The organism is Halomicrococcus pelagicus, from assembly GCF_051917725.1.
Taxonomy (GTDB): Archaea; Halobacteriota; Halobacteria; order Halobacteriales; family Haladaptataceae; genus Halomicrococcus.
The window spans coordinates 1-113,493 of sequence record NZ_JBQBLX010000008.1 but is presented as its reverse complement, the minus strand read 5'-3'; the positions used below and the strand labels follow the sequence as shown (position 1 = coordinate 113,493).

Sequence of the window (113,493 nt, the reverse complement as noted above, 5' to 3'; positions counted from 1 at the left end):
GACGCCGAGACGTTCGTGGTGTTCCACGACGACACCGTCTTCCTCCAGACCGACCACGAAGCCCCGCGCAAGCGCCTCCTCACCTGTTCGCTCGGGCGGTTCCGCGAAGGGGACCTCGCGTTCGACGAGTGCGAGACGGTGCTGCCGGAGCGTGCGGGAATCCTCCAGTCGTTCGCCGTGACGACCGAGCACGTCGTGGCGCAGTACCTCGAAGACGCCCACTCGCGGCTCGCCGTCTACGACCGCGACGGCGGCCACGTTCGCGACCTCGACCTGCCCGACTACGCGTCGGTGTCGGACCTGCGGGCCGACGACGCCGAAGCGGTGCTCTACCGTGTGGAGTCGTTCCACCGACCGCCGACGCTCGTTCGGGCGGACCCGGCCACCGGCGACCGTCGCGAACTCGTGCGGGCCGACGTCGACGTCCCCGAGGGGCTGGTCGTCCGCCAGGAGTTCGTCGACTCGACCGACGAAGCAGAGGTTCCCGTGTTCGTCTGCCACCGGGCGGACGTCGAACGGGACGGGGACAACCCGGTGGTACTGCACGGGTACGGCGGGTTCCGCTCCAGCAGGCCGCCCAGCTTCGACCGGTTCCGTCTCCCTTTCCTCGCGGACGGCGGCGTGTACGCCCAGGTGTGTGCCCGCGGCGGGCAGGAGTACGGCGAGGCGTGGCACGAGGCCGGGATGCTGGCGGAGAAACAACACACCTTCGACGACTTCGTCGCGGCCGCCGAGCATCTCCGCGCGGTCGGCTACGCGGACCCCGACCGGCTGGCGGTCACCGGCCGCTCCAACGGTGGTCTGTCGGTCGGTGCCGTTGTCACCCAGCGCCCCGACCTCTGGGCCGCCGCGCGCTGTTCGGTGCCGCTGCTGGACATGCTGCGGTTCCACCGGTTCCTGCTCGGGGAGTCCTGGACCACCGAGTACGGCCACCCCGAGGACCCCGAGGCGTTCGAGTACATCCGCGAGTACTCGCCGTACCACAACGTCGAGCGGGGCGTCGACTACCCGCCGGTCCTCTTCACCACCGCGGTCGGGGACACTCGCGTTCACCCCGGCCACGCCCGGAAGATGACCGCGCGGCTGCAAGCCGAGGCCGACGGCGGTCCGTTCCTCCTCCGGACCGAGACCGACGCCGGCCACGGGGGCGGAACGTCGACCGCTGCGCTCGTCACGGAGCAGGTCGACGAGTGGACGTTCCTCTACGACCGACTCGGGATGGGCGAGTAGCACCGCCGTCGGGCGTCTCCTGGACCGACGGCAGTCGGCTCGACGTCCGACTCCCGGAGACCCGTCCGGAGTGGTGGCGGTCCCCGAGGTTGAAATATCCCACCTTCGTACGGTGTTCCAGTGGCAGTTTCGTTCGATCTCTTCGGGACGCTGGTCGAGGTGACGCCGCCGGACGACCCCGCGCGAGCGGTCGCGACCGAACTCGCTGCGCGGGACGTTCCCGTCCCGTCGGACTGGGAGCGAGCCTACGCCGAACGACACGTCGAGACGGAGTCCGGCGCGGAGCTCTCGCTGGTCGAACACGTCGTCGCGGGGCTCGACAGCCGCGGCGTCGCGGCGTCCGAGGCGGAGGTACGGGCGACGCTCCTCGACGCGTTCGCGACGCCCGTCCGGATGAAGCGGGGGGCTCGCGCCGCGGTCGGTGCCGCCGCCGAACGCGGACCGGTCGGCGTGCTCTCGAACTGCAGCGTCCCGGGCCTCGTCCCGCGCGTCCTCTCGCGGTCGGAGCTCCGCGCCGACGCCTTCGACGCGGTCGTCAGCAGCGTCGACTGCGGGTGGCGGAAACCCGACGAGCGGGCCTTCGAACGCGTCGCCGCTCGACTGAACGTCTCCCCGTCGGAGCTCCGTCACGTCGGCGACGACCCGGACACGGACGGCGGAGCGACCGCGGCGGGTGCGACGAGCATCCTGCTCGAGGACGTGCCGCTGACGGCGGTACCCTCGCACCTGGAGAACGCAGAATGACGCTCGCCGGGGTGGCTGCGGTCGCGCTCGCGTTCGCGCTGGACCGGGCCGTCGGGGAGCCGCCGCGACGACTGCACCCCGTCGTCTGGTTCGGGAGGGCGACGGCGACGGTCGACCGCGACTGGCCGTCTCCCCGGGCGGCGAGCGTCCTCGTCGCGCTGGCGTTTCCGGCGGTCGCCGCGGTCGTCGCCGGACTCCTGGTGTGGCGCGCGGTGGCGGTGCATCCGTTCGTCGGCAGCGCGCTCGCCGGGACGGTCCTCTTCTCGACGACGAGCATGCGGATGCTCCTCGAGACGGCCGACGAGGTCAACGGCGCGACGGAGACGGACCTCGACGCTGCCCGGGACGACCTCCGGGCGCTGGCGGGGCGCGACGCCGCGACCCTCTCGGCGGGCCAGGTGCGGAGCGCGGTCGCCGAGAGTCTCTCCGAGAACCTGGCCGACGGCCTCGTCGCGCCGCTGCTCGCGTTCGCCGCCTGTGCGCCGTTCTCGCTCCCGGTCGCCGCCGGCGCCGCCGCGTGGGTCAAGGCCGTCAACACGCTGGACTCCATGCTCGGCTATCGCTCGAAACCCGTGGGCTGGGCGAGCGCCCGCCTCGACGACGTCGTCATGTGGGTGCCGGCCAGAGCCAGCGCCGTGCTCATCGCGCTCGCGGGAACCGCGACCGGCGGTTTCGGAGCGGTGCGCTCCTGGGCGAGCGAGCCGCCGTCGCCGAACTCCGGCTGGCCGATGGCGACGCTCGCCGCCGCGCTCGGAACGCGCTTCGAGAAGCCGGAGGTCTACACGCTCAACCCCCGCGCACGGCTGCCCGCCGTCGAGGACGTGGAGCGGGGCGTGTGCGTCGTTCGTCGAGCCAGCCTGCTCGCGTACGCCGCGACGGGGGTGGTCGCGTGGTTCTGACCGCGCTCCGCGGCGCGCTCGGGTTCCTGAGTCGGTTGCCGGTCGGCCAGGACCAGGGTGCGTGGGAGGCGTTTCGACGGACGCCCGCGGCGTTCCCGCTCGCCGGATACGTCATCGGTGCGCTTCTCGCGGTGCCGTTCGTCCTCCCGGTCCCCGCGTCGGTCGGCGCCGTCCTGTTCCTCGGGGTCACGTACGGCGTCACGGGCGTCAACCACGTCGACGGCCTCGCCGACCTCGGCGACGCGGCCGCGGTCCACGGTGCCGAGAAGCGTCGTTCCGTGATGAAGGACACGACGGTCGGCGTCGGCGCGGTCCTCGCCGTCGGTCTCGGCGTCGCCGGTCTCGCGCTGGCCGGCCTCGGCCTGGCCCGGCTTCCGCTCGTCGCCGCCCTGTCCGCCGTCGTCGCGGCGGAAGTCGGTGCGAAACTCGGGATGGCAGCGCTCTCGGCGCTCGGGTCGCCCGCCCACGACGGACTCGGGGCGGCGCTCCTCGACCAGACTGTCGGCGGATTCGCCGTCGCGCTCCTCCTCGCGATGCCCGCGGTCGCTCTCGCCCGGCCGGCGGTCGTCGGTGCCGGTTCGGTGAGCGCCGGGCTGGTCACCGCTCTCGGCGTTGGATGGTGGGCCCGGTCGTGGCTCGACGGCATCAGCGGCGACGTCTTCGGGGCCGCGAACGAACTCGCTCGCGTCGTCGCGCTGCACGCGGGGGTGGTCGCGTGGACGCTCTCCTGATGTGCGGTGGCGAGGGGACCCGGCTCGACGCGCCCGTCGAGAAACCGCTGTTCGAGGTCGGCGGCACGCCGATGGTCGACCGGGTGCGAACCGCGCTGGACGACAGTCGCGTCGACGACGTCTACGCCGTCGTCTCCGGGCACACGCCGGCGACGCGCCGGCACTTCGACTCGTCGTCCGTGTCCGTCGTCGACGCGCCGGGCGACGGCTACGTCGACGACCTCGGGTACGCGCTCGAACGTGTCGACCCGCCCGTCCTGACGGTCGTCTCGGACCTCCCGCTGCTCGACGGGGCGGTCGTCGACCGGACGCTCGCCCGCCACGACCACGGCTCGCTGACGACGTGCGTTCCCGCCGTGCTCAAGCGGCGACTCGGCGTCGGTACCGACACGACGTTCACCGCCGGCGGGCGGGAACTCGCCCCGACGGGAGTCAACGTCGTCGGCGAATCGGACGCGGAAACCACACACGTTACCTACGACGCCCGCCTCGCCGTCAACGTGAACCGACAGTCCGACGCCGCGGTCGCGGAGGCGTTCGCGCGAGACGCCGGAGGGGGACGACCGTGAACCCCGACGCCGTCGACGGCGCGGAGCGCGTTCCGCACGGGAGCACCGACGACCCGGCGCTGCTCGACTTCAGCGCGAACACCAACCCACGGACGCCCGACGGCGTCGAGGACGCGTATCGGGACGCGCTGGAGCGGTCGCGGACGTATCCGCCGGACGACTACCCGGCGTACCGTCGCGCGGCGGCCGCGTACGTCGACTGTTCGCCTTACCAGGTCGTCCCGACTCCGGGCGGCCTCGCGGCTATCCGGTTGACCATCGAGACGACCGTCTCCGCGGGCGATTCGGTGCTCGTTCCGTACCCCAGCTTCGGCGAGTACGCCCGCGAGGTGCGCCTCCAGGGCGCCGACGCGGAGTACGTTCCCTACGACCGCGTCCTCGAAACGGACCCGGCCGACTACGCGCTCGTCGTCGTCTGTAACCCGAACAACCCGACGGGCGACGCCTACGACGGTGACCGACTGCGGGCGTACGCGGACCGCTGTCGGGCGGCAGACACGCCGTTGCTCGTCGACGAGGCGTTCCTCGGCTTCACCGACCGGGACTCGCTGGCCGGCCGTCCGGGCGTCGTCGCGGCCCGTTCGCTGACGAAGCTGTTCGGCCTTCCCGGACTGCGCGCCGGCTTCGCGGTCGCGACCGGTTCCGCCAGGGAGCGTCTCGAAATCGCCCGACGGGCGTGGACGCTCGGCACGCCCGCGGCCGACGTCGGCGTCCACTGCATGGACGCCACCGAGTTCGTCGCGGAGACGCGGAAGCGCGTCCGGGACGAGCGCGCCCGGATGCGAGCGTCGCTCGCCGACCGGTTCGACGTCCGTCGCTCCGACGCTCCGTTCCTGCTGCTCGACGTGGGCGAGCGAGACGTCGAGGCGGTCGTGCGACGCGCCCGCGAGCGCGGCGTCGCCGTCCGCGACGCGACGACGTTCCGCGGCCTCGACTCGCACGTTCGCGTGGCGGTTCGGCTCCCGGCGGAGAACGACCGACTGCTCGACGTCCTCGAAGATGTTTGAGTTCACCGTCCGAAACGGGGTGTTGCAGGCCAGTCGGGGCGGAACCCGGTGGTTGAGCAGCGGGTGGGGCGGCGGATACGTCGACGCCGACGCGGCCTACAACGTCTCGGTGCCGGAGGGATTCGAACGGACGGACCTCGACGCCTACATCGGGGAGCGACGCCGAGGGGCGGGGTTCGAACGCGCCGGCCCGACCTTGCTCACGGGCGTCGACTTGCGCCACGCCTGCGGGGCGCGATGCGATGCGGTCGAGGCCGTCGTCACCGCGGGCATCTCGAACCCTGCGGCGCTTTCGACGAGCGGGGACGACGACGGTCCCTCGACCGAGTCCAGCGGGTGGACCCCGGGCACGGTGAACGTGATCCTCGGCACGTCCCGTGCCGTAGACGACGGGAGTCTCGCGACGCTCCTGTCGGTCGCCGTCGAGGCGAAGACCGCGACGATGCTGGCCGAGACCGGATTTCCCGGCACGACCACGGACGCCGTGATCGTCGCGTCCGACCCGGACGGCGAGGCGGCGACCTTCGCCGGGAGCGGGACGCCCATCGGTGCGGCGGCCAGAGCGAGCGTGCGCGACGCCGTACAGGAGAGTCTCCGGTCGCGGTACGCGGCCACGGACCCTCCCGAGTCGGTCGAGGCGGCGGAACACGGCGTACGAACCGACCGGCGCACGGAGACGTTCGAACCCTGAGTTCGCCGTCGAAAGAATAGTCGGCCGCCGCTGACGTGGGGTCCGCGCACGAGTAGCCGTCGTCCGTCCCGTCAGTCGTCGACGTCGACGCCGGACTCGCGTTTCCAGTGCGTACGGCAGTCGCCGGAGCAGAAGTGCATCGTCTCCGTTACGCCGTCCTCCAGGTCGTCGTACACGACCCTGAGGAGTATCGGGTGCGTCGCGGCGATGTCGACCAGGTTCTCACAGTGAGCACAGGCCAGGTACTGGTCTTTCGCGCCGACCTCCGGGAAGTTAGTCGTCGATTCGAGCAGTCGCATGGTGGAAAGAAGGCCTTGCGCAGATAAAACGATAGTGGAAGGTTTCAGGACGTACTCGGCCGGGAATACGGTCGCTCTCCACCGGTGTGGATTCGAGGTCCGAGAGACCGTCTGGACGTGGCGGGGCAGGCATCAGACCCACCACGTCCGCATCTGGCGTTCCGACGGAAGTCGGGTGACAGACACAGTAGATGGCCAGACGCGTTTCTGTACAGGAGGGAGTTGGTATTAGACCCCGGTAATCGTTTTCGTTCGTGAACGGTTTGAACGGTTACCGATTGCCCCGCCCTCCGCTCTCGACGCCTGGAGACGCGGGTGTCCGCTACGAGCCTCGACCGTGGACCGAACGAGAAGGTACTAACGCCTCCAGTGCGATATTGGGTCCAATGAGCAAGATTGGTCCGTCGGAACTCGACGAGAGGCTATCGCGCGACGACGTCTTCGTCCTCGACGTTCGTCCATCGGACGACTACCGCGAGCGACACATCGACGGGAGCTACAACGCACCGGTGTACGACGACCTTCGGAAGGGCGAGACGGAGGCGCTCGACGCTCACCTCGACCGAGTTCCGGAGGACGAACGGGTCGTGACGGTCTGCAAGGCTGGCGTCGTCGCGCGCAAGGCCACGAATCATCTCCAGGAGCGGGACTACGAGGCGGCGACGCTCTCCGGCGGGTTCACGGGGTGGCGCCACTACGAGGACGACACGCTCCTGTACCGCGTCCTGTCGCTCGTCCGAACCGTGACAGGGTAGCCCCACGTCGACTTCCCCTTCTTTCGCTGTGAGCTACTCGTGACGGCCGCCGCCGGCGTGGTCCCCCGATTCGGGAGCGCGGAAAATCGTCCGGGGGAGGCTCCTTCTTCGCCGCCGGGAGGACTGCACCGAACGACTAAAGCCTGGTTGCACTAATCACAGGAGAGGAGGAGTCGACGCGAGAGCTCACGACGAGGGTCGCCGAGAACCGGCGGTCGGGGGCAGCGTTCACGAGAGTCGCCGTCGACTCCAGTCGCTGCCCCGTCGTCGAGAGCGGCACCTACGACCACCACACACACACTTTAACGATGTCACACGACAGTTCCGACGATACCGACCGCGGAGAACGGGCGGAAAGACCACCGGAGGCCAGGGCCGTCGAACCGTCGGCACCGGCGGAGTTCGGTCTGGTCCAGGTCTGGTGGGGCGACGGCAAGGGCAAGACGACTGCAGCGATGGGGATGGGGTTTCGCGCTGCGGGTCACGGCTACCGCGTTCACATGCTCCAGTTCATGAAAGGTGGAGCGTCGAGCGTCGAGGACGTTCGCGGGGAGTACAACGCCATCGGACAGTTCCCCGGCTTCAGCTACGAGAACACGGGCCACTACGGCTGGCACGGGTTCCTCGACGGGTCGGACGACGACGAGCACGCGGCGAAGGCGGAGGCCGGTCTCGCGCGCACCAGAGAGCTCCTGCGGGCGGCCGAAGGGGCGGCCCTCGACGAGCCGCTGGCGCTCGACGCCCCGCCCGAGGAGGGCGTGCACATGCTGATACTGGACGAAATCCTCTACGCGGTGGACCGGGAGCTGCTCGCCCCCGAGACGGTCGTCGAACTCGTCGAATCGAAACCGGACGACCTCGAACTCGTCCTCACCGGTAGCCACGAGCGGCCGGAGTACGTCGTCGAACACGCCGACCTCGTCACGAACGTCCGGAAGGAGAAACACCCGATCGACGCCGGCCAGCGCGCCCGCAAGGGCACCGAGTACTGATGACCGAGACGGTGCTCGTCGCCGGGACCGAAAGCCACGCCGGGAAGAGTACCGTCGCGGCGGGGCTGTGCCGACTGCTCGCGCGACGCGGCGTGACGGTCGCGCCGTACAAGGCCCAGAACATGAGCAACAACGCGCGGGCGGTCGCCGATACCGACGGCGGCTGGGGGGAGATCGGCGTTTCACAGTACGTGCAGGCGCGAGCGGCCGAAACGCCGGCGGACACGGACATGAACCCGGTCCTGCTGAAACCGCGCGGTGACGGGGAGAGTCAACTGGTGATACGGGGCGAAGCCGTCGACCACGTTCCCGCCGGCTCCTACTACGAGACGTACTGGGAGGAGGCGCGTCGGGCGGCCGTCGAGTCGTACGAACGGCTGGCCGACCGCTACGACGTCGTCGTCGCGGAGGGGGCCGGAAGCATCGCCGAAATCAATCTCCGGCACCGCGACCTCGCAAATATCGAGACGGCCCGGTTCGCGGACGCGTCCGTCCTCCTGCTCGTGAACGTCGAACGCGGGGGTGCGTTCGCCAGCCTCTACGGGACGCTGGAACTGATGCCGGACGACGTTCGCGACCGCGTCTTCGGCGCGATACTCACGAAGTTCCGCGGCGACCCGACGCTCCTGGCGTCCGGCATCGACGAGATAGAGGACAGAACGGGCGTTCCGGTTCTCGGCGTGATTCCGTACGACGACCCGGGCCTTCCCGAGGAGGACAGCGTCTCGCTCCCCTCGCCCGGCGAGTCGGCGACGGTCGGCACCGGCGACGACGTCCCGCCGGACCGGTCGGTGACGGTCGGCGTCCCCCGACTCCCCCGAATCTCGAACTTCACCGACCTGACACCGCTGGCGAACGAACCCGGCGTCCGCGTCGCGTATCTCCCGCTCGAAGCGGACTGCGACCGGGTCGACGCCGTCGTCCTTCCGGGAACGAAGAACACCGTCGACGACTTGCTCGCCCTCCGGGACGCCGGCTTCGACGAGCGACTACACGAGTTCACCGGTCCCGTCGTCGGGATATGTGGCGGCTACCAGATGCTCGGCGAGCGCATCACGAACGCAGCGGTCGAGAGCACCGCCGACCACGAGGTCGTGGACGGGTTCGGTCTGCTCCCGGTCGAAACGCGGTTCTCGACCGACAAGCGCGTCGAGCGAGTGACGCGGACGCTCGACGGCGCGGGCCCGCTCGCGGATGCGGACGGAACAGTCAGCGGGTACGAGATTCACATGGGGCAGTCGACGCTCACGCGGCCCGTGGAGCGCCCCGTCGGCGGAGAGAGCGCTGCGACGGACCGCATCCTGGGGACGTACCTCCACGGTCTCTTCGAGAACGAGAACGCTCGAACCGCGTTTCTCGACGCGGTGTTCCGGACGACCGACCGAACGCGACCCGGCGTCGACGCCTCGCATCGGTCGCCGTACGACCGTGCGGCCGACCTGCTCGCGGACAGCGTTCCGGTCTCGGACCTCCCCTGTGACCTCTGAGCGACGACGAGCCTGGCGGAACGAGCAGGGGAATTTATCGACGTCGAACACCGTAGTTCCACACGGAGCGATGTCGACGGAAGCACGGCAACGGGGTCCGGAGGCGGGGATTCGACGACCGCCCGGCCCCGACGGACTACCGGTTATCGGGAATCTTCACCGATTCCTCCGCGGTCAGTTGACGTTCATCGAGACGTGTGCTCGCGAGTACGGCGACGTCGTGTACACGAACGTCGGGCCGATCGAGTCGTACATGGTAGCTCACCCCGAGCAGATCGAGCGCGTTCTCGTGACCGAGGACGACCGATTTCGCAAGGCGGAGATGGGGCAAGGACGGTTGAAGCCGCTGTTCGGCGACGGGCTGGTGGTCAGCGACGGAGAACACTGGCGTCGGCAGCGAACCCGGATGCAACCGGCGTTCCGGCCCGACCGGATCGCGACCTACGCGGAGATCATGGCCGAGCAGGCGGCCGCGGCGGCGACGGCGTGGTCGCCGGGCGAGACGATTCGCGTCGACGAGGAGATGCGACGAATCACGCTGTCGATTCTGGTGCGGTCGCTGTTCGGCACCGACCTCGGCGACCGCGAGGCGGAGATTCGCGAGGCGTTCGAGATGGTGATGGCCCGGTTCGAGGGCGTCAACATGTGGCTTCCCGGATGGGTGCCGACGCCCGCGAACTGGCGGTTCAGGCGCGGCCGAAAACGAATCGACGAGATAGTCTTCGACCTGATCGACGAACGGCGAGACGAGGCCGAAACGCGGGACGACCTGCTGTCGGCGCTGCTTCTCGCCGAAGACGAGCGGGGCGAGCGCATGTCGGACGAGGCCGTCCGCGACGAAGTGGTGACGCTACTCGCGGCGGGCCACGACACGACGGCGCTGGCGCTGACGTACGCGCTGTATCTCGTGGGAACCTCGCCCGATGTCGGCAGGAAACTCCGTGCGGAACTCGATGCGAAACTCGGCGAGCAGGTTCCGACGCTGTCCGACGTCACCGAACTGGAGTACGCGGAAGCGGTCGTTTCGGAGGCGTTGCGGCTGTATCCGCCGACGCACGCGACGGCCCGCGAACCCGTCGAGGACGTCACCGTCGACGGCTACCGGATACCGGCGGACTCGACCGTGTTCCTGCCGCAGTGGATCGCCCACCGGGACGAGCGCTGGTGGACCGACCCCGAGACGTTTCGTCCGGACCGCTGGCTCGACGACGCCAACCGACCGGAGTACGCGTACTTCCCGTTCGGCGGCGGCCCCCGTCACTGTCTCGGTCATCGATTCGCGACCGTCGAAGCACAGGTCGTGCTGGCGACGATCGCCTCCCGGTGGCGTCTCGACCCGGAGATAGACGATCTGTCGGTTCGCCCGGTCATCACGCTCAGACCGACCGAACCGGTTGCGATGACCGTTCGCGAACGGTAGCGTCGGTCGTCTTTTCCGTCAACGCCGGTAGTGCCCGGAAGCGACGCTGGCTCCGGATGAACCGCCTCAGAGCCGAACCCCGAGCCTCCCCGTAGCTTAACTGCAGACGCTACCTCCCCCTCCTCACGGAGCAACGCAGGGAGCGGAGCGACCGAGTAGCGCAGTGGGGGAGGGGATACACCGCCGTCATCGTCTCTCGATTGCTCAGCCACTCCCACGACGCCATCAGCGCGAAGAGAGTGTCGTTCTACGGCCTGGGTTTAAATCTATTGGAAGTATTCTCAGATAGAAACTCTACACTGGCATTAATCCTGACCAAAATAAAATATTTCGCTACAATGTCCGAGAAAAGCCCCGCTGATTTCGGAACGGAAAGACGAGCGTTTCTCAAAGCCGCTGGAGCGACGGGGTTAACGACGGTTGGCATCAGTGGGACAGGCTCGGCGCAGCAACAGCAACCGTCCCCCACTACGGCCGCCCAGGATGACGCGAACGTGTACGTGACCGTCCTCGGTTCGGGTGCGTCCGCATTGAAGAACGGACGGTCATCGGTCGGCTATATCGTCCACATCGAGGGCGAACCGAAGATACTCGTGGATGCCGGCGGCGGAACCGCGTCGGCCATCAGTGAAGCCGAAATCGACATTACGAAACTCGATCTTGTCCTGTTCACGCACCTCCACGTCGACCATTCGGCGGATTTTCCGGCGATTCTCAAAGCAGCCTATCAACAGGGTCGAAATAGCCGTTCGTGGGGAATCTATGGCCCGACCGGTGCCGAAGCCCGCCCAGGGACAGAAGACTGGGTCTCTCGGATGTTCGACGAGACGAACGGCGCATACAGTTACATCCGCGAGTTCGTCAGGCGGTATCTCGGAACGGACGTAAATCTCGAGGCACACGATATTACCGCACCAGTCGATTCGCCCGGGAAGATTCAGACCGTGTACGCTGACGACGGTCTCACCGTCGACGCGGCCCCAACCAAACACGGTTCGATGCCGTCACTCGCCTATCGTGTCTCGTACGAGGGCACGTCGTTCACGTTCACGGGCGACTACAGTTCGAAGCTCGGAAACATCCCCGAACTGGCGACAGAGACCGACATACTGGTGCAGAATCGCTTACTCAAGCCCGAATCAGAAATGAGTAGGTGCGCGCCGAAGCGGGCTCTTCACTCAACACCGAACGAAGTCGGGACGAACGCCCGGAAAGCTGACGCGGGAATGCTCGTCCTCTCGCACGTGAGTCGTGACGAAGTTACTGACCTGCGTGAAGAACTAGGAATCATCACCGACGAGTACGACGGGCCGATAGTCGTTACGGAGGATCTCCTCGACGTGTACCCGAACGGACGTGTTATAGAGACGAAAGCGAATCCCGAAACTGGGACGCCGAAGGACAACGGCGACGATCTCCTGTTCCTTCCCAACGCAGATCCATGAACGCGGTGTAGAGCCTCTCTCTGGCGGTGAGCTTCGGTGCCCCGGCGACTTACATTCATCCGCTATCGGATGTTCGAGAAATCCGTCACGGAGATTTCCTCCCGTGGGATGGCAACTGTACGGGAAGTACAGTTCCGGCGTCGAGCGGACCCTGCGTTTCGTTCGGCCGACCCGAGTTCGAGCGGACCGGCGGAGCCTGGCACGCCGGTCTCGAAGCAGTCGTCGCGCTGACCGCGTTCTACGGCGCGACGGTACTGTCGTCGGGCTCTGACGGGCGCGGGCCGGGGTGCTTTAGGCCCGTGAGGAGCCATACGGACCATGACCGAGACGGTCGCCGTCACCGGAGGAAACGGCCGCGTCGGGCGGAGCGTCCTCGCCCACCTGAACGAGGAAGGCTACCGAACCGTCGACCTCTCTCGGGGCAAGCGAGAGGAGGAACGCGCCGACGTCTACCTCACGACCGACCTCCTGGAGGCGGGCGAGGTCTACGGTTCGCTGGCGAAGAGCCACGCCGACGCGGTCGTACACCTCGGGATGATTCCGACGCCGGACGAGACGCCGGGGCATCGGACCTACGAGAGCAACGTCATGTCCAGCTACCACGTGCTGGAGGCCGCGGGAGCGCTCGGAATCGACACCGTGACGCTGGCGTCGAGTTTCAGCGCCATCGGCGGCGGATTCGAGCCCGAGACCGTCACCGTGGACTACCTGCCCGTCGACGAGGACCACCGCCTCACGCCGTCGAACCCCTACGGAGTGGGGAAGCAGACGCTCGAAGTCGCCGCGGACGGGTTCGCCCGTCGCACCGACGACCGACCGCGGACCATCACCTCCCTGCGGTTTCCGTGGGTCGTCGACGACGACCTGGCCCGCGAGACGTTCGTCGAGGCCGACCGTACCCTGGCGGGGATGCGCGAGTCGGCCCACTTCCACACCCAGCGCAACACGCTGTTCACCTACGTCCACGCGTCGGACGCGGTCGACCTGGTGCGCCGGACCGTCGAGGCCGACTTCGACGGACACGAGCGCGTCTGGGTGTCGGCACCCGACACGAGCGCCGAGACCTCCAGCCGGGAGATCGCCGCGGAGGTCTTCCCGGACGTCGAGATTCGCGGCAGTCTCGAAGCGCACGAGTACGCGCCGCTTGTCGACACCGCGAAGGCTGAGGAGCTGTTCGACTGGGACCCCGAGTGGAGCTGGCGTCGCCTGTCCTGACCGTTTCCCGCCGAAACGCGGGACGCGTTTCTCGAAGGACGTCTCCACGCACGTCTGCCGAGGATTCACCCCGTCTACGCCGCGAAGCTCGTAGCGGGAGCGCCGTCCATTCTCCTCCTGGGTTCCACGGGCGAGGAGCTGGATTTCACCGACCCCTGCCGGGAGAGCGGGACCTGGACTACTCGGACGACTCGTCTTCGCGCTCGTGGTACGGCGGCACCCAGATGTCCCGGTCGACCATCTCGTCGATGCGCGCCTGCGTCACCTCCTCGGCGTACTCGTCGTGGTGCGGCGGCTGCTCGTCGAGATACCGGTTCTTCGGGTAGAGCTCACGGTCGTACACGACCTGACAGAGTTCGGTGCGGAGGTCTTTCAGCCAGTTCGTGAGCGGCGAACTCGTTCGGTACTCGCGGAGGCCCTCGACGTCTATCGGCGCACCGACGTACGAGGAGCCGGCGCCGTAGTCGTGTTCCGCGACGACGTCGCCCCGATAGTCGACGACCATCGACCCGCCGCCGAACGTGTCGACGGGCGTCTCCTCGTCCGGCGTCAGATAGTAGGTGCCGAGGTTCGGAGCGACGACGTAGGCGGTGTTGTCGAGTGCGCGGGCGCGGTTCTGGACGCGCCACCCGTCGTTGGCCACGAGCGGTTCCGGACAGGAGATGCGACAGACTATCTCCGCGCCGTTCATCGCGAGACCGCGGACGTACTCGGGGTAGGCACCCTCGATTGCCAGCGAGATGCCGATGCGGCCGATGTCGGTGTCCGCGACCGGGAAGAACGCGTCGAGGTCGTCCCCGTGTTCGTCGACCCACGCGTCCCACACGTCGTGCGGACTCACCGACCGCTCGACGGGCAACAGCGGCGTCACCTTCCGGTGCTTCATGACGAGCCCGTCGTCGGGACTGATGACGAACGCCGTGTTGAAGAACTTGTTCGGGAACTTCGAGCCCGCTCGCTCCTTCGCCGACGCGACGATGTACGTCTCGAACTCCTTCGCGTACTCACAGAGCGTGTCCGTCTCGTCGCCGGGGACGTCGATGGCGATCTCGTCCGCGTACGTCGCGTGGTCCATGTCGAAGACCTCGTCGGTAAACCCCTGCAGCGCGCCCTCGGGGACGACCGCGAGCTTCACCGGCAGTTCCAGGCTGCTGAGCCAGGTCGCCGCCTTGAGGTTGTCGTGGATGTGGTCGAGGTTCTTCTGGATGTCGCTGCGCTCCGTCGCGCCCCAGACGGTCGGCGAGAGACCGACCGCCGCGTACTGTTCTATCTTGGCCATGCAGGTACAGATACGACCATGACATGGCATGACTTAACGTTAGTGTCGATTCTCGACGAACGAACCGTCCTACCCCGTATCCGCCGCGTCCGAACTGCTCCGGAGAGCAACGTAGCCCGCTCCCTCGTACGTCGATGTATATAGGACGTATTTGCATATTTTAATTAAATATATAGAAAATACAAAGGCATTAGTCGGTGCGAAGAGCAGCATCAGTCGTAATGCCCGAACATGACAACGGTCACGGAACCCAGAACCCAGTCGAAACTCCCGACGCGGCCAGCATGAAGCGACGGACGTTCGTCGCCGGCGCAGGTGCAGCGGCCGTCGGCGCGACGTTCGACGCCGGCACCGCGGACGCCCGGGAGACGTCCGGCGGGGCGACCCACGACCGGGACGACGCGAGTCCGGCGATCATCGCCCACCGCGGGTACGCCGGCATCTACCCGGAGAACACGGTCGGCGCGGTCGCCGCCGCTTCCCGAGGGGGACGTAGCGACGACGCGGCGACGCGCGGTGCGGACATGATAGAAATCGACGTGGTTCCCACCGGCGACGGCGACGTGGTGGTGTTCCACGACTCCCGACTCTCGGAGCGCGACGGCGGGGAGCGTGGGCTCACCGACGAGAGCGGCGTCGTCTGGGAGACGTCCACCGACGTCGTCACGAGCGCCGAGGTCCTCCGGAGCGGCGAGACCGTCCCCCTCCTGACCGACGTGCTGGACGCGATTCCGCCGAGCGTCGGCGTCAACGTCGAGTTCAAGAACCCCGGCTCGTTCGACCTCGAATTCGCGTCGAAGCTGTCCGGAGAGGCCCTCGAAGCGCAGAAAGACGTCTGGCGACCGTTCACCGAGGACGTACTCGCCATCGTCGACGACTACGAGAACGACGTCCTCGTGTCGTCGTTCTACGAGGCGGCCCTCGCCACCGTGCGCGAGCAGTCTACCCTTCCGGTCGCGCCGCTGCTCTGGGACTCCATCACCGACGGCCTCGACATCGCCCGGACGTACGACGCCGAGGCGGTCCACCCGCCGTACAACATGATCCAGGACACGCCGTTCTACGCCGACTCCTACTACACGGAGGGCTCCGACTGGGCGGACGTCGACCTCCTCGCGGTCGCTCACGAGGAGGGGCGAGACGTGAACGTCTACACGCTCGGCACGTGGTTCCAGGCCGAGCGGCTCGCGGCGGCCGGCGTCGACGGCCTCATCGCGGACTATCCGGGACTCCTCGGCTTCGGTACGCGGTAGTTCCCTCCCGACGAACGCCTCGGAGAGACGGCGACCACGTTCGGCTCTCCCCCACAACGCCTTCGTCCGTTCGAGGGTACGTCTTCGCGTATGGACGGTCGAACGGCGTTCGCGTGGATACTGGTGGCCGTACTGGCGGTGATTACCTGGCTCCTGGTGCAACCGTTCCTCTCGTGGTTGCTCGCGACCGGACTCCTCGCGTTCGTCTGCTTTCCCCTCCACCGACGGCTCGAGGACCGCATCGGACCACGTCTCTCCGCGGGACTGCTCTCCGTCCTCGTCGTGCTCGTCGTCGTCGTTCCCCTGGCGCTCGGCGTGAACGCGGCACTGGAGCAAGGAACCGCTCTCCTGGAGGGCGTCTCCCGGGCGAGGATACTCCGGCAACTGGAGAACTTTCTCGGACGATACGCGGGCATCTCCGTCCCCGTTCAGTCGTACGCTCAGCAGGGGGTCGAACGATTGGGGGACTACGTGAGCGGTCGCGCATCGACCATTCTCAGCGCCGGGCTCCACGCTTTCATCGGATTCCTGCTGCTGGTGTTCGTCTTTTACTACCTCCTCAAGGACGGCCACCTGTTCGTCCGGTGGCTGCGGGAGATGACGCCACTCGAACCGGCCGTGCGCGACGAACTGTTCACGTCGGTGAACCACATGGTCTGGGCCGTCCTCAAGGGCCACGTCCTCGTCGCGATAGTCCAGGGGCTCGTCGCGGGCGTCAGCCTGTTCCTCACCGGCGTCCCCGAGGCCCCGCTCCTCACCCTCGCGATGATGTTTCTCGCTATCGTCCCCGTCATCGGCGTCGCACCGGTTCTCGGCGGTGCGGTCGTCTACCTCTTCTCGACCGGCCAGGTGCTGTCCGCGGCGTTCGTCGTCGTCTGGGGGATGACGTCCGTCGCCGTCACGGACGACTACCTCCGAGCGCTGATAATCGACCGGGAGTCGGAGATGCACTCGGCGGTCATCTTCGTCGGCGTCGTCGGCGGGACGTATCTCCTCGGAGCGATGGGGTTGTTCGTCGGACCGATTCTCATCGGCCTCTTCAAGACGTGCGTCGAAGTGGTAGGAGGGTACTACGGTGTCGTTCATCGCTCGTGACGGCCGGCGGGAGCTCCGTCGTCACCGTCTTCGACGGCGACTCCCCGCCTCACCGAGCTGGCGGGCGGCGGGCCCCTGCGAGGTCGGGCGCGCTCACGCGACGGTAGCCGGAGTCGCGTCGTCCGCGAGCAGGCGATCGAACGCGTCGAGCATCGCCTCGACGCTGGCACGGGTGATGTCGGCGTCGCTCGCGTCCATGGTCACCGACCGGTCGCCGCGGGACACCTCGACCGCGACGGTGACGAGCGCGTCCGTTCCGCCGGTGATGGCGTCGACGTGGTAGGATTCGAGCGTCGCGTCGATGTCGAGCGCTTTCCTGGTGGCGGTGATGGCGGCGTCGACGGGGCCGCTCCCGACCCCGCTGGCAACGCGCTCGTCCCCGTCGACGGCCAGGCGAACGCTCGCGGTCGGCGTCGTACCGCCACTCGTGGCGGTGAGGTCCCGCAGTTCGACGCGCCGGTCGCGCTCGCGGCCCCGTACCTCGTCGGCGATGGCGAGCAGGTCCGTGTCCGTGACCCGTCTGCCTCTGTCGCTGATCGCCTTTATCTGGTCGACGATGGCGCCGAGTTCGTCGTCGTCGACGTCGACGCCGTGTTCGTCGAGCGCGGCGCGCACGCCGGCCCGCCCGGCGTGCTTTCCGAGGACCAGCCGTCGTTCTCGGCCCACGGTCTCCGGCGGGTACGGCTCGTACATCGCGTCGTCTTTGAGCGTGCCGTCGGTGTGGATGCCCGACTCGTGCGTGAACGCGTTCTCGCCGACGACGGCCTTGTTCGGCGCGAGCGGGACGCCGGTCGTCGTCGCGACCGTCTGTGCGAGGTCGTAGAGTCGTTCGGTGTCGACCGTCTCGACGTCGTAGCCGTGGGCGAGCGCTATCGCGACCTCTTCGAGCGCGACGTTGCCCGCGCGCTCGCCGATGCCGTTCACGGTCGCGTGAACGAGGTCCGCCCCGGCCGCGACGCTCGCGAGCGCGTTCGTGACCGCGAGTCCCAGGTCGTCGTGGGTGTGGGTGCTCGTCGGTCCGAGCGCGGCGAGTCGGGAGACGACGTCGAGGGTGCGGTCGGGCGTCGCGTGGCCGACCGTATCGCAGTAGCAGATGCGGTCGGCGCCGGCGTCGAGGGCCGCACCCATCAGTCGCTCGAGGAAGTCGAGGTCGGCACGCGAGCCGTCCTCGCCGAGTACCTCCAGCCAGAGACCGTGGTCTTTGGCGTACTCGGTGAGTTCGACGGTGGTCTCGACGACCTCGTCGCGGGTGGTGCCGACCTTGCCCTCGATGTGTCTGTCGCTCGCTGGGACGACGAGGTTGACGCCGTCGACGCCGCAGTCGAGGGCGAGGTCGACGTCTCGTTCGACGCCGCGGGCGAAACTGGTCACCGTCGCGTCGAGGCCGAGGTCGGCGACGCGGGTAATCGTCTCTCGTTCGCCCGCGCCCGTACACGCGCTGCCGGCCTCGACGACACTGACGCCGGCGGTGTCGAGCTTCCGGGCGATGTCGGCCTTCTCCGCCGGCGTCAGCGAAACGCCGGGCGCCTGTTCGCCGTCGCGGAGGGTCGTGTCGAGGAACTGTACGTCAGAATCGGAGAGGGGAGTTGTTTCGGGGGAGCCCCCGAATAAATCGACCACTGGTCATGATATCCATCCGAGCGTGGGAGCCGCACGCATATAACCCAACTGTGTCTGGCAGATATTGCGTGTCAACGACCGCGAACGAGACCGTGAGGTTGCGGTCGTCCGTGGCGTCCTCCTCTGCTGGTGCTGGCTCCGGCCTCACCCCGTCGACCACTTCCGAACTTTGAACATCGTACGAATCGCACGATTCTCAGTGCGATTCGTCGGTCCGAACCGTCCATTACTGGAAGCCTCCTACGCATCGTGAGATTCGCAGGATTCGGAGACTCGCCGAAACGAGCGGGTCCGCCGACAGCACCGTTTAGTGATTGTGGGACGGAGGTGTCGCATGGAACTGCTGGACGACTCCATCGTCCCCGAGGAGGCCCGTGCGGTGAAAGCGGACGCCCGTGAGTTCGCCGCCGAGTACATCGCACCGAACGCCGAGGAGTACTTCCGGAGTGGCGACTACCCGTGGGACGTCCTCGAAGCGGGACAGGAGGCGGGGCTGGTCGCCCAGGACCTCGGCTCCGAGGTGGGCGGTCGCGGGCTGAGCCTGGAGCAGACGCTCGCCATCGCGGAGGAGTTCTTTCGGGCGGACGCCGGAATCGCGCTCACGCTCCAGTTGGCGAGCTTCGGCGGTGAAATCGTCGAGAAGTACGGGAGCGAGGAGCAGAAAGAGGAGTATCTCCGTCCGGTCGCCGAGTGCGAACAGATCACCGGTCTCGCCGTGTCCGAGCCCGACACCGGCAGCGACCTGGCCGGGATGAGTACGCGAGCCGAGCGGGACGGCGACGAATGGGTGCTCGACGGCGAGAAGTACTGGATCGGCAACGCCGTCGAAGCCGACTGGCTGACCCTCTACGCGAAGACGGACGACTCCGACGACCGGTACTCGAACTACTCGATGTTCATCGTCCCCACGGACGCCGACGGCTACGAGGCCGAACACGTCCCCGAGAAGATGGGGTTCCGCGCGTCGAAGCAGGGCCACATCGTCCTCGACGACTGCCGCATCCCCCAGGAGAACCTCGTCGGAACGGAAGGCACCGGATTCTACATGCTCGCCGAGTTCTTCAACCACGGCCGGGTTATCGTCGGCGGTCACGGGCTGGGTCTCGCGGCGGCGGCCATCGAGGAGGCCTGGGAGTTCGTCCACGACCGCGAGGCGTTCGGCCGCGACGTCAGCGAGTTCCAGGCCGTCCAGCACGACCTCGCGGACATGCTCGTCGAGTTCGAACGCGCACGGGCGCTCAACTGGCGAGCCGCCAAGAAGGTCGCCGACGGGGACGACACTGGCTACTGGGCCGCCCTCGCCAAGACGACCGCCACCGAGGCCGCCGTCGAGTGCGCCGAACGGGGGATGCAACTCCACGGCGGACGTTCGATCCTCACCGACCGCCGCATCGCACGGGTCTACCGCGACGTCCGCGTCCCCGTCATCTACGAGGGCGCGAACGCCGTCCAGCGCAATCTCATCTACCGCCAGCGACCGTAACGCCCTCGACGCCGGGTGGTTTATTCTGCTCCGTCGATTACTTTCGCGTATGTCACCGACGACCTACACCTGCACCTGTGGGGCCGTCCTCCAGTTCAAACAGGACCTCACGAGGGAACAGGCGGAGGTCTATCCGACCTGGAAGTGCAAACACTGCGGGACGCCGGTTCCCGGCACGGTGGCCGAGCAGATCAAACACCAACACCCCTCCTGAGCGTTCCGTATCGGGCGTCGGCGACTGCTCACCGCGGCCTCGAAGCTTTCTTCACCGGGTCCGCGACGCCCCACCGGGCCGTCGTCCGACAGGCGGCGTTTCGTTCCGGGGGCGTGGGACTTACACGTCCGAGACGCCAAAACCGAGCGTGGAAGTACCACGTTCACTCGAAACCATGGCCGGCCTGGAGGAGGCCGTCACGACGACCCACCGCGACTACGAGGGCGGCGGCGTCATCGCCGTCGACTTCGGTCCGGCTGCCGGAGAGCCGGCAGTCGACGTCGTCGGGGAGACGGCAATCGTCGTTCTGGACGACGACCAGTTCGAGTTCGAAATCCCCGGCACTGCGAGCGTCGTCGACGTCAACAACGGCGTTCTCACCCTCGCCGAGTAACTCCCTCGCGCCCCGCGAGACGTCCAGCGACGAACCGTACGAGTACCGTCGAACCCCGTTTTCGCGGCCGGGTGGTGTCGCGTCGGTCGCCGTTCTCCGTCGACACGGAGGAAAGCTGTGAGCGGTACCGCTCGCCAGCAACAGCAGACGTATCGACCGGCAGTCTGGCGGTCTGGCCGTCGCAGGCGGTGTCACGACGGCTCCAACGACCGAAACGAGGGCGTCGACGCTGTCGTCGCTTTCGACCCTGCGGAGTCGTCGCTGCCGTCGACGGTCGGGACGACCGGTCACCGGGAGCGGTTTCGTTCTCCGCCGGAGGTGCGCGCCCGAACGCGCGGGTTCCGTGATGTCGATAGGGACGCCCACGAGCGTGCCGTAACGACCGGAAACGGGAATCTATTTCCCGGACCGCTCCCTTACGACTGGTGACCTAGACCCGTGACGGTAACCACCCAGACGTCGATAGTGCAGGAGACCGAACGTGGAATCAGGTACGGGATTTTCGCCGTGTTCGTCGTCGGGCTCCGTCGACGGAACGCGGGCGCGGTCGTGAACGCCGTGCTCGCGCTGGCGGCCACGTACCTCCCCGGTGTCGTCGAACGCCGGTACGACGTCGCGCTCCAGCCCTGGCAACGCGTGTACACGCAGTCGGCGATGCTCACGCACGCCGTCGGGATGCTCGGCCCGTACGACGACACGTGGTGGTGGGACCACCTCACCCACACGCACTCGGCGACCCTCCTCGGCGGGCTCGTCCACGTCGCCGCCCGCCGCCGCGGCCGCGACCCGCAGCCCCGCGTCGTCGCTTCCGTCCTCGGCGTCGGCGTCCTCTGGGAACTCATGGAGTACGCGATTCACGGGGTCGCGCGGCGACTCGACCTCGAACCTATCCTCCTTCCCTACGGTGCGGTGGACACCGCTCTGGACCTCCTTTTCGACCTCCTCGGCGCGCTCCTCGTGCTCGCGTTCGGCGACGACCTCCTCCGGAATCTCGTCCGGTCGTCCGACTGAACTACGGGCCACGTCGCCTCGTTTTCGGGGAACGTCGAGGACGGACGCACGTTCGAGCGAGGGAGTCGCCCGTGCCGGCACGGAGTCGACCGCGGACGAAGGGTGGAGGCGGCCGACGAGACGGGACCGGTCACCGCGTACTGGCACGGGTGAGACGTGAATTTTATCGCAGTGAAGGCCAAAGCCGTCCCGATGGACAGGACGCCGCTCCCCCGTACGTCCGTGGGCGACATCGAGATCCTCCTCGTGGGACCGGACGCGTGGCAGCAGACCGTCCGCCCGGCCTTCGACGATTCGGCGACCGTCGTTACGGAGTCCGTACGAACCGGCGAGCAGGCGATGACGGCGGTGACCGACGAGACGAGGACGGTCGACTGCGTCGTCAGCGCCGAGCGCCTCGACGACGGCACGGGACTCGACCTGCTGCATGAGATGCGAGCGCGAGCGATCCCAACCGCGTTCGTCCTGGCGCCGAGAGAGAGCAGCGAGTCGCTGGCTCGCCGAGCGGTCGAGCGAGACGTTGCCGACTACGTCCCGGTCGACACGAGTCCGGACGGCCTGCAGCGACGATGCCGGCAGGCAGTGCAGCGACGGCGAGCAGAGCGACGCCGGAGCGCCGAAGCGAGTCAGTTCGAGGCGTTCTTCACGGACCCGTCTCGGTTCGTGGCGGTTCTGGACCCGGACGGCACCGTCAGGCGCGTGAACGACGCTGGACTGGGGTATCTCGGTCTCTCCGAGCAGGCCGTGCTCGGGAAACGGTTCTGGGCGCTCCCGTGGGCCGACAGCCACACGTCGCGCCGACAGGTTCAGCGAGCGGTCCGGGACGCCAGAACCGGTACGTACACCGAGTTCGAGGCCAGTCTCGCCGGTGACGAAGCGAAGTTCGAGTTCACGGTTCGTCCGGTCGGCGACGGAGACGTCTCCTCGCTCGTCGTCGAAGGCCACGACCTCGAAGAACGCGCCCGTCTCGAGGAAGAGCTCCGGGAGTCCGAGGAGCTCCACCGCGTCACGCTGAACAACATGACGGACACGGTCCTCATCACCGACGACCAGGGCGAGTTCACGTACGTCTGTCCGAACGTACACTTCATCTTCGGCTACAGCGTCGAGGAGATCTACGAGTTCGGAACGATCGACGCGCTCCTGGGAGAGGACCTCTTCGACAGAGCGACCCTGGAGTCCGAGAGCGTGCTCACCAACATCGAGTGCACGGCGACCGACAAGGACGGCCGCGACCACACGCTACTGGTCAACGTCCGCACGGTCTCGATCCAGGGCGGGACGACGCTGTACAGCTGTCGCGATATCACGAAGCGGAAGAAGCGGGAGGAAGCGCTCACGCAACTCCACCAGACGAGTCGCGACCTGCTCTACGCGGAGACGTATCCCGAGATCGCCGACCGGGTCGTGACGGACGCGAAATCGATCCTGCCGACGGCGGCGACGGCAGTTTACCAGTTCGACCGGGAGGAGAACGTCCTCGCCCCGACGCGGGTGGCCGAAGAACTCGCGTCGCTTCTCGGAACCCTCCCGGCGGTGAGTCTCGACCAGACCAACGCCGTCGAGCGGGCTTTCGTCGGGGAGGAAACCCAGCGCCCTGCCGACGCGGCGTGGGACGACCGGGGACTGTCGCCCCTGTCGGGGCTCGACGATTACATCGCCGTCCCGCTCGGCGGGCACGGCGTCTTCGTGGCCGCGGCGGCGGACGCGGACGTCTTCGACGCGGTGAGCGAGGAGATCACGGAACTGCTGGCGGCGACGACGGAGGCGGCCTTCGACCGGGTGGAGCGTGAAACGGAACTCAGAGAGCGCGACAGGGCGCTTCAGGAGCAGAACCGCCGCCTCTCGCGACTGAACCGGGTCAACGAGTTCATCCGCGAGATCGACCAGGCGCTCGTCAGGGCGGAGACGCGCACGACCATCGAGGAGGCTGTCTGCCAGCAGTTGACGACCGACGACCGGTTCTCGTTCGCCTGGGTCAGCGAGACGACGGCGTCGAACGGGACGCTCCAGGCGCGCACCTGGGCCGGCGACGAACAGGGGTATCTCGACAGCGTGTCCCTGACCCGCGACGCCGACCCGGACGGCGGAGAGCCGACCGTCCGCGCCGCCGAGCGGCGAGAGGCGACGTACGTTTCGAACGTCGCCGACCACCTCAGGTCCGAAGAGTGGTGCAAGGAGGCGGTGTCGCGCGGCTTCCAGTCCGTGTTCGCGATTCCGCTGGTGTACGACGACGTGCTGTTCGGTACGGTCGGAGTCTACGCCGGTCGACCGGACGCGTTCGACGAGATGTCGAGGTCGGTTCTTCGCGAACTCGGCAACACGGTCGCTTCGGCGATCAACGCCGTGCAACGCAAGGAAGCGCTCCAGAGCGACACCGTGGTCGAACTGGAGTACACGATACCGGGGTCGAGCACCGTCCTCGGCCGTCTCGCCGACGCGGCGAACTCCTCGATTACGGTCGAGGGCAGCGTCAGACGCGACGACGAAACGACGCTCGTGTTCGCTCGCGTCGACGACGGCGCGGTCGAAGCGGTCGTCGACGCCGCAGCGGAACTCGTCGGCGTGTCCGGTGCGAACGTGCTCCAGTCGACGGACGACGGAGGACTCGTCGGTCTCCGGGTCCTGGACCCCTTCGTCACGACGGTCCTGGCCGACCACGGAGCGGTGTTGCGATACTTCGAGGCGACGCCGAGGGACGTCCGTGCGACCATCGCCGTTCCCGAGTCGGTGCCGATTCGGTCGATCGACGAGGTCATCACGAATCTCTACGACGCCGCGGAACTGGTCGCACAGCGTACCGAACCGCAGACGCCGGGGAGGGCGTCCCTCTCGGACGACGTGCTCGAAGAACTCACCGACCGACAGCGAGAGGTCGCGCGGATGGCGTATCACAGCGGCTTCTTCGATGCAGACCGGGACGTGACCGGACGTGACGTCGCGGCCATGCTCGACATCTCTCACACGGCGTTCTACGATCACGTTCGCCGGATTCAGCGGAAACTGTTCGTCTCGCTGTTCGAACGGCCCTCGACTCCCGGTGATGTTGAATAGTAAACCGTGACTCTTCGTCTCCCTGTTTACTATTCAACGGGGATGCCCATGTGCCGGCGGCGGTATAGCAAAAATTGCTACCGTGAGTTACCAGGACTGCGGACACGACACCGACGGCGCGTACGAGTACGAGTGTCTCCACTGCGGCACGATTGCGACCGCCACTAGCCACCCTGGCAGTTGCCCCGAGTGTGGAGAGGCGGTTCGCAATCGAGGGATGCCCTGCGAATAACTCGTCGAAGCACCAGGACAATGTCATCGCAAAAACTCAACGACGCCGACGCCGACGTTCACGCCAACCCGGAATCGGCCCTCGAGACCGCTCGTCGGCAACTCTCCGAAGCCGCGACGCAGGTCGACGTCGATAGCGGCGTCATCGAACGGCTAAAACACCCGACGCGAGTCGTCGAGGTGGCGGTCCCCCTCAAGCGCGACGACGGCGAGGTCGACGTCTTCACCGGGTATCGAGCGCAACACGACGACGTTCGCGGTCCGTACAAGGGCGGTCTCCGATACCATCCGGACGTCACGGCAGAGGAGTGCGTCGGTCTCTCGATGTGGATGACCTGGAAGTGCGCCGTGATGGACCTGCCGTTCGGCGGCGGCAAGGGCGGCGTCGTCGTCGACCCCAAGAGCCTCAGCGATGACGAGAAAGAGCGGCTGACGCGGCGGTTCGCGGAAGAGATTCGGGACACCATCGGTCCGAAACGGGACATCCCCGCGCCGGACATGGGTACCGACGCCCAGACGATGGCGTGGTTCATGGACGCCTACTCGATGCAGGAGGGCGAAACCACGCCCGGCGTGGTCACCGGCAAACCCCCCGTAATCGGCGGGAGTCACGGCCGGGAGGAAGCGCCCGGTCGGAGCGTGGCCATCATCGCCCGCGAGGCGGCCGACTACTACGACTACGACCTCGAGGAGACGACGGTCGCGGTCCAGGGGTTCGGCAGCGTCGGCGCGAACGCCGCCCGCCTGCTCGACGACTGGGGCGCGAACGTCGTCGCCGTCAGCGACGTCAACGGTGCCGCCTACGACCCCGGCGGACTCGACACCCACTCCGTCCCGTCGCACGAAGAACAGCCGGAGGCCGTGATGCAGTACGGCGCGCCGAACACGCTCACGAACGAGGAACTCCTGGAACTCGACGTCGACGTGTTGATACCCGCGGCGGTCGGGAACGCGATTACCGCCGACAACGCCAACGACGTCGAGGCCGAAATCGTGGTCGAGGGCGCGAACGGCCCGACGACCGCCGCAGCCGACTCCATCCTCGACGAACGTGACGTCCACGTCATCCCGGACATCCTGGCGAACGCGGGCGGCGTCACCGTCTCGTACTTCGAGTGGCTGCAGGACATCAACCGCCGCCAGTGGTCGCTCGAACGCGTCAACGACGAACTCGAATCCATGATGCTGGACGCCTGGGAGACCGTTCGACGCGAAGTCGAAGCCGGCGATACGAGCTGGCGGCAAGCAGCCTACATCGTGGCGCTCGACCGCATCGGCGAGGCCAAAGAATCCCGAGGGCTCTGGCCGTAGTCGGCCCCAGCACCCGGAAGCGAGCCACAGTTACGGTGGGCGCATCGCACTCGCTTCGCGCGGATGGGTTCGCTTGTTCGAGGCGTCGCGCGATGCGCCGGGTCAGGGGCGGGCAGACGCTAATGGACGCTTCTCCGCGCGTATTCGACATCGCCGTCGACGAGCGCGAGCCGACGCGTCGACGTCCGAAAAAGGAGGGGCACCAGCGCGGACCGAGGGGGAGCGCTTCGGGGGGCCGCCCTCACTCCGACGGGATGGTGACCGCCGTCGCGTCCGTTCGACCGCGTGCGTCCGTGACTCCGAGCCGGACCGTCACCGACCCGCAGTCCGGCACCGTCACGCGGACGCAACTGCCGAACTCGTCGTATCGACCGTCGCCGTCGGTGTCCCACTCGTATCCCAGTTCCCGTCCCGTCGAGCAGGAGGCGTCGAGCTCGATAGCGTCGCCGGGCTCGAGCCCGCACGAATCGAGGTCCGGCATCGCGTCGATACAGGCCTTCACCGCCGGGCACCGGTCGTCTCCGGGCGGGTCAGCCGGGGGCCGGCACTCCTCGCCCGGCCGCCGGTCGGCAGAGCGGAGGGCGTGGAAGTTGGAGTAGCGGACGTACCGGTAGTCGAGCGTCGACTCGCCCGGGTACGTGGCGACGTACAACCGCCCGTCGACGACGGCGGGGGTGCCGGCCGCTGGCGGGTTTTCCGGCGAGGTCGCGAGACCGTCACTGTCGAGGAGATACGCCCACTTCCGGCGGCCCGTCGACGTGTCGAGCGCGTAGACGAGCGCTCGACTCTCGCGGTCGGCCGACGTCGGCGCGTACCAACCGCCGACGTACACCGTCCCGTCGGCGACGGTCGGGTCGCTCCGGAGTTCCCCGCTCGTCGTCCGCGTCCACGTCGCCGTCCCGGTGTCGGCGTCGAGCGCCTTCACGACCGAGCTATCGTCGCTCGAATCGAGAAGGAACAGGCGTCCGTCGGCGAGCGCGAGTCGTCCGTCCCGTTCGTTCATGTCTTCGTGGGTCCACTCGACCTTCCCATCGGCCATCGAGCGGGCTTCGACGCGGATCTCGTCGTCGTCACCGTCGACGTAGTCGGTCCGGACGAAGTACACCCGCTCGTCGCCGGCCACGTTGTTCCCCAGGATGGCGTCGTCGTCCACCTCCCACTCGACCGAACCGGTGTCGGCGTCGAGCGCGGTCCCGTCGCTGAAGAAGACGGTCCCGTCCGCGTAGCTCGACGCGCCCTCCGCTCGCTCCGCGATTCCCCCGACGCCCTCCGCATGCCAGACCGTGTCGCCGGTGTCTGGGTCGAGCGCGAACGCACCTCGCTCGTTCGCGAGGTACACGCGGTCGTCGGCCACGACGGGCGTGGTACAGTGTGGCTGCTGGAGACGGGTCCACTCGGTGTCGCCGCTCCGAGCGTCGAGCGCGTAGACGCCGGCCTCTTCGACGCCCGACGTCTCGTAGTCGCGCGTGACGACGTAGAGCGTTCCGTCGCCGAGCGACGGCGTCTTCGTCGCTGGAAGGTCGGACCGCTTCCAGCGCCGGTCGCCGGTCCGGCCGTCGTACGCGCCGACGTACCCCTCCTGCTCGCCGGGGCCGTTGTCGCTCGTCACGGCGAGATACACCGTCTCCCCGGCGACGACCGGTTCCACGTCGTACATGCTTCCTTCCAGGTCCGTCCGCCAGTCGGTCGCGGGGAACGGCGTCGGACCCCGGTCGTCGGTCGCTCCCGTTCGGTTCGGCCCCGACCGGACGCCCGTCCAGGCCTCGAATCCGGACCGCCGACGCTCCGCCCCGTCGGCGGTGGCGACCGGACCGGCGCTGCCGACCGCCCCGAGCGCGACACCTACCGTCTTGAGTAACGTTCTCCGCTTTTCGCTGTAACTTCTATCGCTCATGTGCCGTAAAGCCAGAAATTATCCGATTTCACTTCGTTATTCGGACGTTACTCGAGATGGTTCCAATTCAGGCAGAGTATAACAATAATTTCTTCCAGAATTAAATGAGATATGCTCGACGAAAGAGCAAGCAAAAACGGATATCAGAGTACGATTAACCTCGAAACACTTCGGAAGGATATACGGACTCGGTCGGCGGGTCGGAAGGGAGCGCGAACGACGCGGGGTCGCGTCGGGCGACCGCGAACGACCGCCGCATCGCCGACGGAGGGGACGTGAATGCCGACCTACAACATCGTCGACGAGGGAGCGGACGATACCGGCGAGACCGCCATCGACCCCGTCCTCGAGAGACTGGTCGGCAGCGATACGACCATCCTGTTCCCGCCGGGCACGTACCGACTCACGGAGCTCGTCGTGGAGTCCGGCACCACCGACCTCGAACTAATCGCGCCGGACGGCGCGCGCCTCGTCCCCGGCCGGTCGGGCGACAACGTCCGCTGGATCGACGTGTACTCGCAGGGGTTCGTCCTGGACGGCTTCGAACTCGACGTGCGCGACGTGCCGGTACCGCCATTCGTCCGGATGAACGACACTGCGGGCGACTGGGAACTGCGACGGCTCGTCACCCGGGGGAAGGTTCGGGCGGCCACCGACACGAACGTCGGCACGAACGACTCCGGCGACGCGCGGACGTACTTCCGACTGTCCGCGGCGGCCGGGACCCGGGGGCTCCTGCAGGACTGCTACTTCCACGAAGGCGCGTGCGAGCCGACCGAGGCCAGCAATCGGCGAGCCATCCTCGTCGAGTCGGGGAAGGGCGACCTCGTGTTCAATCGCTGCTGGTTCGAACTGTGGGCCGAGAACACGGTGTACGCGAAGAAGCCCGAAGGCGCACTGCGGATTCTCAACTGTTACTTCCGCAACACGCAGAACGGCATGCGACTCGGCGGCAACACGGCCGTCCGCAACTGCGTCTCCATCAAGGACGGTAGCCATCCGATACAGGCCTGGTCGGGGGGCTCGCTCCAGCGCGGCGTGAACGTCGAAGCCACCGACCCGGCGAATTCCAGCCGCGGCATCGACAGCTACAACGGAACGCTCACCGTCGCGGACAGCGACTTCTACCACCGCTACCCGTCGTCGAGCTGCGGCGGCGCGATCACGGCGCCGGTGCCCTGCGAGCGCATCAACGTCCAGGACGTTCGCGTCAGTTACGACTCGACGAAGAACCACGACGCGATATACACGTACGAGAGTTCGACGAACCTCTCGTACCTCCAGCTCGAAGACGTCTCCGTCCGCAACGACCACGATTCGGAGTACGCGGTCTGGATCGGTCAGGAGCCGGATAGGTGGGGAACGGTGTCGGGCACGCTGGGGGGGAGCGGCCCCCAGACGAACTCCGCTTTCGTCAGTTCCCGCATGACGACCGACGGCGATCCGCCAGCGCCCGACACGACGCCGCCGCTGCCGAACCCCATGCCGGTCGGAGACGTCCCGATGGAGCCCTCGCAACTCCTCCGTATCGACAACGCCGGTAACGACTCGGCCGCCACCTACGACATCGAGGCCGGCAACTACGTCCTTCCGGCGGGGAACGACGGGGCGACGATAACGATGAAGTGGGGGCCGAACGAGGAGCCGCTACGGCCACCGAACTCGCAGCGAGCGACTGGGACGATTCCGGCGGGCGACGTCTACGCCTTCTACGTGACCGGCGGCATCGTCTCGGCGGACGTGACCGAACCGGCCACGCTGACCGTGGACGGGGAACCGTACGCGCCGCCGGCGGCGCTCCTGACGAACGCCATCACGGCCGACCAGCCGAACGCGGAGTTCTGGAACCGGGTCGAGTCCGTCGCCCCACAGGACCGCGTCGTCGTCGCGAAACCGCTCTCCAACAGGGGCGGTCAACCGACGCACGTCCGCCTTCGGAACGTGGCCGACGGCGACTTCGAGTACCAACTCGAGGAGTGGGCGTATCTCGACGGCCGACACGTCACCGAGACGTTCCACAGCCTCGCCGTGGAACCGACCGAACAGGTGCTGCAACTGGACGGCGGCGCACCGTATCGGGTGACGGCAGGCAGGACGGACGTGAACCACACCTTCGAGTCCGTCTCCCTCGGGGGTTTCTTCGGGACGCGGACGCCCGTCGTGCTGGCACAATCGCAGACGTACCGGGGCGCGGACCCGATAGTCACGCGGGTCCGGAACGTCTCGGGCGACTCCTTCGACGTACGACTCCAGGAGGAGGAAGCCGAGGGATGGCACGCGAGCGAAACGGTCGGCTACGTCGCGCTCGAACAGGCGACGGGCGCACTCGACGGGAGGCCGTTCGAGGTACGGAGGACCGACGCGACGATAGGTCACGAGTGGACTCGCATCCCGTTCGAGCAGCAGTACGACCTCCCGCGGTTCGTCGCCGGCATGCAGACGTTCAACGATACCGACACGGCAGAGTTGCGCTACCGGAATCTCACCGGCGACGGCGTCGACGTCAGGGTCGAAGAGGAGCAGAGCGCCGACGCCGAGACGAACCACTGGGACGGCGAACGCGTCGGATACCTCGTCGCCGAGGGTGCTGAGTGAGCGGCCGTCTCATCGCTTCCGTCGCAGCCGCCGACGCTCGGTCGAAGCGGTGTCCCGGGCCGAACGCAGACGAACTCCGGCGCGATGGGAGTCAGCCCGACGACAGTCTGCTGTTCCGCGTGTCGTCGGTGAACGACGTGAGAAAGCGGCCGTACGGAGTTCCGCCGGTCCCCTCGGCGTCGTCGAGCTGGTTCACGAGGTACGTCTCGACGACGTCGACGTGGTGTTCGCGGAACGTGACCAGCTGGTCGATGCAGTCGTTGTAGGCGCCACGGAGGGCGTCGTCGGCGTGGTCGACGTGGTCGCGGAGGGACGGTCCGTCCTCGACGGCCTCGACGAACGCTCGATGGGCGGGCGGCATGTCCTTTCGCAGTTCGTGGAGGTGGTCGACGAGCGGGTTGTCGCCGTGGTCGATGCCGAGGGCGGCGTCGAGCGCCGGAACGAAACTGGACTGTGCGCCCGAAGCGCCCCGATACGACTGGTAGCCGTCGAGTTCCGGGACGCCCTCGTACTCGACGTTGGTGAGCGAGTTCAGGTACGGTCGGAACGCCCGTCCGTACTTCTCGGGCGCGTTCCGTTCGGGCATCCTGTCGAGGATGGCGGTCACCTCCCGCAGGGCGTCGGTGATAGTGTGGAGTGCACGGAGGACCCGGTCGGTGTCGTCGTCGAGGACGCCGCGCTGGGCGTCGCCGATGGCGGCGATCGCCGGTCCGGCCGCGCTCTCGATGGCGACGTGGACGGCGATGAACCATCGTTCGTCGCGAAGGCTGGCGAACTTCGCGATCGGGCGGACGTTCGGCGGTGCCAGCCCCTGTTCGGGTCCGTCGCGCGTCCAGTTGTGGAGGACGTAGGCGTCGTACGAGAGGACGGGCGTGCACCCGAGGCGGTCGGTCGATTCGTAGAGGGGGACGGCGACGCCGGCCGGAATCGTCTCGACGTCGGCGTCCGGGTCGTTGACGTACGCGTTCGCGAGGAAGCCGGTGGTCCGGTAGACGTGGTAGAGTTCCCGGTCGGAGAGCTCGTCGAAGACGTCTCTCGGCGGTGCCGAGAGGTCGCGGACCTTCGGCCCGAGTTCGTCGCGTTCGAGAAGCGACGGGAGCCGTTCACCGAGTTCGTCGAGTCGCCGGAGTCGCGGATGTGCGTCCCGGTCGAGCGAGGAGCGAGGTGTGACGTCGGGGAGGAAGCCCCGCTCGGGACTGACGCCGAACCGGTCGGGGTCGGGTGCCTCGTCATCGGTTATCATGGTACCGTCGGAGTTCTATTTAGCCCCAGTAAAAGATGAAGGTTCGTTTTCCTGTCATCTCTGGCGAACAGGTGCCAGAGACGTACATCAGATTACATACCGGGTCACCGCTCCCCGGGTTTCACCGGCCGCGGGAGCCGACGACGGGAGAGCGACCCCCGACCCGTCGCCGTCGGTCACGCCCGTTTCGAGGCTCTGTCACGGTCGGTAATCCCATCCTGACGACCGACGTCGCCGCCCGAAACGTCCGCCTTCGTTCTCCCACGCACACCTATCCGAAAAACCCAACAGAGAAGCAGTACCATACGAACTATGGACGACGACTTCGAACGCGGACGCGAGTACGCCCGCGAACGCGACCGGTCGGCCGCCCTCGGCGTCCGCGACCGCTTCTACCGTCCCGACGACCTCTACATGGACGGGAACTCCCTCGGCCCGCTCTCGACGGACGCCGAACGCGTCCTCCAGCACGTCCTCGACGAGTGGCGCGAACTCGGGATTCGAGGGTGGACCGACGGCGACCCGCCGTGGTTCCACTACGGCGAGCACCTCGGCGAACGCCTCGCGTCGCTGGTCGGCGCTCGCGACGACGAGGTCGTCGTCGCCAACTCCACGACCGTCAACATCCACACGCTCGTCGGCACCTTCCTCACGCGGTGCGACCGGGAGAACCGCGGGCAGAAGGTCCTCGTGAACGAACTCGACTTCCCGACCGACCACTACGCCATCCGCGCGCAACTGCGAAACCGCGGGCTCGGCCCCGACGAACATCTCGTCGTCGTCGAGTCCAGGGACGGACGGACGCTCCGCGAAGACGACGTCGCGGCGGCCCTCGATGCCCACGACGACGTCGGTATCGTGTTCATGCCGTCCGTGTTCTACCGCTCCGGACAGCTCCTCGACGTCGAACGCATCACGGCGCTCGCGCACGCACACGACGCGTACGCCGGCTTCGACCTCGCACACTCCATCGGCGCGGTGCCGCACTCGCTGGCCGACCACGGCGTCGACTTCGCCGCGTGGTGTCACTACAAGTACCTGAACGCCGGGCCGGGTGCCGTCGCGGGCCTGTACGTCCACCGCGACTACCACGGCGAGACCCCGGCGCTCGCCGGCTGGTGGGGACACGAGAAGGAGACCCAGTTCGAGATGCGGACGACCTACACGCCGGCGCAGTCGGCCGGCGCCTGGCAGACCGGCACGATTCCCGTCCTGAGCGCCGCGCCGCTGCTCGGGGTCATGGACATCGTCGACGAGGTCGGCATCGAGGCGCTGCGCGAGCGGTCGGTCGAACTCACCGAGTATCTCGTCTTCCTCGTCGACGAGCGTCTACCCGAGTGTACGGTCGGGACGCCGCGCGACCCCGACCGGCGGGGCGGCCACGTCGCCGTCGAGCATCCCGAAGGCTACCGTATCAGCGAGGCGCTCAAGGAGCGCGGCGTCGTCGTCGACTTTCGGCCGCCGAACGTGGTGCGCGTCTGCCCGTCTCCCTTCTTCGTCGGCTTCGAGGAGGTCTGGGAGACGGTCGACCGACTGCGCGAGATCCTCGACGAGCGCGAGTACGAGGCGTTCGAGCGGCGCGGGAGCGGCGTGACGTGACCGCCGGTCGCCGGGTTCCCTGGTCGACCCTGCCCCCGCCACGCCCCGACGTGTCATAACTTCTACCACTGCCACGGTAGTGTCAAGTAGCGATACACTATTATGTCATGGTATCGCATACCTCCCGTATGCTGCACCACGAGAGCATCCAGCGACCGAACGTGCCCACGGACCGGTTCCCCGACCCCGACGCACGTCCGGACCTCGTCCACGCGCTGCCCGAACTCCACTATCCGGAACGGCTCAACGCGGCGCCCGGGTTCGTCGACCGGCACGTCGACGCCGGACGCGGTGACGCACCGGCCATCCACTTCGAGGGCGAGACGCTGACGTACGCCGACCTCCAGGAGCGGGTGAACCGACTCGGAAACGCGCTCCGAAGTCTCGGCGTCGAACCGGGCGAACGCGTGTTCGTCAGATTCCCGAACCGGCCGGAGTTCGCCGTCGCGGTCCTCGCGACCCAGAAGATCGGCGCCGTCCCGGTACCGTCGATGAAGCTCCTGCAGGCGAAGGAGGTCACGTACGTTCTGGAAGATTCGGCGGCGACCACCGCGCTGGTCGACGACGGCCTGCTCGACCCCGTCGAGGCCGCCGACGAGGAGTGCGAGACGCTGGAGACGGTCGTCGCCGCGGACCGGGCGGGCGTCGACCACGACTACCGCGACTACGACGCCCTCGTCGCCGACGCCGCACCGACGCTGGAGCCCGCCGACACGCGACGAGACGACCTGTCGATGCTCGCGTACACCAGCGGGACGACGGGCCGGCCGAAGGGGACGATACACACCCACCGCCAGATGCTGGCCATCGCCGACGGATACGCGCGGTACTGCCTCGACCCGTCGCCGGACGACGTCTTCACCGGGAATCCGCCGCTGGCGTTCACGTTCGGGTACGGGATGCTCGTCGCGTTCCCCCTCCGGTTCGGCGCGAGCACCGTCATCGTCCAGAACCCCGAACCGGTCGACCTCCTTGACGCGGTCGAGGCCCACGACGTCACCGTCATCGGGTCGATTCCGACGGCGTACAACCAGCTGCTCGGCGAACACGGCGACCGACTCGCCGAGATGGATAGCTCGTCGCTCCGACTCGGCGTGAGCGCGGGCGAACCGCTGCCGCCGAGCACGTTCGACCGGATACAGGAACGGCTCGGCATCGAACTGCTCGACGGAATCGGGACCACCGAGATGCTGCACATCTTCATCAGCCACCGCAAAGACGACGACGTCGACCCGTCGGCGACGGGGTATCCCGTCCCCGGCTACGAGTGCAAGGTCGTCGACCCGGACACCGGCGAGGAGGTCGACCGCGGCGAAGCCGGACTGCTCGCCGTTCGCGGACCGACCGGCGTGGACTACTGGGACCGGCCGGACGAGCAGGCGAGAGCCGTCCGGGACGGATGGAGCGTCCCCGGCGACGTGTTCGTGTACCGCGACGACGACCGGTTCGAGTACAAGTCCCGACAGGGCGACCTCATCATCGCCAGCGGCTACAACGTCCCGGGTCCCGAAGTCGAGAACGTCCTGCAGGAGCGCGACGAGGTGTACACGGCCGCCGTCGTCGGCAGTCCCGACGAGGAGCGAGGAAAGATAGTCAAGGCGTTCGTCATCACCGCCGACGGGTACACCCCGGACGCCGGCCTCACGGAGACGCTCCAGTCGCACGTCAAGGAACGCATCGCACCCTACAAGTACCCCCGCGAGATCGAGTACGTCGACGACCTGCCGACGACCGAAACCGGCAAGATACGGCGCGACCGGCTCCGGGAGCGGGAACGCGAGCGGTCGAGCGCCTGAACGCCGGACCGTCCCGGTCGCCGCTCGATCGGAAGCGGTGCGCTATCGGGGGTCGTCTCGACGAGGAGTTTCTTGTTCCTGGCCGTCCTCTCTGCTAACTCATGAGCGAACAGACCGTTTTCGAGTCCGAATCGAGGAAAACTCCAGCCGAAGTCGCAACGCTACTCCACCACCTCGGAGATTGCCTCCGGGACGACTCCAGCTTCTCGTTTCAGCAGGACGACCGAACAACGACGATTTCGGTCCCGTCGGAGCTGTCGGTCTCCGTCGAGGTCGAACGCGAGACTGGCGATAACGGACACGACGAGACGGAGGTCGAAATCGAACTCGAGTGGGACACCAGCGAAACGGACACGGAATCCGCGGACGACGCTGAGCGACCACGGAAAGCGACTCCGATCGCAGAATCGTTGGACCCCGCGCGAGCGACGCGAGCATCGCTGGGGCGGTTCGAGGTGTATCGCGACACGGCTGACGAATGGCGCTGGCGCCTCGTCCATCGAAACGGCAACATCATCGCGACGAGCGGCGAAGGGTACACGTCACGCCAGAACGCGGAAAAAGGGCTCCGCAGCGTCATGGCGAACGCACCCGACGCCGACGTGACGACCGAAGAGACGTAGTCCTCCCGGCTCGTATCTCCTCTCGCCCCCGGACGACCGCCGTCGGTCGAGTCGCAACGGTATCGATTTCAACCAGTGCGGTGATAGCACGGGTATGCTCACGGGATACGAACACGCGCCGGGTGCACACTGCGGCTCGTCGTCGCTTCGCAACCTCGCCGCCCACTACGGGTGGGGATTCGACGAGCCGTTCTGCTTCGGACTCGGAGCCGGCCTCGGATTCGGATACTACGAGGGCGGACCGGCGAGTCGGACGATAATGGGTCGCAACGGCCGACTGGAGACGTTCTTCTTCGACAACCTCGGCGTCGACTACGTCGAGCGTTCGGGGCAGGAGTGGCCTGCGGCGTGGGACGACGTCCGCGCCCGACTCGAGGCCGGGACCCCGGTGATGCTGTTCGTCGACCTCTACTATCTCGACTACTTCGACACGAGCACGCACTTCGGGCCGCACGTCGTGCTCTGCATCGGTGGTGACGAGGACGAGGTCGTGCTGTCGGACGGCGAGTTCGACGAGCGACAGACCGTCGGGACCGACGACCTCCGGCGAGCCTGGAACTCGGAGTACGGGTTCGCTCCGCTGGAGAACCACTGGCTCGCCGTCACCGACCCGGCGGTTCCGGAGGACGTCGCACCGGCGGTCCGGGCGGCGGTCGAGCGGACGGCGACCGTCATGCTCGATTCCGGAGACTCTGCCTGGGACACGCAGGGCGTCGCGGGGATACGGCAGTTCGCCGAGGAGTTGCCGGACTGGCACCGGTTCGAGGACACGGGATGGTGTGCGCGGTTCGCGTACCAGAACGTCGAACGCCGGGGGACCGGCGGCGGTGCGTTCCGCCGTCTCTACGCCGACTTCCTGGACCAGGCGAGTTCCACGGTCGAGCTTCCCGAGGGGAGTTCGGACCGGCTCCACGCCATCGCGGACGACTGGACCGACCTGGCCGGGACGCTCAAGGACGTGAGCGAGGCCGACCCTGACGAACAGCGCGGAAAGCTGGAACGGGCGGGCGAGCAGGCGGCGGCGTTGGCAGACGAGGAATCCGCGTTCTTCGGACGGCTGCGGGACGCCGTACGATGACGGCACTGACGATGCTCGACCCGGAGGCGACCCCGAAGGTGGTCGACGTCGTCCAGGAATCCGACACCCAGGAGGGAATCCGCCTTCGCGTGACCCGCGAGAGAGGTGACGGCCAGATGGAGTCGACGGACGTCGAGGAGATACAATAACCGACGACGTCTCCTGCCTCAAGAACTATCCGCGAGGGTCACGAACCACGCACTGATGAGTTCGCGAACACCCAAGGAGTGCGTCGACCTCGCAGTCGACGAATCGGCGAGCAAGGACCGACGTGAAGACGCAGTTCAGGAGCTCAAAACGGCGAACGAGTGCGACGAACTCGAAAATCTCGTTCGGATGGACGGCCTGGACGACCGGTATCGCGAACAGGCGCTGCGGGCGCTGGCCACTCCCCAGTGCGACTCGACGCTTCGGGAACTCGTCGAAGAAGGCCCCCTCGACGAGTCGCTCCGGGAGAACGCGACGGAGTTGCTTCGCGAAGTCGAGGAGAACGCCGAGTAAGGACGCTCCCCCTCGATTTCTGACACACCACCACACCAATGACAGACCCATCCCATCCGTTTTCGGCCGACCGCATCGAGGGCGTCGCGGAGGAACGCGACGTCGACGAGGAACGCCTGGACGAGACGCTCGCGCAGCTCCAGAGCGAACTCGACCGTAGCGACGGAGGCTACGAGTACTCCTCCGAGTTCAATTTCGGGTGGCAGGACGACCGGGCCACCTACTTCTACGGCGGTGACGACCTCTGGACGTGGTTAGCGGAGAAGCTCTCGGTCCCCGACGAGTTTCTCGACCCCGCCCGGGACGTCCACTACAGGACCATGGTGGAAGCGGCGGCGGAGCGCGACGAGAAGGAGTCCGTCGAGGAGATGCTAGCCGACGGGAACGAACCGCTCGTGGTTACCAACACCTCGGAGGGTCCCCCGTCGTTCGGCCAGGGCGATTCGGTCTGACTCCCGTCGTGGTGTGGCTCTAGGAAGGGGCAGTGTCGGACGACGCTCGCCGATGCGAAACGAAGGCTACTGGTGAGTGCCACCACGCCTATCGCCCGAGAGGAGATGAGGACCCTCACATCCCCATGTCAGTGGCCATCTTCTTCGGATTCATCATCCCTTCTTCGACGCTGAAGTGGATGAGGAAGAGGTTGACCGGATACGCCGCGAGGGAGAGCGAGAAGAAGAGCGACGACCAGAACAGGACGTCACCAATGGTGGCCTCGCCCGCCAGCCAGACCTCGACATTGATGGCGACGATCTCCCTCACTGTAATCGAGCCAGTCTCGGAGTACAGCGCGTCCCGATGGCCTGCTTCTACGTCTCGCCTTCCTAGACGAGGGGTCCGACCGTCAGTGCGTACCCGAACAGATACGCGAGCCCGAACGGGGTGGCAATGACGTAGAGATTCGCGAGCGCGAGAACGCCGACGGTGAGAACGATACTGGTGACCTCGCCGGCACCGCTTCAGACGGTCGAAGCGTGCGTCACTGCTGAAGCAGCGGCGACGGGGGTACGGTCGAAGCGAACTCGGGGATAGGTATCACGCCTGTCGTTCGCCGTGCGCCGAACGAATCGTCGCGCAGTACGCCCAGGACGGACTCGCTCGCGAACAGGGTATTCTAAAACCCGGGCATCAGATTAACGAAGTCGGCGTCGTTCGGGACGTTATTTTGGTTCTCGAACCCGCAGCGAACGCCAGTCTCACCAGCGTACCGGGAAAATCTCCCCAGCAGGCCGGCAAGAGAGACCGACTGACGTTCTCGGTCTACGGAATTGGCAAATGATGGAATTTCTCTGAACACCGGCCAGACTCCCTGTCCCTCCTAAACTGCGTCCGCTGGAACGGACCTAACGATCGAAGCCAGAACCCGGGAAAAGGAGCCGGCCGTAGTATAGAGTGCAATGTCCCTCAAAGACACGACGTCGAAAATCGACCACCTGAGCGACGAACAGCGCGACTGCATCGAGATCTGTACCGAGGCCACCGAGGTCTGTGAGTGGTGTGCCGACGAGTGCGCCGGAGACGAGGAGATGGCCGAGTGCCTGCGACTCTGCCGTGACGTGGCCGATATCGCGTCGCTGCACGCCCGGTTCATGGCCCGCGACTCCAACTACAGCAACGAGCTTGCCGAAGTCTGTGCGGGTGCGTGTGAGGAGTGTGCCGAAGAGTGTTCGCGCCACGACGCCGAGCACTGCCAGGTCTGTGCCGACGTCCTCCGAGAGTGTGCCGAGAGCTGCCGCAACATGATGAGCGCATAGTCGACAGTCAGGGCGAACCTGTGGTCGAAAGAGGACTACAGACCGGGTCGATTACGGCGAATGCGGGGAGCGAGTAGTTAAAAGGCGTCGCGCTTCGGCGCGAGAAGCCGTGGAGAGCGCCGTTGCAGCGCTTTCCACCTCGATAGTACTTCTACTCGGAGCGATGCCGACGCGTCTTCGCGGACCCTCTGGCTCGGTTCCCCGGACCGGACGCATACCCCTGGCCACGTAGGCCATTCTGGACGTGCACACGACTGACGAACACCCGCCTTCTCGCTCGGGCAAGAACCAAGGCGCTCGCTCGCGTTCTCGATGGTAGTACTATGGGGGGGATGAGTGTATGGTCGTTCGAGCCGGGAATGCTGTTTTTCGTCCTGTTCGGGTTCACAGTCGGAATCCTGTTCGGATTCTTCGGCCTTGGCGGGAGTTTCTTCGTCACACCGGCGTTACTCGTGCTCGGCCACCCGGTGAAGGCAGCCGTCGGCTCCGGACTGGTGTTCGTCTTCGGAACGTCGATCACGGCTGTCGTTACCCATCGACGACTGGGCCACATCGACTACAAACTGGGAATCCTCCTCGTCGCAGGCATGACGATGGGGATCGAAGTCGGGAAATGGTTGCTCTTCGGGCTCTCCGACGCCGGACTCGCAGACCTCGTGATTAGCGTTGCGTACGTGGGACTGCTTGCGGTGGTCGGACTGTTCGTGTTACGCGACGCTCGCACGCTCAGTCCCGACGGCAGTGAGGGGGTCGACACGACCCTGCTCCAGCGGATTGGAACCGTTCGAATCCCGCCGATGCTGTCGTTCAGTGGCGGTATCACCGCGTCAGTGTGGGTGGTACTAGCGATTGCTTTTACAACGGGAATACTGGCCGGCGTTCTCGGTGTCGGCGGCGGCTTTCTCATCCTCCCGAGCCTGATGTACGGACTGACACTGCCGGAAACAGTCGCGGTCGGAACCGACATCTTCCAGATTGCGGTTTCGAGCGGATACGGAGCGTTTCTCTACGCGCGAGCGGACGCGGTTCATCTCTCGGTCGTCGTTCCGTTGCTCGGCGGTAGCATCTTCGGCGCGTACCTCGGTTCGCGGTTGACGGAGTTCGCGGACGAGGCGAAGTTCAAGCACTACTTTGCGATGATTCTACTAATCGACAGTCTCGCAGTGGCGAGCAAGACGATCAGCCACGCGTACGACGTCGTTTCCCTCCACGTGCTGAGTCTCGTTCTCCTCTTCGGGACCGCGTTGGTTATGAGTCTCGTCGTCGTCTCCTTCGGCACTCGAAACTTCGTTCGGCGCGAACGGCATCCCTTGAACGACAATTGAGAGGGAGGATACGCGATATCGGCGTCGTGCCCCCGAACGCAGGCAGCGTCACGTAGGTATCTCACCGCTCCATAGTCGGAGACGCAGTCCGCTATCTTCGCCATCTACTGTCCGTCTCGACGTTCCCGTCCCTACGTCCCTGAGCAGTAGTTCAGGTTCCGATGACCCACGTGGCTGCCGGCGTTCTGAACTCGCTCGCCTGTTCAACGAGTCGGCCCGATTGTTACACTAGGGGAGCTAAATGATGAAACCGTATCACTACTGATAGAATAGCGCAGGAGTGGAGGCCGACCGGGTCTCAGAGGTCGAACTTCTCCGCGGCGGTCTCCATGTCCTTGTCGCCACGGCCGCTGAGATTGACGAGTATCGTGTCGTGGTCGCCCTCCTCGGCGAGCTGGATGGCTCGGGCGACGGCGTGGCTGGATTCGAGCGCCGGGATGATGCCCTCCGTCTCGCTCAGTTCGCGGAAGGCGGCGAGCGCCTCCTCGTCGGTGATACCGGTGTACTCTGCGCGACCGATCTCCCTGAACATCGCGTGTTCGGGACCCACGCCAGGGTAGTCGAGCCCCGCGGAAACCGAGTGGACTTCGACGTCGTCGTCGATGACGCGCGTCTTCATCCCGTGAAGGACGTCGTCCTCGCCGCTGGTGAGCGGGGCGGAGTGGCGCTTCGACTCGGCTCCTTCGCCGCCGCCTTCGGCGCCGTAGAACTCCACGTCGTCGTCGCGGAAGGCGTGGAACAGGCCGATGGCGTTGGAACCGCCGCCGACGCACGCCACCGCAGCGTCCGGCAGCTCGCCCGTCCGCTCCTGGAACTGCTCGCGCGCTTCGGTGCCGATGACGCTCTGGAAATCCCGCACCATTCGGGGGAAGGGGTCGGGACCGACGACGCTCCCCACGAGGTAGTGGGTGTCGTCGACGTTCTGGGCGAAGTCTTCGAGCGCGGCGTCGACGGCGTCGGCGAGCCCCGAGTCGCCGCGGGTGACCTCGTTGACCTCCGCGCCCATCAGCCGCATCCGGAAGACGTTCATCTTCTGGCGCTCGACGTCTTTCTTCCCCATGTAAATCTCGGTGTCCAGGTTCAGGAACGCGCCGACCATGGCGGTCGCAGTCCCGTGCTGGCCCGCTCCCGTCTCGGCGATGAGTCGTTCTTTGCCGGCCTGCTTCGCGAGCAGTCCCTGGCCGAGCGTGTTGTTGATCTTGTGCGCGCCGCCGTGGAGCAGGTCCTCGCGCTTGAGGTAGATGTCTGCACCGTATCGGTCGCTGAGATTGCTGGCGTAGTAGAGCGGCGTCGGACGACCGGCGAACTCCTCGAAGAGCGCCTGGAGTTCGGACTGGAACTCGTCGGTGTCGCTGACGTCGTCGTACGCCGTCGCGAGCTGTTCGAGCGGTTCGACGAGCGGTTCGGGAACGTGTCGGCCACCGTAGCCCTGGAAGTCACCCTCTGACATACCTACCTATTACTATTACTACACTTAAATACGTTTGGTGAAGGTCCCGCTCACGGGTAACCGAGCCGTCTCCGTTCGCCGGTTCCGCCAGCGGCCGCTCCACCGACGCCTCTCGGTCCGCCGACGAAGCGCTCCTCCGGGAAACAAACCTTAATATCCCGTGGTATGAGTGTTGTGGACACGCGACGGTGAACAGCGTGCAAGAAGACATCGACATCACGTCCGACCACGGCGAGGCGACGTCGTCGCTCGACGCCGCGACGCTACGACAACACGAGACGGCGCCGGCGCGATACCAGCTCGTGTCGCCGGACGGGAACTACGACGCTGGGACGCTGCCGGACCTTGACGACGAGGAACTGCGCGACCTCTTCCGGTGGATGGTCCGTCAGCGCGTCGTCGACGAGCGGATGGTGAAACTCCAGCGTCGCGGCGAGATGGGGACGTACGCCTCCGGTCGCGGGCAGGAGGCGAGCATCATCGGCTGCGTCTACGCGCTCGACGCGGACCGGGACTGGCTGTTCCCGTACGGTCGCGAGGCGACGGCCCTGCTGAAACACGGGATGGCGTTGCGGGACCTCCTGCTGTACTGGCGCGGCGTCATGGACGCGAACCGGTTCGAGGACAGCAACATCTTCCCGATGTCCATCGCCATCGGCACCCACATCCCGGTCGGCGTCGGCCAGGCGTGGGGGATGAAACTCGACGGCGCCGACGCGGTCTCGGCGATGTACTTCGGCGAGGGTCATCCGAGCACCGGCGAACTCCAGTCCGGCATGAACTTCGCGGGCGTGATCGATGCGCCGGCCCTGTTCTACTGCCAGAACAACCAGTACGCCATCTCTCAGCCGTTCGAGAAGCAGACGAACGCCAGGTCGGTCGCCCAGAAGGCCATCGCCTGGGGGTTCGACGGCATCCGCGTCGACGGCAACGACGTTCTCGCCGTCTACGACGCCTGCCGGAGTGCCCGGGAGCGGGCCGTCGACGGGAGTCCGGTGCTCGTCGAGGCCGTCACTTACCGTCTCGACGCCCACACCACCAACGACGACCCGTCGCTCTACCGGAGCGACGAGGAGGTAGAGCGGTGGGAAGCCTACGACCCCGTCGACCGCTTCCGGTCGGTGCTGAAGGCGGAAGGCGTCTGGGAGACGGTCGACGAGGACGCGATCCGTGACGAACTGAACGCCGAGTTCGACCGGGCGAAGGAAGCCGCGGACGCGTACGAGTCCGGCGGCGTCGACGAGCTGTTCACGTACCTGTACGAGGAGATGCCGCCTGAGCTCGAACGCCAGCTCGCCGAGTTCGAGGCGCTGCTGGAGGAGCGACCGGACGTGATGGAGTACGTCGACGACAGACCGAAGGGGTGACCGAGATGCAACTGACACTCGTCGAAGCCGTCAACGAGGCGCTGCACGCGGAGATGGCCGCGGACGACCGCGTCGTCGTCTACGGCGAGGACGTCGCCGAAACCGGCGGCGTCTTCCGCGCGACCGAGGGGCTCGAAGACGCGTTCGGGAGCGAGCGCGTCGTCAACACGCCCATCGCCGAGATCGCCATCGTCGGCACGGCGGTCGGCCTCGCGATGCGGGGCTACCGTCCCGTCGCCGAAATCCAGTTCTCCGGGTTCCTGCCGCCGGCGTTCAACCAGCTCGTCTCGCAGGCGAGCAGGATTCGCTGGCGGACGCGCGGCGAACGCACCGCTCCGATGGTCGTGCGGGCGCCGTACGGCGGTGGCGTTCGCGCCCTCGAACACCACTCGGAAGCGATGGAGGCCGTCTACAGCCACGTTCCCGGACTGAAGGTCGTCGTCCCCAGCACGCCCCGCGACACGAAGGGGCTGCTCACCGCGGCCATCCGCGACCCCGACCCCGTCCTCTTTCTCGAACCGAAACGCGTCTATCGCTCGTTCCGCCAGGCGGTCCCCGAGGAGTCGTACGTGGAACCCATCGGCGAGGCCGCGGTCCGGCGCGAGGGCGAGGACGTGACGGTCGTCTCCTACGGCGCGATGATGGAGCCGACGACGACGGCCGTGGAGACGCTCGCGGAAGAACGGGGACTGGACGCGGAGGTCGTCGACGTCCGGACGCTCTCGCCGCTCGACCGCGAGACGCTCGTCGAGTCGCTGAAGAAGACCGGTCGCGGCGTCGTCGTCCACGAGGGGCCGAAGAGCGGCGGGTTCGCCGGCGAGATAATCGCGACGCTCAACGAGGAGGCGCTGATGTATCTCGAAGCTCCCATCGAGCGCGTCACGGGGTTCGACGTTCCGATTCCGATGCTCGCCCGGGAGGACTACTACCTCCCGAACCCGCCGCGCATCGAGGAGAAGATTCTCGACGCGATGGCGTTCTGACCGCTCGCCCCGTCCCTCGGTAGCGCCGTCGGTCCGATTCGACGGAGGTAGATTGATAGGCGGTGGCACACCACTGGTTGGCGTGCAACGCGAGATACTGAACCCCGACGAACTCGCACCGCCCAGCGGTTTCAACCACGGCGTCCTCGTCGACGGCGGGAAGACGCTCTACCTCGCCGGCCAGGACGCCAGCGGTCCCGACGCCGAGATCGTCGCCCCCGACGACCTCGTCGGTCAGTTCGAGCAGGTGCTCTCGAACCTCTCGACCGTGGTCGAGGAGGCCGGTGGGAGTTCGAACGACATCGTGAAACTGAACGTCTTCGTCGCCGACCGCGACGAGTACAAGGCCCACCTGGACGAACTGGGCGACGTGTTCGGACGGTACTTCGACGACTATCCGGCGATGGCGCTGTTCGAGGTCGCCGACTTCTTCGCGGACGACGCCCGAATCGAGATGGAGGGGTTCGCGGTCGTCGACGACGAGTGACCGCGAGCGCGGCGCTCTCGACGTGGCGTCGACTCCGGGGCCGCGAGGACGACGAGGTCGTCGACCGGCGGGGTTCCGGAGGACGCCGAGCGACGACGGAGCCGCGGGTCCTATCTACCGCCGTCGTCGGCCTCGCGGACGCGGATTTCGTCGCGCGTCACGGTGACCTCGCACCCGCCGAACAGGAGGACGAACGACCCGCCCGCTCTGGACGGTTCGGGTCCCCGTTTCCCGAACAGTCCGTCCAGGTGGTCGGGGTCGACGACGTCGTACAGCGGGTCGAGGTCGATGGGCGACCGGTTCGTGTAGGCTGCGACGGCGTTCACGACGGCGTGGCTGGGCGATTCGTCGGCCCCGACGTCGTACGTGAACTCGCTGCGCCGTTCCTGTCGGTCGTCTTCGTCGTTGCCGTCGGTGATGGGATTGTCTGTCATGGTCAGAAGGAGGACGTTTGTCGGAAGTCGTCGCTCTGGAAGTCGAGGTGGTCGAGCCGCGGACCCAGTAGCTCGCGGACGAGGACGACGAGCGGGTTCGTCTCGCCCTCGCCGACCACGGCCGTCTCCGCGTGTGCGTCCGTCGACTCCTCGAGGAGGCCGAGCATGACTTTCTCGCGGTCCGCGAAGACGAACCGCCCGACTTTCGGATACCGGGACGGGGCGTTCATCCAGTCTATGTCCGGCTCCCAGATGGTCGCTTCCGGAAGTCGCCGGCGGGTGACGTCGCGGACGTTCCGGTTCTGAGAGCCGAGGTAGACGTCGACGCCCCGCTCTATCGCGTCCCCCGCGTGACAGATGCACTCGTCTTCGAGCAGGTCCTCGCGAACGTACATGAGGAACAGCTCGTCGGTCGCCTCGTCGGCGAGGCGACGACCGTGTTCGATCACCGTCTCCCGGCCCTCTATCGTGCCGACGTCGCTTTCGGCGGCCTCGCTGCCGTTCGTGAGCCGGTCCAGTTGCTCGCCGATTCGACCCGCGTCCAGCCAGTCGGCGTCGACGTCCGTCGAGTCCCGCGACGTGACGACGTTGGCTGTGCTGTCGTACTCGACCAACCCCGCCTCGTCGAGCTTCGGCAGGCGATGGTGATGCAGCGAGACCCGAACCCGGTCGAGTTCGTCCTCGTACTGGGACGTTCGAGCCACGACCGTCTCGCGGGCGACGAGACGCTCGGCCAGCTCCATCACGTGAAGCGACCGGCCGGCTTTGTCGAGGACGGTCAGTATCGAGCGATTACACCCGTCCGCGAGGAGACCGACGATTCGCTCGGACCGTGGGTCGGTTTCCATCGATAAAACGGCCTACAGTGCATCGGTAATTAAGAATGATGGTGTCGTCGCACTGCGCCGACTTCGTGGCTCGTGAGCCCCCGTCCGTCGACCGGTCGCCCGCTGGGGTCATCTGGAGCCTCCGTCGCCCATCGGCACCCTCGCCGGAGCGTCGGTAGACGTCGTGGCCGCCCGGACGGCAGTGGCGACGAACGGTTCGCGCACCGAGAAATTAAGGCCCGGGTGGCCGACTGGACGAACGTCATGCTAACCCGGCTCACGATATCGGACGACCACGCGGCGTACCGCGAGGAGGTCCGGGCGTTCTACGACGCGGAGATAGCGCCACACGTCGAAGCGTACGAAGACGCCGGCGAGTTTCCCAGGGACCTGGTGCGGACGCTCGGCGACGCCGGACTCGTCGGCGTCCCGTACGCGGAGGACGTAGACGGCGGCGGCCTCGACTACCGGTCGTTCGCCATCGCGATGGAGGAACTCGCCCGGACGTGGAAACTGCTCGCGGGAACGGTCAACGTCGCCGCCGGCCTCGTCGGGTATCCGATAGCCACGTTCGGCACTCCCTGGCAGCGCGAACGGTGGCTGGCAGACGTCTTCGCCGGCGAGTCCATCGCGGCGCTCGCGATGACGGAGCCGGACGCGGGGAGCGACGCCGCGTCGGCGTCGACGACCGCGGAGCGAGACGGCGACGAACTGGTCGTCGACGGACACAAGGTGTGGTCGACGAACGGCGCCATCGCGGACCTCCTGCTGGTGCTGGCGCGAACCGGCGAGGACGACGGCCACCGGGGACTCAGCCTCGTCGGCATCCCGGACCCGCACGACCGCGACGGCGTGACCGTCGTCCGGGACATCCCGTCGATGGAGGGCGAAGCGGCCGTCGAGACCGAGATACGGTTCGACGGCGTCCGCGTCCCGGCGGAGAACGTCGTCGGCGACCCCGGGTCCGGCTTCCGATACGTGATGGAAGCGCTCGACGTCGGCCGCATCGGGACCGCTGCACAGGGCGTCGGCGTCGCACAGGCCGCCCTGGACGCCAGTCGCGAGTTCGCGGACGAGCGCGAACAGTTCGGCCAGCCCATCCGGGAGAACCAGGGCATCTCGTTCAAGCTCGCCGACATGGCGATGGACGTCGAGGCGGGGCGACTGCTCACGCTCGCGGCGGCGGACGGCCGGGACAGGGGCGACCGCGTCACCCAGGCGGCCGCGATGGCGAAGACGTTCGCGACTGACGCCGCGATGGACGCGGCGACCGAGGCCGTCCAGATACACGGCAGTCGCGGCTACTCGAAGGAGTATCCCGTGGAGCGGTACATGCGCGTCGCCAAGGGGATGCAGATATACGACGGAACCAACGAGATAAACCGCGTCGTCATCAGCAAGCGGATGTACGAGAACGAGGGGGAGCGATGACCGTCGCGCCCGACGTCGACCTCTCGGGCGAGGTCGTCGTGGTGACCGGGGGCACGCGCGGCATCGGCCGCGCCATCTCCGAGGCGTTCGCGGCGGCGGGCGCGGACGTCGTCCCCACCTCGCGGACCCGGGCGGACGTCGAGGACGCGGTCGAGACCGTCCGCGAGGCGGGGAGCGACTCGGTCGCCGTGCCGACCGACGTGACAGACGAGGCGGCCGTCGACGCGCTGTTCGAGACCGTCGAGGCGGAACTGGGTTCGGTCGACGTCGTCGTGAACAACGCGGGCATCAATCCCGTCGACGGGATGGACCGGCCGGAGGACGTCGACCCGGACGCGTTCGACCGGACGGTGGACGTGAACCTCCGCGGCGCGTTCCGCTGCGCTCGCCGGGGCGCAGCGGCGCTCGCCAGCGACGGCGGCGGGAGCGTGGTGAACGTCGCCAGCGTCGCCGGCCTCGTCGGCATTCCACGCCAACACCCCTACGTCGCGTCCAAACACGGTCTCGTCGGTCTGACGAAGAGCCTGGCGCTCGACTGGGCGCCCGACGTCCGGGTGAACGCGCTGGCACCCGGGTACGTGAGCACGGACCTGACGGAGCCGCTGAAGGCCGACGAGGAGCTGTACGAGTCGGTCGTCGACAGGACGCCGCTCGGCCGGTTCGCCGACCCGGCGGAAGTCGCGGGACCGGCGCTGTTCCTCGCGAGCGACCTGGCGAGTTTCGTGACCGGGGCCGTCCTGTCGGTCGACGGCGGGTGGACGACGCGGTAGCTACGTCTCCCACTCCGGGTCGCGACCGTCGAGTTGCGCGTCGACGCCCTCCCGGTAGTCGGGGTCCTCGCGGGCGGCCTCGTGTGCGATGCGGCCGAGGTGGTCTTTGGCCGCCGCCGGCGACATGTCCATCGTCTCGTAGAACCCGGTCTTGAGCTTCCGGAGGACGCGGGGGCTCTTCTCCAGGAGGGACGCGGTCAGCGAGGCGACCTCCTCCTCCACCTCGGACCGGGGGACGCTCCGCGTGACGAGCCCGATGCGTTCGGCCTCCGCGCCGTCGACGGGTTCGCCGGTCATCACGAGGTCGAGCGCCCGCCGCCAGCCGACCATCTCGCGCAGCATCGGCGGCGAGAAGTGGTTCACGATGCCGAGGCTGGCTTCGGGTTGGCCGATGGTGGCGTCGTCGGCGGCGACGACGAAGTCGACGTGGAGCATGAGGTCGAACCCGCCGCCGAGACAGACGCCGTCGACCTGCGCGACGGTCGGCTTCCCGAGTCGCCGGAGCGCGTCGAACAGTTCCTGCCAGGTCTCCGTGAACGCGGCGAGCGAGTAGTCGGTCTCGCGGACCTCCTTCAGGTCGCCGCCGGCACAGAACGCGTCCTCGCCCGCGCCCCTGAACACGACGACGTGGACGCCGTCGTCGTGTCTGTACTCGCGAACCCGGTCGATGATGTCGCGTTTCGTCTCCGAGTCCATCGCGTTCAGCGCGTCGGGGCGACGTATCTCGACGGTCGCGACGCCGTCGGTGACATCGAACACCGCGTTACTCATGCACAAGTCTTCCGCCGAGAGGACCTTAAATCATCACCCAGGCCGTCGGCGTACAGAACTGTCGAACTATGTCCGATACCGTAACCTATCGGGCCGGATTGAGCAGCGTACTTTTACGTTCCGATGTGTCCTGTGTTGACACATCATGAATGTAGGCGTCGGCCTACCGAACACGTTGACGGGAACCGACCGCGACCTCGTTCTGGAGTACGCCGAACGCGCGGACGCCGGACCGTTCTCGAGCATCGGCGTCTTCGACCGCCTCCGGTACGACAGTCTCGACCCGATGGGGACCCTGGCCGCCTGCGCCGGCGTGACCGACGACGTGCGGTTGGCGACGTCGATAATCGCCGGCCCGCTGCGGCGAAACGCGTTGCTCGCGAAGAAGACGGCGACGGTCGACGTTCTCTCGGACGGACGGCTCACCGTCGGACTGGCGCTCGGCGCCCGGCGCGACGACTACGAACTCGCGGACGTTCCGTACGGCGAGCGCGGCCGCCGCTTCACGGAGCAACTCGGTGCACTCCGCGACCAGTGGGAGAGCGAGGAGGTCGGCCCCGACCCGGTCCAGGACGGCGGTCCGGAGCTACTGGTCGGGGGGATGAGCGACCCGGCGTTCAAGCGCGTCGGCCGGTACGCCGACGGGTACATCCACGGCGGCGGCCCGCCGAGCGTCTTCGAACGGGAGGCCGAGAAGGCCCGGGCGGCCTGGACGGAGGCGGAGCGACCGGGCGGGCCCGCGCTGTGGGGGCACGGCTACTTCGCGCTCGGCGACGAGGACGTCGAGGAACGGGGCCGGGAGTATCTCCTCGACTACTACGCGTTCACCGGACCGTTCGCCGAGAAGGTGGCCGACGGACTCCTCACGACGCCCCAGGAGGTCGTCCAGTTCGTCCGCGGCTACGAGGACCGGGGCTGTGACGAACTCCTCCTGTTCCCGACGGTGACCGGCGTCGAACAGTACGAGCGCCTGGAGCGCATCGTCGAGAACGAATGGGGTGACGGTCTCGCATGAACGTCGAGGTCCTCGGCGGGGGACCCGGCGGTCTGTACGCCAGTCTCCTGTGCCAGAAGTCCAACCCGGACTGGGACGTCAGCGTCCACGAGAAGTATCCCGCCGACTCGTCGTACGGCTGGGGCGTCGTCTTCTCCGACGCGACGCTGTCCTCGCTCCGCGAGGCGGACTACGAGACCCACGAGCGCATCACCGAGGCGTTCGTCCAGTGGGACCCCATCGACGTGTACTACGGCGGCGAACGCCACCGCTGCGGCGGCCACACGTTCGCCGGCATCATGCGGACCGACCTGCTGGAGATCCTCCAGGACCGCTGTCGGGAACTCGGCGTCGACCTCAACTTCGAGGTCGAGATAGACTCGCCGCAGGAACTCCGGGAGGACGCCGACCTCCTGGTCGGCGCCGACGGCATCGCCAGCACCGTCCGCGAGGAGTACGCCGACCGGTTCGAGCCGAACGTCTCGGAGGGGAACGCCAAGTTCGCGTGGTACGGGACCGAGAAGCCGTTCGACGTCTTCACGTTCATCTTCCGGGAGAACGACGACGGCCTCTGGCAGATACACGCCTATCCGGGCGAGACGAGCACGTTCATCGTCGAGTGCAGCGAGGAGACGTGGCGCAACGCCGGCCTCGACGAGAAGAGCGAGGCGGAGAGCCTGGCGTACTTCGAGGACCTGTTCGCCGACCACCTCGACGGCTACGGGCTGAAGTCCAAGCAGGAGCGCTGGCGGAACTTCCGGACGGTGAAGAACCGGAACTGGCACTTCGACGACGTCGTGCTCGTCGGCGACGCGGCGGCGTCCGCCCACTTCACCATCGGGGCGGGCACCAAGATGGCGATGGAGGACGCCATCGCCCTCTGGGAGGGGTTCAAGGAGCACGGGACGGACGTGTCGGCGGCGCTGAACCGGTACGAGATGGACCGCCGGGACAAGGTGAGCGCGCTCCAGACGGCCGCCGACCGGAGCCGACGCTACTTCGAGCACGTCGACCGCTACCTCCACATGGACCCCGAGCAGTTCACCGTCCACCTCCTGACGCGCAGCGGCCGGATCACGTACGACAACCTGCGCGTCCGCGACACCGGCTTCGTCGACGACTACGACAGCTGGTTCGCGAACCGGGCCGACGGTGCGAACCCAGGGACGCTCGACGTCGCCACTCCGCCGCTCTTCACACAGTTCGACCTGGACGGCGTCTCACTGTCGAACCGCGTCGTCAAGCTCCCGGCCGACGACCAGGACGCGACCGACGGGCTGCCGAGCGCGGCGTACCGGGACGCGCTGGTCGAGGCCGGTCGGAGCGGCGCCGGCCTCGTCCTGACGGACCCGGTGGCCGTCGCGGCGGACGGCCGCATCACGCCGCGGAACGCGGGTATCTACGCCGACGACCACCGGGAGGCGTGGACTGACGCCGTCGGACGGATTCACGACGCGGGGGACGCGAAGGTCGCGGTCCAGCTCTCCCACGCCGGCCGGCGCGGCGCGATGCGACCGCGGTCGGCGGGACTCGACCGTCCGCTCCCCGACGAGGCGGCCTGGCCGCTGCTCGCGCCGTCGTCGAAACCGTTCTCGAAGGGGACGCGGACGCCGACGGCGATGGACGACGACGACCGCGAGCGCGTGCTCGCGGCGTTCGAGTCGGCGGCGACGCGCGCCGCCGAGGCGGGGTTCGACGTCGCACAACTGCACGTGGGACACGGATACCTGCTGAACAGTTTCCTCTCGCCGTTCGCGAACGAGCGCGACGACGAGTACGGCGGGTCGCTCGAGAACCGGATGCGGTTTCCCCTCGCGGTCTTCGAAACGGTGCGTGACGCGTGGCCCGACGACGGGGCGGTGACCGTGACGCTGCAGGCGACCGACTGGCACCCGAACGGGTTCAAGACCCGCGAATCGTACGCGCTCGCGGAACGGCTCGCGGAACGCGGGTGTGCGCTCGCCGCCGTGGTGGCGGGGCAGGCGAGTCCGAACGGCCGCCCGCGGTACGACCCGCAGACGCTCGGCCGGTTGAGCGACCGAATCAGGAACACGGTCGAGATTCCGACGATGGCGACGAACTACGTGACGACGACGGACGGGGTGAACACGCTGGTCGGGAGCGGGCGCGCCGACCTCGCCGTGCTCTACGACGACGAGCTGTGACCACCCCCGAGAGCGGTTAATTCAGTCTAAGTTTCGTTATCTTATTTAACAAAACACCTATTCATTCCCGCCGCGGTTTGCTATGGTATGGCATATGTAACGGGAGTTGACACGGGAGGGACGTTCACCGACACGGTCATCGTCGGCGACGATGGCTCCCGCGTCACCGGGAAGGCACCGACGACGCCCGACCGGCCGGAGGAGGGAGTCGTCGCCTCGCTCGCGAACGCCGCGGAGACCCTCGACCACCCCCTGGAGGACGTGCTGGCGGACACGAGCGTGCTGTTCCACGGCACCACGCTGACGACCAACACCGTCCTCGAACGAACGGGCGGCGACGTCGGCCTCGTCACGACCCGTGGACACCGGGACGCGCTGCACATCGGTCGCACCACGACGCGAACGAAGGGGCTCTCCCAGCAGGAGATGCAGCACTACGCGGCACAGTCGAAGCCGCAACCGCTCGTTCCCAAGGCCAACGTCCGGGAACTCGACGAGCGGACCGACTACGCCGGCGAGGAGGTCGTCTCCCTCGACGACGACCAGGTCAGGGACGCCGTCGCCGACCTCGCCGACGACGTCGACGCCATCGCGGTGAACCTCCTGTGGAGCTTCCGGAACGCCGACCACGAACGCCGCGTCGGCGAGATCGCGGCGGACGTCGCGCCCGACACGCCGACGTACCTCTCCCACGAGGTCGTGCCGAAACTCGGCGAGTACGAACGCGGCGCGACGACCGCCGTCAACGCGTACACGGCCCCCGTGCTCGCCGACTACGTCGACGACCTCGCGTCCGCGCTGTCGGACCGCGGCCTCGACGCCCCCGTCTACCTCATGAAGAGCACCGGCGGCGCGATGCCGCTCACCGAGGTCGAGAACGACGCCGTCGCGACGATAAACTCCGGGCCCGCAGGGGGCGTCATCGGCTCGCAGTTCATCGGCGACGCGGTCGACGAGCCGAACCTCATCTGCACCGACGTCGGCGGGACGAGCTTCGACGTCGGCCTCGTCATCGACGGCGACCACCAGGTGCGCGCGACCTCCGCCGTCCAGCAGTACAGTCTCTACCAGCTCTCGGTCGACATCGAGTCCATCGGGAGCGGCGGCGGTTCGGTCGCGTGGATCGACGACGGCGGTGCGCTCCAGGTCGGCCCGGAGAGCGCGGGCGCGGACCCCGGCCCGGCCTGCTACGACCTCGGCGGCGACCGACCGACGGTGACCGACGCGGACCTCGTTCTCGGCTACCTGAACCCCGAGTACTTCCTCGGCGGTCGCCGCGAACTCGACGTCGACGCCGCGCGTGCGGCGATGCAGGAACACGTCGCAGACCCGCTCGGCGTGAGCGTCGAGGAGGCGGCCGCCAGCGTCTTCGAGATCGTCAACGGGGCGATGGCCGACCTCCTCCGACAGGTCACCGTCGAGCGCGGCCACGACCCGCGGAACTTCTCCATCTTCGCCTACGGCGGGGCCGGCCCGCTGCACGCGTCCTTCTACGGGGAGGACCTCGGCACCCAGTCGACGATCGTCCCGCTGGGCGACACCGCGTCCGTGTTCTCCGCGTTCGGCATCTCCACGTCGAACGTCGGCTGGGTCGAGGAGATGTCGAACCCGGCCGTCGCGCCGTTCGACGCGGACGACCTCGCGGACACGTTCGGGGAACTGGAAGACCGCATCGAGTCCGACTTCGAGAGCCAGGGGTTCGACACGGACGCCGTCTCCTACGCCCGGGAGGTCGACCTCCGGTACAAGGGGCAGGTCCACCAGGTGTCCGTTCCGGTGCCGACCGGCGACCTCGCGGACGGGGACGTCGACGACCTGCTCGAACGCTTCGAGGCGAAGTACGAGTCGCTGTACGGCCCCGGGTCGACGTACGCGGAGGCCGAGGTCGAACTGGTCCACCAGCGCGTCCGCGGAAGCGGGGACACGACGAACCCGACGCTCGCGGCGTCCGCCGAGGCCGGCGACGCTCGCACGGACGCGCGGGACGTGTACTGGCCGGACCGGTCGGCGTTCGTCGAGACGGCTATCTACGACGGCGACCGGCTGACGCCCGGCGACGCCGTCGACGGCCCCGCGGTCGTACAGCTCCCCGACACCACCGTCACGGTGCGCCCGCACCAGCGCGCGACGGTCGACGACTACCGCAACATCATCATCGAGTGAGCATCCATGTCACAGATTCCAGGCGCGGACAAGTACGACGCGGTCACGGAGTTCGACGAAGCGGCGCTCCCGGACGACCTCGACCTGCACACCGTCTCGGACGACCACGACCTCGACACGGTCACGTTCGAGGTGCTCCGACACCGACTCGGACAGATCAACGACGAACAGGGGACGACGCTCAAGCGGGTCAGCGGCTCGCCCATCGCCACCGAAGCGAACGACTTCAACGTCACCATCGCGGACGAACGCGGCGAAACCGTCAGCTTCGGCCCGTACGTCATGTACCACGCGAGCGTCACCGACCTCATCATCAAGTGGATACTCGAACATCGAGCGGAGAACCCCGGCATCGAGCCCGGCGACATGTTCATCTGTAACGACCCCTGGGTCGGTGCCGTCCACCAGAACGACGCCGTCGTCATCGCCCCCGTCTTCCACGAGGACGAACTGTTCGGCTGGGTGAGTTCGACGCTCCACCAGGTCGACGTCGGCGGCAACGAGATCGGGAGCTTCTCCATCGAGGACGACGACGCGTTCGCGGAGGCGGAGCCGGTGCCGCCGACGAAGCTGGTCGAGGACGGCGAACTCCGCGCGGACGTGGGGGACCTGATGCTGCGGAAGTCGCGGGCCGCCCCGCTCCTGGGGATGGACCTCCGCGCCCAGATAGCGGCGAACAACGTCGCCATCGACCGCATCCACGAACTCGTCGACGACTACGGCGCGAACACGGTCAAGGCCGTGATGAACGAGACGATGGACTACGCCGAGGAGAGCCTCCGCGCCCGCCTGCGAGAGCTCCCCGACGGCGTCTGGCGGCACGTCGCCTACCAGGACGTCGCCAACGCCGCCGACCGGAGCGTCTACCGGACCCGTCTCGAACTCCGGAAGGCGGACGACGGACTGACGTTCCGGGTCAGCGGCGACGAGTCGGCGGGCGTCATCAACACGACGTACGCGGGGATGCGCGGCGCGCTCACCACCGCCGTCCTGCCGATGCTCTGCTACGACATCCCGTGGGCGCTCGGCGGCATCTATCGCGTCCTCGACTTCGAGGCCGACGACGGCATCATGGTCAACGCCGAGTACCCCGCCGGAACCGGGATGGCCGCCGTCGCGGGCACGTGGCACACGGCCAACCTCTCGAACGTCTGCGTCGCCAAGATGCTGGACGCCAGCGACGAGTACGACGAGGAACTGTTCGCCGGGTCGTCCGGGTCGTGGGTGACGATGAACGTGATGGGCGTCGACCAGCGCGGCGAGTTCTTCGTCACGCAGTTCATGGACCCCATGGCCGGCGGCTGGGGGGCACGTACCCACTCCGACGGCGTCAACACCGGCGGCATCTGGGTCGCGCCCGGCGGTGCCGCCCCGAACGTCGAGTCGAACGAACTCTCGTTCCCGATGCTGTATCTCTACCGGAAGGAGGAGACCGACTCCGGCGGTCCCGGCGAACACCGCGGCGGCGTCACGTCGAGCATGGCCTGGAAGGCCCACGACACGGACGGACTCGCGCACGTCGTCTCCTCGTTCGGCGCGGCGATGCCGACCAGCGAAGGCGTCTCGGGCGGCCACCCGTCGAACGCCGTCCGGTACGAACTCCTCCGCGACAGCGACGTCGCCGACCAGTTCGCCGACGGGACGATTCCCGCCGACAGGGACGACGTCGACGGGCAGACGGAGGTCCCCCAGCCGAAGGCGAAGTTCGAGACGGGCGCGGACGACGTCTACTACAGCCGCTGGCAGGGCGGCGGGGGGTACGGCGACCCGCTGGACCGCGACCCCGAAGCGGTCGCCGAGGACGTGGCGGTCGGTTACGTCTCCGAGACTGAAGCCCGGGAGACGTACGGCGTGGTGCTCGACGGCGGCGACGTCGACGCCGCCGCGACCGACGAACGCCGAGAGGAGATCCGCGAGCGACGGCTGACCGCCGAACCCTGGGGAGGTGACGGGCGATGACTCGCCGACGGCTCGACGCCCACCTCGACGTGGACACGGACGCTGAGACCGTCGTCTGCCGGCGCTGCGACGAGACGCTCTGCGACGCCGACGAGAACTACAAGCTCCACGCGCTCTGCGAGCGGCTGCCCGTCGAGGACGCCGGTCCGCTCGTCAACGACCCGGCGGAGTACGTCGACGACGACCTCGAATTCCGGAAGTTCTACTGTCCAGGGTGTGCCACCCAGCTCGCGACCGAACTCGTAGAGGCCGACCTCGAACCGGTGCACGAGGTCGAACTCGACCTCGAGTAGGCGGGCCGCCGGCACCCCGAACTTTATGGGCGGAATCCCCTTACCACGGGACGTCGATGGCGCTCCGACACTTCGAAGACGTCGCGGTCGGCGAAACGTTCGACTGCGGGTCGGTTTCGGTCACGGAAGCCGAGATAATCGCGTTCGCCGAACGGTACGACCCGCAACGCATCCACCTCGACCCCGACCACGACGAGGAGCTCTCGGACGGCGTCGTCGCGAGCGGCTGGCACACCGCGAGTCTCGCGATGCGCCAGTGCGTCGACGGCTTTCTCACCGACCTCGCGGTCGTCTGTGCGATGGGCATCAGGGAGCTGCGGTGGTACGAACCGCTCCGCCCCGCCGACGAACTCGCCGTCGCCGCAGAAATCGTCGACAAGGACGCCATGGACGACGACCGGGGCGTCGTCGACGTCCACGTCACCGCGACCGTCGACGGCGAGACGGCGATGGAGCGGACCGACGAAGTGCTCGTCAGACGAGCCTGAGAGCTGTCGCCGGACGACGAACGCCGTCGACCGGCGTCCCGGCGCGAGGGCCGGTAGCTCAGTACGGCTCGCTACTCGTCCTCCGACGGGACGGTCGGCCCGTCGAACGGCGGTAACTGCGCCTCGATGGCCTCGCGCTCGTCTTCGAGCCACTGGGGGAGCCGCAGGTCGGAGCCGAGGTCGTCGACGTCCTCGTCGACGGTGAAGCCGGGGTCCGTGGTCGCCATCTCGAAGAGGACGCCGCCAGGTTCGCGACAGTAGACGGACTGGAAGTACTCGCGGTCGACGACGTCGGTCGCGGTCAGTCCGTGGTCGGCGAACGCCTCCCGCCAGCGCTCCTGTTCCTCGACGTCGGCCGCCTCGAACGCGACGTGATGGATCGTTCCGACGCCCGACCGTCCGCGACCGTCCGTCTCGACGAGGTCGACGACGGACCTCGGTCCGCCCCCGTTCGCGCGATACCGTCGTCGCCCGTCCCCTTCGGCCTCGCGTTCGTAGCCGAGGACGTCGGTCAGCACCGAGACGGTCGGCTCGAACGCCGGGACGGCGAGCGTCACGCCGTGGAATCCGCGAAGCTGGTGGTCCGCCGGGACGGGGCTCCCGTCCCACGGTCGCACGTCGGCGTCGGCGGCCTCGTCGCTCGCGACCAGCGCGAGGCCGATGCCGTCGGGGTCGTCGAACCGGAGCACGGTCTCGCCGAACCGCTCCGTCCGGTCGACGTCGACGCCCTTGCCGGCGAGTCGGTCGTGCCAGTAGTCGACCGACTCGGGGCGTATCAGGTAGCCCGCGGTCCGCGTCTGCCCGGTACCGGCCCGTCCCCGGCGGCCGCCGTCCGTCCAGGGGAAGAACGTGATGGACGTCCCCGGCGTCCCCATCCCGTCGCCGAAGTAGAAGTGATACGTCGTCGGGTCGTCGTGGTTGACCGTCCGCTTGACGAACCGTAGGCCGAGCGTGCCGACGTAGAAGTCGGCGTTGCGCTGGGGGTCGCCCGCGATGGCAGTGACGTGGTGGAGTCCGGGTGTGGTCGGTGACACGATGTCTTCTACTCGGGCCTCCGAGCGGGTATGGTTTACTGGACGCGAGCATCACCTGGTTACGTTCGGTTACCGACCGGCGTCGCCGAGTCGGTGGCACGCGGGAAAGGACCACCTGGACCCCAACGACCGCGGGTGAGACGGCCCGGAGAGGAAACAGCCCACCGGTGGACGGGTTTCCTTCCGTTCAGGCGGCCCATAACAAACGGTGAATCCGCCGTTCCGACCGCTGGAGTGATTCCAGTGAATTCCCAGCACGATTCGCGAACCCGTCGTCGATTGCTGAGGCGTTCGGCCGTCGCCCTCACGGGGACGTTCCTCGCCGGGTGCGCCGGCTCCCCCGGTGAGGACGACGATGACGACGCGGACGGAACGACGACGAGCACGAGGACGGAAACGGTCGACCCCGGTCGGACGACGCTCCGGAAGCTCGGCCAGACGCGACCCGCGGCGCAGCCGCCGCCCGGTGGCGGCTACTCGGAGACGGCGGTTCGAGCGGACGGCGAGTACGCCGTCCTCGGGACCAAGTGGGGGGTAGAGGGCACGTATCTCATCGACCTCGCCGACCCCGCCTCCCCGAACGCGGTCCACTCTCTGAAGAGTTCGAACGACGCGCCGAACATAGACGTCAAGTTCGACCACCGGGACGGTCTGTACTACCGGACGATAGAGAAAACCTGGCCCGGTAACTTCGAAATCGTCGACTACGGCTACTCTGCCGGAACGCCGACGAACCCGAGGGTCGTCGGGTCCGTCTCCGAGGGGAAGTCCCACAACGTGACGCCGCACCCCGGGAAACCGGTCCTCTACACGGTGAACTACGGCCTGGAGACGAACGGGTTCGACGTGTACGACGTGGCCGATCCGACGGCTCCGCGCAAGGTGGGCCAGTACGGTCCCCAGGGAGCCTGTCACGACATCACCGTCGATCCGGAGCGGGAGGTGCTCTGCGCGGCGTTCCAGGCGGGGCAGTTCATTGGCTTCGTCGTCTACGACGTGAGCGACCCTCGAAACCCGTCGGAGATCGGACGTTTCGACTACGGGAGTCGGAAGTCGTACGAGCAGGCGAGCGTCGGGGAGGAAGCGTTCGGCAGTGCGCATCACGGCCACTTCGACCAGCGACGCGACCTGCTCGTCCTGGGTGACGAGCGGCCGTTCGGCGTCCCGGGCGGAAAGCACGTCTTCGACGTCGGGTGGCGGGACGGGTCGCTGGAGAACCCCGTCCCGGTCGGGTTCACCGTCTCGCCGAACGCCCGCCGCATGGAAGAGGGAAAGCGGACCGAACGCTTCGACTGGACCGGCCATCACTTCAACATCGTTCCCTGGGGGGACGCGACCCTCCTCGTCAGCGCCGACTGGCACGACGGCGTCGTGGTGTACGACGTCACCGACCCGACGGCTCCGCGTCCGGTCGACCGGTATCCGACCGCCGACGGTGCGGACGCAGTCACGCCGAACGACAGCGTCGCCGCACTCGGTGCGCCACCGATGGCGTGGAAGGCGTCGTACAATCCCGAACGGGAACTCGTCGTCGCGAGCGATGCGTTCACCGGCCTCTACACGTTCGAGTTGACGCCTCGACCGGGGTAGTTCGCTCGACGTCCCGGCGAGGGATACGACTCGGGAGGGCCGAACGTCGGCGCGAAAGCCGACGCCCGCTTTCGGGTAGCGAACCGCGTGCCACGACGGGAGACGATAGCTGAAACTGCCGTGCGACGGCGCGATTCGAACTCGGTCGAAACGCCGTCGACGAGGGTCACGGAAGTCCGCTTCGGACGATGTCGACGTCCGAGTGTCGCAGTTCGAAACCCGCGACGTACCGTCCGTCGCGGAACGTCGACGCTCTCCCGTCGCGATACCTCGAGACGAACGGTCGACCGGCGCTGTCTCTCGTCGCCGCAATCAAGGTGCAGTGCGTCGTAACAGCCATCATGAATGACGGCAGAACGTGGTGGAAGGAAGCCGTCGTCTACCAGATCTATCCCCGGAGCTTTCACAACGCGAACGACGACGGCATCGGCGACCTGCGGGGCATCTCGGAGAAAGTCGACTACCTCGACGACCTGGGCGTCGACGTCGTCTGGCTCTGTCCGGTGTACGACTCGCCGCTCGTCGACGGCGGCTACGACGTTCGCGACTATCGCGCAATCCACGACGATTACGGGACGATGGCCGACTGGGAGACGCTGCGCGACGACCTCCACGCGCGGGACATTCGACTCATCATGGACATGGTGACCAACCACACGTCCGACGAACACGAGTGGTTCCGCAAATCACGCCGCAAAGCGGGGAAGTATCGGGACTACTACTGGTGGGTCGACGGTGACCCCGACCGACCACCGAACAACTGGGAGTCGTTCTTCGGCGGGCCGGCGTGGAGTTACGACGAACGGCGCGAGGCGTGGTACCTTCACCTGTTCGACGAGAAGCAACCGGATCTCAACTGGCGAAATCCCGACGTCAGAGAGAGCCTCTTCGAGATGGTACGGTGGTGGATCGAGAAGGATTGCGACGGATTTCGCTTCGACGTCATCAATCTCATCTCCAAACCCCCGGATTTGCCCGACGGGGACCCGGATTCGACCCAGCGAGGGAAAGAACAGTTCATCAACGGTCCACGAGTTCACGAGTACGTCCGGGAGCTGCACGACAGGGTACTGGACGACTACGACGTCGTGACCGTCGGCGAGACGTCCGACGTCACCATCGACGAGGCGCTACGGTTCCACGAGGACGGCCTCGATATGGTGTTCTCGTTCCAGCATCTCCACATCGACAAGGGCGACCGGGGACCCTGGGACTTCGACGAATGGACCCTCGACGAACTTCGAGACGCGACCGCGAGGTGGCAGCGCGGTCTAGAGGACGGGGCCTGGAACAGCATCTTCCTCGGCAATCACGACCAGCCGAGACTGGTCTCTCGATTCGGCGACGACGAGGAGTACCGGGCCGAATCGGCGAAGATGCTCGCGACCTACCTCTTCACCCTCCGGGGCACCCCCTTCGTCTACCAGGGGGACGAGATCGGAATGACGAACCCGACGTTTCGTCGCCTCGACGAGTATCGGGACGAGGCGACCATCCAGAAGGTCATGCTCGCACTCCAGACGGGCGACGTCTCGACCTTCGACAAGATCCGGGACGCGGTCGACTTCTGGAGTCGTGACAACGCCCGGACTCCGATGCAGTGGTCTGACGACGAGAACGCCGGGTTCACGGACGGGGAACCGTGGATAAAGGTCAACGAGAACTTCCCGGAAGTCAACGTCGAACGGGAACAGGGGGACGAAGACTCCGTCCTCAACTACTATCGCCGTCTCGTCGTACTCCGCCATTCTACCCCCGTCCTGGTGTACGGCCGCTACGTCCAACTCCTCGAGGACCACCCGGAGATCTACGCGTATCTCCGAACGCTGAACGACGAATCGGAGCGGCTGCTGGTCGTGCTCAACTTCTTCGACGGGGAGCCGACGTTTCGACTACCGGACGACGTTACGGACGACCGAAGCGAGAAACTCGTCGGCAACTACGGCGACCGTGCCGGCGACTCGATAGCCGAAATCGATCTCCGTCCGTACGAGGCGCTCGTGTACCGACTGGAGTGATCGTCGGTAGTCTCCGGACGAAACGCGGTCGGGAGAGACCGGTCGAGTGCGACGAGCCGACGTCGATAGCCGGGAGCGGAGGCACCTCTCGGACCCTTAGCACTAAGCGTCTACCGAGCGATGCGCTGGCAATGGTCGAAACCAAACGTCTGGTACTCGACATCTTGAAACCCCACGAACCAGGGCTCCTCGAATTTTCCGAGGTCATCGCTCGCTGCGAGGGCGTTTCCGGAGCGAACGTCGTGTTGCTCGAAACCGACCGCGAGGTGCAGAACGTCAAGGTCACGGTCGAAGGCGACGACATCGATTCCTCTGCTGTCGAAGAGGAAATCGACGGTCTCGGAGGGACCGTTCACTCGTTCGACGAGGTAGCGTGTGGCGAGGTACTCGTCGAAGAGAGCGAGACGCCCCAGGACGTTCGATGATGGCGTGGATGGAGGAAGTGAGGGAACTCCTCCGAAAAGAAGAGGTTCGGTCGATATCGCGCAGATATTTCATCTCCAACGGGTTCGACGGTACGCTGACGAGCATCGGAATCATCGTCGGAGCGTATCTCTCCGGGGTGTCGGACGGCGTCACGGTGGTCAAGATCGGTGCCGGTGCTGCCGTCGGCCTCGCAACGTCCGGCGTCTGGAGCGTCTGGGAGATAGAGCGCGCCGAGAAGCGGGCGGAAATCCTACAACTCGAGCGTGCGATGCTCGCCGACCTGGACGACACGAAGGTACAACGCCAGAAAGCCGGTGCGCGAAAGATAAACGCCGTAATGAGCGGAATCGGGCCGCTCATCGGCATCCTCTTTCCACTGGTTCCGTTTCTGCTCCAGGGGACGTACCTCTCGCTCCTCGAAGCGACGGTCGTCGGTGTCGGCATCGGCGTCGGCGTTCTGTTCGTGTTCGGTGCCTACCTCGGCCAGCTATCGGAGCAGAACTGGTTCGTCGCGGGCGTTCGCATGGGTCTTGCGGGGCTCGTGGTCACGTTCGTCAACTTCCTCCTTCCGGGGTAGTGGAACCGCCCGCCCGAAAGCGAGTGGTTTGTACGAACTCGCACCAGAGTAGGTGATATCCATGCCTGATAACGCGTCCGTCTCACCGGAAGACGCCTTCTCGGTGCTCGGAAACGAACTGCGGACCGCGATTCTGCAGGCGTTCGCGGAGGCAGAACGCGATGGGACGAACGGACTCACGTTCACCGCGATTTACGACAGAGTTCCCGTCGACAGTACCTCCCAACTGTCGTACCACCTCGATATGCTCGACGAGATATTCCTGTACAAGGACGACCAGGAGTACGCCCTGACGCAGGCAGGCGACAAGGTCGTGCGGGCGATACTGTCCGGGACGTACTCCGAACGCCCGTCGTTCGAGTCGACGCGACTCGAAGGTCGGTGTCCGGCATGTGAGTCCGTCTCGTTGCGGGCCGACTATCGCGAGAGGGGACTCGTCGTCGTCTGTACCGACTGTGACACGCAAATCGTCGTCTACGACCTCCCTCCCGCCGAAGCGAAGGACCGGTCGAGTACGGAGATCCTGCGGTCCTGCGACCAGCGGATTCATCACGAGTACGCCACCGCCCTCAGGGGAACGTGTACGGCCTGTGGCGGACGAACGTCGGTCGAGATCGACAGCGAAGACGGCCCCGGTTCGACGGAACACTACTGCATCGCGCGATGTCGAAGCTGCTATCGTCAGGTCTTCGCTCCCCTGTACGTTCGATTGCTCTACCATCCGGCGGTCGTCGTGTTCTACTGGAAACGGGACGTCGATATCTCGTCGGTCCCCTTCTGGGAGATATCCGAGTACGTCCGGAACTGGAGCACGGAGGTCATCGAGGAGTGTCCCTTCCGTGCTCACGTCACGGTCGCCTACGAAGACGCCGAGACGCAGTTGACTGTCGACGGCACACTCGACGTCAGTCTCCCGACTTCGAGGGGGTCGAAACCAGACACCTGACTCTCCCGTTGGAGCTGAAGACCGATGCTCCTCCCGTGGGTCAAGAGAATTTGAGTAGCCGCTCTGACAAGATGTAATTAAATTGACAATCCTTTTCAACCCTTCCAGTATAGGTTCTCGTATGGTCACCTTCGCAGTCGAGGCTATCTACGAACGACGCTTCCGCTGGTTCTTCGTGCTACCCTGTGCACTGGGGTGGATGTTCACCGCGTCCGGCGGGAGCAGTTCCCCCGCGATACTACTGCACGACGTTGGCAACGTACCTCCGGGACGACTTCTCCTGGCCGCGTCCGTCGTCGCACTCGCTATCTTCGGAATCGTCGGAACCGACCGCTACCGAAACCAGGTAGGAGACCGCACCGTCCCCATCGGCCGTGCGACGGGCGGTGACTGACGGTGGCCGCGATCCAGACGCACGGGCTGACGAAGCGGTACGGACACGACATCTACGCAGTCGACGACCTCTCGCTGACCGTCGAAGAAGGCGAGGTGTTCGGGTTCCTCGGCCCGAACGGTGCCGGAAAGTCGACGACCATCGACGTGTTGCTGGACTACGTCCGGCCGACCGCTGGCTCCGCGACGGTTCTCGGATACGACGCCCAGCGCGAGGCGGCCGAGATTCACCAGCGGGTCGGCATCCTCCCGGACGGGTATAGCCTGTACGACCGGCTCACGGGGCGCGAGCACGTCGAGTTCGCCACCAACATGAAAGGAGTGGACGACGATCCGGACGAGATTCTTCACCGGGTCGGCCTCGATTCGACGGCGGCGGCCCGACCGGCGGGGACGTACTCGAAGGGGATGAGCCAACGCCTCGCCCTGGGAATGGCACTCGTCGGCAATCCGGAGGTGCTGGTGCTCGACGAGCCATCGAGCGGGCTCGACCCCGACGGTATACGAGACATCCGCGAGATCACCAGAGAGCACGCTGCCGACGGCGGTACCGTCTTCTTCTCCTCCCACATCCTCAGTCAGGTCGAGGCGGTCTGCGACCGCGTCGGCATCTTGAACCGTGGTCGACTGGTCGCCGTCGATTCCGTTAGCGGACTCCGCGACGCGCTCGGAACCAGCTCGACCATCACGCTTACCGTCGACACGCCACCGACAGGAATCAGCGTCGACGGAATCGAAGGCGTGACGGAGGTGACCATCGAGGAAGACGTGGTCCGAGCGACCTGTACCGAACCGGCGGCGAAGGTGGCCGTCATCGATCGGGTGAGAGCCGCGGGAAGCACTATCGTAGACATCGAAACCGAGCAGGCGTCACTCGAGGACCTCTTCTCCGAGTACACGCACCCCGACGCACGCACCGAAGCCGTCCCGGAGGCGGTGCGATGAGCTGGCAGGTCATCGCAGCGAGGGAGTTCCAGGACGCCGTCCGTTCGCGGCTCCTCTGGGGACTCGTCGCCGTCGTCGCAGTCGTGATCGGCCTGACTGCCGTCGTTCCGTTGTTGATACCGGCGATGAACGCCTCCGCGCTGACCGGCCTCGGCGCGGCCAGCGAGTTCGCTGCGATACTCGTTCCGATCATCGCACTCGTCGCCGCATACCTTGCCATCGCCGGCGAACGGGAATCGGGGAGTCTACGGCTCCTGCTCGGCCTCGAACCGACCCGATCCGCGGTCGTCCTCGGGAAGTTCTTCGGTCGGACTGCGGTCGTCGTCACCGGACTGGCTATCGGCTTCGCTCTCGCCAGCGCCGTCGCGTGGCTCGCGTACGGGTCGTTGCCACTCCTCGCGTTTCTCGGCACCCTCTTCCTCACTATCTGTCTGGGGGTCTCCTTCGTCGGCATCGCGGTCGGGATTTCCGCCGCGACTGCGACGCGAGCGAGAGCGATGATGCTGGGGATTGCAAGCTACCTCGGGCTGGCACTGCTCTGGGACCTCCTACCGCAGGGTGCACATCTCGTCGTCGAGGGGTCGCCGCCGGGGGGAACCGTCCCCGCGTGGTTCCTGTTGCTCGAAGGGCTCAGTCCGTCCGGTGCCTACAGCGCGCTGGTGACGAGGACGCTGAGTGCGATGGACCCTGCTCTCCCCGGACCGGCGAGCCTCCTCGGCGGTCCCGTTCCGGTCTACCTCGAGTGGTGGGTCTTCGTACTCGTCCTGTTCGCGTGGACGGTCGTCCCGCTCGTTGCCGGATACTGGGTGTTCGAACGGGCAGATCTGAACTGATCACGGGAGTCATCGTGACCCGTGACCACCGAAACACTACCGTCGACCCCTGAACGGGGATCGAATCGACTATCGAGCGGTCGTTCCCTCGCGGAGTACTTGGTCGTGTGAGCAGCCAGCGATAGAACGGCGGGAGTATCAGACAGATACGATGTCGAAGACAACTCCAACGACGATACCGATCGTGACGACCGTTCCAGCGTAGAGGAACGACAACCGACGCTCGAACGGTTGGTTCGAGAGCGTAGAATTATGCGAGTCATTGTCTATCAATTATATTCCTTAACTACTCCAGAGCCGTAATAGCACACTAAAGACTATTATCATTATCAATCATAACATTTATCGGCGGTTCGCGTGACCAACGACTGCGGTGAAACGAACGATGGTATCCGTACTCCGCCCCAGACGTCGACCCTGAATCGCCTCTTCGAACGATCAGCCAGCCGCTACAACCGATATGACAGACCGGACCCGATACGACCGAAGCGAAGAAGAAGCGCCGACAGTTCCGATGATCACCCCCTCTGGTGAACAGACGCCGACGACCGACCCCACGAGCGTCCGCGCACTCCGACAGAAGTGTGCGGTCCTCCGGACGCATCTCGAACAGATCGAAGAGATACTCGACGGTATAGACGCTGAAGACCGATGATTCCCGACAAAGACGTGACGACGACCGACCTGGAGAACCGTGCCGCACAGGAGTTCCGCGACCGACTGGACTCCCAGAACTACGTGTTCGCACCCGGGCTGTACCACGCCCTCGACGCCCGCCTGGCGGAGATGGCCGGGCTCGACGCCGCGTACATGAGCGGCTACTCGACGGTGCTCGGGCAGTTCGGATTCCCCGACCTCGAGATGGTGACGATGACCGAGATGGTCGAGAACGCCAAACGCATCGTCGAAGCCTGTAACCTCCCCGTCGTCGCCGACTGCGACACCGGCTACGGGGGCGTTCACAACGTGCGTCGTGCCGTCCGCGAATACGAGAACGCGGGCGTTGCCGCCATCCACATCGAGGACCAGACGACGCCCAAGCGGTGCGGACACATCGCCGGGAAGAAAATCGTCTCGCGCGAGGAGGCGCGCGGTCGCTTCGAAGCCGCGGTCGACGCCAAACAGTCGGAGGACACGGTCATCATCGCCCGGACCGACGCGTACGGCTCCGCGAACGGTGACTGGGAAGAACACTTAGAACGCGGACGCATCTACGCCGACGCGGGCGTCGACATCGTCTGGCCGGAGATGCCGGACCCGAGCCGCGAGGACGCCGTCGAGTACGCCGAGACCATCCACGAGACGCACCCGGGCCTCAGGCTCGCGTTCAACTACTCCTCGTCGTTCGCGTGGTCGGACGAAGACGACCCGCTCACGTTCGAAGAGCTTGGCAATCTGGGGTACGAGTACATCTTCATCACCTTGTTCGCGCTCCACTCCGGCGCCCACAGCGTCTACGAGGACTTCAAGCAGCTGGCAGAGAGCGACGAGCAGGCGCAGTTCGACCTGGAGGACCGGTATCTCGACCATCCGACCGAGTCCCACCACGAACTCTCGTTCGTGGACCGCTACCAGGACGTCGAGACCCGGTTCGACCCGGAGGCCAACGCACGCATCCAGGAATCCGAGGGATACTCCGAGGACGAGTCCGACCCCATCACGTCTAACCCTGGGGAGGACGAGGCGGTCCCCGCGTCCAAAGGGGAGGACGACTGACGTGAGCACTCGCCGCCAGCACGACCGCGCGTTCGTGCGGACGTTCTTCACCTCGCCGACGGCGGTGGAGGGGGAAGACGACTCCGCCAAGATGGTGCGGAGTGCGGCCCAGCTACGCGGAATGGAAGCACCGGACGTCTGGGTTCCGGACAACGAGGACGCGACGGCACCCTCGATGCGCGACGAGGGTGCCGAGAACGTCGTCGACGTCGTCGCCGAACACGGGGCGGACTTCCCCGGCGAGATTCACCCCCGCGTCGTCTGGCATCGGGACAGCCCCACGACGCGGTACCAGGGCTTCCAGCACATACTGCAGATCGCCAACCCCGAGAAGGGAGCCATCGAGCACATCGACGGCTTCGTGATTCCGGAGGTCGGCGGCATCGACGACTGGAAGAAGGCCGACGAGTTCCTCACCGTCGCCGAGAACGAGCACGGCCTCGAGGAAGGGAGTCTGGCCATGTCGGTCATCGTCGAGAGCGCGGCGGCCGAGTTGGCGATGGGTGACCTCCGCGAAGAGATAGCGAAGCCGACGAACAACCTCGAACGCCTGTTCATGCTGGTCGACGGCGAGGTCGACTACACGAAGGACATGCGCGCGATGACGCCGACCGGCGGACTGCCGTCGTGGCCGGAGCTCCGCCACAACACGTCTCGGGGTGCGAGCGCTGCCGGCCTCGTCGCGGTCGACGGTCCGTACGACGACATCCGGGACGTCGAGGGCTACAACGAGCGGATGACCGACAACCGCGCCAAGGGGATGGTCGGCATCTGGTCGCTGACCCCTGGCCAGGTCGTCGAGGCGAACGAGGCACCGCTACCGCCGGAAACCGGCAGTTGGCTCATCGACGTGGACGGCCACGAGGTCGAACTCGAATCGGTGGACGGCCTCCAGGTCTACGACGGTGACCGGATCGAACTCGAGGAAACCAGCGATGGCTACGTTCTCCGCGTCGACGGTGACGACCTCGAACTCGACGAGGACGAACTGCGTGAAGAGCTACTGGACCTGACCGAGTACGTTCCGAGCATGGACGACATCGTCGACTCGATGGAGGAGTTCGAAGCGGCCAAGGAAGCAGGCAGGGGCGCTATCTCCATGACGCAGGCGGCGACCATCGTCGTCGACGGGAACGAAATCGACATCACCAAAGACCGAATGTGGGACGAGGCCACCTACCAGGCCGCGATGACGCCCATCAGCCTGTTCCAGGACGTGTACGAGAATCGTTCGGACCAGCACGAAGCACTGGCGGAGTTGTACGGCGAGGACGTCGTGCAACGTGCGATGAACGTCGGATAACGGGGACGTCGGCGTTCCCTGGACTTCGACCGTTGTCCGAGACAGTAACAGGTCGTCCGTATTTTTGCACCCCGAGACGCGACAGCGATGAACCCGCTACCGGAACTGCAGGGAGACTCGAGCGGCGGGGGTGGTCGAGCACGAAGGGTAACGCCGTGGATGGCGTGCAAGTGGGGTACGGACAGGAGTCACGTGTGGCGCCCACAACGTTATCCCGTTCATTCCCCTGTGTCACAGTATGGCAGACACGAAAAAGAGCCGGGACGAGCAAGCCCGTGACGAAGAGAACCGCCAGCGAGAGCGAGAACTCGAGGAGGCGCGCGAGCGCACCGACGAAGCCGAGCCGCCACGTGACGAACGGGGCGAAGCGAACGAGACTCGAAACGACCAGGACGAGTCTCCGGATTCGCCTCGCGAGTGTCACCGTCGCAACTGCGACGAGCCGGCGGCGTTCGTCGTCCTCGAACGATACCAGGAAGACACGGGTCACGGCGCCGTCGAGGCGGAGGCCCTCCTGTGCCGAGCGCACACGGACGAGGAGAGTCCGACGAACCTCGATGGCGTCTACGAGGACTACGTGTTTCGCGTCGAGCCACTGTCGGAGATAGCGAACGCGGACGCGTCGTGACGGCCTCCGCACGTCGAACCGTTGGCCCCCGGATTCGTGGCGTATCCGGTCGATTCGGACGAGGGGAGTCTCCAGCCCCTGGCCAGTCCACGGGGGCGCAGTGTGGGCTTTGCTGCCGGCCAGCGACGGAGCGGTCATGCTCAGTCGGTACTACCGTACCGGTGACGACGTGAGCAACAGCAACTCGGAACCGAGGCATTCGCTCGCCTTGCTCCCCTTGCGTCGAATTACAACTCGCGTATGAAGGTGACCTCCCAACTTCCCTCGACCTTCTTCGCATCTACGACGACGAGGCCGTCGTCTCTGGGGTCGTCTCTGAGCACCTCGACCTGGTACTTTCCCTCCGGTTCGTCATCGGATGCGTCGTCCGCGGCCGCTTCGTCGAACGGGGATGGACGGCCCGCTTCTCCGTTAGCGTAGTTCTTATCGACGCACTTCTCTATCGCCTCTCTCAGATCGCCGCTCGCTACCGAGTAACTCATACTGGACGTGGCGACCAGGGTCAGTTAATCTAATCGGCCGAAAGCGTCAGCATGGACGAACGTGAAACGCTTCGCTGGACTCATTCGAGGTCGGAGTGCTCGAATCGCCAGTAGCCCAGCACGACCGGGATTACCCCCCAGGCAACCAGTACGATCACCGAAACCCAATCTTCGAGGTAGAACGGGACCTCGCCTGCGACGCGATTGGCGAGTTCCAGTCGCTCCGGCGAGGTAGTTGTCGGAATATCTTCGAGAGGGAACTCGGGAACTGGGGTCACCTCCTCGTCGAGGGCGGCGCCAGTGAGGACGCGGAAGGCCTCCAGAGGACTGAGCCGTTTCAGGAGGAAGTACCAGCTATCGGCTCGGATTCCCGGAAGAGACCCGTTGACGGCGTAGTACAGCCCCACGATTATCGGCTTCCAGAAGAACACCATCCCCACGAACGACCCGACGGTAAGTCCCATCGCCCGTCCCCTGGTCGCCGTGGCGGCTGACCCACCAACGGCGAGGCCCGTGAACGTCAGTCCAACCAGCACACCAGCGGCCACGAACCCGACGAACGCTCCGACGTTGGGGGCGCCGTACAGCGTCACGACCAGTACACTCGCCACGGCATATCCCACGGTAAGTGCCGTGCCGGTGACGAGAAGTCGACCGACGAGTTTCCCGGTTACGATATCCAATCGAGAGAACGGATAGCTTAGCAGGACGTGCAGACTCCCCGAACGGCGCTCGCCGACCACGGCCATGTAGCCCGCGGCCAGTGCGATGCCCGGGACGAACAACTGGCCGAGCATCGCGACGCCAGCCAGCGCCACTGCGGCGTCGACAGTCACTCGGTCCGGGAAGAGCTGTTCGGCGGAGAGGAGTGCCATCACCAGAAAAGCGACGAAGACGGTGATGAGTCCCCAGAGCATCTTCGACCGGACTGCGTCTTCGAAGTCCTTCCTGGCGACGTCCTTCCAGGTAGCCGTCATGGGGACGCCTCCTCGACGGTCGGTTCGTTCCGCCCGACTTCTCGAGACGTTCCGCCGGTCGTATAGGCCGTGAAGACGTCTTCCAGGGAAGCGCTCTCGGAGTCGACGTCGAGGACGTCGACGCCGGCGTCCGTGAGACGGGCGATAACCCGTGCCTTCGCCCGTGAATCCGAACACGTGACTCGAAGGATGCCGTCCGTTTGGACGACCGAGTCGACCCCTTCGATGGTTTCTACCTCGACGTCGACCTTGTCGGTCACCCGCAGACGTAGTTCGGAGCCAGCCCCGACGGTTTCGCGTAATCCCTCGACAGTGTCGACTGCCACCAGCGTCCCCTCGTACAGGATGCCGACGCGGTCACAGATGGCCTCAACCTGGCCGAGGATATGGCTGGAGAAGAACACGGTCTTCCCCGCCTCGGCCGCCTCGCGAACGAGTTCCTGCATCTGGCGGATGCCGTGGGGGTCCAGTCCCGAGGATGGCTCGTCGAGGATGAGGAGGTCGGGGTCGCCGGCGAGCGCCATCCCCAACGCGAGCCGCTGTTGCATGCCCTTCGAATAGTCACCGACTGGTCGGGAGGCATCAGCCCTGGTCAGGCCGACTCGGTCGAGGAGCGCCTCGGGAGCAGTGGCGGCGTCCTTCCAATCGATGGCGAACTCTAAATGTCGACGTCCTGATAGTCGGTCGTAGAGACCGAACCCCTCCGGAAGGACACCGATGCGCTTCCGGAGTACCTCCGATTCGTGATGCACGTCCAGCCCCAGGACCGTCGCGGATCCTGCAGTGGGGCGCACGTAGTCCAAGAGCATGTTGATGGTGGTGGACTTGCCGGCACCGTTGGGACCGAGGAATCCGAACACCTCGCCGGATTCGATCTGGAGGTCGAGTTCTTCGACCGCAACGACCGCACTGTCGCCGGACCCGTACTGCTTCGTCAGGCTGTCCGTTTCGATGACCGTCTCCGAACTCGTTCCGGAGGTCACGACGAAACACACCTCCAGCGACGGATGCACCTCTCCCATCGTTGCCGAGGACGGCTCTCGCTCTCGAAAGTTCGGGGTCGTCTCACCTGTCGCTCGCCCGGTAGCGTACTCGGTCCGTCTGTTTCTAACGAAACCATCTCCGTTTGCGGCGTAGGAGCGCGTCGTGTTTGTACTCACCTACTGAGATTGACATCACGAACGGGAACCGTTTCACGAAACGGGACTGTACCAGTCGTCGAAACGCCTTAGTCAGCCGCCTTGTTATAAACTAGCAAAGAGCCGATGAAGTTCGACGACGAATTTCTCGAAACGGCGGTGGGCCGCAAACCGGTTTTGGTAGCGTTACTGGAGGGGCCACACCATCGCCGTGAACTTCAGGAGCAACTCGACCTCTCCAAGTCAACCTGCCACCGGATCATCCGGTCGTTCGACGAAAACGGTCTCGTCCGACGAACGAGTTCGGGATATGGACTGACCCTGCTGGGGCGCATCGTTGCCGAGCAGGTCACGCAGTTCGAAGAGACTCTCGAAACAGCGTGTCAGCTACAGCCACTGCTCGAACTGTTCGAGTCGTCCGCGGAAGAGTTCGACTATGCCGTGTTTACCGATGCCGACGTCGATTGGGTCGTCGAACGGGACCCACCGTTCACGATCGATAGAGACGTGGAGTTCGTCGAACGTAGTGACGTCATTCGGGTCATCGATTGGACACCCGTGCCGGAACTGTACATCCAAAGGATTTTCCAAATTATCGCAGAAGACGAGATGAGAGCCGAGTCTATTTATCCGAAAGACGAGGTGGAACACCGTCTGGGAAAGTTCCCCGAGTTACACGACCAACTCATCGAACGGGAGGCCAAACCACGATACTGGGTTTACGACGACGTCCCTCCCTGGGGAATGACGATATACGACGATTCGCTCGTCCAGTTGCGTGCGTACGAACAGCAGTCCGGTGCGCACCTCCTGGACGCGACTACGGATAATCCACGGGTGGCAGAATGGGCGATGGATATCTTTGCTGATTATCGCGACCGTGCCGACCCGCTAGCGGACGTCGACGACCTGCCCGATTGGGGCGACTACTCCTGGTGACGAGTCCGTCACCGTTCGTACCGCGAGCCAGAAGTCGACCGTTTTCTCGGACCGTCGTCGTTTCTCGACGGTATCTGCGCCCGCTCACGGCCAGGGTTCGTCCGCAGCAACGCCACACCGATGGTAGAATGGGTCTCCTCCTCTACAGCGACGCGGTGAGACTCGGCGAAGGGTGACGGGCGACGGAGTCCGGCCAGCGTTTCACGAACGGGCGCGGGCCTACGGCACCAGGGTGACGACGAGTCCCCGGCCGCTTCGACGCTCGCCACGCCATCCGCCGGAATCCGTTGTTCCGATCATCGAGCCGGCGACTTCGAGTCCCGGTTAGCGAACACGAGAGGACGACAGTTCGCCGTAACGAGAATCACCTGACCCATTCGCCCTCGACGTCGTCGGCGACGCGTTCTCGCCACGTCTCGAAACGCTTCTTGCAGGACTGATTACGTTCGAGATGGTCGACGAACGCCGGACCTGCGTTCGCGAGCTCGTCGTTACAGAAGGGACACCGTTCGGGGTCGTTCCACGTCGTCACGTCGTCGGGGCGGGATTGTTCCGACATCTCTCACTCTCGTGGGACGGCGATGTTCCGTAACCGACCGTCACAGTCCGGACAGGTCGACCGGTACGAACTCGTGGTGACCCGCTGCATGCAGTTTCGGCACTCGTAGTACTTTCGCATGGTTGTTCGTCTACCTCTCCACGGAATACGCATCGCTCTCTTCTTTGTTAAGCGTTATCATTGTACAGATGGGCGGCTATATCCGATACACTACTCAGATGTCAACTTCTCGTTCGCGTTGGTCCGCACGTCGCGACGGTCGCAGCACGACGAAGCCCGGAGTCTCGACGCCGGAGCGACCCGAACTACCACGGCGTGTCCAACTCGACCAACGCTACTGCCGACTGACGACCCTTCGAACTGCTGCGGACCACGTGATTACGAACGACCGTAGCCACGAAAACCGGTTTCACCCGAGAGGGAGAGCTGTGAGAGAAGAGGCCGACTCTCCGTTCGGTATCAGTGAAGTGGATGAAACGATGGCTTCGTCAACTCCGTCACATAGCATCTTAAACTGCAGGACTCCGTACAGAGCGTGATGGCCTCGCCCGTCGAACTCGTCGAACGATCGCTCGCCGACGCGACCCGGGATGAGTTTGACCGTCGAGTCACCGAGCAAGCTGCGAACTTGACCACAGCCGTCCGAAACGGGCGGCTTGCGAATCCGGGGTTCGCCCTCGGACTCGAATGCGAGTTGTACGCCGTCGCCGACGACACCCGTCTCGCACGACTGCCGGGGGAGGTGTTCGACGGTCCCTGCGAGCGGGAACTTGGCCTCCACAACGCCGAACTCCACACTGCACCCAGCCCATTCGCCGTCGAGGGAATCGAGAATCAGGTAACGCAACTTCGGCGCCAGTACCAGCGGGCACAGCGAGCCGCGAACCGACACGACGTGGAACTCGTCCTCGACGGAATGTGGACCGTACCGCCTCCGGAAGGAACCGTCTCGTACCTTAGCGAGGTGGACGAACACGGCGACGTGACCGTCGCGGAAAACATGACGGTCTCGCCCCGGTACTACGCGATAGACAACGACGTCCTCGATCGAGCCGAGGGGACGCTCTCCCTCACGGTTCCAGGAACCGTCCGTGACTTCCCGTCGATCCTCTTCGAGTCGCTAACGAGCTCGATCCAGCCACACGTCCAGGTTCCCGATCCGGAACTCTTCCCCCGGTACCACAACACGGCAATCCGAACGCTCGGTCCGGTACTCGCGTTAGCGACGAACTCGCCGCTCTTGCCCCCGGATCTCTACGACGTCGACGACCCGTACGAGCTACTCGAGACCACCTTTCACGAACTTCGAATTCCCGTGTTCGAGCAATCGGTCAACGCCGGGTGGGCAAAGGTGCGGTTCCCCGACGACATCCGGACGACGACCGACGTCGTCGACAATCTGGTGGCAGATCCGACGTGTGCGCCGTTCCTGCGTGAATGGATCGCTGGGGAGGACTCGGAGACGTTCGACGACCAGTTCTGGGAACTCGGCCACAAGCGGGGGACGTTCTGGCGGTGGCTCCGGGGCGTCATCGGCGGCCAACCGGTCGGCGAGGGCGACCAGTGGTCGATCCGCATCGAGTATCGGCCCCTCCCGACGCAGCCGACGATAACCGGCGTAGTGGGCTTTCAGTGTTTGGTTGCCGGACTGCTCCGTGGACTGGTCAGCGCCGACCATCCACTCCCGGAACTCGATCACGGAGCAGCCGAACGGAGCTTCTACAGCGCCGTCGAGTCCGGCCTCGACGCCGACCTCGAGTGGATTACCGCTGACGGCGTCCGCACGACGAACGCGGAAGAGATTTACGAGGAGATCTTCGACTTCGCTCGCTCCGGCCTGCGCGAGCAGGGAGTCCCGACAGAGCTCGTCGAGACGTATCTCAGGCCGATCGAACTGCGCTGGGATCGCCGAACGACGCCGAGCCGATGGAAACTCGCTCGGGTCCGCGAGCAGCTCGATCGGACGGACTCGCTCGAGGTCGCCATCCGCGAGATGCAGACCGAGTACGTCCGACGAGCAGGGACTACCGCCGCCTTCGCGTACTGGGGCCAGTGAAAACGTGCCTCCGGACCCGCGCCTCTACGATTCCCATCGGCACGAACGGACGACGCAGTTCTGGCCGGTGGCCACGTGGGCACGACAGTGTCCTGAACGCCCAATCGGGAACGGTACGCACCCGTTCACGGACGACAGGACGTAACCGGTCGTAGAAACGGGACCCCGACCTCGCTCGGCGGATGAAGCGTACGATCGACGGCGGAGAGGCGTCGTGACCCTCGGCGTCGTCGGGAGCGCTCGAGTCGAGTGTAGAGACGTGAGCCGAGACGGCCCAACTCGACGAGTCGGTCGACGACGCACGCGGACGCGTCGACACCGCCATCGAACTGGAATCGGCAGTCGACGACGCGGGTCTAGCGATCGAGCGCCGCTTTGGCCGTCCCGATTGCCTGTGCCGCGGCCTTGACCGGCCGCTGGCGAAGAAGTCCACGAGCCGGTAGAACCCCTCGTTCTCCTCGCCGAACTCTCGGACTGCCTCGCGTATCGCACGCCGTATCCTGACGGTCGAAATGCTATCTCTCCACGGAGCTTCCATTACAAAATAATCTGCCGTATATGCAGCTCCCGTTAACGGAATCGCGGGAGTCGGCGTACGTTCGGCCGTAGGTTTATCTGCGAGAACGACCAGAAAATCCGTATGCGTGCTGCAGTGTTACGAGAGTACGGCGAACCGCTTCAGATCGAGGACGTGGAACGGCCCAGCCCCGACCCCGACGGCGTCGTGATCGAAACGGAGGCCTGCGGCATCTGTCGGAGCGACTGGCACGCCTGGCAGGGCGACTGGGACTGGATCGGGGCGAAACCACCGAAAGGGCAGATTCTGGGCCACGAACCCGCCGGAACCGTCGTGGCGGTGGGGGAGGACGTGACGCGTCTCCGCGAGGGCGACAGCGTCGCTGTCCCGTTCAATCTCAGCGACGGTACCTGTCCCGAGTGCCGGAACGGTCACTCGAACGTCTGCGAGAACCTCGTTCCGCTCGGATTCGCCGAGGCCGCGCCGGGGGCGTTCGCCGAGCAGGTGCACGTTCCCGCCGCCGACCAGAACGCGGTGGCGCTGCCCGACGACGTATCGCCGGTAGCCATGGCCGGACTGGGGTGTCGGTTCGTAACCGCGTTCCACGCGCTCGTTCACAGGGCGGACGTCGACGCGGGCGACTGGGTCGCCGTCCACGGCTGCGGCGGTGTGGGGCTCTCGGCCGTCCACATCGCCTCGGCCATCGGCGCGAACGTCGTCGCCGTCGACCTCACCGAGGAGAAGTTGGAAAAGGCCGCAACGCTCGGTGCGGCCGAGACCGTGAACGCCGCAGAGACGGACGACGTTCCGGGAGCCGTCAGGGCCGTGACCGACGGCGGAGCCAACGTCTCGGTCGACGCACTCGGCATCGCCGAAACGTGCCACAACTCCGTGAACAGTCTCCGCCGTCGAGGTCAGCACGTACAGATCGGTCTCACCACCGAAGACGAGCGGGGGAGCGTCGACCTCCCGACCGACGCGATGGTGATGAAGGAGATCGACTTTCTCGGTTCGTTCGGGATGCAACCCCCGCGCTACGACGAAATCTTCCGGATGGTCGAACGGGGGACGCTCACCCCGAGCGCCGTCGTGTCCGAAACGGTGACCCTCGACGACGTGCCCGACCGGCTCGCCGCGATGACTAACTTCGAGACGATGGGTATCCCCGTCGTGGACGAGTTTCGGTCGTAGATGGCGCGTCTCCGTCACCGGAGTACTCGGTGGAACGGCTCGGGGAGAATCGTTCGGTCACGCCTCGGGCAACACCGCCGGGGTAAGTGGCTCGGGTTCGCCCAGGTACCCGTCGTAGCGTGACCCGGGCCACGACGTCACGGTTGGTTCTCTGCGACTCGCCCTCCTCGAACCACCAGTTCGTCCCCGCGTTCCTCGCCCACCCCGATTACCACCGATTCGTCGACGATGTTCACGTCGATTGGAATCAAGCAGAACGTCTACTGTTCAGTTGGTTGGTCATCAGGGTCTTTTAGCTGGCTACCGAACCGATACTCGAGAATCCAATGGACGTACTCGTGGCGGGAGCCCACGGCCAGGTGGGACAGCACATTACGGAGTTGTTGAGCCAGAGTGACCACAGCGTTCGGGGAATGGTTCGCGATGATGGCCAGGTAGCCGACATCGAAGCGCTTGGCGCGGAGGCGGTCGTTGCAGACTTGACGCAGGACGTCGGTCATGCGGTTCAGGGATGCGACGCGATCATTTTTGCTGCCGGTTCCGGGGGAGAGGACGTATGGGGTGTCGACCGGGATGGCGCGATCAATCTGATCGAGGCTGCAGAAGACCAGGGACTGCAGCGGTTCGTCATGCTGAGTTCGATGAATGCCGACTCCCCCGAGGACAGTCCCGAAGCGTTGCGGGAGTACTTGACCGCAAAAGCGGAGGCCGACGAACGGCTACGCGAGAGCGACGTAACCTATACTATCGTTCGTCCAGGTCCGTTAACGAACGGTTCCGGTACCGGCCGAATCGAGGCCGGAGACGAACTTGGGAGAGATGGTGAGATTCCCCGGGCCGACGTTGCACAGACGCTCGTCACAGCTCTTCCCGTGGAACGCACCCACGGCCGAACGTTCGAAATTCTCGCAGGAGATACGCCGATCCAGGTCGCGTTAGAGGAACTTTGACGGATCGGCTGCGGATTTTGGGTACGCTCGTAGCTGGTCGCGTGGAAGCTTTACTGCGGGGGAAGGGTCGAGGCGGACTGTGGCGTGGACAGCGAGCGTAGGCAGTCCAGCGAGCACGCTACCGGTTTCCCTCACTGTCGAATACGGATACCGTAAGCACGGATAGCGTCTCGCCGAACGGTTCTCCGGTCGTCGAGGTTCGAAGCTGTCCGTAACTACTCGACGGTACGACGAGACGGACAGGGGTGGTTCAGTCCATCGAGGGAGTCGAATCCAGGTTCTGCATCCACTCGCGGACTTTCTCCTGGGCGGGTGGCCCCGTAAGCAGGCTCACTACAGCGAAGGTGAGGAAACTCGCCGTCAAGCCGTAGATGATGGGGAGATTCGAAGAGAAGCCCTGCATCCAGAGAGTGTAGACGACGACGGTCGCGCTGACCGCGATTGACGAGAGCGCTCCCTGCCAGGTCGCACGCGTCCAGAAAAACGCCCCGAAGATGGGGACGAAGATGCTGCCGGTGAGCAGGTCGTACGCCAGGATGAGCGCCTGAACGACGTTGCCGATTGCGATCGCGGCGTAGATCATGATGCCACCGAGGACGAGGATGACGATCCGGGAGACGCGCGAGTAGGTCTCGTCCGAAGCGTCCGAGTCGACGAACCGTTTGTAGATGTCGCTCGTGAAGAGGGTACTGGAGGCGAGCAGGGCGGAGTCTGCGGTCGACATCATCGCGGAGACGAATCCGGCGAGGATGAGTCCGGACAGTCCGACGGGGACGACCTGCAAGATCATCCGGGGGAGCGCAAGTTCGGGGTCCTGCAGGTTCGGAAGGAGAACGAGCGCGATAGCCCCGAGGAACGCCGTCGCGATTCCGTAGACGATCGCGTACACGCCGGCAGCGATACTTCCTTTCCGGGCCGTTTCGGCGCTTTCCGCGGTGAACACCCGCTGCCAGATGTCCTGGCCGATCATTATCCCGAGGACGTACAGGAGGAAGTAGCTGGTAATCGTCTGCCACCCGATCGCAGTCGGTTCGAAGTACGACGGATCGAGTTCGGCCGTGAGGCCCGAGATTCCGCCCACGGAACTGAGACCGAGGGGGAGGGCCAGCAGAAAGATGCCGACGGTCATGATGCACCACTGGACGAAATCGGTCATGGTCACGGTGAGCATTCCGCCGAGTGACGTGTAGGCGATGATGATGAGTCCGCCGACGAGGATCATCGTGTTTTGCTCGAACCCGAAGAGCGCCCCGAGGACTTTCCCGATGGCGATAGTCTGGGTGATGGCGATCGTGAGTGCATACACGCCGGCGATGACTGCACCGACCGTACCGGAGTACTTGTCGAAGCGGCGTTCCAGAATCTCACCGAGCGAATACGCTTTCAGGTTCGCCAGGTTGGTCGAGATCAGTAGTCCGAGGGCGATGGTGCCGACTCCGAGCGAGATTACGAGCCACGCGCCCGAGACGCCGTGCTGATATCCCAGCCCGCCGCCGCCGATGGTGGATGCTCCACCGAGGATGACCGCCGACATGACCGGGACGTACATCCAGAGAGGGATGTTCCTCCCGGCGACGAGATAATCGTCGAGAGAATCTGATTTCTGGTACCCCCAGTACCCGACGCCGATCATGCCGAGCATGTACAGTACGAGGACTCCCGTGTCAATGACGGACACTGCCATGGAATGACCATGCCACATTTAATATTTAACTCTTTGCAATCGTCTGCGGAACTTCTCTGAAATCACGAATTTACCGAATCGAACTACCAGCGGAAGGAACACGTTTATCGGCAGGTAACACCGTCGTACTGGTATGTCTGAGGCTCTCGACCGACGAGCGTACGACCTCCTCCGGCTCATCGACGCCCACGAACCCATCGGTAGTCTTCGGCTCGTCGACCTCTTGCACCGGCATGGCTATTCCATCAAAGGGCGCACGGTCCGACTGACGCTCTCCAATCTCGACGATGCCGGTTTCACCGAGAAACTTCCGGGGAAGGGTCGACGCCTGACCGAGAAAGGCCGCTCCGAACTCCAGCGCGGCCACATCAACGGCCGCCTCGAACACGTTCGCGAACGAATCGCGATGCTCACCGGCCAGGTGACCTACGACCCGATCGAGGATACCGGCGAGGTCATCGCCTCTAGCGTTACCGTGTCCCGTGACCGACTCTCGGACGCGCTCGCAACTTTGGCCCCACTGACAGACTCGCCCCTCGCTCCGGTGCCGATCGCCGTCGAGGACGAACCGGCAGAGTCTGCGGAACCCGACTCGGCCCGTATCTTCGCCCCCTCGAGCATCACTCTCGATGGCGTCCTGCTGTCTCGTGGTATCAACGTCGAACTGCAGACGGCCGGAATCGTCGAATACCATCCCGACCCGGGGCCGGAGCAGTTTCCACACGATGGCGACGTGCTACGGGAACACGGCGGAGCGGTCCTCCGATACACCGACGCGATTAGCGGTGAGGGCTCGACCGTCGACGTCGTGAGCCTCCTCATCGAGGCCGGCCGGACAGACGTCCGTCGGGCCATCGATGGTGACGACCCGAGTCTCCTCGTCGTCGACAACCGAGAGTTTCCCCTGATGCGATACGAGGAGGCGAACGACCTCACGATCGAGACCCGAGAACGACTCGGCGGCGTGCTCGACATCCGGAAACCGCGCGAATCGGGGCCGTTCCCGAGCGAGAAGCCAGGCTGGGAGTTCGCAGCGCTGACCTACGGCGGCGTCGGCGAACTCCTCCTCTCGCTACTCGTCGAGGACGGCCACGCGGAGTCGTGGGAAACGCTGTACGGGTTAGTTCCTCGGTCGAGGTTCGAACCGCTTCCCGCCGTGCGGGCCCGGGAAAAGTAGTCGACCTTACTCGGCGAACTGACGCTCGACCAGCGTGACGAGGAGGTACGCTCCGAGAGTCTGCGTCGCCTTCGTCGGGTCGTACTCGGGTGCGATTTCCATCAGATCGGCTGCGCCGACCGCGTCGTGCGTGCCGAGAATCTCCACGACTTTCAGCGCCTGGTGGGCGCTCAGTCCGTCCGGTTCGGGCGTCCCCGTTCCAGGTGCAACGCCCGGGTCGACGGAGTCGATATCGAACGTCACGTAGACGGCGTCCGTGTCCGCTGCGGCAGCCTCGACGGCCTCCGTTACGACGTCCGTGATACCCCGTTCGTGCACGTCACGCATCGTGTACAGGTTGAGGCCCGTGTCCTCGACGAAGTCGAAGAAGTTCGGACTCTCGTATCCCCTGATGCCGACCTGGCTCACGTGTTCGTAGTCGCTGTACTCCGATTCGGCGATGAGGCGGGTGCTCGATCCGTGGAACTGTTCGCCGAACACGGGACTCTCCTCGGCCGTATCGGTGTGAGCGTCGATCTGGACGAGGCCGACGTCGTCTGCGTCGGTTCCTTCGGCGAAGCCACGGAACGCGGGATAGGTACAGTAGTGATCACCGCCGATCATCACGGGAAACGCCTGTTCCGCGGCGGTGGCAACGTGGGCCGTGATGCTCTCGGCTGTCTTCTCTCGGTCCATCGGAAAGACGGGGATATCCCCGCAGTCAGCGAGTTTCAGGTCCGAGAAATCGACCTGGGCGGCCGTGTTCATGTTCGTCAATCCACCCTTGTATCCGGAGAGGTACGCCCACCATCCGCTCGCGTGACGGACGGCGTCGGGTCCGTACCGGGCACCCGGCCGGTTGCTCGCAGCGGCGTCGAACGGCGCTCCGAGAACAGTGGCGTCGATGTCACCGAGGTCCGTAACGTCTCTGGACGGTGCCTTGAGGAACGTCTTCGGGTTGGCGTACGCCAGTTCGACGTTGGCGCCCTCGTGGGCATTCCGGAAGGCCTGGGCGCGCGAGAGCTCTCGGTCACTCATCCGTGCTCTCCTCCCGTAGGGCCTCTCGAAGCGCACTGACGGTCCGTTCGAGCTGATTCCGGGAGATCGTGAGCGGTGGCTGGAATCGCATCACGTTCTTGTAGTATCCGCCGACTCCCATGATGATACCTCGTTCTCGGAGCGTCTTCGCTACTGACGCTGCGAGTTCTGCGTCAGGAGCAGCTGCGACCCCTCTTGGCCCGGTTTCGGCCGGGTCGACGAGTTCGACGCCGTGCATGAGTCCACGACCGCGCGTGTCACCGACGACGCCGAACTCGGACTCCAGTTCGGCGAGCCGCTCCGAGAGCCACGTTCCCTTGGACGCAGCGTCGTCGACGATTCCGTTCTGCAGCTCGTCGATCGTCGCGAGGCTCGCCGCACACGCGACCGGATTCCCGCCGAACGTCGAGAGGTGATCGCCGGATTCGAACGCGTCCGCCACTCGTTCGGAGGCCGTGAACGCGCCGAGCGGCAGACCGTTCGCGATGCCTTTCGCCTGGGTGAGGATGTCCGGAGTTACGTCGGCGTGCTCGCTGGCAAACAGTTTCCCCGTTCGACCGTAGCCGGTCTGTACCTCGTCCACGACGAGGAGTGCGTCGTGGTCGTGGGCGATCTCTTGCACCTGCTCGAGCCAGCCAGCTGGTGGAACCACTATTCCTCCCTCGCCCATGATCGGTTCGACGACGATAGCGGCTACGTCGTCGCTCGTGTGCGTCCCGATGACGTGCTCTATTGTGGCAGCCGTCCGCTCCGCGAACTCTTCGTCCGACAGGTCGCGGTACTCGGATCGATAGCGATAGGGTGCGGGCGCGTGGGTCGCGTCGTTCATCGTCGGACCCATCTCGTGTTTGTAGGAGTGGTTCCCGGTGAGGGCGAGGCTACCGAGCGTCCGCCCGTGGAATCCCATTTCGAGGGCGATGACTTCCTTGCTCCCCGTGTACTTCCGTGCGAGCTTCACCGCTCCTTCGACGGCTTCCGTCCCCGAATTACAGAAGAAGCTCTTCTTGAGATCTCCGGGCGTCACTTCGGCGAGCCGTTCAGCGAGTCGACCGGCTTGCTGGTGAGGATGAACGTACGAACAGCTGTGAACCAGTTCGTCCAGCTGGTTCTTTGCCGCTTCGACGACCGCGTCGTTGCCGTGCCCCACGTTCGTTACCGAAATGCCCGAGAAAACGTCCAGGTACTCGTTCCCCTCGAAATCCTCCAGCACACATCCTGACGCGCGCTCGATGGGGACGTTGAGACTCTTCCAGATCGGCATCAGGTACTCCTCGTATCGGTCTTCGACCTCCTCGTTCGCAACTTCGGATCTATTCTTTCGTGACATTATGTAGGAACCCTGGTGGCAAGTACTTGCCACCGTTGCACCCTCTATCACCGCCTGGTAAATAATTATTGATGGTCAGTGGACAGGGTGTCGACACTACGAAGTCGAATCCTCACTGGTCGGTCGTAGCGTATCGGCCACGTTTCGTCGTCGAGAGATCGACCGGATCGTGTACCGCCGTTTATATCCTTCGTTGAAAACAAGGAAAATAGGTGCTAATACTTTCAATAGTTTAATAAAGAATTACGACTCTAGAGTTGTAATTCACTGTTCATAAAACGTTATGTACAATCACACCGCTTAGAAGATGTTCATATTAATCAGTTTCTCTTGACCCCTCATTGTGGTAGGAAGAGGCCCGGTTCTACGGAACCTCGCAGTCGCCGGTACAGCTTCGATGGTCACCGTCGTACTCGATGACCCGACGTACTGGCCGACGGAGACGCCAGCTCTCTGTAACGTCGACGACACACTGCTGGACGACATCCCGGTGACCTGCCGGAGTATGAGAGCTGGAACCCCTGTGCATCGTTCGTCTACCAGACGCTGTTCGACGGCGTCGCACGAGTCCTCGACTCGGCGTTCGACGACCGCTCCCCGTACGCTTACGTCGCCCCGACGACCACTGTCGACGACGTCGCAGTCGGCTACACGGAGGGTCGAATTTCCAACTCGGGAGCCACCGTCACCTCCCGCCCACACGAGGACGGTGACGGATCGTCTATTCCCGGATTCGGACGACTGAACCGGTCCTGGCGGACTCGTGAATCGCCTCGATCGCCCGTAGATCGACCAGCCCGTGTCGGCCATCGGCGTCTATAGACCGACCGGAGAGGACGTGGTCAGCGAAGTATTCGAACTCCTCGCGCATCTCTCGCTCGACGTCCAGCGATTCCATCTCGAGGGACATCGAGACTCCGTCGCGTGTGAGGTGGAGGTGGCAGTCTCCGTGAAACGCCGGCGACAGTTCGATACGCCCATCGGTGCCCACGAGCGTGAGCTCCGTGTCCTCAAGGCCGTTCTGACTCGTCGTACAGGCCATCTGGACGTCGTCTTCGAATCGCAGGACGAACGAGGCGCGTTCGTCCGGTACGTCGGAGAAGGCCTCGTGCACGGAAACCATCTCCGCCCGTGCCTCGATGGGGTCGCGTCCCAGGAGAAACCGCGCCGTGTTCAACGGATAGATGCCGAGGTCCATGACGGAGGTGCCGTATCCCGAGACATCGGAATCTAGTCGCCACTGGTCGTGATTCGGATTGATTTCGAGGAGACGCTGGGAGTTCGTTCCATAAACGTGGACCGGGTCACCGAGAAATCCATCGTCAACGAGTTCACGAGCGCGACGGACGACGGGATCGGTGTGCATCCGGTACGCAACCATCAACGGAATGTCGTTGGACTCGGCCACGTCTACGAGCCGTCTTGCTCGTTCCACGCTTGCCTCCATCGGTTTCTCGACGATGACGGCCTTCCCGAGTTCTGACGCCGTCTCCACGTAGTCGAGGTGGTAGGCGTTTGGCGTCGCTACGTACACCGCATCGTACTTCTCGCTTGCACTCCCCTCGTGGAACGCATCGTACGTGAGAGCGACGTCTGCAGGGCTATCGTCGACGTAATCCTGGGCCTTCTCCTCGGAGCTACTTACGAGCACCGTCGTATCACAGATATCCGAGGATTCGAGGGCAGACAGCACTACGTCCGTCGTCCACCAGCCCAGGCCTACCAGAGCGAAGCGTACTGTCCCGCTGGGATTTGTCGACCAGTCTTGACGGTCCAACTCCTCGAACCAATCTCGGTAGTTCATAGCCGTGTCGTCACGGAGTAGTTATTTCATGGTTACGCTGTCTCATGCGGAATCGCGGAGTCTACCCGAACGTAACGCTCTCTGACGGTCGTTTCTCACCAAAAGTAACAAACGAGTCGGGTTCGGTCGACACTAAAATGAAGGTGACGAACTCACTAGCATCAGAGTAGAGTTTTGTATAGAAACTTCGCTATTTAGAATTGCAGAAGAGAACGGAAGTGTGGTCGGAAATAAAGAGAGGTTGTCGCAGAGAGAATCGGAATACATGAATTTACCATAATACGTTATTATAGGATTACTATCTATAGTTGGACAGTGAAGGACGAATTCGTCGGCATAAACTGTAGTATAGTGGATTAACAGATTGGCGCATCAAAAACCGGTCAATCCTCATTACAACAGTCGATACAGAAACGAGGATACGTTCTTATATCTACTGTTACAGAAATTCTGAAATACATAAAGGTGAAATCACTTATGAGCTAGCTGAATCTCATTACAATGCACTACGGTAACAGCGTGTACAAGGAACTAAACTCGTTGATTGCTGGCTTCCGACGATGAAATTACTGCGGAATCTCCCTCCGAACTCGAACGTACGGTGACCAACTGGCGGCGATAATCCGAGACTGCTGTGTGCACGCCATTTCACAGACCAACGAGTAGATGGGCGACAGCAGGAGTAACGGACGGAGTCTGCGAGCAACCGGACGTCGTCTGTTCTGAGTGCATCTCTCACGACTGTCGTAATCCGGGTCGGGGCTATTCTGTGTCGGCTGCGAACGCTGGCACAGTTATATCTCGGAGAAGGTTGACACAGTGGATATAAATGAAAGGGACGTCACGGCAATACACTGACGGGAGAGCGACACCGGTCGCTGAGTCGGATCGGTTTTGGACCGACGGAGGAGAGGAGAACGCAGGTAGTTCCACTCTGGGAGAGACGTCGCCTATAAGCCAAGAATCGCACGGAGCGGATATCGAAGCCAGTGAGGAAGAAACACCAGTTCTCTATCTTGATTTAGAGGGACTGGTTCTCGATCTCCTCGGTCTCAAAGTGGACCTCGACGAGGTCGAGCTAAACATTACTGCCACGTCCGGACCCCGGCGGTTGCTAGGAACGAAAGTCAGCAACGCGCTGTCCACGGCAACTCCGGAAGAGAACCCGAACGACGACGAGAGCAAACGGCGAAGGGAAGACGAAGAAACGAGAGAAGGAGAGACGAACAAAACTTCATCGCTGCAGGAGATGTCCGATACGGAACTGCATTCGCTCGTAACCGAACTCCTGGATCAGCTCAGGCGCCGATGACCTCCACGCTAACGACGGGTGCGCTCGACAGGTACCCGTCGCTCGAACCGGCCCGGATTGACGCTCGCTGTTGACGCCGTGGGTCAGCAGTTGGGTTCGTCGTTACTCTCCTGTTCCTGGCACTGGCGTCGGCCAGTCGAGCGACGAACGAGGACGGGACGAGAGACGAGTACGACTAGCGGTTCGGTATCGACACTCCCGAGGCGTCGAGCACGCGATTTCGTAGTGCTTCGCCCGTCTCGGCATCGAACAGGTGTATCGTCTCCTCGGGAATGCGGGCGACGACCTCCTCTCCCGCTTCGACGGTTCGCATTCCGCCGAGCGTGACGACGAAGGTTCGGCGCTCTTCCGTCGCTTGCCCCTCCACCGTCGGGCCCTCGTCGCGCGCGGTGGCGAACCGGAGGTAGACGTTGTTCTCGTTGCCCATCGGCTCGACCACGTCGACGACGGCGCGGAAGTCGTGGCCGTCGCTCTCTCGGTCGCCCCTTCCCGGGTCGTCGCTCCCGTCCGGGACGATTTCCACGTCCTCAGGGCGGACGCCGAGGGTGACCTGCTTCACGTCGTCCAGTGCGGAGCGGGACTCCGAAGAGAGTGGGTACTCGAAGTGCTCGCCGACGAGCGTGTCGCCCTCCAGCGTCGTTTCGAAGAAGTTCATCGACGGTTCGCCGATGAAGCCGGCCACGAACCGATTCGCGGGGCGGTGGTACGCCTCGATGGGCGTGCCGACCTGTTGAAGTTTCCCGTCGTTCAGGATGGCGATGCGGTCGCCCATGGTCATCGCCTCCGTCTGGTCGTGGGTGACGTACACCGTCGTCACACCGAGGTCCTCCTGCAATCGCTGGAGTTCCGTCCGCATCTGCGCGCGCAACTTCGCGTCCAAATTCGACAGCGGCTCGTCCATCAGGAACACCTTCGGATCGCGGACGATGGCGCGGCCGAGCGCGACGCGCTGTTGCTGGCCGCCGGAGAGTTCGCTCGGCTTGCGGTCCAGCAGGTCGGCGATGCCCATCATCTCGGCGGTCTCCTCGACCCGGCGGTCCATCTCGTCGTCCGAGAGTGTCGTCGACTCCTCCAGTCCGAAGCGCATGTTTCCCCGAACGGTCATGTGGGGGTAGAGCGCGTACGACTGGAACACCATCGCGATGTCCCGGGTCGTCGGGGGTCGGTCGTCGATGGTGGTACCGTCGAGCCGTATCTCGCCGGACGGAACGGTTTCCAGCCCCGCTATCATCCGTAGCGTCGTCGACTTGCCACAGCCCGAGGGACCGACGAGGACGAGGAGTTCCCCGTCCCGAATCGTCAGCGAGAGGTCGTCGACGGCGACGATTCGGTCACCGCCGTCGTCGAAGTGCTTGCTCACCCCGTCGAGCGTTAGTTCGGCCATCGTCTCACCCTCCGTTCGTTAGTTGCGTAGCGTTCGTCATGTTTCACCTGCGACGCCCTCGGCGAACTGCTCGCCGAACAGGACGTACACCAGCAGCGTCGGCAGCGCAGCGAGGAACGCGGCGGCCATCTGTAGGTTGTACTGCTGGACGAACGACCCTTGCAGTTCGTTCAACGCCTGGGTCACGACGAAGTTCGACCGCGACGAGACCAGCACGAGCGCGAACAGCAGGTCGTTCCAGATATTAGTAAACTGGTATATGAGCGTCACCGCGAACATGGGCTTCGACAGTGGCAGGACGATTCGCCGGTAGATGCGCGCCGTGCTCGCACCGTCCAGGCGAGCGGCTTCCAGCATCTCCTCGTCGAGCGTCTGGTAGTACCCCCGGAACAGCAACGTGCATATCGGCACTCCGTAGGCGGTGTGAGTCACGGTCAACTCGATCAGGTCGGTTCGAGAGGCCAGCGGCTCGATTCCCGCGAGCAGCGTCCGCAAGTCCACTATCGTCCAGAACCGCGTGAGCGGAACCAGCACCGACTGGTACGGGATGAACACGCCGGCCAGGAACAGGAGCATGATACCGACCTGCCCCCGCCAGTCGATGAGCGTGAGGCCGTAGGCCGCCAGACTCCCGAGGAACGCCGAGAACACCGTCGCCGGCACCACGAACAGTGCGCTGTTGACGATCGCGAACTCCAGTGCGTTCCACGCCTCGCCCCACGGCTGGACGGTGAACCCCTCGAGGGACGGCGGCGCGAACGGCGTCGTACTGATGAACTCCGCCTGGGTCTTGAACGCCGTCGTCAGACCGCTTTCGAGCGGCGCGAGGTAGAACCCGACGAGCGCGACCAGTACCGCGTACAGCGCGACTCGACGCGCGCTCACTGCCGTGAGCGTCCGACGGAGTCTGGACCGTCGGGACTCCTCGCGGACTGCCGGTTTCCCGCTCATAGCTCACCCCGCTTGTGCTGCATCCAGAGGTACGGTGCGATGACGGCCAGGGCCATGACGAACAGGACCGTCGCAATCGCGGAGCCGTACGCCCAGTTGGTCGAGGAGAACGCCTGCCGGAACATCATCACCGAGAGGATGTCGACCGAAGGTCCGGGCGTGTCTCCGAACATCACGAACAGGAAGTCGAACGCCTTCAGCGCGAACACCATGAGCACGACGGCAGCGCTGGTCGTCGAGGCCCGGAGCTGGGGGACGATAACCCGTCGGTACATGCGGTAGGTGCTCGCACCGTCGGCCCTCGCGGCCTCGTACTGCTCCGTGGGAATCCCCCGGAGACCGGCGAGGTAGACGACCATGCAGTAGCCGCTGAACTGCCATATCAGCGCGAAGATGACTGCCGCCAGTTTGAACTGGGGGTTGCCGATCCAGGCCCGCGTCAGAAAGTCCAGGCCGAGCGTTCGCAGACCCACGTTTATCATCCCGACTCGCGGGTTGTACATCCACGCCCAGAAGATGGCGGTCACGACGAACGACAGACTCATCGGCAGCAGATAGATGGTCCGAAAGGTGTTCTCGAACCGGATACCCCGGTCGATGAGGATAGCCAGCGTCAGCCCGACCGCCAGCGACGCGACGGTGAACGCTACGAGCAGCACCAGCGTGTTGCCCAGCGCGTTGACGAACGTGGGATCCGACACCATCTGCACGTACGTCGAGAGGTCGAGCGAATCGTACTCGGGAGTGCCGAGACCGCTCCAGTCGGTCAGCGAGATGACGACGTTCCAGCCGATAGCGCCGTACACGAACAGGCCGACGAACAGCCCCCCCGGTAGCCAGAACGGAAGCGACCGGAGGAAGCCGCTTCGAAACGCCGATCGCACGGTGGCGCGTCGTCGGGGGGTCGTTCCGCCGTCGGCGCTCGGTTCGGGTTCGTCACTGGCAGTCAGCAGCCGGCGCGCGAGCGTCCGTAGCGAATCCATGGAAAGAAACCCGTCGAGGTCAGTTGAACGCGTCGACGATGTCCTGGTAGGTGGCGTCGACGTTGTACTGCTCATTGAAACCGGAGAACGCCTCGTCGATCGCGGTTTTGGTCTCGGGGCCCACGCCCGAGCCGTGAGCTACGGTAAACGGCTGGCTGTCGGAGTCCGCGAAGTCCTGCTTCTGTTGGGTGAGGAACGGCCCGAACTCGTCGTCCGGAACGTCGGTGCGCGGCGGAATCGACCCCTTTATCGGGTTGAACCGCTCCTGGGCGTCCACGCTACCGCAGTAGTTGAGGAACGCCTCGGTCGCTTCGGGCGAGGGGTTGCTGTCCGGATAGACGAACGAGTCGATCACCATCGAGTAGGCCCCTTGCGTGCCCGGGAACGGGACGTAATCCCACTGGTCCTGGTACTCGAACCCCTCCTGGGCCCTGTACTGGCCGGCCGCCCAGTCGCCCTGATGGATGAACGCGGCGTCGCCGTCGATGACCCTGGCGTTGGCCTGATCCCAGGTCACCGACCCGGAATCCTGTGGGAAGAACTCGCTGTACCGTGAAACGAGTTCGAGCGAACTCTTGATCTGGTCTTCCTGATCGGACGCGTTACCGTCCAGGAACTGCTGGAACGCCTGCGGTCCGTGCTGTCCGATGAACACCGTCTCCCACAGTTGAACCGTCGACCACGGCGACTGAGTCTGGTGGGCCATCCCGATGGCGTCGGTCTCGGACTGAACCGTCTCCATCGCCCCGACGAGCGCGTCCGGACTGTCGATGCTGGACGGGTCGACGCCCGCCGACTCGACGACCTCGACGTTGTAGAAGAGGTTGTTCAGCCGGTGGATGTTGATCGGGACCGCCACGAAGTTGCCCGCCGGCCGTGCCACGTTCTGGACCGATTCGAGGTAGGCGTCACGCATCCCCTGCCCCCAGATGCTGTCGCCGATGTCCACCAGGGCGTCGCTCTCGGTGTACGGCGTCAGCGACTCCCCGGGCCAGATCTGGAAGGTGCTCGGCGGGTTCTGGTTGACGATTCGATTTCTGATGACCGCGTCCAGCGCGCTCCCTGCGCCACCGGGCGCGGGGTTGTTGTTGATCTCGACCTGTGGATTCTGCTCCGTGAACCCGTCCAATAGAGCGTTCAGCGCCTCTTCCTCGCCGCCCGCCGTCCACCAGTGGACGATTTCGAGCGTCTGTCCTTGCTGTGCTTGGCTGGATCCAGCCAGTCCCGCGAGGCCGACCGCCCCGGCAAGACGTTTCACGTAACCCCGGCGTGATAGCCAGTGTCTTCCCCCATTCATCGTTATGATTCTCCGGTGAGAGTAACGCCGACCAATCACTTAATAGTATTTACATTTATTCAGGGGTGAGCTTCGAACCGGTTCAACGCCTCGAATCGACCGAACAAACGATCGACCGAAGACGACGACCAGCTCACACCAAACGCTCTCTCGACGAGCCGATACGACCGCACCTCGCCGAACTCCGTGCCGGGTAGCAACCGTCGACCAGAAATCGACCGTCGTCTGGCCCCACGGGCGTGCGCGGGTCGGGAACGGGAAGCCTCGGCTATCGTCGTGGATCGTCCAGCGGTCTCAGCTAGTCGACGACTCGAACACCCGTGTCAGGCTCGGTACGATGTGTCGAGTACGCCAACGGTACGTCTCGTCTGGTAGCTGTCGAAGCCGTCGAATCGGCTGTCCGCGATTCGGTGAACTCGACGGTGACTTTGACGTCCTGATTCGTTCGCCGTTCGATCTCCCTTTCCAACCGCTCCGCGAGATCCGCATACCCCTGATTGGACGTTCGACTCACCTGCACAGTCACGTTCGTCGGTTCAACTCCCCCGCTCGGCCCGCCGTACGTGGTCTGTACGTTCGAGAGCGAGAGATTCGTGTACGCCGGTTGGTCGAGCGTTCGATCCACCTCCTGGTTCACCGCCTGTGTAAAGACGATATTCGTTGCGGTGAGATACCCGGTGCCGAGCGTCACTATCAAGAGCAAGAATAGCATGCCGTAGACGGCCACTTGGTGTTCTGAGGGTACCGACTCGCGAAGGGAGTGGTCTGCAACTCGCCAATCGGGCTGATATCCCATCAGGAGCAACGTCAGTAAGGCACCGAGATTGATGGCGAGGATGTTGACAAGCAAGAGGAGCAATGCACCGAGACCGAACAGCGGGGCCATCCACGCCATCGCGAGGCCGGTTCCTGCAGCTGCAGGAATCAATGCTGCAGCGATCATGACGCCGATGAGCGTGGTCGATTGTTCCGTGGTGTAGCCGAACGCACCGACGACACCCGCAATCACGGCTCCGATCGTCGAGAGGAACGTCGGTGCGAGGCGAACACTGACCAACTCTATCTCCGTGAGAACCAATCCTGGTGGGACGAAGCCGGTCCAGCGAACGAGCAGGCCGAAAAAAGCGGCGCCAATGATCGCAGCTCCGAGGCCAAGAGCCTGCTCTTTCACGCTGTCGACGAACAGCTTCCAATCGCCCAAGAGAATCCCGGTAGGGGCTGCGAGGGCCGAACTCACCTGCGGCGCGATAATCATCGAGCCGATGATGAGCGCTGGCTGATCGAGTAGAAGTCCGGCAGCCGCTGCGATGACACTCAAGATGGTACCGAGGTAGTACAGTTGATAGGGCCACTGGATCTCTCGGATTTTTTCGTGCAGCTCGGCCTTCGCGAGCTTTCGAACGTTGGTCGAGTGGCGTTTCCGGAAGCCGTCGAAATTCGGCGTCTCGACGATCTCTGCTTTCGTTAGGACCCTGTACGATTCGTCGTCGATACCCGCCTCTCGTAGCTCGTCGAGGATAAGGGAGACCGCCGCCGTTGGGATCGGACACAGAACGAGAGTGTCACCCTCGTTTCCGGTTATCGTCGTAAAATCTCCACCGTAATCTTCGAGGATCGACGTGACATCGTCGAGACGTTCGTCAGGAATTCGGATATGGAGCTCTCTCATGAACGACCGTGTCTACCTTCTATCTCCTGTTGTTTCTGGCCAGTACGATTGCGAAGATGTAGCCTACTGGCGAGGAAATCGACCGAGCGATGATACGTTACAACTATTCTCCGATGCGTGCAGCCCACTGCAGTATCTAAGAAAAGAAAGGTCAGTGTTCTCGGTCGTCTCCTCGTCGATATCGCTCGCTGAGTCGATAACCAGTAATGGTTCCCGACTCGTCGACGGTGATGCTGTACTGGCCCAGGATGTCCTGTGTGTCCGGTACAGCGCTGCGCTCCACCACCTCGACGAAGACCTGCCAGCCGTCTTCGTCGGCCGTTATCTCGATGATGCGGTCGATGGACTCTCCGAGGAGGTCGTTCGCCGCCGTCTCGACCCGGTCGCGGACCGCCATCACGCCGAAGTCGTCTTCGGTCTCCGGATCCGGTGACCCGCTCTCCGCGTCGTCCGCGTCGTCCGCGTCGGCGGTCGAACTTTCATCGACGACGTCGTCGTAGTACGACCCGTCGTCTATCGTCTCGTCGTCCGGTCCGTGGAGGTGACAGAATCCGTCTTCGCCCGCCGTGTTCGAGCAGCGCTCGCCGTCGGCGGTGAGTGCGCGACACTGCTCCTGGTCGTCTGTCACCTGCTCGTCGACTGCTTCGGCCACGTCAGATCACCTCCCGAACCGTCTCACGCAACGGGTCGATCTCGCCCCGCGTCGCGGTCTTCGACGCCATCGCGTCGACGCAACACTGCACGACCGCGTCGTCGTCCGCACTCCCGTCGTCCCGCTCGAGCGCGGCGACGGCCTCGGCGGCCATGACGGCGGCGCGCGTTCCGACCGTCACGTCGAGCTGCGCACGGACGGCACGGACGGCGTCGACCACCGTCTCGACCAGGTCCGCGTCGGCGTCCTCGACGCGCGCAGCGACTATCTCGCGTTCGGTTTCGGCGTCGTAGTAGTCCAGGTAGACGCCGACGAGCCGGTCCAGCAGCGCGTCCTGTGGCTCGTGAACGCCCGCGTACTCGGCGTCGTTCGACGTGAAGATGGCGCGGAACTCGGGGTGGACGTCGACGGATCTGTCCTCGCCGCGCTTTCCCGGGAGTTCGAGGACCCCCTCTTCGAACATCGACAGGAGGACGTTGTTCGCGGCGGGTTTCGTCCGGGAGAACTCGTTGTAGACGAGCGTCGCCCCCTCCTTGACGGCCGTCGTCAGGGCGTTGTCCACCCAGCGGTCTCGTTCGACGTCGGTGCGCTTCACCACGTCACGGACGAACTCGTCGCGGACCGAGTACCGCTCGCGTTCACCGTACTCGCCGACGAGGTCGGCGGTTCGGAGGCTGGCGTCGCCGTTCACCAGGACGACGGGTCGATCGCGCTCTGCGGCGACGTGGAGTGCGAGCGCGGTCTTGCCGCACCCCGTCGGCCCGACGAGATGGACCGGTCGACCGACCGACAACCAGTGTCCGACGCGCTCGCGGACGTCGCTGACTGCCTCGGTTTCGACGAACGGGTCGGGTGCGAGTTCCGAACCGTCTCTGAGGTCGGGCGAGGCGTCGTCGCGGTCTTCCAGTTCCTTCTTCCCTCTGCTGTTCTCTTTCTGTTCGCGGGGCGTCCGAATCTGGCGACCGCGCGTTCGCCGGTCGTGCGAGGATTCGGTCATCTTACGACGACGCTTCCACGTCCAGTTCTTGATACTGGAGGTCCTCCGAGGCCTCGGCGTTCTCTATCTTGGATATCTCTTCGGCGTAGTGGAGGAAGGTGTCCACCGACGCCGCGACGACCCGGGCCTCGACGGTGAGCACCTCGATACCGACGACGGAGATGCGGGCCCAGACGTCGATGACGACGCCTTTGTCCAGGATGCGGTCCAGTACCTCGGCCAGGCTCGACGCGTTAGGTTCTGCTCGTGACATAGGCTTAACTTACCCGAGATAGGAAGATAGGTCTACCTCCATTTGACGGTTGGGGCCGATGGTGCAAGCCTCTTTTTAAAGAAACGACGTGAGTGATAAACGCGCGATTACGTCAGGTCGAGGCTCGGCACTCGGACCGCCCCGACGGCTCTCTCCGACGGCGGTTCCGCGGGATTTCGGCGGAGTATTGACGGCGTGTCGTGGGGAAATCGCGCGTTGTAGGCGGACGAGCTGTAATCGTAGAAACAAGCGGAGTTCCGGAAACGGTGAACGTCGACTGCCGACGGACGAACGGTTGAGGGTACGCTCGGTCGTCTCTCCGCCGCCGTCGAGGGAGGCCCTCGTTCGGGATGGCGGATTGTCGCGGAGATGGTCGACCGCGACGCTCGACACGACGGACCTCCTCGGTCGTTCCGTCATCGCTTTCGGCGATGCAGTCCGGAACTAGCGCCGTCTCGACCGATACGGTCGCGGCGACGTCGGCGGGCAGTCCGCCGCGGACGCGATGGAACGTGCGGCGGTGTGGCGGAGCGACTCGTCAGCTCGACGTTTCCACCTCCATCTCCTGGTAGTCGAGGTCGTCCGCGGCGCTGGCGTTCTCTATCTTGGATATCTCTTCGGCGTAGTGGAGGAAGGTGTCCACCGACGCCGCGACGACCCGGGCCTCGACGGTGAGCACCTCGATACCGACGACGGAGATGCGGGCCCAGACGTCGATGACGACGCCTTTGTCCAGGATGCGGTCCAGTACCTCGGCCAGGCTCGACGCGTTGGGTTCTGCTCGGGACATGGTTACGCTATTGGCAAGTGGGACAGCTACCGATTACCGGTTCAGGCTGCGAGGGCAAGCCCTTTTTACCTGCACGACCGTCTGGGAACAACCTGGGCGGTCCGCCAAACAACTTATTAGTGCACGTATTCAACTTCGAAGGGAAGAGTCCGTACTCCTCACCAACGATGAGCAGCCCCAATCTATACGTGTACGGAGTCGTGGAGCAGGCCGATGTCGAGTTCGACGCGGACGCGGTCGGCGGTGCGGAGAGGGTGTACACCGTCGATTATAGGAGCCTTTCAGCCGTCGTCTCCGACATCGACACGACCGACCCCGAGCGCACGGACGAAGACAGCAAGGCCCACGACGAGATACTTCGCCGAGTCCTCGAATCGGACGACGTCGATAGCGTCGTCCCGATGCAGTTCGGGATGGCGTTCGAGGACGCACGGACGTTGAAGAGCGTCCTTCGCGGCGGCCGACGCGCGTTCACGAAAGCTCTCAACGACGTGGAGGGGACCGTGGAACTCGGCGTGAAACTCGTCGTCGACGAGGACGCAGACCTCCCTCGTGAAGAGATTCGTCAGGAGGTCGGCGACCGTCTGTCGGCCGTGAGCGAAGGGGAGACGGACGACGACCTGTTCAGCGACCGTCTCCTGCTGAACCGGTCGTATCTCGTGGCCGACGAGGACCGTGAGGCGTTCGACGAAGTAGTCGCCGACGTGCGTGAGGAGTACGACGGTCTCACGGTCCAGTACACCGGACCGTTCGCACCGTACAACTTCGTGGACATTCGCGTCGGAGCACAGCGATGATACTCGTCGACGACCTGCTCGTCAAGCCGTTCGTCTCGCTTCTCGACATCCTCCACGCGATGGCCGTCGAGGAGATGTACGACGTGGAAGCCATCCAGGACGACATCAAGGAGAACCGACTCCTGTACGAACTCGGCGAGCGCCCCGAGTGGGAGTACGAGCGCCGTAAAGCGGACCTGGAAGCGCAACTCGAAACCGCCGAAGAAGTTCGTGAGCGACTACGGAACGGCAAGGTCGAGGTGAAACGATGACAGGAATCCTCCGAGGGCTAGCTCGACTCGCGTCGAGACTGGCCGACGACGATACGTTACGCACGCGTGCCGAAGGCGACCCCGGCACGCGAATCAGTTACGGGGTCAGTATCGACTCCATCCGGAAGAACCCCTCTCGGCCGCGTCGCGGGGAGGTGTCTGAGCAGTCGAGGTCGGGCCAAGACGGCCGCGAACGTCGGACCCGACCCCGGCCCCAGCGGTACCTGACTGACACCCGCCAGGAGGACGGCGACGCGGTCGTGACGGTCGACTTGCCGGACGTTGCGGCAGACGACCTCTCCCTGGCTCGCGTCCCGGCGACCAACGAGATCGTGATTCGCGATGGGGACGACCCCGTGAAGCGATTCGAACTCGACTGGGACGGCGAGGTGACCGACGCGTCGTTCACCAACGGCGTGCTGCAGTTCCGGATCGAGGGAGTCCCCCAGAATGGATAGCGACCGTCTACGGAAACTGGACGAGAGCGCTCGGTCGGGCATCGAACGCCTCGAATCGACGTTCGAGGACTCGGACTCGTTCGAGACGATCACCGCCGAAGCGGAAAACCTCTGGGAGGTCGTCGAGGAGGCCGGGGAACTGCTGGAGGAGGTCGACCTGCGCGAGCTCAGCGATGCGGTCGACCACTCCGACCTGACGGAGGCCATCGACTACGAGGACGTGCCGGAGGCGATGAAGGGTGACGTCGAGGAAGCGGTCGACCTCCGGGGACTGCTGGAGGCGGTCGCGCTCCGCGAGCTCTGGAACTCGACCGACGTTCGCGAGGTGTGGCGCGAGAGCCGGGAGTTCGTCGAGGCCGTCGAAGAGGTCGGCGAGACGATGGACGACGACTCGAACGGTTCGTCGGCGGACGGGGACGACTTCCTCGACGTCGACGCGGACGAACTCGGCGTCAGCGACCGGGACGAGATACCGACGGACGCGTACCAGACGAAACTACAGGCCGAACTCGCCGACAGCGTCGAGACGTTTCGCGAGAAGTTGCTGGAGACCCGCAACCAACTGAAGCAGGCCAAGGAGGAAAACGAGTTGCAGCAGGCAGAGCGGTCCCGGAGCCAGCCCGACTCCCGGAACCCGACCGCGTACTCGACGGTGCCGTCCAAGCGGTCGGACATTGGGAACGCGACGAAGTTCTCGACGGTGCCGAGGGAGACCCGCTACTCGACCGCTCCGAACTTCGATCGCGTGTACGGCGACCGGTTCGAGGAGGACCACGACGATGAGTGACACGACCGGAGGTGAACGATGACCGACCCGGGGCCGACGCGGAGCCAGGCCGACCTCGCGGAGATGCTGGAGACGCTGCTCGACAAGGGCGTCGTCATCAACGCCGACATCGCGGTGACGGTCGGCGAGACGGAACTGCTCGGCGTGAAGCTCCGGGCTGCAATCGCTTCCTTCGAGACGGCCGCCGAGTACGGCCTCGAGTTCCCCGAGGGGACCGACATGGAGCGCGTCGGGGCGGCCTCGGACCGGGACGCGCTCGACGCCGAGTCGGAGCGAGTGAGCATCGAAGCCTCGGCGTCGGACGACCGGAACGAGGCGGACGACGCCGACGGGACGAACGACGAGGGCGCTGAGGAGCGTGAAACCGAGGAGTCGAGCGAGGAATCCCCGGACGCGGAGGTCGAAGACGGATGACGGAGATAGAAGTCGATGGTGAGGAGACTCGCTCGGGACTCGTCGCGCTCGTCGTCACCGTCGTCGAACTGCTGGTGGACGCGCTGGAGCGCGAGGCGGTCCGTCGGATGGAGCACGACGACCTCTCGCCGGCCGAGATAGAGCGCCTGGGCTCCCAACTCGCCGCGCTGGAGGAGGAGATAGAACGCCTGAAGGAGTCCGAGGGGGTCGAGTCGGAGGTCGACGACCTCCGGGGGGACCTCGACGGCCTCCTCCGGGAGGCGCTCGTGGGAACCGCAGACTCCCACCCGGGAACCGTCCTCGGAGGGAACGATGAGTGACGACGCGTCGGGGGCAGAGACGAATACGGACGCGCCGGCGTTCGAGACGGGACGCTACCTCTACTGCGTGGTTGAGGCCGACGAGACGGACGAGTTCTCCGAGACGGGAATCGACGGCGAACCGGTGTCGCTGGTCGCGAGCGACGGAGTGGGAGCCGTCGTCCAGCCCTGCGGAGACGCCTACGACTCCGACGACCTGGCGGCGGTCCGGGAGTGGCTGTTGACCCACCAGGAGGTCGTCGACGCGGCGGGCGAGGCGTTCGGTACGCCGCTGCCGTTCCGCTTCGACACCATCCTCAAGGGCGACGACGACCGCGTTCGCGAGTGGCTGGCCGACCAGCGCGAGACGCTCGCCGACTACCTCGACGACTTCGCAGACCACTGGGAGTATCGCGTCTCCGTTACCTGGGACGAGGAACGGATCCGCGAGGAGATAGCGTCCGGCGACGAGGAACTCGCCGACCTCCGCGAACGCATCGAGGACGCCGACGAGGGTACCGCTTTCCTGCTGGAGAAGCAGTACGACCAGCGACTCGGCGAGCGTCGCGAGGCCAGGCGACGCAGCCTCGACGAGCGCCTGCGCGAGCGACTCGGCCCGCTGGTCCGGGAGTTCGACGACGGGGAGGACGAGGGCGGCCTCCTCGGGGACGACTCCGACAGCGTGGTCGACGTGGCGTTCCTCGCCCACGAGGACGACGAACGAGCGGTCGGCGAGGCGCTCGACGAGATAGCGGCGGACCCCGGCGTCGAAGTCCGATTCACGGGGCCGTGGCCGCCGTACTCGTTCGCACCTGAACTCGACGCATGAAACCGACGAAGGACGACCACGCCGCCGTGGAACTGCTCGACGTACTCCTCCGGGAGGGCGCGATAGTCCAGGCCGACGTGGTCGTGACGGTGGCCGACGTGCCGTTGGTCGGCGTCAGCCTCCGGGCGGCCATCGCGGGGATGTCGACGATGACGGACTACGGTTACTTCGAGGAGTGGGACGCCGTCCAGCGCGAACGCGCCCTGGACGAGGACGTCGAACGGTCGCTCGCCGCGGAGTCGTCGGGGCGCGCGCTCGGCGAGCAGGCGTCCGAGCGTCCGGACCGGGACGGTCCCGGAGAGCGACCGGAGCGGTCCGACTCCGGGGACGGGGAGTAAGTCAGGTACCGCCGGCCGGCCACGGACTGTCCTCAGCGTCTGCCCCCGGACGGTAGCCGTAGAAGAACCGGTGCGTCAGTCGGCGAGTCGGCTCTCGGGAACGGTGCCATCGTCGGTCCAACCCCGAACCTCGTAGTACTCGTCGAGAGCGGATTCGAGTCCCTCTATCTCGTACGGGAGTTCGTCGTCGTTTCGGTCGAACCCACGCTGGTTGTTGAAGTGGCGTTCGAGGTCGACGACGCGGCTCCCGACGTCGAGCAGGTCGTCGTAGTCGGCGCCGAACAGCGCCTCGTACCGCTCGGGGTTCATGTAGTCTCGCGAGAACTTGCAGACGACGCCGCTGTCGTTGAGCGCCATCAAGTCCTCCTTCTCGACGAGTGCGGGTGGTTTCCCGTCCAACCCTTCGGGGTCCATCGCCTGCTCTTTGCTCACGAGGGGATACTCGTAGGAGTAGAAGACCGCGTACATGTGGTCCGCGCCTCGATTGGCCGTCGCGTAGCTCAGCCCCTGCCCGTTCAACGTCCGACCGTCGTGCGCCGGGAACGCGAGTCCCTTCACGGTCCAGTTCTTCACGCCGAGTTCGTCGGCGAATCGGTCGATTCCCTCCGCGAGAACGTCCCCGATTCCCTCGCGGTGAGCGATCTTCTCGACGGTCTCGTGGACGAGTTCCGCGTTTCCGAACTCGTCTTCGGCTTCGAGATACGCGGAGACGGCGTTGCCACAGGAGATGGTGTCCATCCCGAGTTCGTCACAGAGTTCGTTCGAATGCATCACGTCCACGACGTCGTCGATCATCGGGTTGCCGCCGAAGGCCATCACGGTCTCGAACTCCGGGCCTTCGGTTTCGACGCCGCGCGCTTCGTCTTTCGTCGGGAGTTTGCAGGCGAACGCGCACGCGGAACAGGTTCCTTTCTCGTACTTTTTCGACTCGACCGCGTCGCCGTTGATGTTCTCCGCGCCGTCGAACGATTGCCGTTCGAAGTACTTCGTCGGGAACGCCTCTATCTCGTTGGCGAGGTCGGTGACGCTCGTCGTCCCCTGTCGTTTCATGATGTGGTCGTCCGTCGCGGCCTCGCGATGGATCTCCATCTGCGTCGCCGGAACGTCCACGTCGGGAGCCGAGTCGCCGCGGAAGCTGACCGCCTTGACGTTCTTCGAACCGAGGACCGCTCCGAGTCCGCCGCGACCGAACGCCCGGTTCTCGCTCGTCATGATGGACGCGAACCGAACCCGGTTCTCCCCCGCAGGGCCGACGACCGCGAGGTTGTCGACGCCGAGTCCGTGTTCCTCGGCCATGTACTCGTCCGTCTCGGGGACGGTCGCGCCGGAGAGCTCCGGTATCGACTCGAACGCGACCCCTTCGTCCGAGACGTGGACGGCGAGCAGGTCGTCGCTGATTCCCGTGATTTCTACGGCAGCGTACCCGGTGTCGGCAAAGTTGCGCGACACGAACCCCCCCGCGTTCGACGAGAGGAGTCCGTCGGTCAGCGGTGAGATACCGGTGCAGTTCGTCCGCCCGGTGAAACTCATGTTCGACGTCTGCATCGGGCCGGTCGTGAAGAAGAGGCTGTTCTCGGGCCCGAACGGGTCGGCGTCGAACGGAAGTCGGTCGTGCGCCAGTTTCGTGCCGACGCCCCGCCCGCCGATGAACGATTCGAGGACGTCGTCGATGGATTCCGTCCGCGTCTCTCTCGTCCCGACGTCGATGGTGAGTAGTCGCCCGCTCGTGTGAAGCATCACCGTGCCACTCGTCGGCGTAGCGTCAAAGTGGTTACGGAAACTGTGTACGCTATTACCTATAATCGAACCTCTTCTGAAATCCTGAATCAAATATCGTATATGGCCTATATGGAAATCGTGGATAAGATATTTATAACTGTTCGACATGGTATGGCGTATGACGGCTGGTCCGCCGATCGATCAACTTCACTACGAGGATGCACCGAGCGTCGAGACCGTTCCCGGTCCGAACACTCGCGAGTTGCTGGACGAGCAACGCGAGATAGACAGCAGTGCAGTTGCCTACCCCGAAGACATCCCGGTCGCGTTCGAAGAGGGCAAAGGCGCAACCGTTCGCGACGCCGACGGAAACACGTACATCGACATGTTCGCCGGTATCGGCGTGCTGAACGTCGGACACGCTAATCCGTACGTGCTGGAAGCCGTCCACGAGCAGGCGGACAAGCTCGTCCACACCGTCGACTTTCCGAGCGAAGCCCGCCTCGAACTCATCGACAAACTCGACGAGATCGCTCCGGGACGGCTCAAGGGGAACAATCGGGTCCTCTTCGGCGGCCCGACTGGAAGCGACGCCATCGAGGCAGCGATAAAGCTCGCCAAGTACAACACGGGTGGCGACGGTCTCATCGCCTTCCGCGGCGGCTATCACGGCGCAACCAGTGGCGCGATGAGCCTCACCGGAAACAAGGATTTCAAAGGTCACTACACGCCACTCCTCTCGGACGTCGTCCACGCACCGTACCCCCATCCGTTCAGACAGGACGCGACGCCGGAGGAAGCGGTCGACCGAGCGCTCGAAGAGGTTCGAGCGATCCTCGAAGATCCGTACGGCGGGTTGGCGAACCCGGCAGGCATCTTCGTCGAACCGATACAGGGTGAAGGCGGCGTCATCGCACCACCCGAGGGCTTCCTCGAAGGACTGCGGGAGATCGCCGACGACAACGACGTTCTGCTCGTCTTCGACGAGATTCAGAGCGGACTCGGGCGCTCCGGCCGATGGTGGGCGAGCGAGTGGTACGACGTCACGCCGGACGCGATGACGACGGCCAAGGCGCTCGGCGGTGTCGGGTTCCCCCTCTCCGCGACGATCTATCACGAGGACTTCGACACGTGGGGGTCGGGCGACCACGCGGGCACGTACCGCGGGCACGTCGTCGCGATGCGCGCCGGGACGCGCGCCATCGAGTACATCCAGGACCACGACCTCCTCGCACACGGGCGCGAACTCGGCGAACATATCCGGAGTCGGCTCCGCGACGTCGCAGCGGAGACCGACGGACTCGGAGAGGTTCGAGGGAAGGGACTGTTCATCGGCGCCGAGTTCGTGGACGCGGACGGAAACCCGGACAGCGACACCGTCGACGCCGTCCAGCAGTACTGCTACGAACACGGCGTCCTCGTCTGGAAGGCCGGACGACACGGGAACGTCCTGCGACTCCTCCCGCCGCTGGTGCTCACCGAGGAACTGGCCGACACCGCGATGGACGTCATCGTCGAGGCCGTCCAGCACGTCGTCGGCGAACGGCAGCCCACCGCCTGAATCGGCTCCGGACTACTCTTTCGACACCAAATCATGAGCGACACCGACCGAATCGTTACGGACGATGCACCGTGCAACGACAATCCGTACTCGCAAGGCGTTCGCGCCGGGGACACGCTGTACGTCTCCGGCTACGGCCCCGTCGATCCCGAAACTGGAGAGGACGTCGAGGGCGGGATTCGAGCGCAGACCGAACAGGTGTTGGACAATATCGCCGCCGTCGTCGACGACGCGGACGGCGATGGTCTCACCGACGTGGTCAAGGTAACCGTCTATCTGACGGATCTCGACGACTACGACGAGGTCAACGAAGCCTACGGCGCACGGTTCCCCGGCGACCCGCCTGCGAGAGTCTGCGTCGAGGTCTCACGCCTCCCGGGAGACGTGCGCGTCGAGATGGACGCAGTGGCGTATCTCGGCTGACGGTCCAGACGGAGTAGGATCAGTCGTTCAGGTCCTCGACGCGCTGGTCGCGCTGTTCCGCGGCAGCGTTGACCTTCGCGATGAACTCGTTCATCTGTTCTTTCATATCCGTGCGCATGGACGTCGCAGAGAAGTCCTCGGACTCGGCGAGGAGGCGGACGAACGCGCGCAGTTCCTCGTCGGTTATCTCGTCGAAGTCGCCGAATTCGAGTTTGTCGATGACCTCGTCGACGTCTATCTGACCCACGGGGTCGACGTTGAAATCCACGGTCACCATGCGATAGTCCGACCCCGCCAGTTCCTGTTCGGCCTTGTTGACGCCCTGGCCGAGCATGTCCTTGAACGGAGTGTAGTACCCCATCGTCCCGAGATGGAGGAACGCGAGGAGGTCGGTGATGCCCTGCGTGTAGGCGTCTCTCGCGTCGTCGTCGGGATTGAAGACCGTCTCTCGGTCGCGGTCTTCGAGGTGTTCGAAGATGATCGTGAAGTCGAGAATCGCGTTGCGGATGCGGCGGCGAATCCGATTCCGCTTCTGTTTCCGGGAGTGTTCGGTGTAATCCGACTTCCGACCGATCAGGAACTCCCGGTCGCTCGGTGTGAGGATACCTCGGTCCCGGTCAGCGGAGTAAGCGAGGTTATCCGGGGCCTCGAACTCGTTCGAGTCGTCGTTCATACACAGTTTTTGTATATTAGTAGAATTAAGGGTTACGGAGCATCCCCCTCGTCGTGTTCGACCCGAGGGGCTGCGGCGGGGAACGGCTTGCGAACGCGGACCGTCGGCCATCTACACCGTTCACGGCGTTTCCCCTCCTCGTAAACTGTGTCCACCCGAACAGTCGTGGTTATCCGCGGTTTCGATAGCGTTATCGTGCTCCTCGCCGAAATATACTCTGCGTCTTACCTGTTGTCGGCGTACACGGATACCGTTCTCCCACCAGTCTTGTAAACGTATACTGTATCCACTGGCATCGATATCCGTAATATTTATCAGGGTCTTTCACGATGGGGGACCTGTGGCAACGCACGGCATGGTGAACGAGAGCACCCACTATCCATGACATACGAACTGCACGACCGCTGTGAGCACGGATCAGGGAATCGACTACCGAGAACGCGTTCAGAACGAACCGGTTCGCGGTCGTGGGAGTGCAGGGACTCGACCCTCGAACCGGCGGTCGATGGGCCGCTGGACCGTCGGAAAAGAGGTGAAGCCGCGTGAGTTCGCCCGACGAACGCGGTGCGGTCGCCGAATTCCTCGACGAGATCGAACCGACGATATTCGCGTTCGGCGCCGGAATCACGCTCCTGTTCGTCGCTGCGTTCGGGCTGAGCCCCGACGCGGCGTACGAGACGGTCGACGGGATGCGAGTCTGGATCCTGGCCCACTTCAACTGGTTCTTCCTCATCACGATGCTGGGGTTCGTCCTCTTCCTCGGATTCCTCATCTTCGGCCCGTGGGGCAAACTTCGGTTAGGGGACGAGGAGCCGGAGTACAGCTACTTCTCGTACTTCGCGATGATGTACTCTGCCGGTCTCGCGGCAGGCATCGTCTTCTGGGGACCAGCCGAGGCGCTGTTCCACTACTCGTCGGTTCCACCGCTGTACGACGTACAGGCCAAGTCGGCCGCTGCGATGCCGGTCGCGGTCCAGTACTCGATTTTCCACTGGAGTCTCACCCAGTGGTCCTGTTTCACCGTAATGGGACTCGGCATCGGCTACTTCGTCTACAACTACGGCGCCCCGCTCAGAGTATCGGCAGTGTTGACGCCGATACTCGGTGCCGACAACGTCGACGGGAGCCTGGGGAAAATCGTCGACATCCTCGCTGTGTTCGCGACTATCGGCGGCGTCGCCACCTCCCTGGGGTTCATCGGGAGCCAGTTCATCACGGGTCTCCAGTTCCAGTGGGGTATCGAACTCGGCGACCTCGGAACGATCCTGGTCATCACCGGGATGACGGTCATCTTCACCGTCTCCCTGGTGCTGGGAGTGGATCGCGGCATCAGGCGACTGTCGAATTTCAACATGACGATGTTCCTCCTGCTGATGGCCGCCACCCTGGTCTTCGGCCCGACGGTCCGCATCCTCGAACTGGGGACCCAGGCGACCGGAAGGTTCGTCGGCGACTTCTTCAAGACGAGCCTCTACACCCACTTCACCGGCGGTGGAGAGTGGGCGAACGCCTGGACGGTCTTCTACTGGCTGTGGCCGCTCGCGTGGTCGCCGTTCGCGGGGCTGTTCATCGCCCGCATCTCTCGCGGTCGGAGCGTCCGCGAAGTCGCGTTCGCCGGCATCGGAGCGACGTCGATGGCGACCATCCCGTGGTTCGTCATCATCGGCGGGTCGGCGGTCATCATGCAGAACACGGGCACCGCGAAGATACTCGGTCCCGTCACCGAGTACGGTGAGGCGGTGTCGGGGTACGTCATGTTCGGCGCGCTCCCCATCGTGGGAACCGTCCTCCTCTTCGCCTTCCTCGTCCTCGTGACGACGTTCTTCGTCACGTCCGCGGACTCCTCGACGCTCGCGGTGTCGATGATGACGACCGGCGGAAAGGAACACCCCTCTTCCATCAACCGCGTCTTCTGGGCGTTGCTGCAGGGGACGGTCGCGTCCATCCTGATGGTCATCGGCGGCGTCAGGGCGCTCCAGTCGGCCGCCATAATCACCGGCGCTCCTTTCGCCATCGTCTGTCTCGTCGCCATGCTCGGGCTCATCAGGACGTTCCAGGACGAGCACGGGCCCATCCTGCTGCAGGACCGCACGACGCTCTTCGGCTCGCCCGGCGGGAGTGACGAAACCGCCGCGCACGCGAAGGTGGCCGGACAGGACGACGACTGACCGGCGACCCTCGCCCGCAGCAAAACGATAACAACTTTTATTAACGTCATATACGAAGTTTGTGTATGGACAGGGATACGGCCGAGCCCGATGCGGGCGCACTTCCTGGACCGAACGCCCAGAAGTGGATCGATTTTCACCACGAACACGCAGCACCGAGCGAGTTCTCACACGAGTTCGTCTGGGACGTCACGAAGGAAGCCGACGGACCGTTCGTCACCGACGTCGACGGGAACGTCCTCCTCGATTTCACCTGTCACATCGGTGCAGCACCGCTCGGCTACAACAACGAGAAAATCCTCGGCAAACTGCGCGAGTTCTCGCTCCTCGAACCGATGAAGATCGCCGGACAGGACATGTACTTCGGCGCCGGCGACGACCCGGCAACCGCGGACTTCCCGGCGTCCAGCCACCTCGTCCAGAAGCTCGTCGACGTCTCCAGCCAGTACGGGATGGACACCGTCTTCCTCTCGAACTCCGGGGCCGAAGCCGTGGAGAACGCGATGAAGATAACCCACGACCGCAACCCGACCGCCAAGTACGCCTACACGTTCGAGGGGAGCTTCCACGGACGGACGCTCGGTACCCTCTCCGTCACCCGTTCGAACGAGGTGTACACGCGCCACTACCCCGAGATCGCTGGCGTCCGCACGGTTCCGTTCTGCGACGAGCGAGACGGGACTGCCGAATCCTGCGACTGCGGGTTCTTCACCGGAGACGGCTCGCAACTCCGGAACGCGCTCCAGCCCGAAGGTGGCCACGTCAACCCCGACGAGGTCGCGTTCGTCGTCGTCGAACCGGTCCAGGGCGTCGGCGGCTATCGATTCCCGAGCACCGAGTTCATGGCCGAAGTGGGTGACGTCTGTGAGACGTACGACGTCCCGCTCGTCGTCGACGAGATCCAGTCCGGCGTCGGTCGCACGGGTGAGATGTGGGCCTCGGACCACTACCCCATCGAACCGGACGTCATCGCCAGCGCGAAGGCGCTCCGAGTGGGTGCCACGATCTCGCGGTCGGACGTCTTCCCGGCCGAGAAGAACCGGTTGGGTTCGACGTTCGGCGGCGGCGACGTTCTCTCGTCGATGCAGGGCGTCTTCACGCTCGAAGCTATCGAGGAGCACGACTTGCTCGCCAACGCGACGGAGCGGGGCCAGCAGGCCACGGAACTGCTCCGAGACGATGCGCCCCCGCACGTCGACGACGTGCGCGGCAAGGGACTGATGCTCGCCGTCGAGTTCGATACGACACAGCGGCGCGACGCCGTCGTCCAGGAGGCGCTGAAACGCGGACTGCTCACCCTCGGCTGTGGCGAGAAGACGATCCGCCTGCTCCCGCCGCTCGACTCGACCGAGCGCGAGATCGAACTCGGAATCGGCATCATGAACGAGGCCATCGAGGCGGCCGGGATGACGGTATCGAGATAGCCGAAACGACCCTCCGCGGTTCTTCAGCCGCGAGACCCGGCCGAGAGGCGGTTCATTCGTCGAGGGTATCGTCGGCGACCCCGATTCCGTCCCGTTCGTCCAGCGCACCCAGGACGGCGGAGAGGTGTTCCGGCCCGCTTCCCGCCACGCCGACGGTCACCGGCGTCCGGTTCGGGTCGTCCGTAGCCGTTCGGCGAGCGCGCTCCAGCACGTCGAGTTCCGCACCGTGCTGTTCGACGGTCGCCGCGAGCGTCTCGACGCCGGTCGGCCAGTCGGCGATAGCGAGGCGTGCCTCGGCGTACCGTCCGAGTTCCATGCGGCCGGTGCGCGTGAGTTCGCCGTGTTCGGAGAGGTTCACGTTACCACCGGAGACGACGACGGCGACGTGTTCGTCGTCGACGTCCACCGTGCCGGAGAGCAGCGCGGCGAGCGGCGCTGCGCCGGCGGTCTCGGCCACGGTCTTGGCGCGCTCGGCGAGGAGGGTGACGGCGACGCTCATCTCGCGGTCGCTGACGCTGACCACGTCGTCGACGCGCTCGCGAACGACGGCGAAGGTCTTCTCCAGCAGGCGCGTGTCGGCGATCCCCTCCGCGACGGTGTCCACGTCGGAGAGTTCGTGTATCTCGCCGCGTTCGAGCGACGGTTTGGCGTGAGACGCCCCCTCAGGCTGGACGCCGACGACCCGGACGTCCGGGTCACGGGCCTCGAGCACGGTTGCGATGCCGGAGATCAGTCCGCCGCCGCCGATGGAGACGAGGACGGTGTCGAGTTCGGGGTACTGCTCCAGCAGTTCGAGGCCGACGGTCCCTTGCCCCGCGATGATCGCCTCGTCGTTGAAGGGGTGGACGAACGACAGCTCCTCCTCGTCGGCCAACTCGAGCGCGTGTTCGTAGGAGCGCTCGTAGATGTCGCCCTCGACGACGACGTCGGCACCGTAGCCGCGCGTCGCTTCTATCTTCGCGGAGGGGGTCACCTCGGGGACGACGATGGTCGTGTCGACGTCGAGCAACCGTCCCGCGAGGGCGACTCCCTGAGCGTGGTTGCCTGCACTCGACGCGACGACGCCCCGCTCGCGCTCCTCGGGCGAAAGCTGGGCCATCGTGTTGTACGCGCCGCGACTCTTGAACGACCCCGTCCGCTGCATGTTCTCGAGTTTGAGCCCAACCGACGTCGCTCCGCTCCGTTCCGCGAACGTCGTCGAGCGGTCCAGTGGCGTCCGGTGAACCACGTCTTCGAGGCGTTCTCGGGCGGCTCTCACGTCGGCGGCGGTGACGACGTCGTCGGCAGTCGGCAGCCCACCATTCGTCTCCTCGGAGTTCATGCGCCGTCCTCCCCGACGGCGAGTATCGACTCGACGAGCACGTCCACGCCGATTCCGAGGCTCCGTTCGTCCACGTCGAACGTCGGCGTGTGATGGCTGGTCGGATGGTCGGTACCGACGATGAGATACGTCGCGAGGCCGCCTTCCTCCTGCACTCGCTGCATCAGGAACGTGGCGTCCTCGCTCGCACCGAAGTCCGCGGTCGGGACGACCGAGCCGACGCCGTCGACGCCGCGGGCCACGTCCGCCACGACGTCGACGAGTTCGGGGTCGCTGTCGGCACGGGGAGATTCGCTGACGACGTCGACGGCGACGTCACATCCGTGCATCTCGGCGGCGGTTTCGAACGTCCGCGTCAGGCGGGATTTCACGTACTCCTTGAGCTCGGTCGTCTCGCCGCGCGCCTCCGCCTCGACGTGTGCGGTCTCGGCGATGACGTTGCTCGCGGTCCCGGCCTCGGCCCTCCCGAGGTTCACTCGCGTCATGCCGTCGGAGTGGCGGGGAATCGCGTAGGCGTTCTGGATGGCGGTGCCGAGCGCCTGCATCGCGTTGTCGCCCTCCTGGGGCGCTTTGCCCGCGTGCGCGGACGTGCCCGTGAACGTCGCATCGACGTGGCACATGGCGAGCGGGCGCTCGATACCGGCGACGACCTCGCCCGTCGGGTGGTCGAGACCGACGTGGACCGCGAAGAGGTAGTCGAGGTCGTCGGCGAACCGACTCTCGGCCATCGGACGACCACCGCCGGACACCTCCTCTGCCGGCTGGAAGAAGACGACGAGTTTCCCGTCGAAGTCGCTCGCTTTTACGGCTTCGAGGGTGGCGAGGCCCCACGTCATGTGTGCGTCGTGGCCGCAGGCGTGCATCGTCCCCTCCCGTTCCGACCGGAACCCCTCGGCGGCGGGCGCGTGGTCGTCCGCCGTCGACTCCTCGATGAACAGGGCGTCGATGTCGACCCGGAGGCCGACGACCGGCCCGGGACCCTCGTCGAGGACGGCGACCGCTCCCGTGTGCCCCCCTTCGATTCGGTCGAGGAGGTCCGGGTCGGCGCCGCGTTCGAGCGCCCGCTCGTACCAGCGGTCTACGTCGTCGTCTTCGGGGACGGCCATGCGGTCTTCGCCGTCGTACGCCTCGGGTCCGACGGCGAGTTCGTCGACACCGATAGCGCGCAGTTCTTCGACGAGGCGGTGCGTCGTGTAGAATTCGCGCCACGCCGGTTCCGGATACCGATGGAACTCGCGTCGTACGTCGGAGAGTCGCTCCTGTATCGACTCGGCCATGCGTGGCGCTGACACTCTCCAACCACTTAACTGTAAACGCTTTTCGTTGATAGTGGTTACACAAAAGGACTAAGTTGGGCTGTCACAATCCTTCGACCATCGATTCGCGTCCGTCGCGCGATGGTGAAAGAATGAGTGTGAACCCAGATATCGTCGTCCTCCGCGAGGGGACGGAAGGACTCTCGATGGAATCGTACGCCGAGGAACTACGCGAACGTCTTCCCGACCGGACGGTCGCACTCGCCCGGACGCCGAAACAGGAGCGCGAACTCGTCGCAGAGGCACGGGTCGTCACCGGAATCACCGTCGACGAGGACCTGCTCACCCGCGCCGAGCGACTCGAACTGTTCGCGTGTACCTTCGCCGGAACCGACCACGTCCCGATGGACGCTTTCGCCGAACGTGGCGTCGCCGTGACGAACGCCGGAGGCATCCACGCGCCCGGAATCGCCGAACAGGCCATCGGCAACGTGCTCGTCTTCGCACGTCGCCTCCACGAAGGATGGCGACGCAAGCAACGCGCCGAGTGGCGACATTTCCAGTCGGGCGAACTCACCGACAGCACGGTCACCGTCGTCGGTCTCGGCTCCATCGGCGAAGCGGTCGTCCAGCGTCTCCAGGGGTTCGACGTCGAGACCATCGGCGTCCGGTACACGCCGGAGAAGGGCGGCCCGACGGACGAAGTCGTCGGCTTCGAGGAAGACGCCATCCACGACGCCTTCTCGCGAAGCGAGTACGTCGTCGTCGCCTGTCCGCTCAACGAGATGACCCGCGGGCTCGTCGGGGAGTCGGAGTTCGCGACGATGCCGACGGACGCCGTGCTGGTCAACACCGCACGCGGCCCCATCGTCGATACCGACGCACTCGTCTCCGCACTGCGGTCGAACAAGATCCGCGGGGCGGCACTCGACGTTACCGATCCCGAACCGCTCCCGGCAGACCACCCGCTCTGGAACCTCGAGAACTGCCTCGTCACGCCCCACACCGGCGGCCACACGCCGCGACACTGGGAACGACTCGCCGACATCGTCGCAGCGAACGTCGAACGGCTCGACACCGGTGAGACGCTGGAGAACCAGGTGCTCGCGCCGAAATCCGACTGACGAGACGATGGCATCACAGGACCCCAGACCCGCCCGCGAACGGGCGGACGTGGACGCAGACACGGACCCTGCCGGCGACCCCGCAGACGACCCGCGAGCCGATTACGACTACGCGGGCGGCGACGTGACACGTCCGAGTCTCGTCGCTGACCTCAGCGACCAAGTCGAGGGCGACGTGCGGTTCGACGAGTACACCCGCCAACTCTACGCGACCGACGCCAGCGCCTACGAGGTGACGCCCGTCGGCGTCGTCTTCCCGGAATCGACCGCGGACGTGGCGGCGGTGATGGAGTACTGCGCCGAGCGCGAGATACCCGTCCTCCCTCGGGGCGGTGGCACGAGTCTCGCCGGACAGGCGGTCAACGAGGCGGTCGTCCTCGACTTCACGGACGCCATGGACGGGGTCGTCGACGTCGACCCCGACGAACGACGAGCGCGAGCGCAGGCCGGGACCGTCCTCGCCGAGTTGAACGCGACGGTCGCCCCGCACGGGTTGAAGTTCGCTCCCGACCCGGCCGCCGGGAATCGAAGTACGCTCGGCGGCGCTATCGGGAACAACTCGACCGGAGCGCACTCGTTGAAGTACGGCAAGACCGACGCCTACGTCGAAGAAGTAGAGGTCGTACTCGCCGACGGCACGGTGACGACGTTCGGCGAGGTGACCGTCGACGAACTCCGGGACCGCGCCGACCCGGAGGGCGACCGGGAAGCGCAGATACACGACGCGCTCCGCCGCGTCGTCGACGAGGAGGCAGACGCGGTCCGGGAGGCGTTTCCCGACCTGAAGCGTAACGTCTCGGGATACAACCTCGACCGACTGGTCGAAGAAGCGCGCGAGGCAGGACACGCCTCGGACGAGATGGCTTCGCCGTCTCGCCGCCCGCGAGAAGATAGCGACGCCGTGAGCGAACCGGGGTCGGTCAACCTCGCTCGCGTCTTCGCCGGAAGCGAAGGAACGCTCGGCGTCGTCACCGAAGCCACCGTCTCGCTCGAACCGATCCCCGAGACGAAGTCGGTCGCCCTCCTCACGTACCGCGACCTCCTCGACGCGATGGCCGACGTAGACGCCATCGTGCGCGACCACGACCCGGCCGCCGTCGAAGCCGTCGACGACGTGTTGCTCGACCTCGCGCGGGAGACCGACGAGTTCGCGGAGGTCGCCGCGCGACTCCCGGAGGGGACCGAGACGGCGCTGCTCGTCGAGTTCTACGCCGACTCGGACGACGAACGACGCCGGAAGGTCGCGGACCTCGTGGCCGACCGCGTCGACGACTCCACCACAGCCGACACCCGCTCCGGTGATTCCGACGGAGCCGACCGGTCGGGTGCGTTTGCGGCGCTAGAAGCGTACGAGGACGACGAACGCGAACAGCTGTGGAAGCTCAGGAAGAGCGGGATGCCCATCCTGCTCTCGCGGACGTCCGACGCGAAGCACATCTCGTTCATCGAGGACACCGCCGTCCCGACCGAACATCTCGCCGACTACGTCGCGGACTTCCAGGAGGTGCTCGAAGCCAACGACACGTTCGCCAGCTTCTACGCCCACGCCGGCCCCGGATGCATGCACATGCGACCGCTCGTGGACACGAAGAGTCCGGCGGGGGTGAACCAACTGGAGGCCATCGCGGACGGGGTGACGGACCTCGTCGTCGAGTACGGCGGCAGCGTCTCCGGCGAGCACGGCGACGGCCGGGCGCGGACCCAGTGGAACCGGAA

The 113,493-nt window shown here is 65.4% G+C and carries 108 protein-coding genes (1 of these 108 only partly in view); 75 read left to right on the top strand and 33 right to left on the bottom strand.

The features are described 5' to 3' along the window. From ACTF4R_RS19860 to ACTF4R_RS19830, 7 genes are all read left to right on the top strand, one after another. Positions 1-1,230: the 3' portion of a prolyl oligopeptidase family serine peptidase gene (locus ACTF4R_RS19860; RefSeq protein ID WP_440010163.1), read on the top strand. 846 nt of this gene lie to the left of the window's left edge; only the last 1,230 of its 2,076 coding nucleotides appear in the window; its start codon lies beyond the left edge, outside the window; it ends in the stop codon at positions 1,228-1,230. 120 nt (positions 1,231-1,350) lie between these two features. Further along, positions 1,351-1,974: an HAD family hydrolase gene (locus ACTF4R_RS19855; protein ID WP_440010161.1), complete on the top strand. Its 624-nt coding sequence runs from the start codon at positions 1,351-1,353 to the stop codon at positions 1,972-1,974. Beyond that, positions 1,971-2,873 (top strand): adenosylcobinamide-phosphate synthase CbiB, encoded by a 903-nt coding sequence (gene cbiB, locus ACTF4R_RS19850; protein WP_440010158.1) that lies wholly within the window; start codon positions 1,971-1,973, stop codon positions 2,871-2,873. Before ACTF4R_RS19855 ends, cbiB begins: the two co-directional genes overlap by 4 nt. Beyond that, a complete protein-coding gene (gene cobS / locus ACTF4R_RS19845) occupies positions 2,864-3,604 on the top strand; it encodes an adenosylcobinamide-GDP ribazoletransferase (RefSeq protein ID WP_440010156.1) in 741 nt (246 codons plus the stop codon). The genes cbiB and cobS overlap by 10 nt, the downstream gene beginning before the upstream one ends. After that, on the top strand, positions 3,604-4,173 hold the full coding sequence (locus tag ACTF4R_RS19840) for an NTP transferase domain-containing protein (protein ID WP_440010224.1): 570 nt from the start codon (positions 3,604-3,606) through the stop codon (positions 4,171-4,173). The genes cobS and ACTF4R_RS19840 overlap by 1 nt, the downstream gene beginning before the upstream one ends. Then, positions 4,170-5,180 carry an aminotransferase class I/II-fold pyridoxal phosphate-dependent enzyme gene (locus ACTF4R_RS19835; RefSeq protein ID WP_440010153.1) on the top strand — a complete coding sequence of 337 codons (1,011 nt, stop codon included), beginning with the start codon at positions 4,170-4,172 and terminating at the stop codon, positions 5,178-5,180. Before ACTF4R_RS19840 ends, ACTF4R_RS19835 begins: the two co-directional genes overlap by 4 nt. Continuing rightward, entirely contained in the window at positions 5,173-5,871 is a 699-nt protein-coding gene (locus tag ACTF4R_RS19830; RefSeq protein WP_440010151.1) for an adenosylcobinamide amidohydrolase, read from the top strand. Before ACTF4R_RS19835 ends, ACTF4R_RS19830 begins: the two co-directional genes overlap by 8 nt. Before the next feature lie 71 nt (positions 5,872-5,942). On the opposite strand, the gene ACTF4R_RS19825 is transcribed toward ACTF4R_RS19830, so the two are convergent. Beyond that, positions 5,943-6,170: a DUF7576 family protein gene (locus ACTF4R_RS19825; RefSeq protein ID WP_440010148.1), complete on the bottom strand. Its 228-nt coding sequence runs from the start codon at positions 6,168-6,170 to the stop codon at positions 5,943-5,945. Between the two features lie 386 nt (positions 6,171-6,556). Between ACTF4R_RS19825 and ACTF4R_RS19820 the strand changes: the two genes are divergently transcribed. The 6 genes from ACTF4R_RS19820 (at position 6,557) to ACTF4R_RS19795 (ending at position 13,484) form a co-directional block, all read left to right on the top strand. Beyond that, positions 6,557-6,925 (top strand): rhodanese-like domain-containing protein, encoded by a 369-nt coding sequence (locus ACTF4R_RS19820; RefSeq protein ID WP_440010146.1) that lies wholly within the window; start codon positions 6,557-6,559, stop codon positions 6,923-6,925. 308 nt (positions 6,926-7,233) lie between these two features. Next, entirely contained in the window at positions 7,234-7,917 is a 684-nt protein-coding gene (locus ACTF4R_RS19815) for a cob(I)yrinic acid a,c-diamide adenosyltransferase (RefSeq protein ID WP_440010144.1), read from the top strand. Further along, positions 7,917-9,404: a cobyric acid synthase gene (locus tag ACTF4R_RS19810; protein ID WP_440010141.1), complete on the top strand. Its 1,488-nt coding sequence runs from the start codon at positions 7,917-7,919 to the stop codon at positions 9,402-9,404. The genes ACTF4R_RS19815 and ACTF4R_RS19810 overlap by 1 nt, the downstream gene beginning before the upstream one ends. Before the next feature lie 70 nt (positions 9,405-9,474). Then, complete coding sequence (locus ACTF4R_RS19805) at positions 9,475-10,824, top strand: cytochrome P450 (RefSeq protein WP_440010138.1); 1,350 nt, start codon at positions 9,475-9,477, stop codon at positions 10,822-10,824. A gap of 338 nt (positions 10,825-11,162) precedes the next feature. Then, the gene (locus tag ACTF4R_RS19800) at positions 11,163-12,269 is read left to right on the top strand and encodes an MBL fold metallo-hydrolase (RefSeq protein WP_440010136.1); all 1,107 of its coding nucleotides are present in this window, start codon (positions 11,163-11,165) and stop codon (positions 12,267-12,269) included. Between the two features lie 318 nt (positions 12,270-12,587). Beyond that, the gene (locus ACTF4R_RS19795; RefSeq protein ID WP_440010134.1) at positions 12,588-13,484 is read left to right on the top strand and encodes an NAD-dependent epimerase/dehydratase family protein; all 897 of its coding nucleotides are present in this window, start codon (positions 12,588-12,590) and stop codon (positions 13,482-13,484) included. A 178-nt stretch (positions 13,485-13,662) separates the two neighbouring features. Here ACTF4R_RS19795 and ACTF4R_RS19790 read toward each other — a convergent pair whose 3' ends face one another. Beyond that, the gene (locus ACTF4R_RS19790; protein ID WP_440010133.1) at positions 13,663-14,763 is read right to left on the bottom strand and encodes a nitrilase-related carbon-nitrogen hydrolase; all 1,101 of its coding nucleotides are present in this window, start codon (positions 14,761-14,763) and stop codon (positions 13,663-13,665) included. 284 nt (positions 14,764-15,047) lie between these two features. On the opposite strand from ACTF4R_RS19790, the gene ACTF4R_RS19785 reads away from it, so the two are divergent. Both ACTF4R_RS19785 and ACTF4R_RS19780 read left to right on the top strand, forming a co-directional pair. Beyond that, a complete protein-coding gene (locus tag ACTF4R_RS19785) occupies positions 15,048-16,016 on the top strand; it encodes a glycerophosphodiester phosphodiesterase (protein ID WP_440010222.1) in 969 nt (322 codons plus the stop codon). 90 nt (positions 16,017-16,106) lie between these two features. Beyond that, entirely contained in the window at positions 16,107-17,111 is a 1,005-nt protein-coding gene (locus ACTF4R_RS19780; protein ID WP_440010130.1) for an AI-2E family transporter, read from the top strand. Between the two features lie 93 nt (positions 17,112-17,204). Here ACTF4R_RS19780 and ACTF4R_RS19775 read toward each other — a convergent pair whose 3' ends face one another. Beyond that, positions 17,205-18,731 carry a (R)-citramalate synthase gene (locus tag ACTF4R_RS19775; protein ID WP_440010128.1) on the bottom strand — a complete coding sequence of 509 codons (1,527 nt, stop codon included), beginning with the start codon at positions 18,729-18,731 and terminating at the stop codon, positions 17,205-17,207. A gap of 334 nt (positions 18,732-19,065) precedes the next feature. Here ACTF4R_RS19775 and ACTF4R_RS19770 point away from each other — a divergent pair, with 334 nt between their 5' ends. From ACTF4R_RS19770 to gdhB, 7 genes are all read left to right on the top strand, one after another. Further along, a complete protein-coding gene (locus ACTF4R_RS19770) occupies positions 19,066-20,214 on the top strand; it encodes an acyl-CoA dehydrogenase family protein (protein WP_440010125.1) in 1,149 nt (382 codons plus the stop codon). Between the two features lie 49 nt (positions 20,215-20,263). Then, positions 20,264-20,428 carry a hypothetical protein gene (locus tag ACTF4R_RS19765; protein WP_433631801.1) on the top strand — a complete coding sequence of 55 codons (165 nt, stop codon included), beginning with the start codon at positions 20,264-20,266 and terminating at the stop codon, positions 20,426-20,428. 148 nt (positions 20,429-20,576) lie between these two features. Continuing rightward, positions 20,577-20,822, top strand: a complete 246-nt coding sequence (locus ACTF4R_RS19760; RefSeq protein ID WP_440010123.1) for a DUF7127 family protein — start codon at positions 20,577-20,579, stop codon at positions 20,820-20,822. Positions 20,823-21,260: 438 nt separating this feature from the next. Further along, complete coding sequence (locus tag ACTF4R_RS19755) at positions 21,261-21,833, top strand: DUF2238 domain-containing protein (protein ID WP_440010120.1); 573 nt, start codon at positions 21,261-21,263, stop codon at positions 21,831-21,833. 192 nt (positions 21,834-22,025) lie between these two features. Then, positions 22,026-24,887, top strand: a complete 2,862-nt coding sequence (locus ACTF4R_RS19750) for a bacterio-opsin activator domain-containing protein (RefSeq protein ID WP_440010118.1) — start codon at positions 22,026-22,028, stop codon at positions 24,885-24,887. Between the two features lie 82 nt (positions 24,888-24,969). Next, the gene (locus ACTF4R_RS19745) at positions 24,970-25,119 is read left to right on the top strand and encodes a rubrerythrin-like domain-containing protein (protein WP_440010115.1); all 150 of its coding nucleotides are present in this window, start codon (positions 24,970-24,972) and stop codon (positions 25,117-25,119) included. Positions 25,120-25,139: 20 nt separating this feature from the next. Beyond that, a complete protein-coding gene (gene gdhB, locus ACTF4R_RS19740) occupies positions 25,140-26,429 on the top strand; it encodes a glutamate dehydrogenase GdhB (protein ID WP_440010112.1) in 1,290 nt (429 codons plus the stop codon). 241 nt (positions 26,430-26,670) lie between these two features. Here the strand turns inward: gdhB and ACTF4R_RS19735 are convergent, their stop codons facing one another. Continuing rightward, complete coding sequence (locus ACTF4R_RS19735; protein WP_440010109.1) at positions 26,671-28,323, bottom strand: outer membrane protein assembly factor BamB family protein; 1,653 nt, start codon at positions 28,321-28,323, stop codon at positions 26,671-26,673. Between the two features lie 279 nt (positions 28,324-28,602). Here ACTF4R_RS19735 and ACTF4R_RS19730 point away from each other — a divergent pair, with 279 nt between their 5' ends. After that, complete coding sequence (locus tag ACTF4R_RS19730) at positions 28,603-30,918, top strand: hypothetical protein (protein ID WP_440010106.1); 2,316 nt, start codon at positions 28,603-28,605, stop codon at positions 30,916-30,918. Between the two features lie 91 nt (positions 30,919-31,009). On the opposite strand, the gene ACTF4R_RS19725 is transcribed toward ACTF4R_RS19730, so the two are convergent. Then, a complete protein-coding gene (locus ACTF4R_RS19725) occupies positions 31,010-32,161 on the bottom strand; it encodes a PrnB family protein (RefSeq protein WP_440010104.1) in 1,152 nt (383 codons plus the stop codon). Positions 32,162-32,473: 312 nt separating this feature from the next. Between ACTF4R_RS19725 and kynU the strand changes: the two genes are divergently transcribed. The 7 genes from kynU to ACTF4R_RS19690 all read left to right on the top strand — a co-directional run bounded on the left by kynU (position 32,474) and on the right by ACTF4R_RS19690 (position 38,210). Then, positions 32,474-33,760, top strand: a complete 1,287-nt coding sequence (gene kynU / locus ACTF4R_RS19720) for a kynureninase (protein WP_440010103.1) — start codon at positions 32,474-32,476, stop codon at positions 33,758-33,760. Between the two features lie 128 nt (positions 33,761-33,888). After that, the gene (locus ACTF4R_RS19715; protein ID WP_440010102.1) at positions 33,889-35,556 is read left to right on the top strand and encodes an acetate--CoA ligase; all 1,668 of its coding nucleotides are present in this window, start codon (positions 33,889-33,891) and stop codon (positions 35,554-35,556) included. A 101-nt stretch (positions 35,557-35,657) separates the two neighbouring features. Beyond that, positions 35,658-36,179, top strand: a complete 522-nt coding sequence (locus ACTF4R_RS19710) for an HVO_2922 family protein (RefSeq protein ID WP_440010101.1) — start codon at positions 35,658-35,660, stop codon at positions 36,177-36,179. Positions 36,180-36,273: 94 nt separating this feature from the next. Beyond that, positions 36,274-37,257, top strand: coding sequence for a BtrH N-terminal domain-containing protein (locus ACTF4R_RS19705; RefSeq protein WP_440010099.1), 984 nt, complete (start codon positions 36,274-36,276; stop codon positions 37,255-37,257). Further along, positions 37,254-37,406: a hypothetical protein gene (locus ACTF4R_RS19700; RefSeq protein ID WP_440010097.1), complete on the top strand. Its 153-nt coding sequence runs from the start codon at positions 37,254-37,256 to the stop codon at positions 37,404-37,406. The genes ACTF4R_RS19705 and ACTF4R_RS19700 overlap by 4 nt, the downstream gene beginning before the upstream one ends. A 55-nt stretch (positions 37,407-37,461) precedes the next feature. Then, on the top strand, positions 37,462-37,758 hold the full coding sequence (locus ACTF4R_RS19695; protein ID WP_440010096.1) for a hypothetical protein: 297 nt from the start codon (positions 37,462-37,464) through the stop codon (positions 37,756-37,758). A 38-nt stretch (positions 37,759-37,796) separates the two neighbouring features. Beyond that, the gene (locus ACTF4R_RS19690; protein ID WP_433631757.1) at positions 37,797-38,210 is read left to right on the top strand and encodes a DUF8048 family protein; all 414 of its coding nucleotides are present in this window, start codon (positions 37,797-37,799) and stop codon (positions 38,208-38,210) included. Between the two features lie 115 nt (positions 38,211-38,325). Here ACTF4R_RS19690 and ACTF4R_RS19685 read toward each other — a convergent pair whose 3' ends face one another. Continuing rightward, a complete protein-coding gene (locus ACTF4R_RS19685) occupies positions 38,326-38,520 on the bottom strand; it encodes a hypothetical protein (RefSeq protein ID WP_440010094.1) in 195 nt (64 codons plus the stop codon). 635 nt (positions 38,521-39,155) lie between these two features. Here ACTF4R_RS19685 and ACTF4R_RS19680 point away from each other — a divergent pair. Further along, complete coding sequence (locus ACTF4R_RS19680) at positions 39,156-39,512, top strand: four-helix bundle copper-binding protein (protein ID WP_440010092.1); 357 nt, start codon at positions 39,156-39,158, stop codon at positions 39,510-39,512. Between the two features lie 359 nt (positions 39,513-39,871). Continuing rightward, on the top strand, positions 39,872-40,837 hold the full coding sequence (locus ACTF4R_RS19675; RefSeq protein ID WP_440010089.1) for a sulfite exporter TauE/SafE family protein: 966 nt from the start codon (positions 39,872-39,874) through the stop codon (positions 40,835-40,837). Positions 40,838-41,135: 298 nt separating this feature from the next. Here ACTF4R_RS19675 and trpB read toward each other — a convergent pair whose 3' ends face one another. Continuing rightward, entirely contained in the window at positions 41,136-42,287 is a 1,152-nt protein-coding gene (trpB, locus tag ACTF4R_RS19670; protein ID WP_440010087.1) for a tryptophan synthase subunit beta, read from the bottom strand. 197 nt (positions 42,288-42,484) lie between these two features. Here trpB and ACTF4R_RS19665 point away from each other — a divergent pair, with 197 nt between their 5' ends. From ACTF4R_RS19665 to ACTF4R_RS19655, 3 genes are all read left to right on the top strand, one after another. After that, positions 42,485-43,654 carry a thiamine pyrophosphate-dependent enzyme gene (locus ACTF4R_RS19665; protein ID WP_440010084.1) on the top strand — a complete coding sequence of 390 codons (1,170 nt, stop codon included), beginning with the start codon at positions 42,485-42,487 and terminating at the stop codon, positions 43,652-43,654. A 5-nt stretch (positions 43,655-43,659) separates the two neighbouring features. Next, positions 43,660-44,637, top strand: coding sequence for an alpha-ketoacid dehydrogenase subunit beta (locus ACTF4R_RS19660; protein ID WP_440010082.1), 978 nt, complete (start codon positions 43,660-43,662; stop codon positions 44,635-44,637). Positions 44,638-44,719: 82 nt separating this feature from the next. Beyond that, a complete protein-coding gene (locus ACTF4R_RS19655) occupies positions 44,720-45,124 on the top strand; it encodes a RidA family protein (protein ID WP_440010080.1) in 405 nt (134 codons plus the stop codon). A gap of 110 nt (positions 45,125-45,234) precedes the next feature. On the opposite strand, the gene ACTF4R_RS19650 is transcribed toward ACTF4R_RS19655, so the two are convergent. Next, complete coding sequence (locus ACTF4R_RS19650; RefSeq protein WP_440010077.1) at positions 45,235-45,558, bottom strand: HalOD1 output domain-containing protein; 324 nt, start codon at positions 45,556-45,558, stop codon at positions 45,235-45,237. A 2-nt stretch (positions 45,559-45,560) separates the two neighbouring features. Beyond that, positions 45,561-46,406, bottom strand: coding sequence for a DUF7344 domain-containing protein (locus ACTF4R_RS19645; RefSeq protein ID WP_440010075.1), 846 nt, complete (start codon positions 46,404-46,406; stop codon positions 45,561-45,563). 243 nt (positions 46,407-46,649) lie between these two features. On the opposite strand from ACTF4R_RS19645, the gene ACTF4R_RS19640 reads away from it, so the two are divergent. Both ACTF4R_RS19640 and ACTF4R_RS19635 read left to right on the top strand, forming a co-directional pair. After that, on the top strand, positions 46,650-47,816 hold the full coding sequence (locus ACTF4R_RS19640) for an acyl-CoA dehydrogenase family protein (RefSeq protein WP_440010073.1): 1,167 nt from the start codon (positions 46,650-46,652) through the stop codon (positions 47,814-47,816). Further along, complete coding sequence (locus ACTF4R_RS19635; RefSeq protein ID WP_440010071.1) at positions 47,813-48,586, top strand: SDR family NAD(P)-dependent oxidoreductase; 774 nt, start codon at positions 47,813-47,815, stop codon at positions 48,584-48,586. The genes ACTF4R_RS19640 and ACTF4R_RS19635 overlap by 4 nt, the downstream gene beginning before the upstream one ends. Here the strand turns inward: ACTF4R_RS19635 and ACTF4R_RS19630 are convergent, their stop codons facing one another. Continuing rightward, positions 48,587-49,357, bottom strand: coding sequence for an enoyl-CoA hydratase/isomerase family protein (locus ACTF4R_RS19630; protein ID WP_440010068.1), 771 nt, complete (start codon positions 49,355-49,357; stop codon positions 48,587-48,589). It lies immediately after the preceding gene. 145 nt (positions 49,358-49,502) lie between these two features. On the opposite strand from ACTF4R_RS19630, the gene ACTF4R_RS19625 reads away from it, so the two are divergent. From ACTF4R_RS19625 to ACTF4R_RS19600, 6 genes are all read left to right on the top strand, one after another. Next, entirely contained in the window at positions 49,503-50,372 is an 870-nt protein-coding gene (locus ACTF4R_RS19625) for an LLM class flavin-dependent oxidoreductase (protein WP_440010065.1), read from the top strand. Beyond that, positions 50,369-52,516, top strand: a complete 2,148-nt coding sequence (locus ACTF4R_RS19620) for an oxidoreductase (RefSeq protein WP_440010063.1) — start codon at positions 50,369-50,371, stop codon at positions 52,514-52,516. Before ACTF4R_RS19625 ends, ACTF4R_RS19620 begins: the two co-directional genes overlap by 4 nt. Positions 52,517-52,603: 87 nt before the next feature. Continuing rightward, positions 52,604-54,679, top strand: a complete 2,076-nt coding sequence (locus ACTF4R_RS19615; RefSeq protein WP_440010061.1) for a hydantoinase/oxoprolinase family protein — start codon at positions 52,604-52,606, stop codon at positions 54,677-54,679. 6 nt (positions 54,680-54,685) lie between these two features. Next, positions 54,686-56,638, top strand: coding sequence for a hydantoinase B/oxoprolinase family protein (locus ACTF4R_RS19610; RefSeq protein WP_440010058.1), 1,953 nt, complete (start codon positions 54,686-54,688; stop codon positions 56,636-56,638). Then, a complete protein-coding gene (locus ACTF4R_RS19605) occupies positions 56,635-56,931 on the top strand; it encodes an acetone carboxylase subunit gamma (RefSeq protein ID WP_440010056.1) in 297 nt (98 codons plus the stop codon). The genes ACTF4R_RS19610 and ACTF4R_RS19605 overlap by 4 nt, the downstream gene beginning before the upstream one ends. A 56-nt stretch (positions 56,932-56,987) precedes the next feature. Continuing rightward, the gene (locus ACTF4R_RS19600) at positions 56,988-57,419 is read left to right on the top strand and encodes a MaoC/PaaZ C-terminal domain-containing protein (protein ID WP_440010053.1); all 432 of its coding nucleotides are present in this window, start codon (positions 56,988-56,990) and stop codon (positions 57,417-57,419) included. Positions 57,420-57,490: 71 nt separating this feature from the next. Here ACTF4R_RS19600 and ACTF4R_RS19595 read toward each other — a convergent pair whose 3' ends face one another. Further along, the gene (locus ACTF4R_RS19595) at positions 57,491-58,453 is read right to left on the bottom strand and encodes a ring-cleaving dioxygenase (protein ID WP_440010050.1); all 963 of its coding nucleotides are present in this window, start codon (positions 58,451-58,453) and stop codon (positions 57,491-57,493) included. 279 nt (positions 58,454-58,732) lie between these two features. Here ACTF4R_RS19595 and ACTF4R_RS19590 point away from each other — a divergent pair, with 279 nt between their 5' ends. From ACTF4R_RS19590 to ACTF4R_RS19535, 12 genes are all read left to right on the top strand, one after another. After that, entirely contained in the window at positions 58,733-60,043 is a 1,311-nt protein-coding gene (locus ACTF4R_RS19590) for an LVIVD repeat-containing protein (protein ID WP_440010048.1), read from the top strand. 341 nt (positions 60,044-60,384) lie between these two features. After that, positions 60,385-62,061, top strand: coding sequence for a glycoside hydrolase family 13 protein (locus ACTF4R_RS19585; protein WP_440010045.1), 1,677 nt, complete (start codon positions 60,385-60,387; stop codon positions 62,059-62,061). A gap of 131 nt (positions 62,062-62,192) precedes the next feature. Further along, positions 62,193-62,486 carry a DUF211 domain-containing protein gene (locus ACTF4R_RS19580; protein WP_440010042.1) on the top strand — a complete coding sequence of 98 codons (294 nt, stop codon included), beginning with the start codon at positions 62,193-62,195 and terminating at the stop codon, positions 62,484-62,486. Then, positions 62,483-63,064, top strand: coding sequence for a VIT1/CCC1 transporter family protein (locus tag ACTF4R_RS19575; RefSeq protein WP_440010041.1), 582 nt, complete (start codon positions 62,483-62,485; stop codon positions 63,062-63,064). Before ACTF4R_RS19580 ends, ACTF4R_RS19575 begins: the two co-directional genes overlap by 4 nt. Before the next feature lie 61 nt (positions 63,065-63,125). After that, positions 63,126-64,010 carry a DUF7351 domain-containing protein gene (locus tag ACTF4R_RS19570; RefSeq protein ID WP_440010040.1) on the top strand — a complete coding sequence of 295 codons (885 nt, stop codon included), beginning with the start codon at positions 63,126-63,128 and terminating at the stop codon, positions 64,008-64,010. A gap of 121 nt (positions 64,011-64,131) precedes the next feature. Then, positions 64,132-64,404: a hypothetical protein gene (locus ACTF4R_RS19565; RefSeq protein ID WP_440010038.1), complete on the top strand. Its 273-nt coding sequence runs from the start codon at positions 64,132-64,134 to the stop codon at positions 64,402-64,404. 2 nt (positions 64,405-64,406) lie between these two features. Beyond that, positions 64,407-65,348 carry an ABC transporter ATP-binding protein gene (locus ACTF4R_RS19560; protein ID WP_433631679.1) on the top strand — a complete coding sequence of 314 codons (942 nt, stop codon included), beginning with the start codon at positions 64,407-64,409 and terminating at the stop codon, positions 65,346-65,348. After that, the gene (locus tag ACTF4R_RS19555; protein ID WP_440010036.1) at positions 65,345-66,181 is read left to right on the top strand and encodes an ABC transporter permease; all 837 of its coding nucleotides are present in this window, start codon (positions 65,345-65,347) and stop codon (positions 66,179-66,181) included. The genes ACTF4R_RS19560 and ACTF4R_RS19555 overlap by 4 nt, the downstream gene beginning before the upstream one ends. A 460-nt stretch (positions 66,182-66,641) precedes the next feature. Further along, positions 66,642-66,836, top strand: a complete 195-nt coding sequence (locus ACTF4R_RS19550; protein ID WP_440010034.1) for a hypothetical protein — start codon at positions 66,642-66,644, stop codon at positions 66,834-66,836. Next, a complete protein-coding gene (gene aceA / locus ACTF4R_RS19545) occupies positions 66,833-67,897 on the top strand; it encodes an isocitrate lyase (protein ID WP_440010033.1) in 1,065 nt (354 codons plus the stop codon). Before ACTF4R_RS19550 ends, aceA begins: the two co-directional genes overlap by 4 nt. Position 67,898: 1 nt before the next feature. Further along, positions 67,899-69,200, top strand: coding sequence for a malate synthase AceB (gene aceB / locus ACTF4R_RS19540; RefSeq protein WP_440010030.1), 1,302 nt, complete (start codon positions 67,899-67,901; stop codon positions 69,198-69,200). Positions 69,201-69,438: 238 nt separating this feature from the next. Next, positions 69,439-69,828, top strand: a complete 390-nt coding sequence (locus ACTF4R_RS19535) for a hypothetical protein (RefSeq protein WP_440010027.1) — start codon at positions 69,439-69,441, stop codon at positions 69,826-69,828. 227 nt (positions 69,829-70,055) lie between these two features. Here the strand turns inward: ACTF4R_RS19535 and ACTF4R_RS19530 are convergent, their stop codons facing one another. From ACTF4R_RS19530 to ACTF4R_RS19520, 3 genes are all read right to left on the bottom strand, one after another. Continuing rightward, positions 70,056-70,310, bottom strand: coding sequence for a hypothetical protein (locus tag ACTF4R_RS19530; RefSeq protein WP_440010024.1), 255 nt, complete (start codon positions 70,308-70,310; stop codon positions 70,056-70,058). An 80-nt stretch (positions 70,311-70,390) separates the two neighbouring features. Further along, a complete protein-coding gene (locus ACTF4R_RS19525; protein ID WP_440010023.1) occupies positions 70,391-71,287 on the bottom strand; it encodes an ABC transporter permease subunit in 897 nt (298 codons plus the stop codon). Further along, complete coding sequence (locus ACTF4R_RS19520) at positions 71,284-72,309, bottom strand: ABC transporter ATP-binding protein (RefSeq protein ID WP_440010021.1); 1,026 nt, start codon at positions 72,307-72,309, stop codon at positions 71,284-71,286. The genes ACTF4R_RS19525 and ACTF4R_RS19520 overlap by 4 nt, the downstream gene beginning before the upstream one ends. A 243-nt stretch (positions 72,310-72,552) precedes the next feature. On the opposite strand from ACTF4R_RS19520, the gene ACTF4R_RS19515 reads away from it, so the two are divergent. After that, the gene (locus tag ACTF4R_RS19515; protein ID WP_440010019.1) at positions 72,553-73,365 is read left to right on the top strand and encodes a helix-turn-helix transcriptional regulator; all 813 of its coding nucleotides are present in this window, start codon (positions 72,553-72,555) and stop codon (positions 73,363-73,365) included. Positions 73,366-73,729: 364 nt separating this feature from the next. Here the strand turns inward: ACTF4R_RS19515 and ACTF4R_RS19510 are convergent, their stop codons facing one another. Continuing rightward, entirely contained in the window at positions 73,730-73,924 is a 195-nt protein-coding gene (locus ACTF4R_RS19510; protein WP_440010018.1) for a DUF7501 family protein, read from the bottom strand. Positions 73,925-73,927: 3 nt separating this feature from the next. After that, positions 73,928-74,044, bottom strand: a complete 117-nt coding sequence (locus ACTF4R_RS19505; RefSeq protein ID WP_440010016.1) for a rubrerythrin-like domain-containing protein — start codon at positions 74,042-74,044, stop codon at positions 73,928-73,930. A 418-nt stretch (positions 74,045-74,462) separates the two neighbouring features. Between ACTF4R_RS19505 and ACTF4R_RS19500 the strand changes: the two genes are divergently transcribed. The 3 genes from ACTF4R_RS19500 (at position 74,463) to ACTF4R_RS19490 (ending at position 78,638) form a co-directional block, all read left to right on the top strand. Beyond that, a complete protein-coding gene (locus ACTF4R_RS19500; RefSeq protein ID WP_440010013.1) occupies positions 74,463-75,980 on the top strand; it encodes a glutamate-cysteine ligase family protein in 1,518 nt (505 codons plus the stop codon). 640 nt (positions 75,981-76,620) lie between these two features. Then, on the top strand, positions 76,621-77,688 hold the full coding sequence (locus tag ACTF4R_RS19495; protein WP_440010010.1) for a zinc-dependent alcohol dehydrogenase family protein: 1,068 nt from the start codon (positions 76,621-76,623) through the stop codon (positions 77,686-77,688). Positions 77,689-78,014: 326 nt separating this feature from the next. Beyond that, positions 78,015-78,638, top strand: a complete 624-nt coding sequence (locus ACTF4R_RS19490) for an SDR family oxidoreductase (protein WP_440010007.1) — start codon at positions 78,015-78,017, stop codon at positions 78,636-78,638. A gap of 250 nt (positions 78,639-78,888) precedes the next feature. Here ACTF4R_RS19490 and ACTF4R_RS19485 read toward each other — a convergent pair whose 3' ends face one another. Further along, positions 78,889-80,322 carry a sodium:solute symporter family protein gene (locus ACTF4R_RS19485; protein WP_440010005.1) on the bottom strand — a complete coding sequence of 478 codons (1,434 nt, stop codon included), beginning with the start codon at positions 80,320-80,322 and terminating at the stop codon, positions 78,889-78,891. A 133-nt stretch (positions 80,323-80,455) separates the two neighbouring features. On the opposite strand from ACTF4R_RS19485, the gene ACTF4R_RS19480 reads away from it, so the two are divergent. Next, positions 80,456-81,499, top strand: coding sequence for an NrpR regulatory domain-containing protein (locus ACTF4R_RS19480; RefSeq protein WP_440010002.1), 1,044 nt, complete (start codon positions 80,456-80,458; stop codon positions 81,497-81,499). Between the two features lie 6 nt (positions 81,500-81,505). Here the strand turns inward: ACTF4R_RS19480 and ACTF4R_RS19475 are convergent, their stop codons facing one another. The 3 genes from ACTF4R_RS19475 to gfo6 form a co-directional block, all read right to left on the bottom strand. Next, positions 81,506-82,516: an agmatinase family protein gene (locus ACTF4R_RS19475; protein ID WP_440010000.1), complete on the bottom strand. Its 1,011-nt coding sequence runs from the start codon at positions 82,514-82,516 to the stop codon at positions 81,506-81,508. After that, a complete protein-coding gene (locus tag ACTF4R_RS19470) occupies positions 82,509-83,843 on the bottom strand; it encodes an aspartate aminotransferase family protein (protein WP_440009998.1) in 1,335 nt (444 codons plus the stop codon). The genes ACTF4R_RS19475 and ACTF4R_RS19470 overlap by 8 nt, the downstream gene beginning before the upstream one ends. A gap of 721 nt (positions 83,844-84,564) precedes the next feature. Beyond that, entirely contained in the window at positions 84,565-85,647 is a 1,083-nt protein-coding gene (gene gfo6, locus ACTF4R_RS19465) for a D-xylose 1-dehydrogenase Gfo6 (protein WP_440009995.1), read from the bottom strand. 829 nt (positions 85,648-86,476) lie between these two features. On the opposite strand from gfo6, the gene ACTF4R_RS19460 reads away from it, so the two are divergent. Next, positions 86,477-86,959, top strand: coding sequence for a hypothetical protein (locus tag ACTF4R_RS19460; RefSeq protein WP_440009992.1), 483 nt, complete (start codon positions 86,477-86,479; stop codon positions 86,957-86,959). A gap of 175 nt (positions 86,960-87,134) precedes the next feature. Here the strand turns inward: ACTF4R_RS19460 and ACTF4R_RS19455 are convergent, their stop codons facing one another. The 9 genes from ACTF4R_RS19455 to gvpA (ACTF4R_RS19415) form a co-directional block, all read right to left on the bottom strand. Beyond that, a complete protein-coding gene (locus tag ACTF4R_RS19455) occupies positions 87,135-88,343 on the bottom strand; it encodes an ABC transporter ATP-binding protein (protein WP_440009990.1) in 1,209 nt (402 codons plus the stop codon). Between the two features lie 36 nt (positions 88,344-88,379). Further along, positions 88,380-89,294 carry a carbohydrate ABC transporter permease gene (locus ACTF4R_RS19450; protein ID WP_440009987.1) on the bottom strand — a complete coding sequence of 305 codons (915 nt, stop codon included), beginning with the start codon at positions 89,292-89,294 and terminating at the stop codon, positions 88,380-88,382. Continuing rightward, on the bottom strand, positions 89,291-90,277 hold the full coding sequence (locus ACTF4R_RS19445) for a carbohydrate ABC transporter permease (RefSeq protein ID WP_440009985.1): 987 nt from the start codon (positions 90,275-90,277) through the stop codon (positions 89,291-89,293). The genes ACTF4R_RS19450 and ACTF4R_RS19445 overlap by 4 nt, the downstream gene beginning before the upstream one ends. 19 nt (positions 90,278-90,296) lie before the next feature. Next, a complete protein-coding gene (locus ACTF4R_RS19440; protein ID WP_440009984.1) occupies positions 90,297-91,574 on the bottom strand; it encodes an ABC transporter substrate-binding protein in 1,278 nt (425 codons plus the stop codon). 298 nt (positions 91,575-91,872) lie between these two features. Next, positions 91,873-93,243: a TIGR00341 family protein gene (locus ACTF4R_RS19435; protein WP_440009981.1), complete on the bottom strand. Its 1,371-nt coding sequence runs from the start codon at positions 93,241-93,243 to the stop codon at positions 91,873-91,875. Between the two features lie 151 nt (positions 93,244-93,394). Beyond that, positions 93,395-93,895, bottom strand: a complete 501-nt coding sequence (gene gvpO / locus ACTF4R_RS19430; RefSeq protein ID WP_440009980.1) for a gas vesicle protein GvpO, halophile-type — start codon at positions 93,893-93,895, stop codon at positions 93,395-93,397. 1 nt (position 93,896) lies between these two features. Further along, positions 93,897-94,892 (bottom strand): gas vesicle protein GvpN, encoded by a 996-nt coding sequence (gene gvpN, locus ACTF4R_RS19425; protein WP_440009978.1) that lies wholly within the window; start codon positions 94,890-94,892, stop codon positions 93,897-93,899. A gap of 1 nt (position 94,893) precedes the next feature. Beyond that, positions 94,894-95,145 (bottom strand): gas vesicle protein GvpA, encoded by a 252-nt coding sequence (gvpA, locus tag ACTF4R_RS19420; protein ID WP_113279097.1) that lies wholly within the window; start codon positions 95,143-95,145, stop codon positions 94,894-94,896. A 538-nt stretch (positions 95,146-95,683) separates the two neighbouring features. Then, on the bottom strand, positions 95,684-95,935 hold the full coding sequence (gvpA, locus tag ACTF4R_RS19415) for a gas vesicle protein GvpA (protein WP_433627171.1): 252 nt from the start codon (positions 95,933-95,935) through the stop codon (positions 95,684-95,686). A 167-nt stretch (positions 95,936-96,102) separates the two neighbouring features. On the opposite strand from gvpA (ACTF4R_RS19415), the gene ACTF4R_RS19410 reads away from it, so the two are divergent. From ACTF4R_RS19410 to gvpM, 8 genes are read left to right on the top strand one after another with little or no spacing between them, the layout of a single operon-like run. Next, on the top strand, positions 96,103-96,732 hold the full coding sequence (locus ACTF4R_RS19410; RefSeq protein WP_440009976.1) for a GvpL/GvpF family gas vesicle protein: 630 nt from the start codon (positions 96,103-96,105) through the stop codon (positions 96,730-96,732). After that, positions 96,729-96,983: a gas vesicle protein GvpG gene (gene gvpG / locus ACTF4R_RS19405; RefSeq protein ID WP_113279100.1), complete on the top strand. Its 255-nt coding sequence runs from the start codon at positions 96,729-96,731 to the stop codon at positions 96,981-96,983. The genes ACTF4R_RS19410 and gvpG overlap by 4 nt, the downstream gene beginning before the upstream one ends. After that, positions 96,980-97,441, top strand: a complete 462-nt coding sequence (gene gvpH / locus ACTF4R_RS19400; protein WP_440009974.1) for a gas vesicle protein GvpH — start codon at positions 96,980-96,982, stop codon at positions 97,439-97,441. The genes gvpG and gvpH overlap by 4 nt, the downstream gene beginning before the upstream one ends. Further along, the gene (locus ACTF4R_RS19395) at positions 97,434-98,228 is read left to right on the top strand and encodes a hypothetical protein (RefSeq protein ID WP_440009972.1); all 795 of its coding nucleotides are present in this window, start codon (positions 97,434-97,436) and stop codon (positions 98,226-98,228) included. Before gvpH ends, ACTF4R_RS19395 begins: the two co-directional genes overlap by 8 nt. Positions 98,229-98,246: 18 nt before the next feature. Continuing rightward, positions 98,247-98,642 carry a gas vesicle protein GvpJ gene (gvpJ, locus tag ACTF4R_RS19390; protein ID WP_440009970.1) on the top strand — a complete coding sequence of 132 codons (396 nt, stop codon included), beginning with the start codon at positions 98,247-98,249 and terminating at the stop codon, positions 98,640-98,642. Continuing rightward, entirely contained in the window at positions 98,639-98,962 is a 324-nt protein-coding gene (gene gvpK, locus ACTF4R_RS19385; protein ID WP_440009968.1) for a gas vesicle protein GvpK, read from the top strand. Before gvpJ ends, gvpK begins: the two co-directional genes overlap by 4 nt. After that, positions 98,955-99,770: a gas vesicle protein GvpL gene (gene gvpL / locus ACTF4R_RS19380; RefSeq protein ID WP_440009965.1), complete on the top strand. Its 816-nt coding sequence runs from the start codon at positions 98,955-98,957 to the stop codon at positions 99,768-99,770. Before gvpK ends, gvpL begins: the two co-directional genes overlap by 8 nt. Beyond that, positions 99,767-100,108, top strand: a complete 342-nt coding sequence (gvpM, locus tag ACTF4R_RS19375) for a gas vesicle protein GvpM (protein ID WP_440009963.1) — start codon at positions 99,767-99,769, stop codon at positions 100,106-100,108. The genes gvpL and gvpM overlap by 4 nt, the downstream gene beginning before the upstream one ends. Before the next feature lie 75 nt (positions 100,109-100,183). Here the strand turns inward: gvpM and ACTF4R_RS19370 are convergent, their stop codons facing one another. Further along, positions 100,184-101,845 (bottom strand): aldehyde ferredoxin oxidoreductase family protein, encoded by a 1,662-nt coding sequence (locus ACTF4R_RS19370; protein WP_440009961.1) that lies wholly within the window; start codon positions 101,843-101,845, stop codon positions 100,184-100,186. A 160-nt stretch (positions 101,846-102,005) separates the two neighbouring features. Here ACTF4R_RS19370 and ACTF4R_RS19365 point away from each other — a divergent pair, with 160 nt between their 5' ends. Beyond that, positions 102,006-103,388: an aspartate aminotransferase family protein gene (locus ACTF4R_RS19365; protein WP_440009959.1), complete on the top strand. Its 1,383-nt coding sequence runs from the start codon at positions 102,006-102,008 to the stop codon at positions 103,386-103,388. A gap of 33 nt (positions 103,389-103,421) precedes the next feature. Next, positions 103,422-103,811, top strand: coding sequence for a Rid family detoxifying hydrolase (locus tag ACTF4R_RS19360; protein ID WP_440009957.1), 390 nt, complete (start codon positions 103,422-103,424; stop codon positions 103,809-103,811). A gap of 19 nt (positions 103,812-103,830) precedes the next feature. Here the strand turns inward: ACTF4R_RS19360 and ACTF4R_RS19355 are convergent, their stop codons facing one another. Continuing rightward, the gene (locus tag ACTF4R_RS19355) at positions 103,831-104,484 is read right to left on the bottom strand and encodes a DUF8102 family protein (RefSeq protein ID WP_440009954.1); all 654 of its coding nucleotides are present in this window, start codon (positions 104,482-104,484) and stop codon (positions 103,831-103,833) included. Between the two features lie 542 nt (positions 104,485-105,026). On the opposite strand from ACTF4R_RS19355, the gene ACTF4R_RS19350 reads away from it, so the two are divergent. Both ACTF4R_RS19350 and ACTF4R_RS19345 read left to right on the top strand, forming a co-directional pair. After that, complete coding sequence (locus ACTF4R_RS19350) at positions 105,027-106,652, top strand: BCCT family transporter (protein ID WP_440009953.1); 1,626 nt, start codon at positions 105,027-105,029, stop codon at positions 106,650-106,652. 65 nt (positions 106,653-106,717) lie between these two features. Then, positions 106,718-108,076, top strand: a complete 1,359-nt coding sequence (locus ACTF4R_RS19345; RefSeq protein WP_440009952.1) for a class-III pyridoxal-phosphate-dependent aminotransferase — start codon at positions 106,718-106,720, stop codon at positions 108,074-108,076. A 52-nt stretch (positions 108,077-108,128) separates the two neighbouring features. On the opposite strand, the gene ilvA is transcribed toward ACTF4R_RS19345, so the two are convergent. Together ilvA and ACTF4R_RS19335 are read right to left on the bottom strand one after the other, a co-directional pair. Then, positions 108,129-109,397: a threonine ammonia-lyase gene (gene ilvA, locus ACTF4R_RS19340; protein ID WP_440009950.1), complete on the bottom strand. Its 1,269-nt coding sequence runs from the start codon at positions 109,395-109,397 to the stop codon at positions 108,129-108,131. After that, complete coding sequence (locus ACTF4R_RS19335) at positions 109,394-110,674, bottom strand: amidohydrolase (protein WP_440009948.1); 1,281 nt, start codon at positions 110,672-110,674, stop codon at positions 109,394-109,396. The genes ilvA and ACTF4R_RS19335 overlap by 4 nt, the downstream gene beginning before the upstream one ends. A 131-nt stretch (positions 110,675-110,805) precedes the next feature. Between ACTF4R_RS19335 and ACTF4R_RS19330 the strand changes: the two genes are divergently transcribed. Beyond that, entirely contained in the window at positions 110,806-111,777 is a 972-nt protein-coding gene (locus ACTF4R_RS19330; protein WP_440009946.1) for an NAD(P)-dependent oxidoreductase, read from the top strand. 7 nt (positions 111,778-111,784) lie between these two features. Then, the coding region (locus ACTF4R_RS19325) for an FAD-binding oxidoreductase (protein WP_440009944.1) at positions 111,785-113,493 on the top strand (1,709 nt) is incomplete at its 3' end.

Bases quoted from the DNA above. Each gene is read 5' to 3' on its own strand.
- ACTF4R_RS19520 (WP_440010021.1), bottom strand. From the start codon at position 72,309: ATGGGAGAGGTGCATCCGTCGCTGGAGGTGTGTTTCGTCGTGACCTCC.
- gvpH (WP_440009974.1), top strand. From the start codon at position 96,980: ATGACAGGAATCCTCCGAGGGCTAGCTCGACTCGCGTCGAGACTGGCC.
- gvpA (WP_113279097.1), bottom strand. From the start codon at position 95,145: ATGTCACGAGCAGAACCTAACGCGTCGAGCCTGGCCGAGGTACTGGAC.
- ACTF4R_RS19710 (WP_440010101.1), top strand. From the start codon at position 35,658: ATGAGCGAACAGACCGTTTTCGAGTCCGAATCGAGGAAAACTCCAGCC.
- ACTF4R_RS19365 (WP_440009959.1), top strand. From the start codon at position 102,006: ATGACGGCTGGTCCGCCGATCGATCAACTTCACTACGAGGATGCACCG.
- ACTF4R_RS19395 (WP_440009972.1), top strand. From the start codon at position 97,434: ATGGATAGCGACCGTCTACGGAAACTGGACGAGAGCGCTCGGTCGGGC.
- ACTF4R_RS19810 (WP_440010141.1), top strand. From the start codon at position 7,917: ATGACCGAGACGGTGCTCGTCGCCGGGACCGAAAGCCACGCCGGGAAG.
- ACTF4R_RS19705 (WP_440010099.1), top strand. From the start codon at position 36,274: ATGCTCACGGGATACGAACACGCGCCGGGTGCACACTGCGGCTCGTCG.
- ACTF4R_RS19460 (WP_440009992.1), top strand. From the start codon at position 86,477: ATGAAAGGGACGTCACGGCAATACACTGACGGGAGAGCGACACCGGTC.
- ACTF4R_RS19485 (WP_440010005.1), bottom strand. From the start codon at position 80,322: ATGGCAGTGTCCGTCATTGACACGGGAGTCCTCGTACTGTACATGCTC.
- ACTF4R_RS19585 (WP_440010045.1), top strand. From the start codon at position 60,385: ATGAATGACGGCAGAACGTGGTGGAAGGAAGCCGTCGTCTACCAGATC.
- ACTF4R_RS19620 (WP_440010063.1), top strand. From the start codon at position 50,369: ATGAACGTCGAGGTCCTCGGCGGGGGACCCGGCGGTCTGTACGCCAGT.
- ACTF4R_RS19830 (WP_440010151.1), top strand. From the start codon at position 5,173: ATGTTTGAGTTCACCGTCCGAAACGGGGTGTTGCAGGCCAGTCGGGGC.
- ACTF4R_RS19360 (WP_440009957.1), top strand. From the start codon at position 103,422: ATGAGCGACACCGACCGAATCGTTACGGACGATGCACCGTGCAACGAC.
- ACTF4R_RS19495 (WP_440010010.1), top strand. From the start codon at position 76,621: ATGCGTGCTGCAGTGTTACGAGAGTACGGCGAACCGCTTCAGATCGAG.
- ACTF4R_RS19445 (WP_440009985.1), bottom strand. From the start codon at position 90,277: ATGGATTCGCTACGGACGCTCGCGCGCCGGCTGCTGACTGCCAGTGAC.
- ACTF4R_RS19345 (WP_440009952.1), top strand. From the start codon at position 106,718: ATGGACAGGGATACGGCCGAGCCCGATGCGGGCGCACTTCCTGGACCG.
- ACTF4R_RS19650 (WP_440010077.1), bottom strand. From the start codon at position 45,558: ATGACAGACAATCCCATCACCGACGGCAACGACGAAGACGACCGACAG.
- ACTF4R_RS19635 (WP_440010071.1), top strand. From the start codon at position 47,813: ATGACCGTCGCGCCCGACGTCGACCTCTCGGGCGAGGTCGTCGTGGTG.
- ACTF4R_RS19490 (WP_440010007.1), top strand. From the start codon at position 78,015: ATGGACGTACTCGTGGCGGGAGCCCACGGCCAGGTGGGACAGCACATT.
- ACTF4R_RS19820 (WP_440010146.1), top strand. From the start codon at position 6,557: ATGAGCAAGATTGGTCCGTCGGAACTCGACGAGAGGCTATCGCGCGAC.
- ACTF4R_RS19805 (WP_440010138.1), top strand. From the start codon at position 9,475: ATGTCGACGGAAGCACGGCAACGGGGTCCGGAGGCGGGGATTCGACGA.
- ACTF4R_RS19450 (WP_440009987.1), bottom strand. From the start codon at position 89,294: ATGAGCGGGAAACCGGCAGTCCGCGAGGAGTCCCGACGGTCCAGACTC.
- ACTF4R_RS19470 (WP_440009998.1), bottom strand. From the start codon at position 83,843: ATGTCACGAAAGAATAGATCCGAAGTTGCGAACGAGGAGGTCGAAGAC.
- ACTF4R_RS19825 (WP_440010148.1), bottom strand. From the start codon at position 6,170: ATGCGACTGCTCGAATCGACGACTAACTTCCCGGAGGTCGGCGCGAAA.
- ACTF4R_RS19780 (WP_440010130.1), top strand. From the start codon at position 16,107: ATGGACGGTCGAACGGCGTTCGCGTGGATACTGGTGGCCGTACTGGCG.
- ACTF4R_RS19730 (WP_440010106.1), top strand. From the start codon at position 28,603: ATGCCGACCTACAACATCGTCGACGAGGGAGCGGACGATACCGGCGAG.
- ACTF4R_RS19605 (WP_440010056.1), top strand. From the start codon at position 56,635: ATGACTCGCCGACGGCTCGACGCCCACCTCGACGTGGACACGGACGCT.
- kynU (WP_440010103.1), top strand. From the start codon at position 32,474: ATGGACGACGACTTCGAACGCGGACGCGAGTACGCCCGCGAACGCGAC.
- ACTF4R_RS19525 (WP_440010023.1), bottom strand. From the start codon at position 71,287: ATGACGGCTACCTGGAAGGACGTCGCCAGGAAGGACTTCGAAGACGCA.
- ACTF4R_RS19555 (WP_440010036.1), top strand. From the start codon at position 65,345: ATGAGCTGGCAGGTCATCGCAGCGAGGGAGTTCCAGGACGCCGTCCGT.
- gvpJ (WP_440009970.1), top strand. From the start codon at position 98,247: ATGACCGACCCGGGGCCGACGCGGAGCCAGGCCGACCTCGCGGAGATG.
- ACTF4R_RS19680 (WP_440010092.1), top strand. From the start codon at position 39,156: ATGTCCCTCAAAGACACGACGTCGAAAATCGACCACCTGAGCGACGAA.
- ACTF4R_RS19440 (WP_440009984.1), bottom strand. From the start codon at position 91,574: ATGAATGGGGGAAGACACTGGCTATCACGCCGGGGTTACGTGAAACGT.
- ACTF4R_RS19480 (WP_440010002.1), top strand. From the start codon at position 80,456: ATGTCTGAGGCTCTCGACCGACGAGCGTACGACCTCCTCCGGCTCATC.
- ACTF4R_RS19795 (WP_440010134.1), top strand. From the start codon at position 12,588: ATGACCGAGACGGTCGCCGTCACCGGAGGAAACGGCCGCGTCGGGCGG.
- ACTF4R_RS19500 (WP_440010013.1), top strand. From the start codon at position 74,463: ATGGCCTCGCCCGTCGAACTCGTCGAACGATCGCTCGCCGACGCGACC.
- gdhB (WP_440010112.1), top strand. From the start codon at position 25,140: ATGTCATCGCAAAAACTCAACGACGCCGACGCCGACGTTCACGCCAAC.
- ACTF4R_RS19725 (WP_440010104.1), bottom strand. From the start codon at position 32,161: ATGATAACCGATGACGAGGCACCCGACCCCGACCGGTTCGGCGTCAGT.
- ACTF4R_RS19630 (WP_440010068.1), bottom strand. From the start codon at position 49,357: ATGAGTAACGCGGTGTTCGATGTCACCGACGGCGTCGCGACCGTCGAG.
- ACTF4R_RS19615 (WP_440010061.1), top strand. From the start codon at position 52,604: ATGGCATATGTAACGGGAGTTGACACGGGAGGGACGTTCACCGACACG.
- cbiB (WP_440010158.1), top strand. From the start codon at position 1,971: ATGACGCTCGCCGGGGTGGCTGCGGTCGCGCTCGCGTTCGCGCTGGAC.
- gvpN (WP_440009978.1), bottom strand. From the start codon at position 94,892: ATGACCGAATCCTCGCACGACCGGCGAACGCGCGGTCGCCAGATTCGG.
- ilvA (WP_440009950.1), bottom strand. From the start codon at position 109,397: ATGAACTCCGAGGAGACGAATGGTGGGCTGCCGACTGCCGACGACGTC.
- gvpK (WP_440009968.1), top strand. From the start codon at position 98,639: ATGACGGAGATAGAAGTCGATGGTGAGGAGACTCGCTCGGGACTCGTC.
- ACTF4R_RS19435 (WP_440009981.1), bottom strand. From the start codon at position 93,243: ATGAGAGAGCTCCATATCCGAATTCCTGACGAACGTCTCGACGATGTC.
- ACTF4R_RS19600 (WP_440010053.1), top strand. From the start codon at position 56,988: ATGGCGCTCCGACACTTCGAAGACGTCGCGGTCGGCGAAACGTTCGAC.
- gvpA (WP_433627171.1), bottom strand. From the start codon at position 95,935: ATGTCCCGAGCAGAACCCAACGCGTCGAGCCTGGCCGAGGTACTGGAC.
- ACTF4R_RS19330 (WP_440009946.1), top strand. From the start codon at position 110,806: ATGAGTGTGAACCCAGATATCGTCGTCCTCCGCGAGGGGACGGAAGGA.
- ACTF4R_RS19355 (WP_440009954.1), bottom strand. From the start codon at position 104,484: ATGAACGACGACTCGAACGAGTTCGAGGCCCCGGATAACCTCGCTTAC.
- ACTF4R_RS19750 (WP_440010118.1), top strand. From the start codon at position 22,026: ATGGACAGGACGCCGCTCCCCCGTACGTCCGTGGGCGACATCGAGATC.
- trpB (WP_440010087.1), bottom strand. From the start codon at position 42,287: ATGTCAGAGGGTGACTTCCAGGGCTACGGTGGCCGACACGTTCCCGAA.
- ACTF4R_RS19765 (WP_433631801.1), top strand. From the start codon at position 20,264: ATGTCACCGACGACCTACACCTGCACCTGTGGGGCCGTCCTCCAGTTC.
- ACTF4R_RS19510 (WP_440010018.1), bottom strand. From the start codon at position 73,924: ATGTCGGAACAATCCCGCCCCGACGACGTGACGACGTGGAACGACCCC.
- ACTF4R_RS19575 (WP_440010041.1), top strand. From the start codon at position 62,483: ATGATGGCGTGGATGGAGGAAGTGAGGGAACTCCTCCGAAAAGAAGAG.
- ACTF4R_RS19410 (WP_440009976.1), top strand. From the start codon at position 96,103: ATGAGCAGCCCCAATCTATACGTGTACGGAGTCGTGGAGCAGGCCGAT.
- ACTF4R_RS19580 (WP_440010042.1), top strand. From the start codon at position 62,193: ATGGTCGAAACCAAACGTCTGGTACTCGACATCTTGAAACCCCACGAA.
- ACTF4R_RS19840 (WP_440010224.1), top strand. From the start codon at position 3,604: ATGTGCGGTGGCGAGGGGACCCGGCTCGACGCGCCCGTCGAGAAACCG.
- ACTF4R_RS19735 (WP_440010109.1), bottom strand. From the start codon at position 28,323: ATGAGCGATAGAAGTTACAGCGAAAAGCGGAGAACGTTACTCAAGACG.
- gvpL (WP_440009965.1), top strand. From the start codon at position 98,955: ATGAGTGACGACGCGTCGGGGGCAGAGACGAATACGGACGCGCCGGCG.
- ACTF4R_RS19660 (WP_440010082.1), top strand. From the start codon at position 43,660: ATGCAACTGACACTCGTCGAAGCCGTCAACGAGGCGCTGCACGCGGAG.
- ACTF4R_RS19770 (WP_440010125.1), top strand. From the start codon at position 19,066: ATGGAACTGCTGGACGACTCCATCGTCCCCGAGGAGGCCCGTGCGGTG.
- ACTF4R_RS19700 (WP_440010097.1), top strand. From the start codon at position 37,254: ATGACGGCACTGACGATGCTCGACCCGGAGGCGACCCCGAAGGTGGTC.
- ACTF4R_RS19640 (WP_440010073.1), top strand. From the start codon at position 46,650: ATGCTAACCCGGCTCACGATATCGGACGACCACGCGGCGTACCGCGAG.
- ACTF4R_RS19335 (WP_440009948.1), bottom strand. From the start codon at position 110,674: ATGGCCGAGTCGATACAGGAGCGACTCTCCGACGTACGACGCGAGTTC.
- ACTF4R_RS19610 (WP_440010058.1), top strand. From the start codon at position 54,686: ATGTCACAGATTCCAGGCGCGGACAAGTACGACGCGGTCACGGAGTTC.
- gvpG (WP_113279100.1), top strand. From the start codon at position 96,729: ATGATACTCGTCGACGACCTGCTCGTCAAGCCGTTCGTCTCGCTTCTC.
- gfo6 (WP_440009995.1), bottom strand. From the start codon at position 85,647: ATGAACTACCGAGATTGGTTCGAGGAGTTGGACCGTCAAGACTGGTCG.
- aceA (WP_440010033.1), top strand. From the start codon at position 66,833: ATGATTCCCGACAAAGACGTGACGACGACCGACCTGGAGAACCGTGCC.
- ACTF4R_RS19530 (WP_440010024.1), bottom strand. From the start codon at position 70,310: ATGAGTTACTCGGTAGCGAGCGGCGATCTGAGAGAGGCGATAGAGAAG.
- ACTF4R_RS19570 (WP_440010040.1), top strand. From the start codon at position 63,126: ATGCCTGATAACGCGTCCGTCTCACCGGAAGACGCCTTCTCGGTGCTC.
- ACTF4R_RS19695 (WP_440010096.1), top strand. From the start codon at position 37,462: ATGAGTTCGCGAACACCCAAGGAGTGCGTCGACCTCGCAGTCGACGAA.
- ACTF4R_RS19690 (WP_433631757.1), top strand. From the start codon at position 37,797: ATGACAGACCCATCCCATCCGTTTTCGGCCGACCGCATCGAGGGCGTC.
- ACTF4R_RS19550 (WP_440010034.1), top strand. From the start codon at position 66,642: ATGACAGACCGGACCCGATACGACCGAAGCGAAGAAGAAGCGCCGACA.
- ACTF4R_RS19505 (WP_440010016.1), bottom strand. From the start codon at position 74,044: ATGCGAAAGTACTACGAGTGCCGAAACTGCATGCAGCGGGTCACCACG.
- ACTF4R_RS19370 (WP_440009961.1), bottom strand. From the start codon at position 101,845: ATGCTTCACACGAGCGGGCGACTACTCACCATCGACGTCGGGACGAGA.
- ACTF4R_RS19800 (WP_440010136.1), top strand. From the start codon at position 11,163: ATGTCCGAGAAAAGCCCCGCTGATTTCGGAACGGAAAGACGAGCGTTT.
- ACTF4R_RS19675 (WP_440010089.1), top strand. From the start codon at position 39,872: ATGCTGTTTTTCGTCCTGTTCGGGTTCACAGTCGGAATCCTGTTCGGA.
- ACTF4R_RS19645 (WP_440010075.1), bottom strand. From the start codon at position 46,406: ATGGAAACCGACCCACGGTCCGAGCGAATCGTCGGTCTCCTCGCGGAC.
- ACTF4R_RS19715 (WP_440010102.1), top strand. From the start codon at position 33,889: ATGCTGCACCACGAGAGCATCCAGCGACCGAACGTGCCCACGGACCGG.
- ACTF4R_RS19790 (WP_440010133.1), bottom strand. From the start codon at position 14,763: ATGGCCAAGATAGAACAGTACGCGGCGGTCGGTCTCTCGCCGACCGTC.
- ACTF4R_RS19535 (WP_440010027.1), top strand. From the start codon at position 69,439: ATGGCAGACACGAAAAAGAGCCGGGACGAGCAAGCCCGTGACGAAGAG.
- ACTF4R_RS19815 (WP_440010144.1), top strand. From the start codon at position 7,234: ATGTCACACGACAGTTCCGACGATACCGACCGCGGAGAACGGGCGGAA.
- ACTF4R_RS19455 (WP_440009990.1), bottom strand. From the start codon at position 88,343: ATGGCCGAACTAACGCTCGACGGGGTGAGCAAGCACTTCGACGACGGC.
- ACTF4R_RS19565 (WP_440010038.1), top strand. From the start codon at position 64,132: ATGGTCACCTTCGCAGTCGAGGCTATCTACGAACGACGCTTCCGCTGG.
- ACTF4R_RS19785 (WP_440010222.1), top strand. From the start codon at position 15,048: ATGAAGCGACGGACGTTCGTCGCCGGCGCAGGTGCAGCGGCCGTCGGC.
- ACTF4R_RS19515 (WP_440010019.1), top strand. From the start codon at position 72,553: ATGAAGTTCGACGACGAATTTCTCGAAACGGCGGTGGGCCGCAAACCG.
- ACTF4R_RS19475 (WP_440010000.1), bottom strand. From the start codon at position 82,516: ATGAGTGACCGAGAGCTCTCGCGCGCCCAGGCCTTCCGGAATGCCCAC.
- gvpM (WP_440009963.1), top strand. From the start codon at position 99,767: ATGAAACCGACGAAGGACGACCACGCCGCCGTGGAACTGCTCGACGTA.
- ACTF4R_RS19625 (WP_440010065.1), top strand. From the start codon at position 49,503: ATGAATGTAGGCGTCGGCCTACCGAACACGTTGACGGGAACCGACCGC.